Genomic DNA, 115,343 nt, shown 5'->3' on the forward strand with positions numbered 1-115,343 from the left:
TGATGCACCACTACTTAGCAACGTAGCTTAAGTGCCCACACTTATCGGTTGTTTCGTTGTTAAAGAGCAATTTCGCCAACCCTACCCAACTGCCCCACAACCAAGCTAAAAACATCTAACTTGCCGTGTGAAGCGCTGTTCAAGCAGCTAAGAAACGAGATTATGAAGCAGTTTTTACACCGTGTCAAATGAAGTGAAGGAAATTTAATAAATATTGTTGACCTAACCCTGACCGACTCACTCTTCTTTCTATTGTTGACCCTGCCTTTCATTTCCTCAGGCACCCCAGTTGATGACTAGACTAACTCAACCAGGATGGGGCTCGGTTGTACTGGATTCCGTATTTGCTGATTACTTCGCCCAATAGAGCTCTGGATACGACACCGTCTCGCGCCAAACCATCTATCGCGGCCAATACAACGTGGTAACGATTAACTTCGAAGAAGTCACGCAATGCCACACGCGTGTCGCTTCGACCAAACCCGTCTGTACCCAAAGAAATAAACCGAGCGTCAACATACTCGGCTATCAACTGTGGCCAGGCACGCACATAATCGGTGGCGGCAATAACGGGGGCACTTCCAGACAAGCACGCTGAGACGTAACTTTCCCGTACTGATGCCTGCGGATTCAACCGATTCCAGCGATCAACTTCTCGCGCCTCTTTGGCCAGCTCAGTAAAGCTTGTCACACTCCAAACCTCTGAGGAAATTCCCCAATCCGTTTTAAGTAATTCTGCAGCAGCCTCCACCTCACGAAAGATCGCACCCGACCCAAGCAAACGAACCGATGCAGCCGCGCCCCCTGCGTCGCACACCTCACGTCGATAACAATACATGCCTTGAACAATCTGCTTCTCAATACCCTCGGGCATGGACGGCTGCGCGTAACTCTCATTCGTCAGGGTGATGTAATAAAACTCATCAACCTGCTCCTCAATCATACGACGCATGCCATGGTCCAGAATGACCGCCAGTTCACCCGCAAAGGCCGGGTCATACGATCGACAATTGGGCACCATGGCGGCGATGACATGACTGCTGCCGTCTTGGTGCTGCAACCCTTCACCACTAAGCGTTGTACGACCCGAGGTCGCGCCAAGCAGGAAACCACGCGCCCGTTGGTCAGCGGCAGCCCAAATCAAATCGCCCACCCTTTGAAACCCGAAAATGGAGTAATAGATATAGAAAGGCAGCATGGCCTTGCCATGCACGCTATACGACGTTGCGGCCGCAACCCAAGAAGACAACGCCCCGGCTTCAGTAATCCCTTCCTCCAAGAGCTGTCCGTCTTTAGCCTCACGGTAGGTCAGCATGGACCCAGCATCCTCCGGCTCATACAGTTGACCATCAGGGCTGTAGATCCCGATTTGCCTGAATAAGTTCGCCATTCCAAATGTACGCGCCTCGTCCGCAACAATGGGCACAACCCGCTCACCAATGCCGGCGTCTTTCAACAGACCACTTAGCATGCGGGCAAACGCCATTGTTGTAGACATTTCCTTCCCATTGGCTTCGCGCGCAAATTTTGCATAGCTATCAATCACAGGTATGGTCAGCGCTTCATTTGACCGCGTGATGCGAGAAGGAACAGCCCCGCCCAAGGCTTCACGTCGCTCACGCATATAGCGCATTTCAGGGCTATTTTGCGACGGTTTAAGAAAGTGGAGGGCCTCTACCTCATGGTCAGACAAAGGCAATGAGAAACGATCACGAAATGCTTTCAAAGCATCGAAATCCAGCTTCTTCGCCTGATGAGCTGTCATGCGCGACTCTCCGGCACCGCCCATTCCATAACCTTTTTTGGTTTTCGCCAGAATCACGGTGGGCTGGCCAACATGCGATTTCGCAGCAAAAAATGCGGCATGCAACTTACGAAAGTCATGGCCACCTCGCCGCAAACCATCAATATCCTTATCGGACATGTGCGAAACCAATCGCTGAACCTCGGGGTCTTTTTGGAAAAACTCCAGTGAGTTGTAGGCTCCGTCTTTCGCGCCTAACGTTTGATACTGGCCGTCGACTGTCTGGGCGAACCGGCGCAACAGCGCATGACTGGCATCGCGCGCGAACAGGGGGTCCCAATCTGAGCTCCAGATCACCTTAATGACATTCCAGCCTGCGCCAGTAAACAATGCCTCTAGCTCCTGAATGATTTGCCCATTTCCACGCACAGGCCCATCCAGCCGTTGCAGATTGCAGTTAATAATAAACGTTAAGTTATCCAGCTGTTCTCGGGCAGCTAACGTTAGCCCTGCGATTGACTCCGGCTCATCCATTTCCCCATCACCAAACACACCCCAAACACGACGATCATGAGTTTGCGCAAGGCCCCGGTTCTCGAGGTAACGCATGAAACGTGCCTGATAAATTGCATTGATAGGGCCAATGCCCATTGAGCCCGTGGGAAACTGCCAGAAATCAGGCATTAACCACGGATGCGGATAAGAGGAAAGCCCTCCGCCTCCAGACTCTCGTCGATAGAAACTTAAGTCATGCTCACTTAAACGCCCTTCCAGAAACGCGCGCGCATAAACTCCCGGCGCAGAGTGCGGCTGATAAAAAACCAGATCCCCCCCATTTGCTTCAGTTCGCGCTTGAAAAAAATGGTTGAATCCCATTTCGAAAATTTCCGCGACGGATGCATAACTGGCTATATGGCCTCCAAGTTCGCCATAAGCTTTATTTGCCCTGACCACCATCACCAAGGCATTCCAGCGGTTTATGGAACTAATTCTCTCTTCTAGCTCAAGATTGCCGGGATAGACTCCTTCGTTATCCAAAGAAATGGTGTTTCGATAGGCAGAGTACGGTAACGAGTTCGGTTTAATGCCATGCGCTTTCACGAAATCGTCTAGCTGACTTAAAAGGAATAGCGCACGATCACTTCCGGCAGCCCCCAGAACGCCCTCCAGCGCCTCCAGCCATTCTTGCGTTTCCTCGGGATCAACGTCATCGGACTGCGCCATTTTCAAGCGCAAGTTCCCACTGCTATTAACCATTTTTACCTCCTGAACGATCAGATCAGTATAGTGAGGCACCCACAAAATGTGCTGCTGTTATCATTTAGAAAAAGATGGTTATACGGAATATTATTTTGAAATCAATCTGAAAAAAAATAATTTATGCGGAAAAAAAGACTAGATTCAATAGACTTGAAAATTCTTCAAGAAATCCAGGCCAATGCGCGTTTAACGAATTCTGAGCTGGCAACTCGTGTCAACCTTTCCGCGTCGCCCTGCCTGGCCAGAGTCAAGGCACTTGAGGAAGCCGGGGTAATCTCACAGTACGTCACCCTGCTAGACCCGCTGCAGATTGGGTTGAACGTTAGTGTGTTTATTGAGATTCGTCTGGAGCAGCAAATCGAGAAGTCGCTTGAGCGATTCCAAAATGCAATTCGCAACTACCCAGAGGTAATGGAGTGCTATCTGATGACCGGAGACTCTGATTATTTGCTCAGGGTGGTGGTTCCGGATATCCAGGCACTTGAACGATTTATTATTGATGAGTTGTCCAAGATACCTGGCGTGTCGAACATTAAATCAAGCTTTGCACTTAAGCAGGTGAAATACCAAACAGCGTTGCCATTGCCCACTCCTTCGACAAGAGCGTGAACCGAATCACTCTGCGCGGGGCGTTGCGCAACCCTTTACTTGGAGGTAATCAGCTCATCGTGCATTGAGCCGCATAGCTATCCACATGGTCTTTCAGCACATTTTCCTGAACCAGCTTCCAATCGGGCTTGCCGTTTTCACCTTCCACCATTTCGAAGATATGGTAGTCCTGAACCGGATAATTATTGTTGCCGAACTTGAAATCGCCTCGCACTGACTCGAAATCCGCCGTTTTAATTGCTTTCACAAACGCTTTTTTATCCGAGACATCACCCTTCAGCGCCTCTACAGCGGCATTCAGCTTCATCATGGCATCGTAACTGAATGCGGCATAAGCTGATGGCGTACGGTTGTATTTTTCGCGATATGCATTCACGAACTGCTTGGAATACTCGCTGGAAATGCCGGGGGTCCAGGTGTCTGCTGCATAAGCACCAATCACTGCCTCACCCATTGCGTCGACGTCTTCGCCCTCAATTGAGTTAGCCGTATAAAGAGGCAATTTGCCGGCAAGCCCTGCCTGCTTGTACTGACGCATAAAGGTGACACCAAGCCCGCCCGGGTAGAACATGAAAACGCCTTCAGGATCGCTCAATGCCACTTGGGTAAGTTCAGCCGAAAAGTCGAGCTGGCTCAAGGGCGTATAAATCTCGTCAATAATTTCGCCTTTATAGGTGTTGCGCAGGCCACTGATCTTGTCTTTTCCGCCGACGAAATTAGGGGTTAGCGTGCTGATGGTTTTCACGCCTTTATCCTGCATGTACTTACCCATTGCTTCAGCCGGCGCATCGCTTTGCCACGACATGATGAACAAATTAGGTTTGCATAGTGCCCCGGCAGTGGGGGAGGGACCCGAAATCGTGCCGATAAACGGCACATCAGTTTCAGCGATTTTAGGCTGCAACGCCATTAATACGTGCGTAAACGTCAAGCCAACCACCGCATCAACGTCCTCTCGCTCCAACAGTCGCGAAACGCCGGTTAACGCAACAGACGGTTTCATTTGATCATCTTCCGCCACGATTTCCGTTTTGACCCCACCCAACTTCCCGTCCAATTGGTCCAACGCAAGGCGAAAACCGTCTAATTGATCACGCCCGTTCGCGGCAGACGGCCCGGACAACGTACCCAGAAAGCCAATTTTGATATCCGCCATTGCCATGCCTGGCACGGCACAAACCAATGCCAACGACAGGACTGATTTCTTCAATATTTTCTCAAGCAACATGTTTGTCTCCTTCCTTATGTTTAAGTCAATGAACCGCCATCAAACCAACCGGGTTTCCAGCTCCCCCAAACTCTCAATCCAAACCCGCATCACATCCCCGCGTTTCAAGAACACCCCCGATTCCATCCCAACGCCGGCCGGGGTGCCGGTTAAAAGAATGTCGCCAGGCAACAAATCCAGCCTGGCACTTAAGTACGCAATTTGATCTGCCACGGTGTACAAATGATTTGAGGTGCTGGAGTTTTGCCGCAGTTCGTCGTTGAGCCAAAGCTTGATCCCCAAATTTTCGGGGTCACCGGCAAATTCAGCCGGCGTTAAATATGGCCCCAAAGGGCATGCACCTTTAAAGCATTTGTGACCAATCCAATCGAATCTAAACGGCGAACTGACATCAACCTGATCACGCTTCAGGTTGTCGCGTGCGGACATATCGTTGGCACAGCTATACCCGGCAACATAATCCAAGGCCGATTCCACCGATACATTCGACGCCTTTCGCCCGATCACCACTGCCAACTCCGCTTCCCAATCGAGCATATTGCTGTGAGCTGGAAACGCGACATGCTCTTTGTGGCCCGACAAAGCAGCCTGCCCTGCCTTGATGAAATGCCAGGGAGGAAGGCCGTCGGCCTTCGGATCCAGGTTCAATTTCATATTCATGGCCTTACCCATCGCTTCGACGTGATCCCGATAATTAGCGCCTGCGGCGTAAATCACACCACAACGCGTTAAGGGCGGCAAAAACTCAATATCATCCGCGACCAGCAAGGCATCTTCTGCAAGCTCCGGCTTCTTGCTAACATCATCTGCCAGTTCGCGTAGAAACGGATGCGCTTCCGACCAATCAGTGAGCAAATCATCCACACTGCGCCACTCGGGATGGGCCCCGCCCATTACGCCCCTAAGATCGTACAAACGCGCTTGAATCAAAACACCGGGGCGAGCACCACCCTGGCGTTCACGGTAGGTGAACACCTGATATTTCATGACGGAATTTCCTAACAGTTAACGCAGTAAATGTTTTTGGTCGGAGAAATGAAGCGTGACTGATACACCACCTTCCATCAGCATCCACTTCTTCACTTCGACGGTATAAACGCCTTCTTTAATGAAGGGATCGCCCGACAAAATAGCGTGCGCCTCTTCTTCAGACGCAGCCCGAAGTATTGACATACCACCCGCTGCACCCGGCACGCCCCCCTCTTGTACAAAAGGGCCCGAGGCGAATATTTCGCCGCGTTTTTCAGATTGCACGGCCCATTTCAAATGAGCCTCCAGTACAGAAGCAAACTTGGACAGGTCGGCCGGCTTTCTGAAAACGACGAACAAAGGCTTGTTCAACATGCCCTCAATCAGGCGTTGGGTCTCGGGTGTAAACATATCAATCGGGCTCTTCAAAATTCAAAACGAAGTCCTCAGGCGGGGGGGACGCCGCCCAAACAGCGGTAAGCTGGTCTGGCGGAACGTTTAAAGGTTGCCAGTCGGCGTCTTCGGGAATGACGTCGATATCCCAGAAATACTCGGCCAAGCTGCCCCAGGGGTCGCGAATGTAATGGAAATAGTTTGACCCCCCGATGTGCCGCCCAGGACCAAACCCGTCTTTATAGCCGGCGCGCAAAAGCGTTTGCGCGCCAATGGCGATTTCATCGAAATCGGACACTTCAAAACTTAAGTGATGCAAACCCGTGTGCGAGCTTTTTGCAAACGCAAGCATATGATGATCGCCGCCTGCCGACCCTCGCAAAAACGCAAGAATATCGAGCGCCTGATCCGACACCTTCATGCCCAGAAGTTGGGTGTAAAACGCCGTGGATTTTTCCACATCGGGACTAAACTTGATTAAGTGCCCCAAACGCAACGGCCGCGCCTTCTTCCCATGAGTGGTTAAATCACAGGCACGCTGACCGACACGGCGATAACGGCCATGTGCGTTGATTTCAGGCGGCAGCTCGGGCGAGGTTGACGCAGGCTCGACAACATGAATATGCACCCAGTCGTTATGTGGATCTTGAAACCATATCCCTTCATAACCAATGTCAAAAGGCGGGTCCTTCAAAGGTACACCCGCTTGGTGCAGGTTCTGCATGATGTTGGTCATGCCCTCCCCATTCGTGCCGAACGACGCATAGCCCAACTTCTTCTTGGGGCCATGAATCAAACGAACCTGATCCTGCGCCCGCCCCCGGCAACGAAAAACCAGATCATTTCCCACCGAGCGCGACTCCAGACCAAAGAGTTCATAGAACGCGCGCCCTATCTCGAGATCGGGAACAACAATACCAACGTGATGCAACGACCGAATCATGACGGCTCCTGTTAATTATTTAATGGGAGAAAAAGGTGCAGGCGTAAGTAACTCGCTATGCTGACGCTCTACCAGTGGTCCCGCCTTACCCAAAAAACTCCTCCACTCGGGACGGCCGGCCAATGCAGCTTTACGCGTTTGTCGATCTTCGAATGAAGCGTAGCCCCATAGTTGAATAACACGATTCAATTCCCCCACCTCGGTCATAAAGTAACCAAGCAGGTTTCCAAGCGTCGGCCCTTGCAGTGGCAAACCCTCGGATTCGTACAAGCGCAAAAATTCACCCATGCTGCCCGGCCGAATCCAATACGTTCTTTTCTCGACAATCATTTTCCCCCCACTTTCTGGTCCCGCGAATCCGCCTCAAGAAACTTAAGGACGGCAGCAATATCCTCATGCTGGACGCCCTCGTCAAACGCGCGCTTAAAATAAGGCACAGCGGCAGAAAACAACGGTGTGGCACACCCCAGGTCATCCGCCATTTTTTGCCCCAGATCCAGATACTTCTCGAGGGTCACAAAGGGTCCGGGCGCAGGGTCGAACCGTCGATCTGCCATTAAAGGGGCGCGTACGCCAAACATCGCGGAAGCCCCTGCCCCCGCTTGAATCACTTTAGCGACAAGATGTGGGTCGAACCCAGCCCGTTTCCCCATGTTCATCGCTTCCGCTGCGGACAATGTATGAATGGCCAGGAGATAGTTGGCAATCAATTTCATCGAAACCGCCGACCCCAGTGGGCCGAGATAAAAACACTGATCAGTAATAGCACGCAGCAACGGCTCACACTCGCGGAACAAAGACTCGTCACCCCCAACGTAAAACGACGCTTTACGGGCTGCGATCATGGGAGGAGAGCCGCTGATTTCCGCCTCTAGATAACGCGCACCTTTACCTTGTACTTTCTGGGCTTGGGACAGCTTGAAATCTTTGCTATAGGTTCCCGTTTCTATCAGGGTTTTAGAGGCCGACAGGCTATTTAATATGCCACCCTCACCCTCCAGAATTTGCGACGCAGCCGGTTCATTGGGCAGGCATAACAAAACAACATCTGTTTGCTCAACCACCTGCACAGGTGAAGAAGCAAGCACGCCACCCGCCTCGACAAACGCCTGGGTGTCGGAACGACGATAGCCCACGACGCGAACGCCGGACTTAATCAGGTTTGTTGCCATCGGCAAACCCACCTGACCAATACCGATTAACCCAACTGCTTCGGGTAAATTGGCCACTTTGTCTCCTTGGTATTTTGCTTTAATGCTTATTCTAGAGAGTAGGGTGAGCCAAAGCTATAGCGTCGGATTGATGATGATGTATAAACACCATTTATACATTGGGCGGTCGAGCCTTGCAGAAATTATTGCAGCGGACTCATTACACCTGGGGAAAGCACTGCGAGGCTTAGTTTCCCGCCAATGTCGCCCCATAAATTTGCGCGATTAACTCACGTAACCATTTATTGGCCGGATCACGATGAAACCGATCATGCCAATAAAGTGCAATCTCAAAAGTAGGCAACTCCAGCGGCACCGGCTTGATCACCAAGTCGTAATGCTGCGCCAGCGTTTCCGCCAAAAGTACCGGCGCACACCACACCATATCCGACGAAATAATAAAATGGGGCGCAGACAGGTATTGAGGCAGTCTTAATTTAATGTTGTTGCGCGCGCCCGCCTCAATCAAAGCCTTCTCAATCACCAGATGGCCGCTACCGGAATACTCCACCAATAAATGGTGCTGCCGTCGAAACAGGTCGTGAGTGAGCTTCTTTTTAGCCAGCGGATGACCCTTGCGCATGACGCAAACATAATATTGTTTAAACAATACTTTTCGGTGGATGGCTGTTTCAAGAGACGGCAAGAAACCCAAGGCCAGGTCAATACGCCCCGTAGCCAAACCGCTCAGCGTGTCGTCAATCGGTTGGAATGTAGTGCGGATTCGCACGCCAGGAGCAACTTTGGTCACTTCTTGCAGAATACGAGGGAAGTACACGACCTCACCGATATCCCGTGTACGAATCGTGAATTGACGACGTGCTGCGGTAGGATCGAATGGGGTATGGACATTCGACGCCTTGCGCACCATTGCCAACGCCCCCATTAGGGGCTGGGCAAGCTCTACGGCGTAAGGAGTCGGCTCCATACGTCGCCCTACCTGAGTAAAAAGCTTGTCGCCGTACTCAAGCCGCAAACGCTTCAGAGCACTACTAACCGCCGCCTGGGTAACACCCAGGTTGTCGGCGGCTTGAGTCACAGACCTGTCGCGCCACATCGCTTCAAAAACGTAGAGCAGATTCAGGTCTTTCATCGAGACTTTAAACCCCCATGTATTGATGCACGATGTCGGGGTTTTGCTTCAAATCGGCATTCGTGCCGCTCCACACAACCCGGCCTTTCTCCAGAATATAGTGTCGATCGGAGAATGTAGTTAGGGCACTGACGTTTTTATCCACCACAATTTGCGACACGCCCTCTTTCTTGAGCGCGGTCAACGCCTGCCAGATTTCGGCACGAACAATAGGCGCCAGCCCTTCGGTCGCCTCGTCCAGCACCAAAAGACGCGGGTTGGTCATCAGGGCGCGACCTATTGCCAGCATTTGCTGCTCTCCGCCCGACAACTGACTACCCAGGTTCGATTTACGTTCTTCGAGCCGAGGGAAAAAACCATATATACGTTTAAGCGTCCAAGGCTCGATCACAGCATCAACCGGCGCACGGGCTGTTGCGACCAAGTTCTCTTCAACCGACAAATTGGGAAACACTTGACGCCCTTCGGGCACCAAACCCAGGCCCAATCGGGCAATACTGTATGAGGGCAACGCGTGTACGGGCTGATCTCTGAAAGCAATTGACCCGGCCGATACCGGGAGCAAGCCGAACAAGCACTTGATGGCGGTTGAACGCCCCATACCGTTGCGCCCCAACAGCGTTACAACCTCACCTGCGTCGACATCGAACGAGACCCCGAATAGAGCCTGAGCGTGTCCATAAGAAGCCTGTATGTCTTGTACTGATAATAAACGACTCATGTTGCCGCCTGCTCTGTAATTTCATCGCCCAAATAAACTGACTTCACTTCGGGATCATTTCGAATCTCATCGGGTGTGCCGGTGCGCAGCACTTTGCCGTAAACCAGCACAGTAATGCGGTCCGCCAAGGCAAAAACCGCATCCATGTCATGCTCGATCAGCAAAATAGAATGCGTTTTCTTGAGCCTTTTCAGCATCTCAATGACATCGGCGGATTCTTGCGGACTCATCCCCGCCATAGGTTCGTCCAGCAACAAAACCTGGGGCTTTGCAGCCAACGCCATGGCCAACTCAAGCTGGCGCCGCTCACCATAGGCTAACTCGGCGGCACAAGCCTGCGCCCGGTCAACCAAATTGGTGATCTTCAACGCGTCATTTGCGGTTTGTACATGTCGGCCCCAGCTTAATAACGGCTTCCAAAAATAAAAGCCGTGCTCTTTGGCGCCCATTGCCGCCAGAACCACATTTTCAAGAACGGAAAACTCTTCAAAAATAGAAGTAATCTGATACGAGCGCAACAACCCCAGCCGCGCCCGCTCGGATATCGGCAACGAAGTAATCGGCCGGCCGCCAAACATAATTTCGCCCTGGTCGGAAAAGAGCTCACCGGTTAACTGATTAATTAATGTGGTTTTACCCGCTCCATTCGGACCGATCACGGCATGCAATTCACCTTGCCGCAAATCGAGCGAAACGGAATCCGTTACCAGCAAGCCGCCAAAACGCTTAACCAGACCTTGAGTCTGCATGGCTATCGTTGTCATGACGCCTCCTTTTCAGTTGCGCTAGCCGTACCGTCCTTTCTGGCCTCAGGCCGGCACCAGGAGGTCAGGTTATCCATGAATCCAACAATACCCTTTTTGCCCATTAAGCCAATAAACACAATGGCCAAACCGAACAACGCCAGCCAGTGCGTAGTGATCATTTTCAAGATCTCTTCCAGCCCCAGGAACGCAAACGCACCATATAACGGCCCTAAAACACTACCCATACCGCCCAAGACCAGCATGACCACGAGATCGCCGGAAATAATCCATGACATCAAAGAAGGTGAGGCAAAGGCGTTCAGATTGGCCAGCAAGAACCCGGCAATACCGCAGAGCACTGCGGACAAAACATACGCCCCGATAAGATAGCGGCGGGCGGGGAACCCGATTGCATTGACCCTACGCGCGTTTTGTCGAGCACCCCGAATGACCATGCCAAACGGAGAGGCACGTAACCGCGCCATCCACCAAACCGAGAAAATAAGCACCAAAAACGCAACCACATAAACCGTGTAAATGTCTCCCAGGTTCAAGCCCAGCATTTGGCTGGTATTGGCGATACTGGTTCCATCATCGCCGCCGTACACTTTCAAGCTCACAAATAGGAAATACCCCATTTGGGCAAAAGCCAGGGTAATCATGATGAAACCGATACCGGTCGTGCGCAAACTGATCGCGCCGGTTATGTAGCCAATAACGGCACAACTGCTGACACAAATAAGCAATTGCAACCAGCCGTTATCGATGCCGTAGAACGCAGGAATTGCAACGCTATAAGCGCCCAAACCCATGAACAGCGCATGCCCCAAACTAATCAACCCACCGTATCCCAACGCCAGGTTCAAGGCTACAGCGGCGATCGCATAAATCATGACGCGCGCAAAAAACGCCACATAAAAACTACTGTCGGTGGCATAGCCCCAAAAAGGCACCACCACCAAACCGGCAAAAATAATGAATGGCAACAGCCGGTTGAAATTAAGCTTGAATGTATTGGTCATGCCTCAGCCCCTGTTTGGTGCAAACAAACCGTGAGGACGCATGGCCAGCACCACCGCCATCAACACGTAAATCAGCATGGAAGCCACTGCCGGGCCTGCCGCATTAGCCAGATCTCGCTCCATGAAGCCTCTGAATATAAGCGGCAGGAAGGCCCTTCCCATGGTATCGACCACCCCGACAATTAAAGCGGCATAAAACGCGCCACTGACCGAGCCGATACCTCCAATGACAATCACAACCAAAGTGGTAATAAGCACGTGATCACCCATGCCCGACTGAATGGCCAGAATCGGACTAGCCATGACGCCGGCCAGCCCGGCCAAACCGGCACCCAACGCAAATAACAAGGCATTCAAAAACTTGATATTGACGCCCAGGGCTCCCACCATACGTGGATTGACCGAACCGGCCCGAATGAGCATGCCCAGACGGGTGCGATGAATTAAGGCATGGGCACCCACCGCAACAAGCAACCCCACCACAATAATGGCGAAACGATAAGCAGGGTAAGTCACCCCAAAAATACTGATGGTGCTGTCGAGCCAACTTGGCACCGGCAGGAAGTAGGGTTGCGTGCCCCAAAGGATCTGAACAACTTCATTAAAGAACAGCACAAGCCCAAACGTTACCAGCACATGGTCCAGGTGATCACGCGAATACAATTTGGACACCGCCAGACGCTCAAGCACAATGCCCAGCAGGATACTGCCAAACACCGCCGCCGCGAATGCCAACGTTAAAGATTCGGTATGCTTGAAAGTCAGGGCGGCGAAATAAGCGCCCATCATGTACAAAGCCCCATGAGCCAGATTCACAAAGCTCATGATGCCGAAAACCAGCGTCAAACCGGCCGCAAGCAAAAATAGCAAAACGCCATATTGCAGGCCGTTGAGCAACTGGGAAAACACCAGCATTGCACTCAACATTTTGTCTCGTCCTTTGGTGGGCCGCTGCGTTGTTTTAATAAGTTCAGATACAACGACCGTTTATTTGGTGATTAATTTATGCGGCCCCAGTGTAGAAGAATACCGAGGGCCAAGTCTATTAATCTTATTAATACTTATTGTTCAAGCTGAAGCCATACCCGGCCTTGTTCCACCTTAACGGGATAAGACCGGATATCCTCTGTAAGAGGCTCACAAAGGGCTTTTCCCGTGCGAATATCAAAGCGACCTTGATGCAAAGGACACTCGATTTCACCATCTTCCAGAAAGCCGTCACACAAGCGGGCATGCCCATGAGTACAGATGTTATCGGTTGCGAAATACTCGCCTTCGCATTCATAGATTGCAATATCGCGGCCTTGAACCTCCACGCCAATCACGTCGTCTTCAGGTAACGCCCCGGAATCAAGAACGTCGACCCAATTGTTATCTGCCATACAAACCTCAAACTGGATAAATTAAAGAGTTAGCAATCATTTCGGAATCGTAAATACAAAAGCGTGACTTGAATTTCAAGCCTTCATCGGTTTGTACGATTCGATCAATGTAGCGACCCACATTAAAGACAGTGGACTCGCCGTTCAATTTCGTACGAAATACGGCATAGTTCGCCTCTGACTGAATTTCACCGTTTTCCGCACTAAGAATGCGGGGAGCACCGACGACATGGCGCTGATAATAAGGATCGTGAAACAAGGTCTCCGAAATACCGAAAGCCCGATCTTTCAACATGCCTTTACTAATAAACCACATCGTTGCGAGCGGAAAGCCGCGCTCGAAGTTTTCGCGTGGCTGCACTTTATACTCACAGTCGTCAACGAAATACTCCGTCCAGCCATCCCAATCTTCGGCGTCAATGGTCGCGGCGTAATCGGCATAGAGTTTGTTCAAAGCAATAAACGTTTGCAGGTCCATGATTAAATCTCCATGACTTTGCGCCAGTATTCATACATACCCCGAATAAGGGTTTCCGTCACCATATGTTCGGTGTTTTCGGCCTCGTAACCACCAAGCTCTGCAAGCGCGCGATGGTAGGGTTTTTGCTCGAACCCCGATTGCGAGAACTCGATCACTTCGCCGTCATCGGCAGAGACAAAACCAGCCGGACCAAATAAATTGGCCTGAATCAAACGGCGTTGCGTCATTTCAGGCGTGTCATCCTCGAAGCCGAAATGCGTCCATACGAAATCGAAAGACCCATGCCCATCGGGCTGAATATGGCGAGTGGAAACACTGTTCACCTGCTGCTGGAAAATCACGCTGGGGAAGATCGTCATCATGACCGCCGTGGGCTCACCCCACCAGTCTTCATGCACGATATCGAGCAAGCGCTTGTCGTTGATTTCCATCGACTCTTTAAAACTGGTAATACCCGTGGTTACCTCATTTTTTGTTTGCGCATTTCCACGCGTGGAAATCATTGCCGCATGACGACGCTGATCATCCATGCGCAAGGCGGATTTGTTATCGGCCCGCCACAAGCCATAAGTAATAAACCAGGTATGTAGCAAACCTGGGTGGTAAGGATCTTTAATGTTTTCCTGCATCAGCTTCCAGTTGCCTGGAATACGCTGGCGGTTATAACCTAATATCTTCAGCTGCCGGCCATTAAAAAGACGGTCGAAATAATGAAGAATTTCGGGCCCGAGAAAATCTTCAAAGCTTTCGATGTCGTGGTCGAAAGACGCAAAGACAACACCACCGCGCGTGGCCACTTTAAGCTTGTTCAGGCTGTGTTCTTTGGTTTTAAACTCTTTGGGCATACCGCCTTGCACCTGCCCGTCGCGCTTTACCCCACGCAAAAACGGCACGCCTTGCAAATCACCTTTCAAACTGTAGTTCCACTGGTGATACGGGCATACCATTTCTTTTGCGTTGCCATGACGCTTTCTACAGAACTGCATACCGCGGTGTGCACAGACGTTTTCAATAACATTGATTTCACCATCGAGATCACGCGTCATGATGACGGAGCGCTCTCCAATGACGGTGCGCTTGAAATCGCCGGGATTCGGGACTTCGGCTTCCAGCCCTACGTAGCACCAATGGTTTTTGTAGAACAAACGCTCCAACTCGCGCTTGTAAATGTCCGAATCGGTGTAGGCCCAAAAAGGAATACGGCTTTTACCTTCTCCTTCCCATTTAGGATTTTTGGGAAACACTTCAGGAACCTGATTCATTGTTTTCTCCTTGGCTGCAAATACCATTGTTCTCGATTGGCAGCAGCATTAAATCAGCGTGAACCAAAAAGTATAAAGAAGGCATTACCATTTACCTATAGAATTTAATTAATTATGAATATTCATAGGGTGAATAGTGGAACTCAAAGACGTTGATTTGAATCTACTTTTGGTGTTCCGGGAACTTCTCGTGGAACGCAGTGTATCGGCTGCGGCGGAACGCTTGGGGCTGAGCCAGCCCGCAGTCAGCCATTCGCTGAAGCGTTTGCGCCAACTGACCCAAGACGACTTGTTTATTCGCACCCCGAAAGGCATGATGCCCACGCCGTACGCCAGTGCCATGGCAGAACCTGTAAACCACGCGCTTGAGCTTTTGTATGAAACACTGAATCAACAGTCCGAATTTCGCCCCTACGAAAGCCGGCGTAAATTCATTATCGGCATGAGCGATCTGGGTGAAATTGAGTTCCTTCCCCGCTTGATGGCCGCATTGGACGAAATTGCACCTGACGTTACCCTTAGCACTGTTCGTGACCATCGCGGCAGCCTGCGAGAAGCCATGGAGGCCGGGCAAGTGGACTTGGCCATCGGCCTTCTTCCTCAATTGATTACCGGATTTCATCAACAACGACTTTTCCTGCAACGTTATGTTTGTATGTTTCGCAAAGGACATGCGTTAGATAAAGGCGCGATTACCCGTCGCGAGTTTTTCGCTTCGGAACACGTGCGCGTTGTTTCGGAAGGAACAGGACACGACCGGGCCGACGAAATAATCGAGAGCGGAACGGGCAAACGTCGCATCCGTCTGCTTGTTCCACACTTTGTGGCTGTCGGCCACATTGTGCAAACCTCAGACATGATTGCCACCGTTCCAGAACTCTATGCTTTGCGGTATGCAAGCCCCTTAAGCTTAAGTTATGTTGCGCATCCGATTGATTTGCCAAAAGTGGAAATCAACCTGTTCTGGCATGCCCGGTATCATCGTGACCCGGGCAACCAATGGCTGCGACAACTCATTTTCAACCTGTTCGCCACTTCCGTTCAGGGGCCGCCGGAAGAACGCCTTTAATCCGCACGCCCCACGCGCGCGACCGCACTACTGCGCTTGTGCGCTCTGACTCCCCGCCTCATCCTGGCTTTCAAGCTTTGCCCGCAAATTTTCCAACGGCATGGCACCATTTACGCGCGTGTTATCAGGGAAGAATAAAGCCGGTGTACCCGTGATACGCAACTTGCGCGCAAGGGCGGTAATTTCCGCTACTGGTGTCTCACATTCACGCTGTACAGGCTTGACACCATTGAGCATCCACTGACGCCACGCAGCAGCAGGATCTTCCGCACACCAGATATCGCGCGCTTTTTCATGTGAGTCAGGCGAAAGAATCGGGAACAATAACGTGTAAACCGTCACGTTATCGATTTGGGTTAGCGTTTGATGCAAGCGACGACAATAACCGCAATTCGGATCTTCAAATGCCACCATGACCCGACTGCCGTCCCCAGTGACTTGTTTAATGGCTTTATCGAGCGGCAATTCGTCGAAATTGACCTGGTTCAAACTGTGCAGGCGTTTGGCCGTTAAATCGATACGGTCGACGGCATCGATTAGCGACCCTTGCATGACAAAACGCACTTCGGCATCGCTATAAACCAAATCATTGCCAACCTGCACTTCGTACAAGTCATTGAATGGCGTATGACGAACAGCCACGATTTCGACGCCGGGAAAACGATCCTCGAACCGCTTTTTGACCTGATCAGGCTGAACCATAGGCTCAAGCGGTTCCTGTTGAGAAGCAGCCAATGAATTTGAGGTGTTTTGCCCTGCCCCTTCAGCACGGGCGGTTTCTTGCACCTGCTGATCCGGAGGGTATTCTTGTTGCTCCAACGATTGCGCAACGCTTGCGCCTGCAAACAAAACACTGCATACAGCAGCGAGAAGCACTTTGCGCACCCAATTCAACAGCATGAAATCTCCTTGAAAAACTTGGCCTCGGCAACGGCGCACCTTAATGGCGCGAAGCGCCTTTAATAAGTTGACGCTTAAGCATCGGCACGGTATTTACTATTGATAGCCCGGCATTTCTTGCTATCACGACCGGTGGAAAACGGGACGAAAACAAACGATGCAAACCATCGGTGACAAAACGCATCATGAAAACAGGCTCCGCACGTGCGCGACGATAACGCGCCAATAACCGCACATCGCCGGCACGCTGATATGACGGTTTTTCGCGTAAAACGTTCAATAATGCAGCGACGTCGCCCAAGCCAAGGTTCAAACCCTGCCCCGCCAAAGGGTGGACCCGATGCGCGGCATCGCCCACTAATGCCACGCCGGGCGCAATCACATCGCTGGATTCAAGAAAAAGGGGAAAACCCAGTACCGGCGCCGCCACCCGAACCTGGCCCAACTCATGGTTGAGCCCGGCCAAATGGGTATTCAGCCAATTGCGCGCCTGGTCTTCTGCCATGGCCAACAAAGGCTCAGCCGCTTTTTTGGGCATAGACCAAACCAATGAAACTTGCGCGCCTGCCTGCGTGTTCGGCGTAGGCAAAAATGCAATCACGCCTTCTGCAGTAAACCACTGCAGAGCCGTATTCTGATGAGGTCGCTCGACATGCAAATGGGTAACCACCCCCATTTCATCATAAGCACGCGAAGAGGATTTTATGTGTGCCGCGTCACGAACGGCCGAGCGCGCCCCTTCAGCCCCCACTACTAAATCTACCTCGATAAGTGACCCGGATTCAGTACAAATTCTGCCTGGCGCATCAAAAGCAACAAAGCGATCATTTAGCCATTCAACCCCGAACACCCGCACCGCTTGTGTAAGCGCACGCTCTATTTCGTCTGACTCAACAATCCAGGCCATAACGTCCTGTGCATCCTGCCAGGCATTCAGCTCAAGACGCCCACTGGCGTCGCCGAAAACCTGCATGGCTTCCACCGGCGTAACCCGGGAAGCATCAAGCAGCGACCAAACACCCAGCGACTCCAGAAAACGCCGGCTGGCGGGCGAAATGGCATAAACCCGGGCACCAAAACAATGGGGCCGGGCCGGTGCAATAACACGCTGCGGGCCAACCAGAACAGTACGAAATCCGGCGCGCGTCAGCCCCAGGGCCGTAGCCAAACCCACAATACCGGTTCCGCAAACCGCGATATCCGTCTTTTTCATCGTGCCGAGGGTGCACCCGCTTGTCGTGGCCAAAGCACCCAAACCTCGCCTTTTTGTTTCATTCTGCCGGCTTGTGCACCGGCGTCATCGCCAAAACCCCAGTAATAGTCAACCCGCGCCGCACCCTTAATGGCCGCGCCGGTGTCTTGCGCAAACACCAGACGGCGCAATGGGGTTGGCGACGCAGGATAAGTAGTGGCCAGATACACTGGAGCCCCCAGGGGTACAAAAGAGGTATCGACCGCAATTGACCGCCCCCCGATCAGCGCAATGCCGTACGCCCCTTTGGGCCCCAACTCAGGGTCGAGAACGGCTTCCTCGCGGAAAAACACCATGGCCTCATTCGCATTCAACATTTCCTGAACACGTTGAGGGTTGCGTTTCGCCCATGCCTTGATATTTTGCATGGAAGCCTGCGCCAGGGGAAGCTCTCCCTGGTCGGCAAGCCATTTCCCGATAGAAGCATACGGGCGACCGTTGTGGTTGTCGTATGCTAAACGAATGGTTTCACCATTAGGTAATTGCGCCCGACCTGAACCCTGTATTTGCAGGAAAAACGCTTCGACCGGGTCGTTTGCCCAAACAATGACCGGCGGAGGATCATCGGACTGCGCGATTTGCGCCCGTGTGTCGTATGGGACCACCCGTTGGCCGTCGAGCTTGCCGCGAATTCTTTTTCCCGCAAGTTCCGGGTAAACCGCACCCAGGTCAATCGTAAGCAAATCGTCTGGCGACGCGTATAACGGCCACTGATATTCGCCGGTGCGTTCACGGGATGCATAAATAAGAGGTTCGTAGTAACCCGTGACTGTGTTGCGCGCAAGCTCACCGGTGCCTGTAAGCAAACGCCAGGGTTGCAAGTGCCGTTGCAGAAACGCGCGAATTGCCGCAGTGTCGGTAGAGCCCTCTTCGGGCAGGCCGGACATCAACACCTCGGCACAGACGGGTTGCCAGACGCGAGGGGTAGCACGCGCCGGCATAGTTAATGACCCCGAGACGGGGCGCATTAAGCCTTTGCAGTTATTAACGAACGCCTTCCACACCTGATTCAGATTGTCGTCCTGCCAGCCTGGCAACGCTCCCCATTCAACGGCCTGAAACTTTCCGGCAAGGGAACGGGCCGGCGTTTCCGGCAATGACGTCAGTTCGGGTACCTGCAATGGCCGCACCGAAATATCCTCAACCGGCTCGGCCGGCGCAACCGATGGTGGCGGCTCAGGCTCGGTAGTGGTACAGGCGGCCAAAAAAATCGACAACAAAAATACGGGCAGTAGCCGGTTCACGGAAGCTCCAGAGCAGGAAAATGCGGTCATCAGTACAATCTCAATGCAGTGTGCGCGGCATGGCCAACACGAATTCGGCAATTTCGGCCTCAAACGGAATACCGTTGTCACCCACGCAATGATACGAGCCCTTCATGGTTCCATGCGGTGTGGGCAAGGGGCAACCACTGGTGTATTCGAACGTTTCGCCCGGGGCCAAGAGCGGTTGTTGCCCAACCACGCCCAACCCCCGCACTTCCTGCACATTCTGCCGGCCATCGGTAATAATCCAATGTCGGCTGATTACCTGGGCGGCATGTTCACCATTATTGGTAATGCGTACGGTATAAGCGAAAACGTAATGCTGCTGATCAGGTTTAGACTGCTCCGGCAGATACTGAGGGGTTACCGTGATACTCAGATCATATGGTTTCATAAAGCCTTTCCGTGGAATTGAAATACTAATGTCATCCGCAATAATGTCATATTCTGGCCCGAAATTTCAGTGGGTCGCTTCAGGACGGTTATAAATGTCTACATCCAACACCACCCGTATTGCTCCCAGCCTGCTATCTGCCGATTTTGCGCGCCTGGGTGAAGAAGTTCGCAATGTCGTTGAGGCCGGCGCCGACTGGATTCACTTTGACGTTATGGACAACCATTATGTTCCCAACCTTACCATCGGGCCGATGGTTTGCCAGGCGATTCGACCACACACATCCGCCCCCATCGATGTTCACTTGATGGTTGAGCCGGTTGACGACATTATCCCGCAATTTGCCAAGGCAGGCGCCGACATCATCACCTTTCATCCCGAAGCCTCACGCCATCCCGACCGCAGCCTGGCACTGATTAAAGACCACGGCTGCAAGGCAGGTTTGGTTTTCAACCCCGCCACACCCCTGGACTGGATGGATTACGTTATGGAAAAACTCGACATCATTCTGTTGATGTCTGTAAACCCAGGCTTCGGAGGGCAAAGCTTTATTCCCACAACGCTGGCAAAACTAAAACAGGCACGGCACAAAATCGACCAATGGACACAACTGGGCGGACAACCTATTTTGCTTGAAGTGGACGGCGGCGTGAAAGTGGACAATATCGCCCAAATACGCGCTGCCGGCGCCGATACTTTTGTAGCGGGTTCAGCCATTTTCGGCCAAACCGATTACAAAAATGTCATTGACACCATGCGCCAAGAAATTGCCAAAGGTGAAAACAATGCGGAATTGACGCAACCATGACCTATCACGCCGCCCTGATCGACCTTGACGGCACATTGGTTAACACCATACCCGACCTGGCGGATGCCACCAACGCCATGCGCACTCAAATGGGTCTGCGCCCTTTGCCGCAAGATGTCATTGCGCGCTACGTGGGCAAAGGCACTGAGAACCTGGTTAAAAAAGCATTATCAACGCAACTGAATCAAAAGCCGGACCACGCCACAATCCAACAAGGCCTGCATTTGTTCAATCAGCACTACCATCGGGTTAACGGTGAGAAATCAACCGTTTACGACGGTGTAATTACAGGGCTCAACCTGTTTCGGCACCATCAAATAAAAATGGCAGTGGTCACCAACAAGCCCAGCGAATTCACCCTGCCCCTATTACAGGCCTGTGGGCTGCACAACTACTTCGAGCACGTTGTGTGCGGCGACACTTGCAGCCAAAAAAAACCGCACCCCATGCCACTGTTGCATGCATGCAACTTATTGGGTGTCACCCCCGAAAATACCCTGCTAATAGGAGATTCCGCCCATGACACTGAAGCAGCGAATGCGGCAGGAATCGACGTTTTGGCCGTTCCTTACGGATATAACAACGGACAAAATGTGCAAAATCTGAAAGTCAGTGATATAGTTTCGTCCATTGAGGCAGCGGCCTGTTGGGCCACGCGCCATTAACCCGGTGATCTTCAGTGCTTATGCCTGGGTCTCCTGTTTGAAAGTCGTACTCAAAGTTTTTATGAACCGTTCACAGTCCCTTTACACAATCGTCGGCGCCTATTGGCGCTGGTGGCGTTTGTGTTCCGGGTCGCGGTGAATCGTCTCCTGGCGCGAAATTAAAAAGCAGCTTTCGCGCTAAAAGTCAGTTTGAATCCAGCCCGGATCTACACACGTAGCCGGGCTTTTTGGTTTCTGTCCGCTACGTGTTTTCCAGTAACACCAACCGAGAACACCATGACAGAAATAGAATTCAACGCACTTGCAGCTCAAGGTTTCAACCGCATACCGCTCATTGCCGAAACCTATGCCGACCTGGACACGCCCTTAAGCATCTATCTGAAACTGGCCCACAACTCGCCGGAGGGTGGGCGCAACAGCTGCCTGCTGGAGTCGGTCGTGAGTGGTGAGCGCTTCGGTCGTTACTCGTTCATTGGCTTACCGGCGCACACGGTGATTCGGGCCACCGGCAACAAAACTGAAGTCCTGAAACATGGCAAGGTGGTTGAAACCCATGAGGGCGACCCGCTGGCATTTGTCGAAAGCTACCAAAATCGTTTCAAAGTGGCGCTGCGGCCAGGCATGCCGCGTTTTGCGGGCGGTTTGGCCGGCTACTTCGGCTACGACACCGTACGCCACGTGGAATCAAAACTGGGGCCGGCTGTTAAGCCCTTCCCTTCCGGGCAGGGCGAAGGTACGCCCGACCTGATGCTGCTGCATATCGACGAACTGGTTATTGTGGACAACCTGGCCGGGAAAACCTATTTGCTGGTGTATGCCGACACCGCGCAACCCGAAAGTTACATTCAGGCCAAACGGCGTCTTAAAGCACTCAGACAAAAACTGCGCACGCCAGTGGTCATTCCTTACGCATACGCCAGTCTGCAAACCGATACCTACCGGGATTTCGAAAAAGAAGACTACCTGGCTGCCGTACGTAAAGCGAAAGAATACATTGAGGCCGGTGACGTCATGCAAGTACAAATCGGCCAGGCCATCTCCAAACCGTTTCGCGACTCACCGCTTTCGCTGTATCGCGCCCTGCGCTCGCTCAATCCCTCGCCCTACATGTACTACTGGAATTTCGACGATTTTCACGTCGTGGGCGCTTCGCCTGAAATTCTGGTGCGTCAGGAAACGGTTCGCGAAGGTGCAAATGAGACTACTAAAGTGACAATCCGCCCGCTGGCCGGCACGCGGCCCCGCGGCGCTACACCCACTGAAGATACGCGACTGGCCGAAGAACTGCAGGCAGACCCGAAAGAGCGGGCTGAACACGTGATGCTGATTGATCTGGCTCGTAACGATGTCGGACGCGTCGCTAAAACCGGTACGGTTGAAGTAACCGAAACCATGGCTATTGAGCGTTACTCTCATGTGCAACACCTGGTGTCAAACGTATCGGGCCAACTTAAGCCAGGTCTAAGCAATATGGACGTTTTGCGGGCGACCTTCCCGGCCGGCACGCTAACCGGCGCCCCCAAAGTGCGCGCGATGGAGATTATTGATGAACTGGAACCCGTTCGCCGCGGTATTTATGGTGGTGCGGCAGGTTACCTGAGCTATAGCGGTGAAATGGACGTGGCCATTGCGATACGCACGGGCATTATTAAAAACGGCATGCTGTATGTTCAGGCAGCAGCCGGCATTGTGGCTGATTCGGACCCGGAAAAAGAATGGCAGGAAACCGAAGCGAAGGCACGCGCGCTGATTCGCGCCGCCGAAAAAGTCCAGTTCGGTTTGGACGAACCCATTTAAGCCCCGTCGCCGGAGACACAAAATGCTTCTTATGCTTGATAACTACGACTCATTCACCTACAACCTGGTGCATTACTTTGGCGAACTGGGGGAAGAGGTTCACGTTGTTCGTAATGACCAACTCACCCTACCTGAACTGCTGGCACTGCAGCCGGATCGCTTGTGCATCTCGCCCGGCCCTTGTGCGCCGGATCAAGCCGGCGTTTCAATTGAACTGATTCAGGCGCTGGCCGGGAAAGTACCGATTCTGGGTGTTTGTCTGGGACACCAGGCAATCGGGGCGGCTTTCGGCGGCGATATTGTGCGGGCCCAAACCCTTATGCACGGTAAAACTTCACCCATTCAACATAAGGGCGAAGACATTTTCACAGGGTTACCGTCTCCTTTTACCGTCACGCGTTACCACTCTCTGGCGATCAATCGCAGCACCCTGCCCGACTGCCTGGAAATAACCGCGCAAACCGACGATGGTGAAATCATGGGTATTCGTCACAAAACCGACCCGATCTTCGGCGTACAGTTCCATCCCGAATCCATCCTGAGCGAGCATGGCCACGCCCTGCTTGAACGATTTCTTAAAATATAGAAAAAGGAAAGCAAAATGACACACATTACCCCTACAGAAGCCTTGGCCCGTTGCGTAGAACACCGCGAAATTTTCCACGATGAAATGTTGCAGCTTATGCGTACCCTGATGCGTGGTGAAATGTCGCCACAAATGGCCACCGCCCTGATCATGGGCCTGCGCGTGAAGAAAGAGACCATTGGTGAAATTACCGCAGCCGCGCAAGTCATGCGCGAATTTGCCACAAAAGTGGAAACACCCAACCCGGATGAGCTTCTGGACATGGCCGGCACCGGCGGAGACGGCAGCAACACCTTCAACATCTCCACGGCTGCCATGTTCGTTGCCGCCGCCTCAGGCGCTAAAGTTGCCAAACATGGTGGTCGCAGTGCCTCGTCATCGTCGGGCAGTGTCGACGTAGTTGAGGCACTCGGTGTGAACATTGAACTCACGCCCGAACAAATTGCAGAGTGTATTGCCGAAACGGGCATGGGCTTCATGTTCGCGCCGGCTCACCATGGCGCCATGAAGTATGTGGCCCCCATCCGCAAAGAGCTCGGCATCAAAACCATATTTAATATACTCGGGCCGCTCACCAACCCCGCCGGAGCGGGCAACCAGTTGATGGGCGTATTTCACGGCGACCTGGTCGGCATTCAGGTACGGGTATTGGAACGCCTCGGATCCAAGCACGTTCTGATCGTACACGGCAAAGACGGCATGGACGAAGTCTCGCTGGGCGCGCCCACGCTCATTGGCGAGCTCAAAGACGGTGAAATCAATGAATATGAAATTCACCCGGAAGACTTTAATGTCACGATGTCGTCAAACCGTTCGCTTAAAGTCAATAACCGGGAAGAATCCGCAGCCCTGGTAAGGGAAGCTCTGGATAATGTCGAAGGCCCGGCTCGTGATATCGTTGCGCTCAATGCAGGTTTGGCCATTTATGCCGCCAACCGCACCCAAACAATGAAAGAAGGCGTCAAACTGGCATTTGAACTCATTGCCAGCGGCGCCGCGCGCGAACAACTGGAAACATTCGCCGCGTATACCCGGAAATTCAAGTCATGAGTGACATCCTTAAAAAAATACTGGAAACCAAAAAGACCGAAGTCGCTACGGCGCGCCAAATGCGCAGTGAAGCCGAGGTCTTGCGCGAAGCACAAAGCCGCAAAGATCTGCGTGGCTTCATCAATGCCTTGGAAAGCAAAATCGAACAAGGTAAGCCTGCGGTCATTGCCGAGGTAAAAAAAGCGTCACCCTCAAAAGGTGTGATTCGGGAAGACTTCAACCCTGCCAATATTGCGAGCTCATATGCGGCACACGGCGCCGCCTGCCTGTCCGTACTCACCGATGTGCAGTATTTCCAGGGTTCATACGATTACCTGCGCCAGGCGCGGGCGGCATGCTCGCTACCCATCCTGCGCAAAGACTTCATGATCGACCCCTACCAGATCGCCCATTCCCGCGCACTCGGCGCGGACTGCATTCTATTGATTGTGGCGGCTTTGAGTCGGACGCAATTATTTGAACTGGAAAGCCTGGCACTGGAACTGGGCATGGATGTGCTGGTTGAAGTGCATGATCGCGATGAGCTGGAAATTGCCCTGCAAATGCAATCGAAGCTGCTTGGCATCAACAACCGGAATCTGCGTACTTTCGAAGTGTCTCTGCAAAACACCATCGATATGCTGCCGCTCATTCCCGCAGATCGTTTGGTTGTGACGGAAAGTGCCATTCACACCCGCGAAGACGTTGAGCTTATGCGCAGCCATAACGTGAATGCCTTTTTGGTAGGCGAGCGATTCATGCGGGCTGAAGAGCCGGGCCAGGCCCTGGAGGAGCTCTTTTTCTGACACCCTGTGCGCAAAACAATTTAAAACCCACCTGATGCCTCATTCTTTACCCGCTCAATACGACAACCAATACATTGGGGGCTTGCTTGATCAATTTCAGGCGCTCCCGGTTGAGTGGCAACGTGTTCTGGAACCGGAAAGGCACCGCCTGGAAGCGTTAGACGCGTTTCTGACTCAACGGCTTCAGAACGGTGCCACGATTTTTCCAAAAAACATATTCAAAGCGTTGCAACTGGTCCACCCGGAAAACATCCGGGTTGTGATTTTGGGGCAAGACCCCTACCACGGGCCGAATCAGGCACAAGGTCTGGCATTCTCGGTTCCCGACACCACACCCTGCCCGCCCAGTTTGCGCAATATATTTGGCGAGCTGCATCGAAGTATGCCGGACGCTTTACGGTCGCCCTCGCACGACCTATCCCACTGGGCGCAACAAGGGGTTCTGTTGCTTAATACCGTATTAACCGTTGAACAAGGCAAACCCGCCTCCCATGCGCGCAAAGGCTGGGAAACGATTACCGATTCAATCATCCGCTTTGCCGGCGCGCTGCCCCAGCCCAAAGTGTTTATGCTTTGGGGAAATCACGCACAACAAAAAGCCGGCTGCGTGCCTGAAGCGCCCAACAACCTGATACTAAAAGCCAACCACCCTTCCCCACTCTCTGCACGGCGCCCGCCTGTGCCATTTTTGGGTTGCAACCATTTTGTATCAGCGAACCACTGGTTAACAGAACAAGGACAAACACTTATCCACTGGTAACGTAAACAGTGTGTCACCCTAACGACTGTTACAAATTAGTACTATCCCTAGGTCGTGTTCCGCGTCTATACTGCGGCCACTGCATTTTTAAGCGTTGGCATTTTTGTGCGGCCTTGCCGCATCCTAGCAGTTGGCTCAATCCAGAATCACCCATGCTCAACGCCATCGATTCCTGACCCCCCAAGCCTGGTCGTTTTCTCGTTAGCACATAACGATGTCCTTTAGGTTGATTGGTCGGCACGATGTTCAATCAACCGGGTCCGGATAACTCCCCCGTTCCCTGACAATGCCTTCATTGGCAAAGGATATCTCATGTCTTTCGAAACCCTGGGTCTCGAACCCGTACTGCTGTCTGCCTTGCAAAGCGCCGGATTCAGCGCCCCCACCCCCGTTCAGTCAGCGTCCATTCCAAAAGCCTTGGAAGGCCTCGACTTAATGGTATCGGCACAAACCGGCAGCGGTAAAACAGCGGCATTCATGCTGCCTGCTTTGAACCGTATTGCACGGGCGGCGGCAGAAAACAAAAAGGGGCAAAACGTTCAGGTGCTGGTGTTGACCCCCACACGTGAACTGGCCATGCAAGTAGCCGAAGCAACAAAAAGCTATGGTGCCGGCATTAAAGGCCTGCATACGGCGGTTGTGGTTGGCGGCATGCCTTACGGTGCCCAAATCAAAGCACTCTCGCGACGTGTCGACGTACTGGTGGCCACACCCGGCCGCCTGATCGACCATTTGCGCGCACGCCGTATCAACTTGTCGAACATTCATACACTGGTACTGGATGAAGCGGACCGCATGCTGGACATGGGCTTTATTGAAGACATTGAAGCCATTGTGGCTGCTGCGCCCAAGCAACGCCAGACATTGCTGTTCTCGGCAACGCTGGATGGCTCCATTGCAACGCTCGCCGCCAAAATGATGCGCGAACCCGTTCGCATTGAAGTGTCGGGCCAGAAAGAAAAGCACGCCAACATTACACAAAGCCTACTGTACGCCGACGATAACAAGCACAAAATGCAGTTGCTTGACCACTTGTTGCGCGACAGTCGCCTGAACCAGGCCATTGTATTTACGGCAACCAAACGTGGCGCAGACGACTTGGCTGAAAAACTGTCAGACCAGGGCTACACCGCTGCCGCCTTGCATGGCGACATGAATCAGCGCCAGCGCACCCGCACACTTGGCCTGCTGCAACGTCAGAAACTGCGTATTCTGGTTGCCACCGACGTTGCCGCCCGCGGCATCGACGTACAAGGCATCAGCCATGCCATTAACTACGACCTGCCCATGCAGCCGGAAGACTATACCCACCGCATTGGCCGTACCGGCCGCGCAGGCAATAGCGGTTTGGCGTATACGTTGGCTACGCATGCCGAGCGCTACAAAATTCGCCGCATTGAAAACTTTATCGGGCAGCCCATTCCAGCTGAAACCATTACCGGTTTGGAGCCCAAGAAAACGACTTCAAGCAGCCCGAAACGCGCAGGCAAATTTGCCGGTAAGCGTAAGCCTGGCGGCGCGCCTGGTAAAGCCAAAGAGGGTTTCACCAAAAAAGCCTATGGCAACAGCCCGTTCGAGAAAAGCGGTAGCGGACGTGGCCGACCCGGCAAGCCCGACGGTGCAAACCAAACTTCGTACGCCAAACCGGCGGGTCGCCCCAGCACACGCCCCGCACGCCCTGGTTTCGGCGCCAAAACACACGCCGCCAAGCCGCAGGGCCGTCGCCCTGCGCCACGCCACGCGCAGTTTGCTTAATTAAATCCTTCCCATCGAACCACGTGGTCGATTGAGTCGCGCGTGGTTCGATATTGATTGATTTTCTGGGTGGCATCCTCGTAACCAAAGGCAATGCCACACACCAGCAAGCGATCTTCCGGCAAGTTGAAATAATCACGCACAAAGTCGGGATGCGATGCTACGGCTGCTTGTGCAATACAAGCAAGGCGGTGGCTTTGCACCAGCGCCATAAAATTGGCGACGTAAATACCGCAATCAACCGCCCCGTATACACCCAATTTTTTCGGTGTTGTTATTAGTGCGAGGTGCGGCGCGCCAAAAAACCGGTAGTTCTCCAGCATTTGGCGCTGAGTGGCTTCACGGTCTTCTTTTTTGATTTCCAAAGTGTTGTATAAAGCGTAACCGCATTCGCGACGACGCTGCTGATACACGCCTTCGTAACGTTCGGGCCAGGGAAAATCAGGATTCGCCGGGTGCGATTGAACATGTTCGTAATAAGCATCGCCAAATCGGCGCGTTGCCTCCCCCCCCAACAGCAATATTTCCCATGGCTGCACGTTGCACCATGACGCGGAACGCTGCGCCTGATCAAGAATTTCCTGAATGGTTTCCTGTGGTACCTGTTGCGCCTGATAGGCCCGGCAACTGTAGCGTGCCTGAAGAATAGACTCAATCGTTTTCATAATGCTCTTCATCTCGTTTCAATGGCGCCATTCTAGCGCTCTTGCTGACCTAATTCCTGCAGTATTCCCGCCAGGCAACTCGCAGCGGGCCCGGTTTGCGCCCCCTTCCCAAAAACCAGGTACAACGGTGTGTGCCGTATCTGGCCTAATTCAACGGGGATTGGCACCAACACACCCTGAGTTAAATACGGCTCAACCAAGTGTTGAGGTAACCACGCAAACCCCAAGCCCCCAGCCACCAAAGACACCGACGCCTCAAGACTACTGACCGTCCAGCGTTGTGTCGAGCCCAACCAGCCCTCGTTACGGGGGTTCTGCGTGCCCGAATCCCTCACCACGATGTGCATATGTCGCTTCAGGTCGTCCTCACCGACAGGACGACCTAATTGAATAAGGGGGTGGTCGCGGTGTGCAACCGCGATAAACGGCACGTTAAGCAAGACTTGCCCCAAATGTCCGTGAGGAATATAAGCCCCAATCATCATATCGGCCTCCTGCTCAAGCAACGCTTCCTCCGCCCCCGACAACACAACCTCGCTGAGTTTCAGCCGGGTAAACGGCGCCTCTTGAGAGAAACGCTTCAGCGCCTGTACCAACACGGCTTTGGGGAAGGCGACATCAACCACAAGGCGCAACTCAGCCTCCCAACCCGCCCCCATTCGACGCGCCAATTCTTCCAGCTCATAGGCGTCGCTTAACAGCTCCTGGGCATGCGTGAGCAGCGTATGCCCCGCATCGGTAAGGTGTGCCTTACGCCCCTCCACCTCCAGTAAAGGCAAGTCGATTTGCGACTGCAACTTGCCCACCAGATAACTAATGGAAGACTGGCTTCGATGCAGCGCCTGAGCTGCTTGGGCAAAGCCGCCGTGCTCCACTACCGCCGCCAGTGCGCGCCATTGCTCCAGGGTTGTTTTTAAGTAGTCCATTCTTTTCAAGCAGGATATATCTATTTATTCGATTTTAATCATCAAATTTTAGCGCTTTTTTATCAAATTTATCGAATATAGAATGAATCTTAACTTAACTTAAACAAGAGCACATCATGATCGAAGTACGCCATGCCAACGAGCGCGGGCACGTTCAACTAGACTGGCTCAACAGTTATCACTCTTTCTCTTTCGGTCATTACCACGATCCGGCCCACATGGGCTGGAGCGCCCTGCGTGTGATTAACGACGATACCGTGCAACCGGGCCAAGGATTTGGTACCCACGGGCATCGCGACATGGAAATTCTTTCCTATGTGCTGGAAGGCGCGCTCCAACACCGCGACTCGATGGGGTCAGGTTCAACCCTGAAGCCGGGCGACGTGCAGTTAATGAGCGCAGGTACCGGCGTTCAACATAGCGAATTCAATCCTTCGCAAAACGACCCAGTACATTTTCTGCAAATCTGGATACTGCCCGATCAACAGAACGTGACGCCCTCCTACCAGGAACGCCACATACAAGATGCACAAAAGCGTGGCCAATTGAAACTGCTGGCATCTGGAGACCCTAACGACGATGCCCTCTTTCTGCATCAAGACGCACGTATTTACGCGACCCTGCTCAATGGCGATGAACACATTGAGTACGCACCTCCATTTGGGCGCCAAACATACGTGCATGTTGCCCAGGGAAGCATCAAAGTGAACAACCACGAACTGAAAACCGGTGACGGCTTAAAGGTAATGGATGAATCGATGCTGTTGCTGACAGAAGGGCACGACGCTGAAATTCTGCTATTTGATTTGCCTTAAACATTGTGCCCCGCCTAGGCCCTACCGAACCCAATTCTAAAACTTAACTGTTCTCTAAAGGAGTCAACACCATGTCAAAAGTACTTGTTTTATATTATTCAACCTATGGCCATATTGAAACCATGGCGCAAGCCGTCGCCGAAGGCGCCCGCGCCGTAAAAGATACCCAGGTCGATATCAAACGCGTGCCTGAGCTTGTCCCCGAAGACGTTGCCAAAGCGGGCCACTACAAACTTGAACAGGCTGCGCCCATTGCGCGGCCTGAGGAACTGGCCGACTACGACGCCATTATCTTCGGCACACCAACGCGCTTCGGTAACATGGCCGCACAAATGAAAAACTTTCTGGATCAAACCGGTGGCTTGTGGGCGCAGGGTAAGCTGGTTGGCAAAATAGGCAGTGTATTTACCTCAACCGCAACACAACATGGTGGCCAGGAAAGCACCTTGTTAACCTTTCACACCGTATTGCTGCACCATGGCATGAGCGTAGTCGGCCTCCCTTATTCGTTCCAGGGTCAAACCGACAACACTCAGATTACCGGCGGTACCCCTTACGGCGCATCAACCATTGCCAATGGTGATGGTTCGCGTCAGCCCAGTGATAATGAATTGGACGGCGCCCGATTCCAGGGGCGCCATGTGGCCCAAATGGCACGTGAACTGAGAATTGGCCGTGAGGCGCTGGCTGAGGAAGCAGCTTAAAAGCTTTAAGGTTCGTGAGCGGGATAAAATGGCGGGGCATGAAAGAACTCGCCAATAAACCCCTGCTCACTTCCTTGCTGCTGGCAGTACCCTTATGGCTTATTTTCGACAACTTTGTCGTTGGCGCCATACTGGGCCTGTTGGCGGGGTTTTTCATGACGATGTGTGTTTCCTTGCATCGACTGAAACATGGCAAAAACCCGTCAACCCGAACACCCAACCCCATGATGCCTGACTCCGAAGTCCCGACGATTCCCCCACCGGCCGGCCTGCCTGCGCTCGACGTCAATTCGGCAACCCACTACCAAAACGTCGTTGCAGCCATTCAGGAAAAACTGTGCCGGCAACCCGACCGCTTCATGCCTTTTGAAACGTATATGGACTTGGCGCTCTACGCCCCGGGTTTGGGCTATTACGTTGCAGGCAGCCAGAAATTTCCCAACCCCGATACGCCGGGCGATTTCACTACCGCACCTGAACTCACCCCTGTCTATGGACACGCACTGGCGCAACAAATTGCCCAGGTGCTCCAACTATCAGGCTCAAACCATATCCTTGAATTTGGTGCCGGTTCCGGCGCCCTGGCCTCCAGCATTATCGCCGCACTACGGGATATGGGCATAGAGCCGCAATACACCATTATTGAAGTGTCTGCCGAACTGCGTGAACGTCAGGGCGAGAGGCTTAATGGGCTTGAAGCCGACGTTCAATGGCGCGACAATCTTCCCCGGCATTTCGAAGGCTGCGTGGTGGCGAACGAGGTACTCGATGCCATGCCCGTCTCGGTATTCCGCTGGAATGAAAACGGACAACTCATGGAAAAAGGGGTGACCATGGGCACACCCTTTTCATGGGCTGAGCGCCCCGCATCAACAGAACTGACTGAAACTGTGCGCTCACGCATGACACCGTTACCGGGGTACACCTCTGAAATTAATTTACGCGCGGAAGCCTGGGTTGATTCGCTGGGCCAATGGCTGCAAAAAGGCGCCGCCATCATCGTCGACTATGGTTTTCCGCGCCACGAGTACTACCACCCACAACGGGCCCAGGGCACCCTGATGTGCCATTTTCGCCACCACACCCATGCCGAACCACTGGTCTATACAGGCTTGCAAGACATCACCGCCCATGTCGACTTCACAGCGATAGCGGATGCGGCAATTAAGGCCAGACTTGATGTGCTGGGCTATACCTCGCAAGCCCGATTCCTGATCAACTCGGGATTCGTTGAGCAACTGGCACAAGCCACAAAAACCGACGCAGTCGACCAGGCACGCCTGATGGCATCGGCACAAACGCTATTATCGGAAGCCGAAATGGGGGAATTATTCAAAGTAATGGTATTGGGCCGGGATATCGATCCGCCGCTAATAGGCTTTGAGCGCGGCGACAGACGCCATCGCCTGTGAGCTGTGCATGCGAGAGACGATGGCGCCACGCACCATGGCTTTAGGCACCTACATGCCGGCAAGCGCCGCCAACCTTGCCTGCCTCACAGCGTCTTTAATTGCCTGCGGTTTGCCTTGATGCCGTTTGGCAATCGAGCCCCCATCGACCGCCCTTACTGCGTCCAGGCGCACCGCCCAGGTTTGACTCAGGGATTCTTCAACGCCGGAAAACTGATTACCTAAGCAGCAAGCCGCTGCAACCAAGTCAAGAAAGCGCTCGGGCTTGCGCAAGCCATCGCATTGCTCAATAAGCGCCAGATAATCGTCGGCGGTTTGGGCCGCTCCCATCTGCGCCCCCACAACAGGCAGCAACCGCGCATAATCCACACAGTGCGATGGTGCCTTGACGGCCCGTAAAACCGTGTCTGGATTACTGGAAGAAAAACAAAATAACGCCGCGCAGCTGGCCAAAGGTAAATGGCGGCGCGCAGCGCATTGCAGACTTCGGCGTGCCGCCCCATCGAAATTCAAACCGGGCATAACACGTTGCAAAGCCCCTGTTTCAGCCAGAACGTCGAACATGCGATACGGCGCTTCACTGATCAGCCCGCGGCTAACCTCGCGCCAAACCCGTTCCGGAACCAATGCGTCAACCTCACCATCGGTCACAAGCCGACGCGCCAGGTTTAACGTTTCCGGCGCAATGGAAAAATGCGTGAAGCGAGCCGCAAAACGTGCCAAACGCAGCAAGCGCACAGGGTCCTCACAAAATGCCTCACCGATATGGCGCAAAACACGCGCTTCAATGTCTGCCAACCCATTCAAAGGATCAACTAATTGACCGTCGGGGGTTTGCGCAATTGCGTTGATCGTCAGGTCGCGACGATACAAATCTTCTTCCAGGGTCACGTCTTGGCCGGTATAGAAAGTGAAACCCTTATAACCCCGCCCCGACTTGCGCTCGGTTCGGGCTAATGCATACTCCTCTTTCGTTTTCGGATGCAGGAAAACGGGGAAGTCATCACCGACGGGAATAAAGCCTTTTTGCACCATTTGCTCGGGCGTGGCGCCCACCACGACCCAGTCACGATCCCCAGCGGGCAAACCCAGTAAGGCATCCCGCACCGCCCCTCCAACGATATACGCTTGTAAATCGCTGATTAAAGGGTCAGGTGCAACAACAGGCAACGTGGGCACGGGATGAACCATTAGGGCAAATTCGTACGTCGCGAGCGGTTCGGGCTAATGGTATCGAGCCGCGCTTTCAACGATTGAGGTTGGCCGGAAAACAACATGGCATAGTAAACAGCGTTCGACAAAACATGCTTTACGTACAACCGCGTTTCTGTGAACGGTATTGTTTCCGTGAACACAGCGCCCTCCACCGGACCCAACAGCTTTGCACGCCATTGTTTCGAGCGACCCGGCCCCGCGTTATAGCCCGCAGTGGCCAGAACCTGACTGCCATCCAGATCGTCAAGCACCATTTTCAAATACTGGGTACCCAAAATGGTGTTGACATCAAAATCATTCACCATAGACGGGTTGAAATCTGACATACCAATTTTGCGGGCGACCCACCGAGCTGTGGCAGGCATAAGCTGCATCAAGCCCGATGCGCCTACACGCGAACGGGCGTCAGTAATAAAGCGAGACTCCTGACGAATCAAGCCATACACCCAGGCTGGGTCAAGGTTGATTTCACGCGCCTTAGCACTGACACGACCTTCAAACGGTGCCACAAAACGCTGGGAGAAATCAGCAATACTGGATGTACGTAATGACGTATTCACCACGCGATCGAAAATTTGCTCTTCGCGCGCCAGTTCGGCTGCCGCCAATAACTGACGGTCTGTCATGCCCCGGAGTGTGAAGTTCCACTCGGGCACAGCCTCGGCACGCCAACCTAAATCGAACAACTTGATACCCCGTTGCAAGCCGGGATTCGCTCGCGCTTCAGCCAATTCCTGAGGCGTCACGGGAGCAGGAGCCGGCGGAATGGGAATAGGTTGGCCCAGCTCTTCATTTGCCAATTGCCCATAAAAGCTGTAATCGTTCTGGATAGACTGATAGTATTGCCGCGCGGCGGCTTCGTTGCCTTGTGCGGCCAACGAACGACCATACCAGTACACCCATACGGGTTCGGCTTGCTGACGCGGCGTCATTTTCTGAATCGCGCGACTTACCTGAACCCAGTCGATCGGGGCCTGACGCAATTCAGACCGTACCTCCCAGGCATGGTTGTAATCGGTTTTGGGGATATTGCCTGAACGCCGATACCATTGAACCGCATTGGGCTCAACATTCAAGGCAGCAATCAGCCCGAATTGCCCCCACACCCATTCAAGATCGGCCTTGGGAATACTGGAAGCCCAGTTATTCTGAATATAAGCGGTTTCAACCTCGCGGTCGTTACGCGCGAGGCGTGATAAAGCCAACGTGACCAACGCGATATCGGCCGTTGTTTTTGGCGCTTGTTGCCCGGCCAGCCATTGCCGTGGGTTCTTCATGAACGCGGCATACGACTTCATCTGACCCGCATCGAACATCAGTGCCGCCAAACGCCGTGCATTACCGGTTTTACTGGTTTCCAGCGTCGCCCTAAGCATGGTTTCAAGCTGCTTCCAACCGACAATGTTTTTATCGACCAGCTCATCGAGCATCATCCAGCAAAGACTCACGGGTTCAAAAAGATCAACCGCCACTTGGCCGTTAACCCGTTCACCCAGCATATGTCGCGACAACAAAACGGCACAATCCACCTGAGAATTACTGGCAACCACAGGGGCCAATTCGACTGCTTTTGCATAGTCGCCCGACCGGGCCGCCGCAACAATCCAATCGGAGCGAATACGGTCGGCAAGATAGGCGTCTTCGTTGGTGGTCATGAAGCGCTCAAGACGCTGGGTTGGTACCGGCGTTGCCGGATTGGTGAGGTCGCGGCGCAATAACCAATACTCCGCATAAGAACCCAGAAGCGGCGCCTGCGAAGCCTGCGGCACCAACGCCTCAAGCTCATCCCAACGCTTTCTCTGCATCGCTTCGCGAGCCTGGATCACAGCCTGAAGAGAAGGGTCCGGCCGGATCGTAATGTTGATGACCTCGACATCTTCCTGTGCCGCCGCCGGTTCCAAACCAGCAGAGCCAAGCACACCGGCCAGAAGCAAACCAAGACCGGCACGCCACCATAATTTCTGATACCGTTGACACTGCTTGAACACCATCTTTGTTTCAACCTTGCAGAATTTCCAACATGACTGACAGTATAGAGAATAATCCCGACGCTATTCGCGATCGTCTCAAAGCCGCTCGCGCAGCGCAAGACCCCATTGAAACTCGTCGCGGAGGATTGTTGATTCGGGGCAGGCTCTATACCTGGCTGGCCACCACTCGCGCCGAACAGGAAGAGCGGGGCGAACCGACCTACCAGAACGTCGCGGCTTTTTGGTCGATGCCTGAAGAACCTCAGCTTCAGCCGCTGTTATACCAGTGGGTGGAGGAAGAAGGAATCTCCGTATCGTTACCCGTGGTAACCGGGCCTGACCAGCCCTTGGAATTTCGTATCTGGACGCCCGATACACCGATGCAAACCGGCGCATTTGGAATCTCCGAACCCCAGGGGCCTGTCGCCCCCACACCCGACGTCGTATTGGTTCCAACTCTGGGCTATACCCGCAAAGGAGACCGCATAGGCTATGGTAAAGGTTACTACGACCGCACACTCGCCCATTTAAAGAAAGCGGGCCACAGCCCATACGCCATGGGCGTAGCATGGGCGTGCGGCGACCTGGAACGAATGGGCGTGCAACATACGCCCCTGAACCACGACTACCCGCTTAATGCAATCCTGACGGACAAAGGTTGGGCGCTTAAGTAAGCCGGCGCGCAATGGCCAGCGTAGCACCGGCATTATTCAACGTATAAAAATGCAACCCCGGAGCACCCTGATCAAGCAGATCCTGGCATAAACGGGTCACGACCTCTGCCCCGAACGCCCGAATCGAGGCGAGGTCATCGCCGTAATCGGAGAGACGCTGACGAATCCAGCGCGGCACTTCCGCGCCGCACATGTCAGAGAACCGAACCAACTGATTATGGTTGGTAATGGGCATGATTCCAGGCACGATCGGCACACCCACGCCCTTTTCACGCGCACGATCAACGAAATCGTAGTACGCATCCGCATTAAAAAAGTACTGGGTAATGGCGCTATCGGCACCGGCACGAACTTTCTCAACGAAATGATTCAAGTCTGCCTGCGCACCTTTGGCCTGGGGGTGGACTTCAGGATAAGCCGCTACTTCAATATGGAACCAGTCACCCGTTTGCTCACGAATAAACCGAACCAGATCAACGGCGTAATGCAGCTCGCCTTTGTTCATCCCCATACCGGAGGGCAGGTCGCCCCGCAACGCCACCAGGCGGCGTACTCCTTGGTCTTTGTAATACTGGAGTATGTCGCCCAATACAGCGCGGCTTGCACCGATACAAGATAAATGCGGTGCCGCTTCATAGCCCAATTTCTGCAGCAGGTCGACCGCATCGGCCGTACCTTCGCGAGTTGAGCCGCCGGCACCAAACGTAACACTAACGTAGGCGGGGTTTAATACTTCCAGCTCTTTGGCTGCTGCAGTTAGTTTGCCCCGCGCGTTTTCATCGCGCGGGGGGAAAAACTCTAGGCTTAAAGCCCGTGAAGAACTCATTTTGAAATCAGCCCCGACAAGAAACCCGAGATAATGCTGTAAATCAGTGCCCCCAACAAAGCCCACCAGAACCCGTTAACCTGGAACCCGCGCAAAATGGAGCCCGCGAACCAGAACACCAGCGCATTCAAGACCAACAGGAACAAACCTAGCGTAACCACTGTGATCGGCAACGTAAGCAAAACCAACAGCGGCTTGACCAAAGTATTGAGCAAACCCAGTACCAAAGCGGCAATGAGTGCCGACCAAAACGATGCAACCGTAATACCCGGCAAAATATAAGCCACGATTAACAATGCAACCGCATTTAAAACCCAGATGAGCAACAACTCCATGGTCTGCCTCCTGTTGGCAAGGTGAAAAAACCTTTAATGCTTGAACAACCGATTCAACGCTTAATAACGATAGTGATCGGGCTTGTAAGGACCGTCGACCGACACGTTAATGTAATCGGCCTGCTCCGGGGATAACTGCGTAAGATTGACACCCAGTTTTTTCAAGTGCAAACGGGCCACTTTTTCGTCGAGATGCTTGGGCAGAACATAAACCTGGCCGTTTTGGTAGGCCTCACCACGAGTGAACAGCTCGATCTGCGCAATAGTTTGGTTGGTGAACGAGGCCGACATGACAAACGAGGGGTGCCCCGTTGCACAACCCAAATTCACCAAACGCCCTTGGGCCAGCAAAATAATGCGTTTGCCGTCGGGGAAAATCACGTGATCAACCTGAGGTTTGATTTCCTCCCACTCGAGATCTTCAATACCGGCGACGTCGATTTCGTTGTCGAAGTGACCAATATTGCAAACGATCGCCTGGTCTTTCATACGCTCCATGTGCTGACGCGTGATGACATGGTAATTACCGGTGGCGGTAACAAACATATCGGCTTTATCGCATGCCTCTTCCATGGTGACCACTTTGTAGCCTTCCATAGACGCCTGCAGCGCGCAAATGGGGTCAACTTCCGTTACCCAGACCTGGGCACGCAAGGCCGCCAATGCCTGTGCACAACCTTTGCCCACGTCGCCGAAGCCCACAACAACGGCCACCTTGCCGGCAACCATCACGTCGGTGGCACGCTTGATACCGTCGACCAATGACTCACGGCAACCATACAGGTTGTCGAACTTGGACTTGGTTACGGAGTCGTTCACATTGATGGCGGGAAAAGCGAGGTCGCCCTTCTTGGCCATTTGATACAAACGGTTCACGCCGGTGGTGGTTTCTTCTGTAACGCCTTTAATTTGCGCCAAACGTGTGGAATACCAGTTGGCGTCCTTTTGCAATTGGGCCTTAATGGCGGCAAACAGAACCCGTTCTTCTTCGCTGCCGGGGTTATTCAGCACGGAGAGGTCTTTCTCGGCCTTTGCGCCAAGGTGCAAGAGCAATGTGGCATCGCCGCCGTCATCAAGAATCATGTTGGCTTGCTCACCGGGCCAGTCGAAAATTTTGTGGGTGTATTGCCAGTAGTCTTCCAGCGTTTCACCCTTGATGGCAAAAACGGGGTTGCCTGCAGCAGCAATAGCAGCCGCAGCGTGGTCTTGCGTGGAGTAAATATTGCACGATGCCCAACGCACTTCAGCACCCAACGCAACCAACGTTTCAATAAGAACGGCGGTTTGAATGGTCATGTGCAGGCTGCCGGCAATGCGCGCACCTTTCAGCGGTTGCGCGGCGGCATACTCTTCACGCGTGGCCATGAGGCCCGGCATTTCAGTTTCGGCAATGGCGATTTCACGGCGGCCCCATTCGGCCAGCCCGATATCGGCAACGATGTAGTCTTGTACGGAATTGTCAGCAACAGTGTTCATGGTGGTAAAACCCCTAAACCTGCTTAAGCCAACGAGATGAACAACGCTTTTGCCCATCGTCGCCTGCCGTGCAGGTGATGATGAGCGCCGTTGTACTAAAAAGAAGTGGATGACCCTGAGCCTAGCGGGAAAACCCGTCGCAGCGCCCCTCAGGGAAGCCAGTATTGTAACGTAGTTGCGGCAAATTTCCAGATCGGACCGACGTATCACCGCCTGAAGGTCAAGATTTTCGCCGCGGATATCCCTGGGCCTTAATGCGCACCCAAACAGCGCGCTTTTCTTCTTCGGATAAAAACACCCAATTGGCCACTTCCATGGCTGTTCTGCCGCACCCGCGACAAATATCGTCGTACAGCGTCGAGCACACCGCTACGCAAGGCGAGTCGGTAGGCGTCAGGCGACTGTTGTTGTCGGGGTTACGGACAGAATCAGACACAAAGTACCTTTTGATTAATGCGCTTTCTTGAGCACATCAACCTTGTCGGTGGCTTCCCACGTGAATTCCGGTTCAGGACGACCGAAATGACCATAGGCAGCCGTTTTGCTGTAAATGGGGCGCAGCAGGTTAAGCATGTTGATAATACCCTTGGGACGCAGGTCGAAATGCTCGCGCACCAACAACGCAATTTTGTCGTCGGGAATCACGCCGGTGCCGTTGGTATGGATGGTGATGTTAATCGGCTCGGCCACGCCGATGGCATAACTGATCTGTACCTGACACTCGCGCGCCAATCCGGCAGCCACCACATTCTTGGCCACATAACGTGCCGCATACGCCGCCGAACGATCGACCTTGGACGGGTCTTTGCCCGAGAATGCCCCACCACCATGCGGGCAGGCGCCACCATAAGTGTCAACAATAATTTTCCGACCGGTTAAGCCGCAATCACCCTGCGGGCCGCCAATCACGAAAATACCGGTGGGGTTAATCATGAACTTGGTTTTATCGGTAAGCAGACCTTCAGGAATGATGGGTTTAACGATTTCCTCAATCACGGCTTCACGAATATCGGCCTGGGAAATTTCAGGCGCATGCTGGGTCGACAGCACCACAGTGTCAACCTCAACAGGCTTCCCATCGACGTAGCGGAAGGTAACCTGTGACTTGGCGTCGGGACGCAGCCAGGGCAAACGGCCGTCTTTGCGCAGTTCGCTTTGACGCTGAACCAAACGGTGGGCATACCAAATGGGGGCAGGCATGAGGTCGGGGGTTTCGTCGCAGGCGTAACCAAACATTAAGCCCTGGTCGCCGGCGCCTTGATCCATGTTTTGCTCGGGGTTACGGTCGACCCCTTGGGCGATATCCGGTGACTGCTTGTCGTACGCCACCAAAACAGCACAACCTTTGTAGTCGATACCGTAATCGGTGTTGTCGTAGCCGATACGCTTGATGGTATCGCGGGCCACCTGGATGTAATCGACATTCGCAGTTGTAGTAATTTCCCCAGCCAATACCACCAGCCCGGTATTGCACAGCGTTTCCGCCGCAACACGCGCGAAAGGATCCTGCTCGAAAATAGCATCGAGAATGGAGTCGGAGATTTGGTCGGCAACCTTGTCGGGGTGGCCTTCGGAAACAGATTCAGAGGTAAAAAGAAAATCGTTACTGGACACAGCAGACATCCTTATAAATTAAGGCCGTGTACTTCGGCACTGAGGTTGAACATTGCGTTGCACCTCTGATACCTGCCTGTGCAGTTGCGATCTGGGCGCGACGCTTTAGCGGAATATTGCGCCTTCGGTTAAAAAATTAACCAGCGGCTGTCGCCCCGCAAGTTGTCGGTTAACTCGGCGACATTTTTTATTTTAAGCGAAAATAACAAGTTGTACTGTTTATGCTCATAATTTGCGCTTATAAGCCGCCATGCTGCTTTTTCTGTTTCGTTTATTGTCGTTTTTACCATTATCAGTTTTACACGCCCTGGGGCGCGTAGGCGGGCGAATGGTGTATCGCTTTCCCGACAAATATCGCGAGCGTCTACAAGACAACGCAAGGCAAGCCGGCTACACCAACCCCGCATTCGCCCTGGAATCGGCCGCACAAGCCGGTGCGATGATCATGGAGTTGCCGAAAGTTTGGCTGAAGAATGAAGAAAGCCTGGCTATGGTAGTAAGTGACGACAACCACGTTGTAGAGGCCGCGCTGGCAGAGGGGCGCGGCGTACTTTATCTCACACCCCATTTGGGATGCTTTGAAATTACCGCGCGTTATTTAACCCGGCATGGACCTATTACGGTCATGTTCCGCCCACCCCGCAAACCCATTCTGGCTCCCATTATGGAAAGCGCGCGTAATGCACCCGGCTTGCGTGCGGTGCCCGCCAACCGACAAGGGGTGAAAGAATTCGTTAAGGCGCTTAGAAAAGGCGAAGCGGTAGGAATGCTGCCCGACCAGGCGCCGGGGGAAGGCGAAGGTGTATGGGCTCCCTTTTTTGGGCGCCACGCCTACACGATGACTTTAGCCGGGAAACTCGCGGCACAAACCGGCGTAGCTGTCATCATGACGGCAGGCGAACGCCTGCCTCAAGGTAAAGGTTGGCGCATCCATTACGTTCGCCTGCCCGATCCCTTCCCTACCGATGCACTCGCGCAGGCAACGCTTATCAACCAGGCCATGGAGACACTGATCCGACGCTTCCCCGAACAGTATCTTTGGAGCTACAACCGTTACAAAACTCCGGCCGGCGCGCCTCCTCAGCCCAACAATGCAACACATGACTCTTAGTAAATCCACACTTCTTCGCGCCGTTTTTGAGTATTTTGGCCGCTGCCCAACCCGAACACGTTTGCGATGGGGACGTATTCTTGGGTGGCTCACCCCCCGGCTCATGCGATCACGCGCACATATTGTGCGTACCAATTTGCGGCTGTGTTTCCCAAATCTTTCAATTAAAGAACGCGAGGCGCTGCTGCATCGACATTTCTATTTATTGGCGCAATCCATTATTGACCGAGGCCTTATCTGGTTTGGTGCGCCCGACCGCGTTGCGCGAACAGTCAAAATAAGCGGGCTGGAACACTTCGATGCGCTGCTACAGGCCAACCGCAAGATATTGGTTCTGGCCCCGCACTTTGTCGGGCTTGATGCCGCCGGCTCAAGGCTGACAATGCACAGCAAGCGCACAGCCACGTTTTACACCCCTTCGAGCGATCATGATGTCGACGCACTCATGCGGGAAGGTCGCGCGCGCTTCAACGAATCATTCCTGATCAGCCGCAAAGACGGCATTCGCGGGTTGATACGACTGTTACGTCAGGGCATTCCCATTTATTACCTGCCCGACATGGATTTCGGCCCGAAGGGCGCCGTATTTGTGCCCTTTTTCGGCGTGCCTGCAGCGACACTGCCCAGTACCGCCCAAATCGCACAATCCTGGGATGCCGCAGTATTGCCCATTATCAGTAATCTTGACCTGGCAACCGGGGTCTACAATGTCCGTATTCTGCCTCCCGTGCCCGACTTCCCCGGCGACGACGACCTTAGCGCGGCCACCGCGCGCATCAATCGGCTCATTGAAGACTGGGTGCGGGAAGACCCCGCGCAGTACTATTGGGTACATCGACGCTTCAAAACACGCCCCAACGACGGCCCCAAACCTTACTAGTGAACACCATGACGATCTGGACATTCACCAAAATGCACGGCGCAGGCAATGACTTCATTGTCCTGGACGGCATACGCCAGCCAATCGAGATGACACCACAACGCGCCCGTGCGCTGGCAGATCGTCATTTCGGCATTGGCGCCGACCAGATCCTGTTGGTCGATACCCCATCACACCCCGACGCCGACTTTCGTTACCGGGTATTCAACTCCGACGGCAGTGAAGTGGAGCACTGCGGCAACGGCGCGCGATGCTTTGTCCGCTTCATCCACGAGCAAGGGCTTTCAAAACGAAACCCCTTAAAAGCCGAAATACAAACCGGCCTGATTGTATTAACTGAAACCGACAACGGCGAAGTTATCGTGAACATGGGCCAAACGCGCTTCACCCCTGCAGATGTCCACTTCGATACTTCGGCCTTAAGCAATGAAACACAAGGTGAAGACACGGTCTGGCAGTTACCGTTAACGGCCTGTGCCTCTCCCGTTCGTATTTCACTGGTTGCCATCTCGAACCCACACGCTGTTCAGGTTGTGGAAAACATCGCCACCGCGCCCGTAGCTGAACTGGGCCCGTTAATTGAGTCGCATCCTCGCTTTGCCCAGCGTGTTAACGCTGGTTTTATGGAAGTGGTCGACCGCCACACCATCAAGCTGCGCGTGTATGAACGGGGTGCAGGTGAAACCTTGTCATGTGGCACGGGTGCCTGCGCAGCAGCGGTGGCAGGCATACGCCGCGGCCTGCTCGACAACCCGGTAACAGTGCATACCCGGGGCGGCACGCTAACAATCGACTGGGCGAATCCCGACCTTTATATGACCGGCCCCGCAACAACTGTGTTTACCGGGCGGGTGGACATTGATAAGCTTACGCAACACGACTGAACAAGGATAATTGGCACATGAGCGCCTCCACCTTCACCCCCGAAGAAATCGCCCGTTTTCTGGCAAGCAACCCTGATTTTTTCCAGGAGCACGCAGAAGTATTCTCTGAGTTACGGGTTCCGCACCCACATGAAACACGGGCAATTTCTTTGGGTGAGCGCCAAATTCTTACGCTTCGCGCCAAAACCAAAGACCTTGAATGGCGCCTGTCGGGTTTAATCAACAACGCATCGGGCAACGAAAAAATCAGTCGCACCCTTACAAGCTGGTGCTGCCGGATGCTGGCCGAACCACAAGCTGAGCGCCTGCCTCAGTTAATTGTCGAACACCTGTCGTCGTTGTTCGAACTACCCAACACCACGCTGAAAGTGTGGGGGCTTTCACAGTGCAACGACACGCATTTCACCGACGGTATTACGGAAGAAATAAAACAATATGCAAACGCCCTGAACGCACCCTACTGCGGGCCGGTTATCGACCAGCCTGTTCTGGCCTGGCTGAGCGCACCCGCGCAATCACTGGCGGTGGTCCCCATGAAAGACGATTCAGGTGTGTTTGGCTTGCTGGTTTTGGGTGCAGAAGACAAAGACCGATTCCAGCCCGACATGGGCACGGCATTCCTGGAAATATTAAGCTCGCTGGCCTCGTCCGCGCTTTCGCGTTTGAAATAGGATGAACGCCATGAACGCACTGCCCGAACCTGTGCGTCAATGGCTGATTCACCTGGAAACGAATCGTCGGTATTCGCGCCATACATTGCAGGCCTACGAACACGATCTGGCACAGCTGATTACACTGAATCCAGACACCACGCTGGAAAACCTGCGTGAAGATCACATTCGGCGCACTATCGCCCGCCTACGCAGCCAGGGCCATCAACCTCGCAGCCTGGCCCGCGCACTTGCCGCGTGGCGCGGCTTTTATCAATGGTGGGCTCCACAGGCCGGCTTAAACGAAAACCCGGCAAAAGGCGTTCGTGCCCCTAAGGCAGCCCGCCCATTGCCCAAAGCGCTTTCCGTTGAACAAACACAAGCCTTGCTCGACCGGCCCGGGTTGCCCCCGCCGGAGTCCAACATCGAGCATCGTGATCAAGCCATGTTTGAAATTCTGTATTCCAGTGGTTTGCGCCTCGCGGAACTGGTTAGCCTCGACTGGCGTTACCATCGCACCGATCAATACACTTCCATCAGTTGGATTGACCTTCCCAGCGCCCAGGCAACGATTACCGGAAAAGGCGGGAAAACACGCCAGGTACCGTTGGGACGCCACGCGGTCCGCGCAGTACAACAATGGCTTGAAGTGCGCCACACATTGCAACCAAGCGAACCCGATACCGACACCCAGGCCGCTCTTTTCCTTGGGGAGCGAGGCAAACGCATTAGCCCGCGTGTCGTTCAGTTGCAATTGAACAAACTGGCGCATCGGCTGGGCCTGCCGGTAAACGTTCACCCGCACAGCCTACGCCATAGTTTTGCCAGCCATATGCTGCAGTCGGCACAAGACTTAAGGGCTGTACAGGAACTATTAGGACACGCCAATATTTCCACAACCCAAATTTACACGCGTCTCGACTTCCAACACCTGGCTAAAGCTTACGACCAGGCCCACCCGCGAGCCACGCGCAAAAACAAGTAGCAGCGTCGGCCCGCGCCTGACACTCAAGGTTTAATCGAAAACAGCACGCGGCCTGCATTCCACTTGAACATACCCAAGTACGTACCCGCCGGTTGATCGACCGACGCCAGTGTGTCGGAGTAAAGTACTCCTCCCACTTTCAGCCCGGTATCACGGGCAATCTGCTCCAGAATGCGTGAAGCGCCGGTCGCGTTTTCATCGAACAAAGCCACACCTTTGCTTTCCCTGATCAGCCGGATGATATCGGCCATTTCCCGGGCCGACGGCTCGGCATCGGAAGAGATACCCGCAATAGGAATAAAGGTCACGCCATAGGCCTGACCGAAATATCCAAAAGCATCATGCGCCGTAACAACGCGACGCCGCTGCTCGGGAACTGCCTCTAGTTGCCCTTTGATTTCGTCATGCAGCTTTTGCATTTCTTCCACATATACCCGGGCACGCTCCTGGTACTTGGCGCGATGCGCGGGATCAATTCGCGCCAGGCCGTTGGCGATATTCCGTGCATACTGCATACCATTGGCTAAGTCTTGCCAGGCATGAGGGTCGACATCACCTTCATCGCCATGATCATGACCGTCGTGGTTATGATCATCATCATGCGAAGCAAGCTGGCGCGGCTCCACCCCCTTGGACGCCACAATTTCCAGGCCATCGAAACCGGAGGCCTTTACCAGGCGCGGCAACCAACCCTCGAAGCCCAACCCGTTCGATACCAGGACTTGAGCCTGGGCAAGCATTCGGTTTTCGCGTGCGGTAGGCTCGAATCCATGTGAGTCCGTCTCGGGGCCAACCAGGGTGACCACTTCGACGTTTTCCCCCCCAATAACAGAGACCATGTCGCCCAACACAGAAAACGTCGCCACCACGCGCACCGGCGCCGCTGCAAGTGCGCCGGCGAAAAACATGAGCATCGTAGCGACGCATAAACGCTTGACTGCTGCCGAACGCAGGAAAATACCGCCTAACCTCATGCTCTACTCCGCTTTACCCACATTATTTCGCTATTTGTGAAAGATAACGCCGCGCGCGATATTGGCGTACAACCTGAATCAATCCACCTTGAGGCCCCGCCACAACTGAAGCAAAATACAAAATGCCCGCCGTAAGAATAATGGCTGCCGAGGCAGGCACATTAAGGTAATAAGAAAACAACAATCCCAAGTACGAAGCCGCAACACCAATGAATGCAGCCATGGCCATCTGCCGCACAACTGAGCGTACCCAAAACCGGGCGGAAGCAGCGGGCAGCATCATGATGCCTACCACCATGAGTGTGCCTAAAACCTGAAAACCCGCCACCAGCGTCATAACCAACAGAACCAAAAACACCATATGGCTGATGGACCCGTGCCCTTTCTCGGCCCGCATAAATGCAGGATCAAGACATTCCGCAACCAAAGGACGCAAAATCAGCGCCAACACAAATAGCGTCACCGAAGCCGTTGATGTCACCAACAAAAGAGACGCGTCGTTCAAACCCAATACCGTTCCAAACAAAACATGGATCAGATCCATATTGGAGCCCCGCAACGACACCAGCAACACACCCAAGCCAAGGGAAACCAAATAAAAGGCCGCAAAGCTGGCATCTTCACGCAATGGCGTAAGACGCGACACAAACCCGGCCAATACAGCCACCAGCAACCCGGTTACCAACCCGCCAAGCGCCATCGCCCATAACGACAACCCCGCCGTTAGGAAACCAACCGCCACGCCCGGCAAAATGGCATGTGCCATCGCGTCGCCCATCAGACTCATACGTCGCAGCACCAGAACAACACCAAGCGGGCCGGCCGCAAATGCCAATGAAACTGAGCCCGCCAGCGCGCGCCGCATAAAGGCGAACTCTGTGAACGGCGCGAACAGGAAATCGATTCCGCTCACAGGTAGTCTCCTGCACACAAGTGGCGCGCCAGGTGCAAATTCTCGGTGGTTAACACCTGCCCGGTTGGCCCCCAACCGACGACCTGTCCCGCCAACAAAAGGGTTTCTGGAAACAAGTTACGGACACAATCAAGATCATGCAATACGACAATCACCGTACGCCCCTCGTTGTGCCAGCTCAGTAACAGCTCCAGCAGATCTTCCGTTGTGTGGCGATCGACGGCGGCGAACGGTTCGTCGAGAATCAGCACGCTTGCGTTATGAAGCATTAACCGTGCAAACAATGCGCGCTGAAGCTGCCCACCGGAAAGCGTACCAATAATGCGCCGGCTGAAATCTGCCAAACCGACCGTATCAAGTGCCTGCAAAACACGTTCGTGCTCAGATATGCCAAAACCCTTCCACCACCCGGTACGACGCCACGCCCCCATGGCGACCAGGTCATACACACTAATCGGAAAACTTCGATCAAGCTCACCAAGCTGCGGCAAACAGGCCACGTTGTTTTGGGCGTCGGGCGCAAAACGGATCTCGCCGCTTAGCGGGCTTAATTGCCCCATCAGCGCCTTAACAAGGGTTGACTTACCCGCCCCATTCGGCCCGACAACAGCCGTTAAAGACCCTTGCACAAAACGGCCGGACACATCGCGAAGCGCAACACGATCGCGCCAACCCAACGAAACCTCATCAAGCTCAATCATCGCCTGGTTCATAAGCCGCGACCTACCACCACTGCATGGCCCAGCCCGTCACCGCCCATAAAAAAGCGACCACGATTGCAGTGCGCCATGCACGAGCCCAAGCTGAAAACAGAACGATGGAGCCGCGATATGGTTGACGTTGACGCACAGATCGGGCAAAAACAGACATAATTGAGGATAATGAGAAGTTGAATCTACAACGTTGCTAGGGTAATGTTATAACATACGGCACACGGATACACTATGCCTCGTCAAGCCAGCGAACTGTCCTCGGGCATCGCCAAACAACTAAAAACTGCGGAAAAGCTTTGCAGCCAGCGAGGACGCCGGCTAACGCCTATTCGACGCAAAGTGCTGGAAATTTTGTTGCGGCGACAGCGTAGTGTGAAAGCTTACGAACTTCTGGAAGAAATCCGGGAATTCCAGCCCGGCGCCGCCCCTCCCACCGTCTACCGCGCGCTCGACTTCTTAATTGAAGAGGGGCTTATTCACCGACTTGACGCCGTCAACGCATGGGCAGCCTGCATGGATGCAGCCGGCGATCCTCACGACATCCTGGTCATCTGCACCCAATGTGGCGCAGTTGCAGAATTCAGCGACCCTGAGCTTCACAAGAAACTGGCACGCAAAGTGGCCAGTGCGGGCTTTGTTCTGGAACACCACGAAACCGAGTTGCGGGCTTTATGCAATCGCTGCCATCAGCAACGACACAGTAGTGGGCAACATGAAACACCCTTGGCATGAGTCAGTACTAACCCGAACCAAAAAACGCTTGAAATACAACAACTAAGCAAACCGTTTGCTCTTGGCGCCCGCCTGTGCTGTAATCGCACGTTGATATTTTTTTATGCATCCCCAAATGATTCGGGAATCTATTTTTTCCCTCTTAGGGCTGTGCGTTGTGAGCTGTTATGACCACCGGTTTGAAAATTGACAATATGGTGCCCGTCACCATCCTTACTGGCTTTCTTGGCGCCGGTAAAACCACCCTGCTTAAGCGCTTGCTGTCGGAAAACCATGGGCAGCGCATTGCCGTTATTGAAAATGAGTTCGGACCGGAAAGCATTGATAACGAATTGCTGGTTCAGGAAAGTGACGAGCAAATCATCGAATTGAGCAATGGTTGCGTGTGTTGCACCATTCGCGGCGATTTGCAACGTGCCCTTGGTGAACTGCGCGCCAAGCGTAAAGCCGGCGACATCGCTTTCGACCGGATTGTGATTGAAACAACCGGCATGGCCAACCCGGGCCCGGTATGCCAGACGTTTTTCATGGATGACGACATCGCCGAATACTATCGGCTCGACTCCGTCATTACCATTGTCGACGCCAAACACGGCATGGAAACGCTGAACGAACAGGAAGAAGCCCAGAAGCAAGTGGGCTTTGCCGACCGCATCCTGGTTTCCAAGAAAGACCTGGTGAGCGACGACGAGTTTCAAGCACTGCGTTCACGTATTGTGCACATGAACCCTCGCGCTCCCATCACAACGGTGCATTTCGGCGAAGCCGACATTAAAGACTTGCTCGACATCAGCGGCTTTAACCTGAACACGATCCTGGATATCGACCCGGCGTTCCTGGCGGACACCCACCCCGATGCGGCACACGATCACGACCATGGGCACGACCATCATCACGGGCATCACCATGATCACCATCACGCGCATCACAGTGATGAAATCGGGGCGTTTGTATATCGTTCAAATGACGCGTTCGACCCGGAAAAGCTGGAAGAATTTTTGGGGGGCATCGTGCAGGTTTATGGGCCCGATCTTCTGCGCTACAAAGGAATTCTGTATATAAAAGGCATTAACCGTCGCATGCTGTTCCAAGGGGTTCACATGATGATGGGTGCCGAGCCGGGCAAAGCCTGGCAAGCCAATGAGAAACGTGGAACCAAAATGGTTTTTATTGGTCGAAAATTGCCCGAAGACATTTTCCGTCAGGGCCTGGATAATTGTCTTGCTTAACACTTATTATTAAGCACAAGACGTCTATTTTTAGGGGTACATCATGGCCACCAAATCAGGCAACACCAAAGAAGAAGCGCAAGCCAAGCCGCTCACCGAAAAAGAACTGTTAGCCATGCCCGAGTCCGACTATATGAACGAGGCACAACTGGCCTTTTTCCGTGATCGGCTCAAACAGCTTGAGCAAGACATCCTGACAAACGCCGGTGTTACAACCGAACACCTGCGTGAAACCCAGTTTGTTCCCGACCCCGCCGATCGCGCCACCATTGAAGAAGAGCATGCGCTGGAATTGCGTACACGCGACCGTGAACGCAAGCTATTGAAGAAAGTTCAGCAATCGCTCACGATGATTGACAGTGGCACATATGGGTGGTGCGAGGAAACGGGCGAGCCCATTGGCATTCCCCGTCTGCTTGCACGGCCAACCGCAACCCTCTCGCTGGAAGCACAAGAGCGGCGTGAAATGCGGCAAAAACTGTATGGCGACTAAGTAGCCAGCCAGGTGGGTTAGCCACACAAAACGGCATTGTGTCGAAAAACACAGTGCCGTTTTTTATTTCCCTAGCGCCCGACCCTTGAAAGAGGGCTTGAAAGTTTCCCTTTCAGCCCCAAATAAAGCCTTCAAAGGAAGGAATATGGAACAATTTCACGCTACTACCATTGTCTGCGTTCGGCGCGGCGACCAGGTGGCCATCGGCGGCGATGGTCAGGTAACCCTGGGCAATATCGTATTTAAAGGAACGGCCCGAAAAATCCGCCGTTTGTTTCACGACAAAGTACTGGCCGGTTTTGCCGGTGCCACAGCCGATGCTTTTACCCTACAGGAACGATTTGAAGGGAAACTGGAAAAGCATCAAGGTCATTTGTTACGCGCGGCTGTCGAACTAACTCGCGACTGGCGCACGGATCGGGTTTTACGTCGGCTTGAAGCCATGCTGATTGTGGCCGATAAAGAACACTCTCTGATTCTCAGCGGCAACGGCGATGTGCTTGAACCTGAGTACGGTTTAGCCGCCATCGGCTCCGGTGGCGCTTACGCGCAATCGGCTGCATTGGCTCTATTGCAGAATACCGACCTTTCCGCCGAGGAAATCGTAAAGAAATCATTGGGTATTGCCGGCGACCTGTGCATTTACACGAACCAGAATCACGTTATTGAAACCCTGTAACTGAAAAGCAAATTTATGTCCGCCCTGAACATGACCCCCGGGGAAATTGTCTCCGAACTCGACAAGCACATTGTTGGCCAGAAGAAAGCGAAACGATCCGTAGCCGTCGCCTTGCGTAACCGCTGGCGCCGCCAGCAGGTCCCTCAGCCGCTGCGTAACGAGATCGTGCCGAAGAATATTCTCATGATCGGCCCCACCGGGGTCGGCAAAACCGAAATTGCGCGACGCCTGGCCAAGCTGGCCAACGCCCCTTTTATCAAAATTGAAGCCACCAAGTTCACTGAAGTGGGCTATGTTGGGCGCGATGTCGACACCATTATTCGAGACCTGGTCGACATCTCCATCAAACAAACCCGTGAGCTTGAAATGAAACGGGTCAAAACCCAGGCTGAAGATGCGGCGGAAGACCGCATTCTTGATGTCCTGATACCCCCACCTCGTGATGCGCACGGACAACCCCAACGTGAAGAAAACGCGGCGCGGCAAACGTTCCGTAAACGTCTGCGGGAAGGTCAGCTCGACGAGACTGAAATCGAGATTGAAGTTGAACAACCCATGCCGCAAATGGAAATCATGGCGCCGCCGGGCATGGAAGAGATGACCGAGCAGCTTAAAGGCATGTTCGCGGGCATGGGACGGGAAAAGAAAAAGACCCGGAAAATGACGGTTAAGGAGGCCTTCCGCCTCATTACCGAGGAGGAAGCGGCCCGGCGCGTCAATGAAGAAGATCTGCGCAGCACCGCCATTACCAACGCGGAACAAAACGGCATTGTATTCCTGGATGAAATCGACAAAATCACCACCCGACAGGAGCAAACCAGCGGTGATGTTTCGCGCCAAGGGGTTCAACGTGACCTTCTGCCATTGGTGGAGGGCACCAGCGTGAATACCAAATACGGCGTGGTGAAAACCGATCACATTCTGTTCATTGCATCGGGAGCGTTTCACTTGGCCCGGCCATCCGACCTGATCCCAGAGTTGCAGGGCCGGTTTCCGATCCGTGTAGAGCTCGATTCGCTAACGGCTCAGGATTTCGTGCGAATCCTGTGTGACACTGACGCTTCACTGACCAAGCAATATCGAGCGCTCATGGCAACTGAAGAAGTGAATCTGGAATTCACCGACGACGGTATTCAGCGCCTTGCCCAACTGGCTTATGAAGTAAACGAACGCACTGAAAATATTGGCGCACGACGTTTGCATACGGTAATGGAAAAACTGCTGGAGGAATTGTCGTACGAGGCAACATCCAATGGCGGAAAAACGGTTGTTATTGATACGACGTATGTAAACAACCAACTGGAAGACGTTGCCGGCAAAGAAGACCTTGCCCGCTACGTACTGTAAAAAGCAATACAGTAATCAGCCCTTGCGAATTTCAATAATGACGTAATCGCCGTTCTGGCGGACCACCGTAAACGTGACTTGATCGCCGGGCTGAATTTCCTGGATGAGTTGCGGTTCCACGCGATAAACCAGCGTCATGGCGGGAAGCTTAAGCTCGACGATTTCACCATGCATGATGGTAATTTTACCGTCCGACGGATTCACCCGACGCACTTTCCCGGAGGCGGTTGCCTGCTGAGCCTGAACCGGCGCAAATGAAAATGCCGTTAACATGCCTGCCATTGCCACCAAACCGGAAATCGCTTTTCTGCGCGACCAAACCATTGTGCTACCCCTGCTTTTATTAGAGAAATTACAATTCACTCAATTACATCATACCAACACTGAGCATTCACCATGGCAAACAGACTGTCAGTTATCGCGACACGCACTGGCGACGATGGCACCACCGCATTGGGTGACGGCACCCGTATCAACAAACATGCGCCACGCGTTCAGGCCATGGGCGATGTCGACGAGCTGAACAGCATGATTGGTTTATGGCGGACCGAGCCGCTGCCTGAAGAAATCGACACGCTGCTTGGCCAAATTCAGAACGATTTGTTTAGTGTTGGCGCTGAGCTTTGTCTTCCCGGCTACGCTGCCATACAAACAGAGCAAATTGCCCGATTGGATCAAGCGTTGAAGAAATTCAATGCCATGCTGGCACCATTGAAAGAGTTTGTGTTGCCCGGAGGAACCCGTGCCACGGCCTTGGCTCATCTCGCTCGCACCGTGTGTCGTCGCGCCGAGCGTAATGTTATCGCCCTAAGCGAACATGAAGCAGTTTCGGAACCCGTAAAGCAATACTTGAACCGGCTTTCCGATTTATGCTTCGTGTTGGCCCGCACACTTAACGAAAAAGAAGAGATGTGGCGCAACCCAGGCAAAGAAGGCTAATTCGCCTGTCGCTTCACGCCTTCACCGTCCAAACCGCGCACATAACGATTAACAAGATTTTCCAGTGCCGCCAAGTCGGGCGCGGCCCCATACACATAATGATCGGGCCGTGAAATGACGTAGCGGCAATTCAAAGACTCAAGCCAGGGCGCCATTACCGCCCCCTCTTCCGTTACACAAATGCCTGAACGCGCCGACGCCCTATTGTCTTCGGCGTCGATGCATACCAGCGTTGCATTGATTCGTTGCGCAAGGTCGTGCAACCGATCCGACTCTGCTTCGGAAACCACGCCGACCGATAACAAACAAGCACTGCCCTGAACAAACTGATCCAGCCAACCTGAACGCGGCTCACCCGGCTCATGAACAGTGACATGCGGCTGGGGAAACAACGTTCCTGCGCCTGGCGCAGTTGTGTCGATCAAGCCGGACGTCAAACCTGGAATCATGTTCTGACGAATCGTTGTTTTAACGACGCCACCCTGCTTCGCGCGCAGGTCTGCGTCGCGACGGCGGGCTTTGTCGGCGTCTCTTTCACAAATAATTCGACCCAGCTCCATTGCCGCGCGCGTTGTGGCAACCACATGCGGATGACGCTCCTGTTCGTAAGAGTCAAGAAGGGCATCACTTCCGACTTTTTTTAATACCAACTCCAGCTTCCAGGCAAGATTAAGCGCATCGCGCATGCCCTGAACCATTCCTTGGGCCATAAACGGAGGGGTCATATGCGCCGCGTCACCGGCAAGCAAAATACGCCCTTTGCGCCATTGGCGGGCAACGAGCCCATGAAAACGATACGCGGCATGGCGCCACAAGCGACCCTCACCCGGCTTCAACCAGCGGGATAACATGGGCCACAACACCTCTTCGGGATAATCCCCCGAATTCTGCTCGCCGGCCAGCAACATCACTTCCCAACGCCGATGGTTCCCCGGCCCCACCACAAAGGTGCAGGGACGGTCGGGCTCACAATACTGAACCTGGGTATCGGGCAACTGCGCCAACTTCTCGTCGTTAACGATTGCGTCAATAACCAGCCATGCCTCATCAAAACCCAGATCTTCCAGCTCGATACCCAGACGCTTGCGGATGGGGCTGGCGCCACCATCGCAAGCAATCAGATAGGCGCAACTGAACCGAGTCACTTCAGTTTCATCTTTCAGCTTGACGTCTACCCAGACCGAATCGGCATCCTGACCGTTATCGGTCACCTCAGCCTCAAGGAAAATATGCGCGGCGTCTTGCTTGGACAAGCGATTACGCAGAGCACGTTCCAGCGCGGGCTGATTAAAAACATAATTAGGCGCCCAGCCCAGGCGGTGCGGGGCAGGCGCGGCATCAAGACGCAGGATGGGTTGGCCATCAACGCCACGATACTCGCTGGGACGATAAGGCGCTATAACATCCTGCAGCTCGTCGGCAACCCCAACTTCCTGCATGATGCGCAAACCCTCGTGGTCTATTCCAATCGCCCGAGGCAAAGGATATAAGTCGGGCAACTTATCGAAGACAGCAACTTGAAGCCCCCGGGCAACCAGCAAATTCGCCAGCGTGGCACCGGTTGGCCCATAGCCCGCAATAATGACATCGTAGTGCTTCATCTTACTTACCTTTCAGCTCCAGGGGTCGTGACCAATTGAACCTGTGTGAACAAAAACTACCTTTGCCCGTCATGAACGCTCACGGCCTCTTTGGTCAGGCCACCCAGACGCGCGTGAATGCGACCGCCCGTACCCGCAAGCAGCGCAAACAGAATTTCGTTAGGGCGCGGCGCATCTTGAATGCCCGCCTCACCAATGGTGTAGTGACTGCGCACATACGAGGCGTGAATATAGTGCAACGGTACGATCAAACGATAGCCGGCAGCCGCCACGGCCTTGGCTGAAGGCACCATCGCCTTAGGTTCACCCAACGCCGCACGCAAAGCCCAACCGCCGGCCTCATGCCATACTGCGCCGTGCTCAAGCTCACCATTCACGCCCACAATCGCGCCTTTGCCATACACTTCGATGTTGTCGGCTCCGAGCGTGTTTACCAGCTCGGCAGACAGCGTTTTACCTAACTCGCGCAAGGCCGCCATAAAAGGCATCAAATCTTCCTGATAGGTACCTGCATAAGGGTTACGAATAACGGCACAAGCCGTTGCCACCCGGATTGGATGCGCCGACCGTGGACCGCCCTCGTGATAGATGGTTTCAATATTCAAGCTTTGCTTGCGGATATCGATAAGAGACATGGCTATAGGTTCCGAATTAGATGGAGCGGAAAACGCCGATTGAACACCACCGGCATGACTTATTTTAATGCATAAATGAATATTTTATGCATAAGTATTAACCATAAAGACAGTTTCTGATCATCGCGGAGAAAGCATTATCTGGGGTTATTCCTATTGCTCTTCCGTAGAATAATATACATAATTATTAAAATTACGCACAAAATTCAGAAGGAGACACATATGACTCAAGCCACCTCACCCCAACCGATCCGTCGCGTGGTCATTGCCAATAAAAACGGCAAACCAAGCGTAGTTAGCGACACGAAAACAGTTCGTACTTTCGACAACCATCCGGCCTTTGCGAACACGCTTTTATGGGCAACGCCCTCGCAGCCGAAAGTGGGCAACGCCGAACTGGCGGCCGATCCGGTACAACCCACCACGAACTTCCTGCCCCCGGTCGGCGGCACCCGCTTAATGATCGTCACCTTTCCACCCGACGCTTTAATGGGCGATCCTTCGTTCGACGGTGCGGCATTCGGTGCCGAAGTCGCTCAAAAAACACCCGGGCTGGCTCAAACATTCGAAATGGACGATCCCGCCATGCACACGACCGATACCGTCGACTACGCCGTCGTTCTGGACGGTGAAGTATGGCTTGACCTGGGTACGGGTGAGGAGCTGCATCTGCAAAAACACGATGTCGTCATTCAAAATGGCGCACGTCACGGCTGGCGCAATAAAGGCACTAACGCCGCCACCATGCTGTTTGTACTGATCGGCGCCGAACGCCGGAAATAAGTTCGAACAGCAAGAATCGCAGGCCCCTGTCGGTTGTTTGCCGCTGGACGGCAAGTCACTGCAGGGGCCTTGTGCTTCCAGGCGATAAGCCAACCGGCGTGCTACCCCCCCAAATAAGCCTTCTTCACCGACTCGTCATTCAAAAGATCCTGCGCCGCTCCTGTCCCGACAATCCGCCCCTGTTCAATCAAGTATCCTCGATCAGACAATTTCAAGCTTCGCTTTGCATTCTGCTCGACCATCAGAATGGTGACCCCTGTTTCACAAACACGCGCCAGTGTTTTGAACAGCTCGGAAACCATAAGCGGAGACAAGCCCAACGAAGGCTCATCCAACAATAGAACCTCGGGGCTCGACATCAGCGCACGGCCAATCGCTACCATTTGCTGCTCACCGCCACTCATTGTTCTTGCCGTTTGCGAGAGGCGCTCGCTCAAACGAGGAAACAACGACAAAATGCGTTCCAGGTTTTCGGTTTCACCAACGCGTGCCCGCTTTGGGTAAGCCCCCATAAACAGGTTTTCACGTACCGTTAACTCACCAAAAATCCCCCGCCCCTCAGGCACGAGCGCGACGCCCGCCTCAACGCGCTCGAAGTCGCGCAGCGAACACACAGATCGTCCGTTCAGATTGATTTGCGCTTCTGCCGATACAGGGATCAGCCCAGCCAGCGCCTTCAGCAATGTAGATTTCCCCGCGCCATTTGCACCCAACACGGTCACAACCTCACCGCGCTGTACATTCAGGGAAACATCATCCAACGCTTTATGCATGCCATACCAGGCACTTAATGCCTTAACTTCAAGCATCCTCGTCTTCTCCAAGATAGGCTCGGATCACTTCCGGATCGGCCAGCACTTCGGCCGGTGTACCCGAAGCAATCGGCATGCCTGCGCTCATTACGACACAGCGGTCACATAAAGAACGAACCGCTTCAATTACGTGCTCTACCATGACAATAGAAATATTCTCTTCCCTGATTGAAGCAACCAGTTTCATGGCATCAATAAGCTCAGTTGGGTTTAATCCTGCCAGCCACTCATCGAGCAACAGCAACTTGGGCCGGCTGGCCAAGGCCCGGGCGAGCTCGACCTTCTTCTGATTCATATAGGTAAGGTCACCAGCCAGGGTATCGCCCTGGCCTGCAAGCCCTACTTTGGCCAATAAGGCGTCGGCCTTTTCGTCGGCCCGCGAACCAAATTCATGATCGTGAACAAACGCCATGCCCGCCACCACGTTTTGTCGCACGGTCATGCCGCTAAACAACCGCACCAGTTGATAGGTACGACTGATCCCGTATGACGAAATGCGATACGACGGCATGCCCGCCACTTCGTGCCCATTCACTTTAATGGAGCCTGCGTTAGGTTCAAGTACGCCACTGATCAAATTGATTGCGGTTGTTTTGCCGGAACCGTTTGGCCCCAGCAACCCTAAGATTTCACCGGCCTGAACCTCGAGCGACAAGCCGTCAACGGCTCTTAATCCGCCGAACCGACGCTCAAGGCCTTTTACCTGGAGTAATGCATCAGCCACGAATCGCCCCCCATCGCCGCAACAAGCCCAGAATGCCGCCTGGCAACCAGTACACAATAAGTAGAAAGATCGCCCCCAGCACCATGCTGAAATGATCCGGAAAATATTTGGTCAATACTTCAAAAGCCAGAATGAGCGGAACGACGCCGATTACCGGTCCGAAATACAGCGCAATCCCACCCAACAAGGCCATGACCAATACCTGGAATGACACCAGCGCATTAAAGGCGATCGAGGGTTCAATATAGGCCCAACGCGGCGCAATAATCGCACCCACCACCGACATAATCATTGAGGTGCCCACAAATACCAGCAACCGAACCTTGACCGTATTAATGCCACAATTGCCGGCGGCAACCTGGTCTTCGCCGATTAAGCGCAGGGCGAAACCGAGCCGCGAACGCGAAAGCCAGGCACCGAGAATCAACACCAGGGCAAACAGAATCAGAAGCTGCCAATAGATTTCAGCCGACGTCACGTCGAGAAAGATATAACGCCCCACAGACCCGCTAATGTTGGATTCATACCAATTCACCAGTTGGCGAATCATTTCCGCCACACCGAAAGTAAAAATGACGAAATACATACCCGACAAACGCAAGGTACATAAACCAATCAACAAAGCCAGGATCCCGCCGAACACAGCCGACAACAAAAGCACCAGCGGCCAGGGCAGTGTTTCTGAAAACAAGGCGACGGTATAGCACCCCACCCCGACAAAAGCTGCCGTCGCGAGTGATACACGCCGGGTTGTGCCACAAAACACCCCCCAGGCAGTGGCCAGGTTGGCATACATTAGCAAGCCAATCAGCAGGGAAACAATGTAGTCGTTGGTAAATTGGGGAACGACGGCCAGCGCACCAAAGACAACGACAAACAAGACTATGGATAATGGATTCAACTGTTTCACGATACCGCCCTCCCGAACAAACCGGCAGGACGGAAAATCAGTACCAGCAGGAAAATAGCGTAGTTGGCAGCCAGGGTTAAGCCTGAATCAACATAAGCCGACACAAAGCTTTCAATGAGTCCCAGCATTAATGCGGCAATAACACAGCCCACAAAATTACCCACACCACCCATAATGACGACAATCAGCGCTTTCATGGTGTACACCACACCCATCGTCGCACTGAACGTCGAAAACATGCTTAGCAAAACACCCGCTGCCGCCACCATCCCGGTACCCAGGGCAAAGCCCAACATGGCGATCCGGATGACATTCACACCTACCAACGGCGCAGCGCCGGGGTTCACCGCAACAGCGCGCAAAGCAGTACCTACACGCGTTCGCAACAGAGTCCAATAAAGCCCCAAGGCAAACAGAATGGCGGCTAAAAGCGCAATAAGGCGGTTCGCCGAAACTGTTGTACCCAGCACATCGACGGCTACCGACAAGAATGAGTAGCTTAGATAGTTGCCGCCAAACAGCGCGAGCATGACTCCCTGAAGGAAGAACAGCAAACCAAAAGTTGCAAGAATACTGTCGCCTTCAAGCTCTTCCTGGCTGCGGCTTCGCTTTACCAGCGGCACCAGCGCATAACGGTAGAGAAACGCGCCAAGTATCGCGGCCAGCGTTCCCAATAAAATAGTGGAAATAAGCGGTGAGATTCCCAACTGGGTAAACATAACCATCGCAACCAGCGCAGCAAGAATCAGCATCTCACCATAGGCAAGATTCAGAATTCGCGCCACGCCGTATTGCAGGTTGAAGCCTAGCGCCAGCAAGGCGTAGGCTCCTCCCAAGGTTAGCCCAAATAATAAAGCATCAATTAAGGGCATACTAACTCCGGATTAGCTCCAGTTCGGCTTGTCGATAATAGGCTTGGCACCTTCCCGGTCTTTGGGCGCAACGCCCCAGAACGTATCGCCTTGCCACTGACCAACCAGCCATGCATCGCGTGCAATATTGTTTTCAAAGCGCAAGGGACCTGAAATCGTGTCGAAGGTTTCCTGCTGAAGCACTTTGATAATTGCAGGGCGATCAACCGTTCCCACGGTCTCGATAGCCTGGCCCAAAGCCTGCAGACCCGAATAACACAGATAGCTGACCCATTGGTCGGGCAGCCCTCCATTCAGGGCCTGAAAGCGCTCAAGATAGGCTTGCAACTCCGGAGTTTCAGGGTTCCAGCCGCCTGGGCCCATGATACCTTCCGTTGCAGCAGCGAAGCGCTTGCGATAAATGGGCAGCGCCGAACCCACACCGATGTAGAACACCTTCGGATTAAAGCCACGCACCCTAGCTGCTTCAGTGAGCCCCATTGAGTCGGGCGGATAGCTGAATGCAAGGAATACGTCGGGATTGCTTTGCTGGGCGGCAGTGATAATTGGCGTGAGATCCTGAGTGCCAATGGGATAACCGGCTTCGTGTACGATTTCAAAATCGGTATTCGCGAAAGCGTCACGTGCCGCCTTAACCAGTTCAATTCCACCTTGGTCGGTTACGTTCACAATCGCTACGCGATTATTGATTTTGCCTGCCTTGCGCATTTCCTGAAGCACGTCGACAATTGCCGTCCCATAGGGGGCATTGGGCTGCAACAAAGCAAAAACATTATCCCAGCGCTTAACGAGTTCGGGCATGCGCTCAGTAATGAAGGTGGGCGCAATCATGGGAAACTTATTACGGAAAAACACAGGTGCAACAGCCATGTTCATGCCGGTTCCCCAAGGAGGCAGCAAAAAGTCGACTTTATCCTGGTTAACCAAACGATCGATAGCGCGAACCGCTTCTTCGGGCTGACTGCGGTCATCGTATTCGAAAACCTCGATCAGCTTCTTTTTACCGTCTACCATCAGGCCGCCGGCCTTGTTTACGTCATCTACCCACAAACGATAATTGGGGATTTGAGTGGAACTGGCCCCAGCAGTAAACGGGCCGGTTTTTGAAATTGCCCAACCAAATCGCAAAGTGTCACGATCTGCCTGCGCAAACGAAATGGTTGGCGTGGCCATTGCAGCGGCAGACACCCCTGCCACTTTCACAAAGTCACGCCGGCTGAATCGATTTCCCATACTTGTCTCCTTCCTGTTGTTTGAATACTGCGTAATCTGCTCCCCGCTGCCATGAATATCCGGCAGCAAGGGTTGCAGGGGAAATAAAAGCGGTCGCTTCCGGACAACCGTTAAGGGTGAATCACAAAATTACTAAAGCCGCCGCTGCGATTTTCAATACCGGAAATCGCCTCGTTAATTTGCTCGAGAGGACTGGCCACATGCTCGAATACAGACATATTCAATGTTCCCGCACCCGCCATATCAGCCATATCCTGACCTTCGGCCGCAGTGAACCAGCACGAACCAATAACCGTTTGCTGCAAGTCCATGACGGTATGCAAGTCGACCGGCACATCGCCTGCAATGGCGCCGATATCAACGGCTTTGCCGCCGCGCTTGAGCACGCGCATTGCCGACAACAAAATGTCGTGACCACCGCCCGGCCCGATGCAATCGACGTACAAATCCAGCCCTTCATTTGCCGTCATGCGCTGGACCCAGTCTTCAACCGACTCGTTATCATTTATCGACTTGACCTCGATGCGCTCGGGCGCCAGCGCTTTAACGCGGGCCAATAACTCTTTATTGCGCGCCACACCCAGGATACGCGTCGCCCCCATACCCAAGGCCAGCAAAATAGCGCCCAGCCCCAGCGTCCCGCTTGCACCGCTCACCATGACGGTTTGGCCGGGCCGAATTTGCGCTTTACGCAAACCGGCGTAAGCCGTACCCAAATAGCCCAAACGCGCAGCCTGATCGTACGACACGCTATCGGGAAGGGAGACCAGCGAATATTGAGGCGCGGTCATGTACTGACACAAGCCGCCATAAGGGTAGTCATCGAAAATCTTCAAAGACTTTTCGCTGAACCCAAAGTAGCCGTTGAAGGTGTAGTACTCACAATGCTCATGACGACCGTCGCGACATGCGCGGCACCCGCCGCAGTGACGACCGGGATTCACGTAAACGCGATCACCGGGTTGCCAATAGTGCACCTGCGAGCCAACCGCCACAATTTCGCCCGCCGGATCGAGGCCGAAAATAGCCGGCAGTGGAGGCAATGGGCGCTCTGGAAACCAGGTTGTCCAATTCTTCAACACATTACCCAGGTTAGGCACAATGCCGCATGAATGAACTTTCACCAGCACGTCGTTGGAGCGCACCTCAGGCACCGGCACTTCCTCGATTTTCATGGGGGAGCCCACGTCGTGCATGCGGGCTGCTTTCATTGTCTTTGGAATGGACATCTCGTCTCCTTGTTACTGCGCCCTTCTTTTCCAGGCGATATGTTTGCTAAGCGATTTACAAGACTTAGATTAAAGTTATCTTTTCATGACAAAAACTATTTAAACATAATTTCTATGCATAAAACATACTTTTGAGCACAAGGGTTTTTACTAACAAGGGTATACCCGCCGCCTCATCACCAAATGAAGACGCTTGATCTACAATTCAGATTCGTCAACAACGCCAAAACGATATGCCGAGATCAGCCATGGCTTCAGACAACATTGCAAATTACCCTCTCACCGAGCAGGCGTACCGCACATTACGCAAGGCCATTGTGCAGTGCGAATTCCCGCCGGAAGAGCGCCTGCGCGTCGATGAGCTCAGTTCCCGCTACGGATTCAGTAGCAGTCCGGTGCGCGAAGCACTGGCACGACTGGCCGAACAAGGCCTGGTTCGCTCTATAGAAAATCGTGGTTTTCGCGTTGCTCCGCTGTCAATTGACGGCCTGAAAGACCTTACCCGCGTGCGCCTTCTAATCGAAACAGAAGCATTGAAAGACGCCATGGAGAGCGGAGATGATGAATGGGAAGAACGCATCGTGGCCGCATCGCACAGCCTTCGGTTGGCGGAACAAAGACTCAGCGACGGGCCTATTGCGCTGGATGAGTCATGGTCGGAACGCCACCGCGCATTCCACCTGGCCATTTATTCCGGCTGCTCATCGCCTTTGCTACTGAATCTTATCGAACAGCTTTTCGACAATGCGGAAAGATATCGGCGCTATTCCGCACGTTTTCGCAAAGCACACCGCAAAAAGAATCAGGAACATCAACTCATCATGAAAGCGGTTCTGAAGCGCGATAAACGCGCTGCCGTCTCACTACTGAAAAAACACATTCGGGGCACTGAGCAAAGCGTAATGGAAAGCGTCCTTGCCATGCATGAGACCGACCAGGAAATGGCCATCGCCAGATAAAAGCATAGCAAAAACCCTGATACATAAAAATTAATTTTATGCATAGAATTTGCGCATGACCGTTGTCATGCGTTTTTTTTGCGCTTATTAATTGAATAAACCGTATGGCATGTACCATACCCGGAGGAGTCTTATGCGTTACCTGAAAAATGCCTGGTACGTCGCTGCCTTGTCCAGCGAAGTTGGCCCGGAAGACCTGTTTCATCGCAAGTTATTAGGCACGAATGTATTGCTTTACCGCAAACAGAATGGTGACCCGGTCGCCATGCGCGACCGCTGCCCGCACCGCTTCGCTCCTCTGCACCTGGGCAAACGCGACGGCGACCAAATCGTATGCCATTACCACGCCTTGAAGTTCGACTGTACCGGCCAATGCACGCACAACCCGCACGGCTCGGGCAATATACCGAAAGCGGCCAAGGTTCCCACGTACCCTTTGCAGGAGAAATACGGTTTTATCTGGATCTGGATGGGCGACGAACCAGCCGACCCGACGCAACTGCCCGACTACAGCCCCCTGGATAACGGCCCGCCCACCGGCATCGGCTATACCCACATGCACATGAATGCCAACTACCAACTGATGATCGATAACGTGATGGACCTCAGCCATATCGATCATGTCCACGGCGACGCCATCTCCACTCGCGGACAGTTATCACCGATCATTCCCGAGGTAAAAGAAACAGAACGCTCAGTATTTGCACGCTGGGAGTGGAAACAAACCCCCCCGATCTTTGTCCTGTCTCACTTCCTGCCCGACCCCCAGGCTGAAGCGCGACACTTTTTCACCGTTGAGTGGATGCCGCCTGCCAACATCCAACTTTCCGTCGGTGGAGCGCAAGGTGACACACCTTTTGAACAAGGGATTGGCGCATACGACCTGCATACCTGTACGCCTGAAACCGAAGACAGCACCCACTACTTCTTCGCAACACGACGCAACCACCTGGAAGACGACGCCGACTTCAATGCAATGAAGCTCAAAGCCATGCGCGACGCCTTCGAACTGGAAGACGGCCCTATCATTCAGGGCGTTCAGGAGGAAATGAATGGCGAGGAGTTCTTCGACCTTGACCCTGTACTGATGTCTAACGACATCGCATCAGTGAAGGTTCGCCGAAATTTGTTGAAATTGCTGGAGATAGAAGACTCAAAAACACCCCAAGCTGAAACGGCAAAGGCCTAAATAAAAAGCCATCCCGATTGTGAACTGACCGTCCAACTTTATGGGGTCAGTTCATTGTTGTCCGGGATGGCTTTTTAAATTTGCCACGACGCTTAAATTACCTAACTGCCGACAATATTGAATTAAACGCCTGCAGCATGCGCCTGCTCATCAGCGTGATAAGAAGATCGCACCATTGGGCCGACCGCAGCATGGGTAAAGCCCATGGCATATGCTTCTTTTTCAAGCATGGCATAAATATCGGGATGCGGATACCGAACCACCGGCAAGTGGTGCTCAGAGGGCTGCAAATACTGGCCAATCGTCAGCATATCGACATTGTGCTCACGCATGTCACGCATGACTTCCAGAATTTCTTCATCTGTTTCGCCCAAACCCAGCATCAAGCCCGATTTTGTGGGCACGTCGGGATGCAGCGCCTTGAACTCTGCAAGCAATTTAAGGGAGTGGTGGTAATCGGAGCCCGGACGAGCCTGTTTATATAGTCTGGGCACCGTTTCCAGATTGTGATTCATCACATCGGGAGGACAAGCGTTCAAGATACCCAAGGCGCGCTCCAGCCGCGCACGAAAATCAGGCACCAAAATTTCGATTTGTGTCTTTGGAGACAGCGCCCGTACTTGACGAATGCACTCCACAAAGTGCGCCGCCCCACCATCGCGTAAATCGTCACGGTCTACCGAAGTAATCACCACATACGACAACTTAAGATCGGCAATGGTGCGCGCCAGATTTTCCGGTTCTTTTTCATCCAGCGGATCGGGGCGTCCATGCCCCACATCACAGAAAGGGCAACGACGCGTGCACTTGTCGCCCATAATCATGAAAGTAGCCGTGCCTTTACCAAAACACTCACCTATGTTGGGACACGACGCCTCTTCGCAAACCGTATGCAAATTATGCTCACGCAAAATGCGCTTGATATCGTAAAAGCGAGAACCAGGTGCGGCAGCCTTAACCCGAATCCAGTCGGGCTTCTTCAACCGTTCAGCGGGCACGATCTTGATTGGAATCCGCGACGTTTTGGCTTGAGATTTCTGCTTCTGTGTTGGGTCGTAGCCTGAGGCGGCCTGACCCACAGCTGAATCAGTCATGGACTTCATCCTTTCTGTCTCGCAACACGTTGCCGTGTGCCGGTTGTATTGGTAAAAACCCTATTCTACTGCCCCATCAGCCGGAAAGGCCAATTCCCCTTGACAACAAAAGGGGCTCAACTTGTTTCACGCGCAGGAAAAGCCTGCAGCAAATACCGGGCCAGCAAATTACCTGCCTCTGAAACAGTGGTATGCACGCCACAGCCGGCCAAATCAACCGTTACCAAGCCTTCATAGCCGCACGGATTAATACCCAGAAAGGGGGTCAAATCCATTTCTACATTCAGAGCAACGCCATGATAGGTGCAACCGTTACGTACTTTAATGCCCAGAGCCGCGATTTTCGCCAGTTGTTTCGTTGTGCGACCATCGTTTAACCCCGGTGACACGGCCTCAGGCGTTTCATCGATTGGTACGTACACACCCGGCGCACCTACCTTGCGACACGCCCCGTCCAGGCCGTAACCATCCTGCAACAGGTTAATAACAACTTCTTCCAGCCGATTTACGTATTCTTTAACATACAGGCCATAGCGACGGAGATCGAACAAACAATAGGCCACCACCTGGCCGGGACCGTGATAAGTAACCTGCCCGCCACGGTCGGTTCTAACAATGGGAATCGCCCCTGGGTTCAACACATGTTCCGTTTTACCCGCCAGCCCTAAAGTGTATACAGGCTCATGTTCAACCAGCCAGATTTCATCACGTGTTGTGGATGTGCGTGCTTCGGTAAACGCCCGCATGTCTTGCCAGACTGTTGTATAAGATGCGGGACGCGGCAACCACCTGACATTGATCACAGCACAATCGACACCATAGGATGACCATGAAGCGCACGATAGAGGTCGTCGAGCTGTTCGCGCGAGGTTGCCGTTACTGTAAACGTCAGACCCAAATAGTTCCCACTGCGACTTGGCCGCATTTCAACCGTTGCGGGATCAAATGTCGTATCGAACTGCAGCACCACTTCTGTAAGCACCTGCGCGAACTCCGGATGAGCCTTACCCATTACCTTAATCGGGAAGTCGCAAGGGTACTCAATTAAAGATTGCTCGGGAGGAATTGGGGGCATGGCCATGTTAAAGACTCTCTATCACACGATCGTAACTTGCCCGCAGTAACGCATAGACCGGGCCGGGCTTACCCGTGCCAACCGGATTACCGTTGTAACGCACGATTGGCAACACTTCTTTGGTTGCCGACGTTAACATGAGTTCATCGGCGTCGTTTACCTCTTCAGCTGAAACAGGACGCGCCTCAAATGGAATGCCTGCGTTACGCGCCAACTCCGCCAAAAATCGGTAACGAATACCTTCAAGAATAAGATGGTTCGCTTCAGGCGCCATGAGCACACCATTTTTAACCACCCAAATATTGCACGACGAACCTTCCGTTAGATAACCCTCGCGGAATTGCAGCACTTCATCGACCCCGGCATCAACTGCCGCTTGCTTGGCAAGCACATTGCCCAGAAGTGAAATAGATTTGATATGACACAACAGCCAACGCGTATCGGGAACAGATATGGCGGCAAGCCCTTCCTCGCGCTGCGCCTTGCCCGGGCGCGCAAAAGGCGATGCCATACAGAACACCGTGGGCTCAACAGCCGCAGGGAAAGCATGATCTCTTTTTGCCACCCCACGGGTCACTTGCAAGTACACCATTAAATTCGACGCCGAATCGTCCACCCGTGCGAGCACCCCTTCGACCAGAGCCTGCCATTGCGCCTCAGTGTATTCAAGATGAATACGTACCGACTGCAAACTACGCTGCAACCGGGCAATGTGTTGGTGCATGCGAAAAGGCACGCCTTTGTAAACCGGCACCACTTCGTAGATGCCGTCGCCGAAGACAAAGCCCCGATCAAGCACCGAAACTTTGGCGTCGGCCAGGCGAAGAAATTCGCCATTCAAATAAACAATACTGTCGTTATCAACGCCTGAAATCATGAACGCCACAGCCAGAAGAAAAAGTAATATGCGCTATTGCAACATCAGCTTGACCTTGTCGATCATGCGGGACATAAACCCAGCCTGCTCGACATCGGCCAATACCCGCAACGGCTCTTGGCGCAGCGCCAGGTCGTCTAGCATTAGAGTTACAGTGCCCACCTGCTGGCCCGCTTCCAACGGTGCAATAAGTGGCTGAGTATATTCAGCGACAGATTCGATATCGGCTGCCTTCCCACGAGGCACAGTAAGCCATACCGGCTGTGACTGGCCAAGACCCACTGTTTCAGCCAAACCTTGCCAAACGCGCGCATCCACAACGGGTTTGTCCTGATCGAGCAGTTTGACTGTTTCAAAATTCTGGAAACTCCAGTTCAGCAATTTCAAGCTGTTTTCCGTGCGCGCCGCATCACTATTAGCGCCGACCAGCACCGTCACGACACGGCGCCCGTCACGCAAGGCTGTCGTAATCAGGCAATAACCAGCCGACGAAGTATGCCCGGTTTTCAGGCCGTCAACGGTTTCATCAATCCATAGCAAACGATTACGATTGCGCTGACGAATGTCATTGTAGGTATATTCCTTCTGGCTGTAATAGTGCAAATGTTGCGGAAAATCATTAATAAGGTTCTGAGCCAGAAGAGCCAAATCCTTTACCGTTGTTTTGTGGTCGGGATGCGGCAGGCCTGGCGAATTCGTATAGTAGGTGTCGTTAAGGCCCTGGCGCTGGGCTTCCTCATTCATGAGCGCAACAAAAGCACTTTCACTTCCGGCCACTGCCTCGGCAAGCGCCACTGTGGCATCGTTACCCGATTGCACGATAAAACCCTGAAGCAGGTCACTGACTTTCACGCTCGTGTTCACATTGATGAACATGCGCGAACCTTCAGTTTTCCAGGCTTTTTCCGACACAGGCACTTCCTGGTCCATAGACAAGCGACCATCTTCAATAGCCTTGAAAATAACGTACGCCGCCATAAGTTTCGTAAGCGACGCAGGCTCTACCTCGGTGTTGATGTCTTTTGCCGCGATGACCTGACCGCTGTTCATATCCAGCGACAGCCAGGCTTTGGCAGCCAGATCGGGCAACGGCACCGTAGATAATTCCGCCACTGTAATATCAGTGATGCTTTGCGCATGGGCATAGCCACTGCCTAAGGCCAATGCGAACCCCAAACAACCCTGTGCCAGAAAACGCGAACTTGTTCGGTAAAGAGAAGACAACTTCAACATAATTTAATTAACCCGCCTAACGTGATAACAACCGTTTGGAACTGTAAGCCGAAAAAAGTTCATTATAGGCTTCGAACCTGCCCTGTCAGCCACCCTAAAGTGTGGCAAGACGTTGCTGAACCAATGACTTCAAAGAAACCAGCTTGCCGTGAAAAAAATGTGACGCATCCGGAATGACCGTTACCGGCTGCTCATGCCGCCGGGCAAAATCCATGGCCTCAGAAAAGGGCACAACCTCATCAACCTCGCCATGGACCATCAAAGTATTTTCAGGCAGGGAAATATCACGAAACTGAAAACGCCCTACGGCAGCCCCCACCAGAATCAACGCATTGGGCGTGGCACAAACCACCGACCCGCTCTCTACAGCATCCTCCAGGTTTGCCTGCAACTGGGCGGCAACCGCGGTTCCAAACGAGAACCCCGCCAGGATCCATGGCTTTGCCGCCAGGTCGGGATAAGCCTGGACGAATTGCTCAACCAGCATTTGCATGTCTTTGGTTTCGCCCTTGCCGTTGTCGAACTCTCCGGCAGAGTCACCCACTCCACGAAAATTCGGCCGCAGGGTGACAAGATTACGCTGCAAACAAGCGCGCCCAATAGTGGTAACGACTTTGTTGTCGCGGGTGCCGCCATGCAGCGGGTGCGGATGCAATACCAGCGCCCAGCCCTCAACCGAGGCTTCCGGCCACTCGATAACACACTCAATCGGCCCCGCCTGACCATCAAATGCTTTTATTTCCTTGTGTTCAGCCATTTTCATACCAATCTATTTTGCGCTTTAAACTATCCTTATCTCCAGCACCCTAAAGCTTAACCTGAATCCTGACGCTTTTTTAATCACGACCCATGTCAAACCTTGCACTTCCTTCGCCTGACCAACTGCAACAGGCCTTGACACAGGCCCTGCCCGCTTTCCGCAAGGTTACGTGGTGCGAACACACCGACTCAACCAATGCCGACCTGCTTAACCAGGCCAGAACAACTCAACAAACTCTGGCCCGCCCCTGGTTGCACGGCGCACATTTCCAGCGCGCGGGGCGGGGCCGGTCCGGGCGAACCTGGCAGAATCGCGCGGGTGCGAACCTCATGTTTTCCTGCGCCTACGACATATTTACGCCAACCCGACAGTTGCCCACGCTATCGCCGCTTGCCGGTATTGCTGTGGCTGAAGCTCTTCGAAGCCGGATCGACCCCGCAAACCAGCACCGCTTAACCTTGAAATGGCCCAACGATATCTGGTGGGACCAGGCAAAACTCGCCGGCATTCTTACCGAAGTAACGCGTGCAGGCACCGCAAAAAATTCAGACGACCATCATGTGGTGATTGTTGGAATCGGCCTGAATATTGAAGATGCCCGTGCATTGAGCCAGTCGTTGAATCGCGCCGTGGCCGACTGGTCGAGCGTCTGCGCGCAAGACCTCCAGGCCCAAAAAGCCAGCCTCTCAGATCTTGTTATCGATATCGCACAAAACTGGCGCAACATATATAGCGAAATTACACGTAATGGCTTTCACACGCTTCCCGAGCGCTATGCAAAAGTTGACGGTTTGTTGGGCCAACACATTAATGTTATTCACAATGACAGGTTGTTACATGCGGGCATCGCCAAAGGGATTAACATCATGGGACAATTGCTCGTACACGGCCCCAATGGTGAAACCGCGTTGTCATTAGGCGAAATATCCATCCGGCCCCGTGGTGCGTCGAATCAGGCATAACAGCAACAATTCCGGGAGACTGCCATGATTATTCTGATTGATGCGGGAAACACGCGAATCAAAGCGGGTTGGGTCAACCCCGACACATGCGAACGTGAACTCACCGTCGTTGCATTTCAACATGCCGATCTCGACCAACTGGCCCACTGGGTGGGCACACTTCCTTTGCCGCCGACGTCGGCCCTGGGCGTCAATGTGGCAGGCCCCACCGTTGCTGCTGCTATAGAAAAAATACTTTCAAAACACAACTGCTCAACTGAGTGGGTTACCGGCGAACCCCAAACGCTTAATGTCACCAACGCCTATGCCAATCCGGAACTATTGGGCTCCGACCGCTGGCTTGCACTACTCGGGCTTGCGCAGCGCCCCCACCCCAAATTGGAACATGCTGATACGACACCCTGCCCCCTGATACTTGCCGGCTTCGGCACGGCCACCACAATTGACACGTTGGTTGTTAAAAAAGCCGGCGACGAAACCCAGGCCGACAACCTGCACTACCAGTTTCCCGGCGGCCTGATCCTTCCCGGACCGGCATTGATGCGTACTGCGCTGGCTGAAAATACCGCTCATTTACCGGACGCCAACAGCAACACTACCATTTACCCCACCCACACCCATCAATCCATTGCCAGCGGCATCGCGGCGGCGCAAGCCGGTGCTGTGCTGCGCCAATGGCTGGCCGCATTGGAATATTACGGGCTTGCGCCACAAGTATTTGCTACCGGCGGCGGATGGCCGCTTGTAAAAGAAGAAGTCATTCGTCTCTTGCATTTCACACAAGGCCGGCTCGACCTGCCCACCACACCAATAGAATGGTTGCCCACCCCCGCGCTGGATGGGCTGGCCGCGCTGGCGCTACAATTACAACAATCCAAAAATTTAAATTAGTCTTTTCCAGCATATGAAACCTATACGCAAGGCCGTGTTTCCCGTGGCGGGCATGGGCACTCGATTCTTACCCGCTACCAAGGCCATGCCTAAAGAAATGCTGCCCATTGTCGACAAACCCTTGATTCAATATGCCGTTGAGGAGGCTGTCGCTTCCGGCATTACCGATCTTATTTTCATTACAGGGCGCAACAAACGGGCGATTGAAGACCATTTCGACAGTGCACCAGAGCTCGAAGCGGACTTGGCTGCCAAAAACAAGCAAACCCTGCTCGATGCTGTACGTAACATCATTCCATCGTACGTAAACTGCATCTACACACGGCAACCGGCGCCTTTGGGTCTGGGTCATGCCGTACTGTGTGCCGCGCCTATTGTCGGCAACGAACCTTTTGTTGTTCTGCTGGCCGACGACCTCATTGACTCGGACACCTACGCCACTCATCAGCTTGTTGAAGCAGCACACCAGCACAACGGCAGCATCCTGGCAATTCAATCCATTGAACCGTCAGACACACAAAAGTACGGAATTATTGCCGGCCCCCGCGTAGATGACCGCACCACCCGTGTGGAAAATATCGTGGAAAAACCCAAGCCGGAAGCGGCTCCGTCGAACCTGGCAGTTGTGGGGCGTTATGTGCTCGAGCCGGAAATTTTTGAACACTTACGTCGCACGCAGGCGGGCGTAGGCGGTGAGATTCAGTTAACCGACGGTATTGCCAGCTTAATGTCGGAGCGGCCGGTGTTCGGTGTGGAATATACCGGCACGCGCTACGATTGCGGCAGCAAGGACGGTTTTTTCAAGGCAACCATGGAAATCGGCCGCAAATACCACGGCCTTAGCTAGGTCTCTTACGTTCCGCTTTTAACTCATTCAAACCGGTTAACACACGCGCCACGGCCCCCGTATGTTTGCTCACCCACTGTGTGCCGGCCTGCGTCATGCGGGCCAGCCGTTGAGGCTCATCGAGTAGCGTTAAAGCCTGCTGAATTGCGGCATCAGCGGTCGGTACACGCAGTGCCGCCCCTTCCTGAATCGCATCAAATACCGCCTGACTGAAGTTTTCCGTATGTGGCCCCACCAACACCGGCACCCCGGTTGCACAAGCCTCAATAAGGTTTTGCCCCCCAAAGGGCAGAAAACTGCCGGCAATGATAGCGACATGGCTGGCTGCATAATAGCGAGGCATTTCACCAAGGCTGTCACCCAAAAGGACCAACTGGCGCCCTTGAGTAATGATGCGCGCATTCACAGCCCCCGTTTCCCCCGTTTGAACAAACTCGGAACGACGCATGTACGACAACCCGGCACTTTCCAGTTTTTTTGCCACGTCGTCAAAGCGTTGCGGGTGTCGTGGAACCAGGCAAAACAGCACCCGCTCTTCCAGCGAAACCCCTTGTGACTGCGCGCGCCGGATCTGTTTTTGAATCGCGTCAATGAATAACTCATCTTCGCCCTCGCGGGTACTGGCAATGGTGACCATCTTGCGCGAAAGGGCTTGGGCAAAAGCCCGGCCACGCTCTATATACTCGCGCGGCAAAGAAACATCGAACTTAAAATTACCCGAAACGCGAACACCCACCACTCCGGCCTGCTCAAGACGCTGCGCATCCTGCAAGGTTTGCGCATAAACGACTTGCAAACTTTGATACGCTTCACGCATAACGCTTCCCAGCCTGATCGTTTGACGCAACGAATTATCGGAAAAACGCGCACTGGCCAGCAAAAGCGGTATTCGCATGCGTCGAGCCTGAGCGATGATATTCGGCCATACCTCGCGTTCGATGAGAACACCGACACAGGGTTGGTAATGTGCCAGGAAACGACGGACACTGCCGGGGAAATCATAGGGCAACCAGGCCTGCTGCATACGCCCGTCCTCAAGCGCATGAGCAAACATTCTTGCCCCTTCCGCACGCCCCGTAACCGTCATGTGAGTTAATAAAACCTGATCGCCCTGTGCCAGCAGGGCGTCAATAAACGGTTGTGCCGCGCGCACTTCACCCAAGCTTACTGCATGTACCCAAACAGGATGATGCAGGCTTGCCGGTTCATCGTAACGGCCAAAACGCGGCCCCGACATTACTCCCCAATGCCCCCCCACGCGATGAGCCCGCCACCCCATCCACCCCAACAACAAGGGCGAAAGCAAATAAATACCAACGTTGTATAAAAAACGATTCAAACCAACTCCGATGCCAATGCCTGCCGGAGCGCGCTCAGCACTGTTTGTGCCGAAGGCGCGTGTCCGCGCTCGCCCAAACTGGCCGTATAACCACTCCCTTGAAGCGGGGTGCGCACAGGCGTTGAGGCTTTATAAATACCAATTGTCGGGCGGCCCAGACCAGCCGACAAATGGGTAAGCCCACTATCGAGCCCCACCATCACCCTGGCCTGCGCGAGCCGCTGTGCAATTTCCGTAAGCGACATCCTTGGCAGCACCTGCGCATTGGGCATGCCGTCCACCAAGGCCTGCGCACGCGCGGTTTCAGCCGGGTTTCCCGCCAGAAGCTGCAATGTCAGCCCTTGCTCCGTTAAAAACTCAAAAACCGTGTGCCAATCGTCTGTCGGCCACAGTTTGTCGTCACGGCTGGCCGAAGGCATGATTACCGCATAGGGTTCGATATTTTTATCTTCAGTAAATTGCTTAAGCCCGAAATCGGGTTCGCCCGACAAGGTGTAACCAAACACCGAAGCGGCCAACTTACGCTGACGAATGACCGCCGGCTGCCAGAACTCGACGGAATGCTTAACATCGTAGAAAAATGAGGCAAGCGGCTCGCGCGCTGATTTTCGATTCAAGCCGTGACGCGTACCGTGAGTTTGGCGTACCAGCCAAACCGACTTCATCAAGGCCTGCATATCGAGCACAATGTCGTACTGACGTGCCCCCAGATTCTTGCGCAACGCTGCACGCTCGGTGCGTGTTTGCGCCGACCACCAGCTCTTTCGCCAGCGCCGGTGCGCAACAGGAATAACCTCATGAACAGCGGGGTGCCAAGCCGGAATTTCCGCAAAGCTCTCCTCGACCAACCAGTCAATTTGAGCGCCGGGCACGTGCGCCGCGATATCGGAAATCGCCGGCAACATATGCACTAGGTCACCCAATGACGACGTACGCACAATGAGAATTCGTTTGGTCATGACGCAACCATGGATTGCTGCAATGCGGCGGTTACCGCTCGTTTGAACTCGGCATCTTTCGACAGCCTGGCCCCGAATAAGGCTTCGAACGAAAGAATGTTTTCAACAACCGCATACGGATCGGCATGCGCGCCCCCCGCCGCATTTACCCGCTCAAGCAACAGCCCCGCGCGCAAATCATCAAGCGGTTCGGCCCCGGCTTCTGATGCGCGCATCAACCAGCGTATCCACAAAGCCAGTACTTTGGCATGCCGGTCGATGCTCAAGCCATGGCGTAAACGCTCCGCCACAGCCGGAACAATGGCATAGAGAAGAATATGCGACGTCTCGATTCTTAATTGCGCGGTACCAACCCTTAATTCAGGATTATCGAAACGGCGTATCCACTCTTCTTTAAAAACACGCCAATCGTACTCAGGGCGTTTGCCCAAAGTCGCTGCCGCATCATCCATCAGTTCTGCCACAAACTGCCGGATTACCGGGTTCTGATGCGCCTGATACAAAGTGGCAAACCCTTCGAAGTAACCCAAATACCCAATGGCCAAATAACTGGCATCCAACAAGCGATAACGCAGTTTTTCATAAGACGACACATGCGCGGTTGCCACTGCGCCTACTGTTTCCCAGGCCGGCCTGTCGTTGCTGAACCAGTCTTGCATCACAAACAAGGAATAAGGCTCGGTCACAACCGGAGCGGCATCGTGCACTCCCAACGTTTGCTCAACCCGATCGATGTCCTTTTCCTGCACAGGCGGCGTTAAGCGGTCGACAAGCGTACAAGGGCAGGCGTATTGATCGAGAAAATATCGTAGCAATTCTTTATCACCCAGTGAGCCCTGCACTTCCTGAATATATTGTTCAAGCACACGTTGCAACACCTTGCCGTTCGCCGGAATGTTGTCGCAACTCATTAAAGTAAACGGTTTGTAACCCAGGCGTTTTCGCTGGGCCACCGCCCAAGCCAGCACCCCGATTGCCGAACGGGGCTGCCTTGGATTTTGAAGGTCGCGGGCAATGTCAGGATCATTGGTTTTCAAACAATCTTCGCACGCATCGTAACCATAGCCTTTGTCTGTCAGCGTCATGGAAACAATGGCAATTTGCGGCTGAATCAAGGTTCGCAAGACGCGATCAGGCTCGTCGGGCAAGCTCACCACTTCAACCACGCTGCCCACCACCCGCAAGCGGCTTTGTTCGGCTGCAAGCTCCAGCACGGAATAAAGGCCATTTTGCGGCGTGAGCGCACGATCGATTCCGGGGCTGCGCAGGCTCACCCCCATAATGCCCCACTGGGTATCACCTTGCTTCATAACCTCATCGGTGTAAACCGCAAGGTGGCTACGAAAAAATGCGCCCACCCCCAAGTGCACGATGCGAATCGGCACACAGTTGCGCTCATAGGCCGGCTTATCAACTGACTCAGGCAACTGCAGCAGCGTTTCAGGGCTTAATCTGTTCATTCTTGTCTTTCCGTTTTTACAAGCTTCATTATGCGAGCCACCTTATTGTGACGCAACGCAGGTGGCTATCATCGGCTCACGGGGCGCTGTGCCACTTGCAACTCGATACGCCGGGCCTTTCCGCCCCTGAGTATCCGTAACATCGCCTGCGTCCCCGGCTCGACCCGGGCAATTTGGCTTAGAAACCCGGCTGTATTTGACACTGTCTCATCATTAATCTCACGAATGATATCCCCCACCCGCAAACCCGCTTCAGCCGCCGGACTTTGCGGCACAATGCGCGCCACGATCACTCCCTCTTGCGCCGCCAAACCAAAGGCCTGAGCCAGGTCCGGAGTAATATCTTGCGGCTCAACGCCGATCCAACCCCGCGTGACAAAGCCCTGCTTCACAATATCTTCAAACACTTTTTGGACAATACCGGCCGGAATCGCAAACCCGATACCCAAAGACCCTCCAGTTTCCGAGTATATGGCGGTATTGATACCAATCAGACGGCCCTGCGTATCGATCAGCGCACCGCCCGAATTTCCCGGATTAATGGCGGCATCAGTTTGAATAAAATTCTCATACATATTAATGCCCAGCCGATTACGGCCAAGCGCCGACACGATGCCGATTGTAATGGTTTGCCCAACACCAAACGGATTACCAATTGCCAACACAACATCACCCACCCGGGCCGCACCGGTATCAGCCCAGACAATAGGCGGCAACGCCTCTTCTTCAATTTTGAGCACAGCCAGATCAGTTTCAGGGTCGGCACCAATAAGCCGGGCGTTGCTAACGCGCCCATCAGCCAATGCCACCTCGATCGCATCCGCCGACTCTATTACATGATAATTAGTAAGAATATAGCCATCCCGGCTGACAATCACACCTGACCCCAGCGTTGTCGCACGGCGACTGCGGGAAAAACCGGGCAAATCACCAAACAAACGGGCAAGCTCAGGATCGTCGAGCAGGGGCAGAACCGGTTCGAGTACACGTTTGCTGGTATAAATATTCACAACCGACGGCGACGCCCGCTGCACGGCGTCAGCATAGCTTGCAATCGGCACAGCACTGGATACTGACCCTTGACGCTGAGCTGTGTCGCCGACGCGCAGCCAGTCGGGTCGTAATGTATTGATAATGAAGAGAATCCCCAGGCACACTGTAACGGTCTGGGCAAACAGCAACCAAAATCGACGCATAAATTCAAAATCAGATGAAAACAATCAACACTCAAGACCTGGCCCAATGGCTCGACGCCACGTTACAGGTCCAACGATTCAAAGATTATTGCCCTAACGGCCTCCAAGTGGAAGGCAAAAAGCAAATCAGCCATATTATTACCGGTGTCACTGCCTCCGAGGCCCTGCTTCAGGAAGCCATCCGACGAAAGGCGGATGCCGTCATTGTTCATCACGGTTGGTTCTGGAAAAATGAGAACCCCGTGGTGAAAGGCGCCAAAAAACGGCGTCTGGCACTCGCGTTGGCACACGATCTGAACATTTTCGGGTTTCACCTGCCGCTGGACGCCCACCCTGAGTACGGCAACAATGCGCAGCTGGGTCTTCAACTTGGGCTGGAGCCCTTGCGCGACACAGAAGGCGCCCCCCTTACCTGCGGCCCGGAAAACCTGGTTTGGCTGGGTCAATGCCCCAAAGGCCGAACCCTGAAGGTGCTGGCCGACGACACAGAAAAAGCCTTGAGCCGAAAGCCTCTGGTGATCGGCGACCCCAGCCATAAGCCCAACCGCATAGCCTGGTGCACGGGTGGTGCACAAAACTTCGTTGACGCGGCAATTGAGCACGGTGCCGATCTATTCATTACGGGTGAGGCATCTGAACCCAACTTCCATATTGCCAACGAAACCGGTGTTTCATTTATGGCCGCCGGCCACCATGCAACCGAAAGATACGGTGTTCGCGCCTTGGGCGAGGCCATTCAGAAAAAATGGGGCGTCCGGGTAGAGTTCGTTGACCTGGACAACCCCATTTAATTTCCGGAACCCATTTATTTCTTCAGCAAGTCACGGATTTCACGCAATAACGCCACGTCTTCCGGAGGAGGAGCCGGTGCAGCCGGCGCCTTTTCCTCCGGCTTGTTCATTGCAGCGCGTGCCTTGTTGGTCATTTTGACCAACATGAACACAACCAGCGCCAACAAAACGAAGTTGATCAGAATGGTAATGAAGTTACCCCAGGCCAGTAAGTTCGCCCCCGCTTCCGCCAGCGCGTCGTAAGTTCTTGGCCCGGCGTACCCTTGCGGCTCGCTCAACACCCAGAACATGTTCGCGAAATCGACTTTGCCACCCAGGATAAGACTAATGACCGGCATGATGACGTCTTTGACCAGCGAATCGATAATCTTCCCGAATGCGGCGCCAATGATGACCCCAACGGCCAAGTCAATCATGTTTCCCCGCACCGCAAATGCCTTGAACTCGGCAATAAACCCTTTCCCATTACTCATTATTCTCTCCCAGGAATTCACCCGACATCGGGCTAACGCTATAATACGCGGTTGGTAGAATATTCAATACGGTAAAAACGTTGAATTTATTGCCTTATGAAAGGCATGAATTAAGGATACAAGAATGAGTCAGGATAAGTCACAGCACGACGGGGCTGAAACGGTTGATTTAAGCAACCTTCCGCCTGATCCGTCGCGCCGTCTTTGGGTGACCACCGCCTGTGCCGCAGGGGGTATTGCCGGTGTCGCCACTGCTGTACCTTTTGTAGGCAGCTTTGCACCCTCAGAAAAAGCCCGTGCGGCGGGCGCACCCGTTGAAGTCAACGTCTCGTCTATCAAGCCGGGCGAAATGCGAACTGTTGAATGGCGCGGCAAACCAGTCTGGATTCTTCATCGCACTGAACAGCAGATCCAAGAGCTTAAAGATAACGACAGCCAACTGGCCGACCCCAACTCGGAACGCCCCGGCTTCACCCCGCCGTACGCGCAAAACGAGTACCGCTCGCGCAAGCCTGAGCTTTTCGTTGCCGTTGGTATCTGCACGCATTTGGGCTGTTCACCTACGCCTGAGTTGGCTGCGGAACCGGGTCCAGGGTTGCCTGCCGACTGGGAAGGCGGTTTCTTCTGCCCCTGCCATGGTTCCACATTCGACCTGGCCGGCCGTGTTTACAAGAACAAACCGGCGCCCGATAACCTGGAAGTGCCGCCGTACCAATTTTCGGCCGACGGCAGCAGTGTCATCATCGGTGTCGATGACGACAACAAGGCTTAAAGCTTTATTCCACACACAATACAGACGCCACAGTTAGATTAAAGGAACCGTTTCCATGGCTGGTGACAAAACCGTCGAAACGACAGGGCTTTTAGGATGGATCGATAAGCGTTTCCCGCTTACGAAACTCTTCAAAGAGCACATGTCGGAATACTATGCGCCCAAGAACTTCAATTTCTGGTATTTCTTTGGGTCCCTCGCGCTACTCGTGCTGGTTATACAAATTGTGACCGGCATTTTCCTGGTCATGAATTACAAACCCGATGCCGCGCTGGCTTTCAACTCGGTTGAGTTCATCATGCGTGAAGTGCCCTACGGCTGGCTCATCCGCTACATGCACTCCACCGGTGCCTCCATGTTTTTTGTGGTGGTTTATCTGCACATGCTGCGCGGCCTTTTCTACGGCTCCTATCGCAAGCCCCGGGAACTCGTCTGGATCTTCGGCGTTGCCATTTTCCTGTGCCTCATGGCTGAAGCCTTCATGGGCTACCTGTTGCCCTGGGGGCAAATGTCTTACTGGGGCGCCCAGGTTATCGTGAATCTGTTCTCGGCCATTCCGTTTATCGGCCCTGAACTGGCTATCTGGATCCGCGGCGACTACGTGGTTTCCGACGCCACCCTGAACCGCTTCTTCGCTTTCCACGTAATTGCGGTACCTCTGGTACTGATCGGCCTGGTCGTTGCACACATCATCGCGTTGCATGAAGTGGGCTCGAACAACCCGGACGGCGTCGAAATCAAGGAAGGGCCTAAAGACAGCAAAGGTCGCCCGCTCGACGGCATCCCGTTCCACCCGTACTACTCCGTCCATGACATTATGGGCGTTGCCGGGTTCCTCATTGTGTTCGCCTTTATCGTATTTTTCGCACCGGAAATGGGCGGGTATTTCCTGGAATACAACAATTTCATTCCAGCCGACCCCCTGAAAACGCCGGCGCACATTGCACCAGTTTGGTATTTCACGCCTTTCTATTCCATGCTGCGTGCCATTACCGATGACTTCACCTGGGTTTTGGCCGGCGCATCGGTATTGGGTGCCATCGCCTTGTTCCTGAAAGGCAACCTGCGCGGCATCTGGCGTATTGCCGTCCCCGTCATTCTGCTTTTGGTTGCGGTTCTACTTCGCACCATCGACGCGAAATTCTGGGGTGTGGTCGCCATGGGTGGCGCAGTGGTAATCCTGTTCTTCCTGCCCTGGCTGGATCACTCGCCGGTGCGCTCAATCCGCTATCGTCCCACATGGCATAAATACTTGTACGGTATTTTCATCGTCAACTTTCTGGTGTTGGGTTATCTGGGCACGCAAGCCCCCAGTCCGGTTTTCAATATCATGAGCCAGATCGGCACACTGATTTACCTGGGCTTTTTCCTGCTGATGCCTGTGTGGAGCCGTCTTGGCACGTTCAAGCCCGTGCCGGATCGCATTACGTTCAACGCTCACTAAGCCTACACTCACGGAAAGATTATGATTAAAAAGCTGCTTGGTGCCTTGGCTCTTACTCTTACCTGTTCCGTCGCCGTTGCTGCCGGAAGCTCGTATGAGCTCGACCATGCGCCCGATCGAATCAACAACATGGCCTCGTTGCAGAATGGGGCCAAACTCTTCGTCAATTATTGCTTGAATTGCCATAGTGCAAGCTCCATGCGGTACAACAAATTGAACGACATTGGGCTCACCGACGACGAAATCAAGAAAAACCTGCTCTTTACCAGCGACAAGGTGGGCGACCTTATGAACGTCGCCATGCGAAAATCCGACGGCACTGCCTGGTTTGGCGCCTACCCGCCCGACCTGTCGGTTATCGCCCGCGCAAAATCCACCAACCTGGGGCCGTCAGGTGTTGACTACGTTTACACCTTCCTGCGCACGTTCTACCGTGACACATCAAAACTATCCGGTTGGAATAATGCTGTATTTCCAAGTGTGGCAATGCCTAATGTATTATGGGAACGTCAAGGCCCCATCGAATACATCAAAACCGAGATCCACCAGGTGACGGAAGACGGCAAGACAAGTTGGGAACACAAAACAACCCGCTACGACGCCCAAGGCTTCTCTGAAACCGAATCGAAACCGGTTGAGAACTATCTGGGCGGAGAAGTGGTTGATCACATCTTCGAAGCACCCAGTGCCGTACAACAGGCTCAATACGACAACGACGTCGCCGACCTGGCTAACTTCCTGGGCTGGATGGCCGAACCCGACCAGCTTTTACGCAAGAAAATCGGGGTCTGGGTCCTCCTGTTCCTCGGTCTGTTCCTGGTCGTGGCCTGGCGTTTGAACGCAGCCTACTGGAAGCATGTGAAGTAAACACGGCAAACGCGGTTTGCCACCCGGCGCTTTAGCCGGCTTAATGGGAAAATAGGCGTAACTGAATTGGGTACGCCTATTTCCCTTTTCTGAGCAGTCTTTTTAAGCTCGTATTTTTTTAGAGGGGAATCCTCGCCATGATGGTGCTTTACTCCGGAACGACTTGTCCTTTTTCACAACGCTGCCGCTTCGTGCTGTTCGAAAAAGGCATGGACTTCGAAATCCGTGACATCGATCTCTACAACAAACCCGAAGATATTTCGGTCATGAATCCTTACGGCCAGGTGCCTATTCTGGTTGAACGCGATCTGGTTCTATACGAATCCAACATCATCAACGAATACATTGATGAACGCTTTCCGCACCCCCAGCTCATGCCGGCCGACCCGGTCATGCGCGCACGCACTCGTTTGTTCTTGTTCAATTTCGAAAAAGAATTGTTCATCCATGTTTCAACGCTGGAAAACCGTGCTCCCGCCGACGAAAAAGTCCTGGAGAATGCGCGTCAGAATATTCGCGAGCGGCTTTCGCAACTGGCACCCTTGCTCATCAAGAACAAGTTCATGCTGGGCGAAGAGTTTTCGATGCTCGACGTCGCCATCGCCCCATTATTATGGCGCCTCGATCATTACGGTATAGAATTACCCAAGAACGCCGCCCCGATCCAGAAATATGCTGAACGCATCTTTTCGCGACCTGCGTACATAGAAGCACTGACCCCGTCGGAAAAGGTTATGCGTCGTTAAAAAGTTATGCCTGAAACGTCGACCAAACCCTATTTAATCCGCGCACTACACGAATGGTGCACCGACAACGGCTATACGCCACAAATTGTCGTCTCAGTCGACGCCAATACAGTTGTGCCCAAAGCGCATATTCACGACGGTCAAATTACCTTGAACATCGGCACATTGGCCACCAATGCGCTGGTATTGGGTAACGAATATATTGAATTTCAGGCACGCTTCAGCGGGGTAACGGAACATATTTTTGTTCCGGTTTCTGCAGTTGCCGCCATTTATTCACGGGAAACCGGGGCCGGCATGGGGTTCGAAGTAGAACCTTCGGCCCCTTACCCCGGCAGCGTCGAGGAAACTGTTGACTCTACAGGTGAAACAAAAGCAACACCTGTCACTGATCACAAAGACGACGGTCCGGATGACGATCCTAAGCGGCCACGTTTAACCATCGTCAAGTAACACAACCAAAAACACAGAAACTGGAGACACAATGAGCAACAGCTTGCAGGAAGAGCTTCTTATTCGTCAAACCGTTGAACGTTGGGCCGTATGGCGCGATGCCGGCGACTGGGAACGCTTCGCCTCCGTCTGGCACCCAGACGGCGTCATGATGGCCACCTGGTTCCAGGGTCACTATAAAGACTTCATTCGCGTAACCCAGGAAGGCTGGAAAAAAGGCGTAAGTATTTTGCACTTTTTGGGTGGCTCGGCTGTCGACATCAACGGCGACCGCGCAATTTCGCAAACGAAAATGACGATTTCCCAGCGCGGCGATGTAGAAGGTGTATTGTGCGATGTGGTGTGTACAGGCCGCTTCTACGACTTCATGGTAAAGCATGAAGGGGAATGGAAGGTATTGCATCGCCAACCCATCTATGAAAAAGATCGCATCGACCCGCTGGATCCTGCTGCAGTTTTAAAGCTCGACCAAGACGCCCTGGCCAAGATGCCTGCCGGTTATCGCCATTTGGCTTATATCCAAACGCGCATTGGCTACAACGTGAAAATGGACATGCCCATGCTAACGGGGCCGGAGGTTGACGACCTGTATCGCCGAGGCCGTAATTGGCTGGCCGGCGGCGACGGCGAATTTCCTAAGTTCTAGCCAAGCAAGCGCTCAAAAAAAATAGTAGAATATCTGTCTTTAGCCGGCTTAGCTCAGTTGGTAGAGCAGCGCACTTGTAATGCGAAGGTCAACAGTTCGAATCCGTTAGCCGGCACCAAGTATTTATGCGGATTTCCGCAGCAAAATGGTCCTCAGAAATGAGGGCCATTTTTTTTATTGAAAAAAACACATCTTTGTAAGATTGCTTAATTAAGTGCCGAATTAACGACTATCCCAAATGCTCTTAATTACATCGCCATACTTTTTTACCTACATCCGCTAGAATGATTCGCATACAAGCCTCGCTTCTTTTAACAAGAGGTGAAAAACACCTGTTAAATTAGCCCACGCCAAATTGGACATCAAAAAGCATCATGAAAGATTTGAGCCTGCTGTTCGAACGGCACCCCGACCCGATGTGGGTCTATGATTTGGAAACGCTCCACTTCCTGGAAGTGAACCAAGCAGCTGTCCGGCGTTACGGCTACACGCGCGGCGAATTCCTGGCCATGACGATCAAAGACATTCGTCCAACAAAAGACGTCGAGGCATTAGAGCAGAATATTGCCCTCATCTCCGAAGGTATTGACTCTGCAGGCGTATGGACGCATCTGAATAAAGCCGGCGAACAACTGCTAGTGGACATTACTTCCGAAGTTCTTGAGTTCAGGGGCCGAAAGGCTGAACTGGTTTGTGCCCGAGACGTCACCGACCGTGTGCGGCTGCAATCGGAAGCCCGAACTACTGAAGAACGGTTCAAGCTTATCGCCCGGGCCACCCACGACGTCATTTGGGACTGGAACCTGGATACTGATCAGGTATGGTGGAACGAGAACATAGAAACCGTGTTTGGTCACAAGCTGGCTGAGCTGGAACCGGACTCTACATCGTGGTCAAACCGCATTCATCCCGACGACCTTAAGCGCGTGGTAAACAGTATTCATGTCGTACAAGAAGGAAAAGGCAGCACCTGGGTTTCGGAATACCGCTTCCTGAATGCCAACGGCAAAGTGCACCACGTGGTCGATCGCGGTTTCGTACTGCGAAACCAAAACGGTAAAGCCACTCGCATGCTGGGCAGCATGATGGATATTACTGAACAGCGCGAACTGACCCAACTACTCGCACAAGCCCAAAAAATGGATGCCATTGGTCAACTAACCGGCGGCGTTGCTCATGATTTCAACAATCTGCTTACGGTCATACTGGGTAATACCGAGTTGATACACGAGTTAGTAGAAGACAACGAGGAGTTAAGTGGCTTGGCGGCCATGACAGTCAGTGCCGCCAAACGGGGCGCGGAATTGACGCAACGTTTGCTGGCCTTTGCTCGACGCCAGGCGCTTGAGCCCAAACTGCTGAATTTAAACCAGTTAGTCAGCGAAATGGAAAACCTATTTCGCCGCACCCTGAGCGAAACCATAGACCTTAGGTTCATCCTGACAGACGAACTATGGGCTTGCGAAGCAGACCCGCATCAACTGGAATCTGCATTATTGAATCTAATTATTAACGCCCGTGACGCCATGCCGCAAGGTGGCAGGCTCACGGTTGAAACCGACAACGTGTCACTGGAAGAGAAGAGCCGCGCTGCCGCATTCGACTTACCGACAGGCAAGTACGTTGTTTTGTCCGTATCAGACACCGGCCATGGCATCAGTGCCGATGTTCTAAACCAAGTTTTTGAGCCTTTTTTCACCACAAAACCACCCGGTAAAGGCACTGGACTTGGGTTGTCTATGGTGTATGGCTTCCTGAAGCAATCCGGCGGCCAAGCTAAGATTTATTCTGAGCCTGGCGAAGGAACGACGGTAAAGCTGTATTTTCCACGCTCGCAAACCCGCGAAACACCCCGCGTCTTTGAGCAACACCACACTGTCGCACCCAGAGGCACTGAAACCATCCTAGTGGTGGAGGATGATGAGCTGGTTCGCACGCATGTAGTGAGCTTACTGACCGGCTTGGGTTACCGGGTGATTGAAACCACGAACGGTCCCGATGCGCTGATCAAACTCCAGCAACATCCGGAAATAGCGTTGTTGTTCACCGACATCATTATGCCCGGCGGTCTCAATGGACGGCAGTTGGCCGATACCGCCCTTGCCCGCTACCCAAGGTTGCGCGTCCTATATACCTCGGGATACACGGAAAACGCGATTGTGCATCATGGACGGCTTGATCCAGGCATTGCATTGCTAGGCAAGCCTTATACGCGCCAAGCACTTGCCCACAAGCTCAGAGCCGTCCTTGAACATGCGCAATGAGATTAATCCGCCCCGCTACGATTATCTTGATCCAGATAAAATACCATCTAGACCCAGCTTGCCCGCGCCGGAAAACGATAACGACACGGCCATTGCTAACAAAGCTAGCGCAAATTCATAACCATTGTTCGACATAAACAAACCGTTTCCAAGGTGAACGCTCAAAATAGCAACCACCATCGTTACTGCCAAAATCACCGATGCCGGCCTTACCAGCAGTCCAATTATCAGCGCCAACCCACCAAAGAACTCAGCACTTCCCGCAAGCAACGCCATTGCGTAACCCGGCGACAAACCTAAAGAGTCCATAAATTGCCCGGTGCCTGTTAGGCCGTACCCACCGAACCAGCCAAATAGCTTTTGTGCACCATGTGCGAAAAAAATAACACCGGCTACCACGCGCAACACAAGTGGCGCCCAACGCTGTTCGGTTTGCAAAAGCCGCCGGCTAAACGTGTTTTGAATATCTGAAGTGACTGACATACTGGCCTCGTAAATGTAGAAAATGACTTAAATGTCACGTTGAGGCTCACTATACTGATTCATTAATAATATATAAACTGTGGTTTTTGAAATAGATTGTTTAATAAAAAGAGACAATGGATAAATTCCAGGAAATGCGTGTTTTTGTTCACGTAACCGAAGCGGGAAGTTTTGTGGCTGCGGCAAACCAACTTGGTTTCTCAAAAGCCGCCGTATCGCGCTATGTCTCCGCAATGGAACATCGTTTGGGCGTCAGACTTATTCATCGCACAACCCGACGACTTTCATTAACTCAAGAAGGTGAAATTTTCCTGGCACGCTGTCGTGAAATTTTGTCTCGGATTGAAGAGTCGGAAGCGGAAATTGTCACGCAAAGCGATGTCGCTATTGGACTATTAAAAGTCAGTATCCCGGTGAGTTTTGGAATAAAACACTTGACTCCTTTATGGGGTGAGTTCATAGCCACCCATCCTAACGTCACACTGGACATCCAACTCACTGATCGCGTTACCGACATTGTGGAAGAGGGATTCGATTTGGCTGTGCGAATTGCGCGTTTACCTGACTCCTCACTAGTTTCGCGCAAACTGGCCAGCACAACATTAATTTTGTGTGCATCGCCCGCCTATCTTGCAAAACATGGTGAACCACAGCAGCCTGCCGATCTCTCCCAGCATCAGACCTTAAGCTACAGTCTGTTTACAACCGGAGACCAATGGTCATTTACCGGCCCGGATGGCCCCGCCGTAGTGAGGGTACAGCCTCGTCTCTGGTCGAACAACGGGGACACCTGCGCTGCTGCCGCAATTGCGGGAAACGGCATCGTTCTGCAACCTTCTTTTTTAGTGGCAGAAGCTCTAGGCAAAGGGGAGCTGGTTCCCCTATTACCTGAATATCAGTGCCCAACACTTGATATATATGCGGTTTACCCGACACGTCGTTTCTTGCTTCCAAAAGTGCGTGCACTCATAGATTTTTTATCGAACAAACTTAAAAACCAACCATGGATAAACCCTGCCTGGGGTACGAAACCAATTATGTAGATTAGTCACGCGAAAACGGGCGCCCCTGGAAGTCAACCGTGACCAAATTACCGTTTAGCTCTCCCATACCCGGCGCATTCGTTGGCATACCGGGGGCCGCCACTCCCTTCATCGCCGGGTTGGCCAGCAGTTTACGTACCACATTAGCCGGCACGTGCCCTTCAACCACCTGGCCCGTTTCGTCCATAACCGCCGTGTGGCATGAACCCAGTTTTACCGGTACGCCCAGCTTTTCCTTCACGGAAAGCATATCGCGCGTTTTTATTTGCTTCACCTCGAAACCGGACTCCCTCATGTGTTTTGCCCAACCCGTGCAGCAACCACAGTTGGGATCTTGATAAACGGTAAGAGACGCATCATTCGCATGCGCCATTGAAGCAACAAGAAGAGTGGCAAGAAAAGCCAGTCGGTTTTTCATAAGAATCCTTTTTAACAATAAAAAGCCAAAATGAATAACTGCACAATCACGGTGCGAACACGCACCTTAATGCAATAGATGCCCGAAAATGGTGCAATTCGCTCACAAAATCAGACCCATAACTAAACAGCTTGCACCAAACAAACCCAACGACAACAGATCGTGCACAGCATTCGACCATGCCCATTATTGTGAGTTCACTTCTCGCCAAACTTTGGCACAGAACTTGCTAGGAAAACAATATAAGAAATTCAAACGCACCTGCGCCGCACTGCGCAATCACAATGAAAAAACGCGATAGTCGTATCCATTATGCAAAACTGGCTTGCTCGCCTGGAACTTGAATTTAAATCGGGTTATGCCGATAAGACGGTACTGAGCCATAAGAGGCACGAAGGCCCTTTAATGGTGCAAAAAGCGCTGTATCCCGAAAACAGGCATACCTGTCATGCGTCGATCCTGCATCCTCCTTCCGGCATTGCAGGCGGGGATCATTTAACCATCGACATTCAGGTTCATGCACACGCACATGCCGTTATCAACACCCCCGGCGCAACGCGTTGGTACAAGGCAAACGGCAAAACTTCAGCACAACACGTCACACTCAAAGTTCAAGAGAATGCCAAACTTGACTGGCTTCCTCAGGAGAACATCATCTTCGAAGACGCTGACGCGACAACACAGACAACCATCGCACTGCAAAGCGGTGCTCGTATGATCGGATGGGAGATTGTTCAGCTAGGCAGTGTGTGTGCCAATGAACATTGGCAGCGCGGCCAACTAACCATGGACTTGCGCCTGACGCTTGACGACCGCTTACTGTGGATTGATACGGGCCATTTATACGCGCGGCACCCTTTACGCTTCTGCCAAAGCGGTATGGACGACTTTCCGGTTACCGCAACGTTATGGGCTTTCGGCCCAAAGTTAGCTGACCTCACCTGCGAAGAAATCAGTCTGTCGTTGCCATGGCACGACTCACTTCGCGCCGGCTTTACCCAAATTCCAAGACCCAATAACCAGGCACTTTCCCTTGTTCGTGTGCTGGGCAAACACGCGCAAGAAGTTCGCGCATTACTCGTCGAATTATGGTCGCAATTGCGCCCCCTGATCCTGAACGTGCCGGCAACGCCTGTTCGTTTATGGGCCACTTAATAAATCCAACCGGAGCAGACAATGGAACTGACCCCCCGTGAAAAAGACAAGCTACTTATCTTTACTGCCGCATTACTGGCGGAACGACGAAAGGCACGCAAACTTAAGCTGAACTACCCGGAAGCCATGGCTTTAATTTCAGCAAGCCTGATGGAAGGCGCTCGAGACGGCCGTACCGTAAGCGACCTGATGCACTACGGCACCACACTTCTAACACGCGACGATGTGATGGAAGGCATTCCTGAAATGCTGACTGAAGTGCAGGTTGAAGCCACGTTTCCTGACGGCACCAAACTGATTACGGTGCACAACCCCATTGTGTAAGCACGCCAAGGAGTTCGCATGCAACAAGCAAACCAGACTTCAATCAACAAGCCCCGCACGACGAAGCGGCATTTCATCTTCGCAACAGTTTCAATCTTTGCGCCCGTCTGGGTGCTCGCACACCCAGGCCATGCGAACGATCTGACGCACAATGCGTTTTACATGGGGTTGATTCACCCTTTCACGGGTACCGACCATTTACTGGCCATGGTAACGGTTGGCTTATGGGTAGCGCTTACCATGGGAAGCCGCCTGCAACAGGCAAGCACCTTAATGGCCTTCGTGGCAGCCATGTTTATCGGTAGTGTGCTTAGCATGCAAGGAACGCACCTGCCAGCCGTGGAACCTTTAATTCTGCTTTCATTGCTGGTCTTCGGTTTGCTGGCTGCAACAGCCGTTCGCTTGCCCAATTGGATCGCGTTTGGCATAACCGCTTTCTTTGCCCTGTTTCATGGCTTTGCACACGGCCACGAAATGCCCGCCCAAGCGCAAGCGATGGGATACATCGGTGGCTTTCTAATTGGCACATTAGCCCTTCTGCTTACCGGCACCTATGCGGGCCAAACATTGCGCCCGCACGCCAGTTGGGCCATCCGTACCGGAGGCGCATTGGTCGCCGCATACGGCGTGACGCTATTAGGTTTAGCCTAACGAGGAGATACAACATGATCCCCGGAGAAACTCTTGCGGCCGAAGACGATATTCCGATCAACATTGACCGTGAAACTTGCCAGGTCGATGTCATCAACACCGGCGACAGACCGATACAGGTCGGATCGCACTTTCATTTCGCCGAAACGAACGCCGCTTTGCAGTTCGACCGCAAAGCAGCCTATGGTTTTCGTTTGAATATCGCAGCCGGTACCGCCGTGCGCTTCGAACCCGGTCAACGACGCACTGTGAAGCTGGTAGCCTTGGCCGGATCCCGGCACGTCTATGGCTTCAACAACCAGGTAATGGGAGCGCTGTAATGCCCACGATAAATAGACAGGCCTACACAGAAATGTTCGGCCCGACAACGCGCAATGGAAAGGGTGACCGCGTTCGTTTGGCCGATACCACACTGCTTGCGGAAGTCGAGCACGACTTCACCGTATTCGGCGAAGAGGTAAAATTCGGCGGTGGCAAAGTCATTCGCGACGGCATGGGACAAAGTCAGCGTATCAGCGCCGATTGTGCTGACACGGTTATTACCAACGCACTAATCATTGATGCCGTCACCGGTATTGTTAAAGCCGACATCGGCCTTAAAAACGGCCATATTCATGCCATTGGCAAAGCCGGCAACCCGGACATTCAACCGGGTGTGACAATCGTGATTGGCCCAGGCACCGAGATCATTGCCGGGGAAGGCATGATTGCCACCGCCGGTGGTATCGATGCGCACATTCATTTCATTTGCCCACAGCAAATTGAAGAAGCGCTGGCCAGTGGTGTTACCACAATGATTGGCGGCGGCACCGGCCCGGCCACCGGCACATTGGCTACCACCTGTACGCCCGGCCCCTGGCATATCCGTGCCATGCTGGCAGCTGCCGATGCCTTCCCGATGAACCTGGGTTTCCTGGGCAAAGGAAACAGCAGCCAGCCTGAACCACTCATCGAGCAAATAAAGGGTGGAGCGATGGGGCTGAAACTGCATGAAGACTGGGGCACGACGCCGGCAGCCATTTCAAACTGCCTGGATGTCGCCGAAGCAATGGATGTTCAGGTTGCCATTCATAGCGACACCCTGAATGAGGCCGGGTTCGTTGAAGACACCTTCCGCGCTTTCAAAGGCCGTACCATTCACGCTTACCATACCGAAGGCGCAGGTGGTGGCCATGCACCCGACATTATTCGCGCGGCAGGCATGCCCAATATTTTGCCGTCATCAACCAACCCCACCATGCCATTCACGGTAAACACCATAGACGAGCATCTCGACATGCTTATGGTGTGCCATCATCTTGATCCATCGATTGCGGAAGACATTGCGTTTGCAGAAAGCCGCATCCGGCGCGAAACCATCGCGGCGGAAGATGTCTTGCACGACCTGGGCGCGTTCTCGATTATGAGTTCGGACTCGCAGGCCATGGGGCGCGTAGGCGAAGTCATCTGCCGCACTTGGCAAACGGCCGACAAGATGAAAATCCAGCGCGGTGCACTACAAGGCGATACGTCGTATGCCGATAACAACCGAATTAAACGCTATGTCGCCAAATACACAATTAACCCGGCAATTGCGCAAGGCATCTCGCACAAAGTGGGTTCGCTTGAGCCGGGAAAGCTCGCCGATATTGTGTTGTGGCGCCCAGCCTTCTTTGGCGTGAAGCCCAGTTTGATACTGAAAGGCGGCATGATTGCCGGCGCTTATATGGGAGACCCTGGCGCATCCATCTCAACCCCGCAACCCGTTCATTTTCGCCCCATGTTCGGCAGCTTCGGACACGCGTTGAAAACCTCGCTGACCTTTGTTTCGCAAAGCGCTTTGGTTAGTCCTGAGCTAAAGGACCTGGGCCTGAACAAACCACTGGAGGCGGTATCCGGCTGCCGCACCATTGGCAAGCAAGACATGATTCTGAATAACTGGATGCCCGACATTACAGTGGATCCCCAAACGTATCAGGTGATGGCCGATGGTGAATGGCTAACCTGCGAGCCGGCCAAAACCTTGCCGATGGCGCAACGTTATTTCTTGTTCTGACCGCATGCTAAACGAATCGTTGCTCAATACACCACGACCACATGCCTTAGGGCCACACAGGAAACACACACCATGTATATTTTCGATCGAATACTACTTCGCGACACCCTACCGGAAAAACCGCCCGCCAACGCGTTAACGTTAACTTTGCCACTGCAATTGCGACGACGTAGCCGCCAGAAAGCCACACTTGAAAACGGCACCGATATTGGCATTGTCCTTCCACAAGGCACCCTACTCAACGACGGTGACTTGCTCAGCAACAAGCAAGGCCAATACATTCTGATCAAAGCCGCACAGGAACACGTACTGCGCGTTTGCGCGAACACAAGCTTGAACCTCATGCGCGCCGCCTACCATCTAGGCAACCGGCATGTAGCGTTGGAAATACAGGCAGACCACCTGAAACTGGAATACGACCCGGTCCTGGAAACCATGCTCAGTCGAATCCCTGGGGTTTCCACCAAACAAGTGCAGGCACCCTTTTCCCCTGAAACCGGTGCCTATGGTGGAGGCCATAAGCACGGGCATGATGAAACGTTCGACGAAGATTATGCGCTGGCACAAGCAGCCTATCATGCGCACGGAGATGATCACGCGCACGAAAACCCTGCCAACCATCACCACCATCATGACACCTCCACCTGAACAGTTGGCCGCACTATTGCAACTTACTTCACCTTCACTGCCTATTGGTGGATACAGCTATTCGCAAGGTCTTGAGTCGGCAATAGAACTGGGTTTGGTTCACGATGAAAGCACAGCCGGCCAGTGGATTGCCGATCAACTTGAGCAAGTACTGGGCTATGGTGAAGCGCCGCTGTGGATGGGCTTATACAACGCATTCCAAAACGACGACGAAAGCACTATTCAGCAACTAAACGACTGGTTTATGGCGTCACGCGAAACCCAGGAGATGCGACAGGAAACACAGCAAATGGGGTGGTCTTTGTTGCAAGTGGCCGAATCGCTGCAATGGTGTTCGCCACAGCGCATAAATTTAATGAGGTCACTCGACCCCGCCTGTCTTCCCTGCGTGCACGCCGGGCTTATCGAAGCGAAAGGAATCAGCGCGCAAGCGGGCCTGACCGCTTACCTTTTTTCCTGGCTTGAAAACCAGATCATGGCGGCCATGAAAAGCGTGCCGCTGGGGCAGATGAGTGGGCAACGACTTATTCAACAGTTACGGGAAACGTTGGCCCAGGTCTGCGAACAGGCTCACAACCAAGCCGCACAAACGCCGCTGCGCCTGTATAACTTTGCCCCGCAATTCGCCATTGTGGCCGCTCGTCACGAAACCCAATATTCGCGCTTATTTCGCTCATAGCAACAACACGCGCGGCGCACATTTCTTAGATCACCCTGCTAGCGAGGAACACCAGAATGAATGCACCCGAACACGCAAACCCAACAGGAAAACGCAGCAAACCTCTGCCCCCCTTACGCATCGGTGTAGGCGGGCCGGTTGGCTCGGGCAAAACCACTTTACTTGAAATGCTGTGTAAAAAAATGTCCGCCCGTTACGACATCGTGGCGATTACAAACGATATCTACACCAAGGAAGACCAGCGCCTGCTTACGCTTTCCGGCGCCTTGCCGGCCGAGCGCATCATGGGGGTTGAAACCGGCGGTTGCCCCCACACCGCGATTCGTGAAGATGCTTCCATTAACCTGGAAGCCATCGACCGCATGCTGCATCAGTTTCCCGATTCCGATATTGTATTCATCGAGTCGGGCGGCGATAACCTGGCGGCCACTTTCAGCCCGGAACTGTCCGACCTCACCTTATACGTTATTGATGTTTCGGCCGGTGAAAAAATCCCCCGTAAAGGCGGCCCGGGCATTACCAAATCGGATCTGTTGATTATTAACAAAACAGACTTGGCCCCATTGGTGGGCGCCTCGTTGGAAGTAATGGAACAAGACACCCAACGCATGCGTGGCAACCGACCCTTTGTAATGGGCAGTGTGGGAAAAGGGAAGGGAATCGAAGAAATTATTCAATTCATTGAATCCGAAGGTTTGCTAAGCGCGACAACCTGATCGTCGACAATTTAACCAACCGTTACTTTTTACTTTGACGCGGGTCAACAATTTGACCCGCGTTTTCAGACAAAATTAAGAATCCATAATTAAAGTCACGTAAACTGGCCCAAGTAGGGGTGGCCTATACAGCGCACCCCCATTCCTGTCGACAACCAGTCAACTCACTATTCAAAGGAGTCAGCGATGGAAAACATTTCAGCAGGTAAATGCCCGGTTATGCACGGCAGCCTGACCTCAGCCGAGAAATCCAATATGGACTGGTGGCCCAAAGCACTGAACCTGGATATTCTGCACCAGCATGATGCCAAAACCAATCCGCTGGGTCCGAACTTCAACTACCGTGAAGAACTGAAAAAACTCGATTTCGACGCCCTGAAAAAAGACGTAACCGCCCTGATGACCGACAGCCAGGATTGGTGGCCGGCCGACTGGGGCCATTATGGCGGCCTGATGATTCGCCTTTCCTGGCACGCGGCGGGCACTTATCGCGTGGCAGACGGCCGTGGGGGCGGCGGCACGGGCAATCAACGCTTCGCTCCCCTAAGCTCCTGGCCTGATAACGCCAGCCTCGACAAAGCGCGCCGCTTGCTCTGGCCTATCAAGAAGAAGTACGGCAATAAAATCAGCTGGGCCGACCTCATCATTTTGGCCGGCAATATTGCATATGAATCGATGGGCCTGAAAACATTCGGCTTCGCATTTGGGCGCGAAGACATTTGGCACCCCGAAAAAGACATTTACTGGGGCTCGGAAAAAGAATGGCTGGCGCCCAGCGGCAGCGAAGGCAGCCGCTACTCCGGCGAGCGCGACCTGGAAAATCCGTTGGCTGCCGTCATGATGGGGCTTATTTATGTCAACCCCGAAGGCGTTGACGGCAACCCCGACCCCCTGAAAACGGCACACGATGTGCGTGTTACGTTCGAGCGTATGGCCATGAACGACGAGGAAACGGTCGCCCTGACAGCAGGGGGCCATACAGTGGGCAAATGCCACGGCAATGGCGACGCGGCCAAGTTAGGTCCCGCTCCTGAAGCTGCCGATCTCGAAGACCAAGGCATGGGTTGGACTAACCATAACCCTCGAGGAATTGGACGCGACGCCATTACCAGCGGCCTGGAAGGCGCCTGGACGACCCATCCAACGAAATGGGACAACGGTTACTTTCATATGCTGTTGAACCACGAGTGGGAGTCAAAGAAAAGTCCTGCGGGCGCGTGGCAATGGGAGCCGGTGAATATCAAGGAAGAGGATATGCCGGTGGATGTGGAAGACCCTTCCATTCGTAAAATGCCCATTATGACCGACGCCGACATGGCGTTGAAAATGGACCCGGAGTTCCGCAAAATCTCGGAGCGGTTCTATAAAGACCCTGAATACTTTAACGATGTATTTGCTCGCGCCTGGTTCAAACTGATTCACCGCGATATGGGGCCAAAGTCGCGCTATATCGGCCCGGACGTTCCTCAGGAAGACTTGATCTGGCAAGACCCCATTCCAGAAGGTCGCACCGATTACAACATTGATGCGGTCAAAGAAGCCATTAAGAACTGCGGCCTGAGCCAAAGTGAAATGATCGCCACAGCTTGGGATAGCGCCCGCACTTTCCGCGGCTCCGACTTCCGGGGCGGTGCCAACGGTGCCCGTATTCGTTTGGCCCCCCAAAAAGACTGGGAAGGGAACGAACCGGCACGCCTGGCCAAAGCCTTGACGGCTTACGAAAAGATTGCAGCGGATACGGGCGCCAGCGTCGCCGACGTCATCGTACTGGCCGGCAATATGGGGGTTGAGCAAGCGGCTAAAGCGGCGGGGTTCAACATAACCGTTCCGTTTACACCGGGTCGCGGCGATGCAACTCAGGAAATGACCGACGTGGAATCTTTTGAGCCCCTGGAACCCGTCGCCGATGGTTTCCGTAACTGGCTCAAGAAAGACTACGCTGTCAAACCCGAGGAAATGTTGCTTGATCGTGCACAGCTTATGGGCCTGACCGCCTGCGAAATGACGGCACTTGTGGGCGGCATGCGTGCGCTGGGGACCAACCACGGTGGCACCAAGCACGGCGTATTCACTGATCGTGAAGGCGCGTTAACCAACGACTTCTTCGTTAACTTGACGGACATGGCCTACAGCTGGAAACCCAAAGGCGCCAACCTGTATGAGGTATGTGACCGAAAAACAGGTGAAGCAAAGTGGACCGCCACCCGCATTGATTTGGTGTTCGGATCAAACTCAATATTGCGCGCCTATGCAGAAGTCTATGCCCAGGACGACAGCAAAGAGAAGTTCGTGAAAGACTTTATCGCCACATGGACCAAAGTCATGAACGCCGATCGCTTCGATGCATAACGCCGGGGCCATTCATCCGCCTGGATGGATAGGGGCCCTTATGCTGTCGCTGTCAGCGGCATAAGCCGGCCTCGTTAAACAATCAGCCCTTTCCGCCTTTGGCCGAAAGGGCTGATTAACTTCACCGTGCACAATATTCAACGATCAACCTTGGGTTCCACAAAAACCTGACCCGACGAATTAACGCGGATAATCATGGCGAACGGTTGCAAAACATCGTCACCCTCTTGTGCCGAGGCGACCTGCCCGCTAAGCTCAAAGCGTAATGTAATGACTTCCCGCTTTTCTTCTTCAACCGTAATCTTCGGATTCAACAGCCTTTTTTCATAACGGACAACTTGACGAATAATCGACTCCGACAACGACTCGGTTGTGCCCAACGCAAATGAGCCGGCAATATTGCTCATGTCGGGCATGCCGTAATTTGGATCGATGGGAACAGAGCCGGCACGCGTATTCAGCAACTTGCGCAAATGGCCCACAATAGAGTCACGCAATTGGCGATCAACCGAACGCCCGGCCACAAGCAGCGGCTCCTCAAGTGCCGAAAGTCGTTCCAAAAGGCTTATCTTATACATGAAGCTATCCTTGCACCTTGCTTATCCTTGACACCCGCAAGCGGGATCATGCAATATTAGTGACTCTTCGGCGCACCGTCCACTATATTCATGGCTACAAGCTTCAACCGGTTCTACGCAACTGAGCTCGCACGCTTGCGAGCCAATTCTTTGGAGTTCGCACAAACGAACCCGGCTGTCGCCCCCATGTTGGGCGCAGTCACAACCGACCCCGACGTCGAGCGCCTACTGGAGGGGGTCGCCTTCCTGAATGGCCTTACGCTGCAAAAGCTCGACGATGAATTCCCTGAAATCGTCCAGGAGCTGGCCAGCGTTCTGGTACCGCAGTTTCTGCGCCCCCTGCCGGCAGCGTCACTCATTTCATTCACACCGAAAACACAACTCTCGGAGCCGGCGGTTATCCCAATCGGAACCGAAATCGGCGCGGCACCAATCGACGGCATTTCATGCAAGTTTCGTACCACCGCCGATATTCATGCCCATCCCATCACGCTCGAAACCGTTCTATCAGACCAGCTTTCCGATGGCAATCAGGTACTTTGGCTGCAGTTCAAAACATCTGAGGAATCAGACGGCATGCTCTTGCCGCCCCGGCTGCGTCTGTTCCTGGCACAAGAACACTCGTCTGCAACAAACCTGTTCATGTTGCTCGGCACGCAACTTAAATCAATTCGCCTGCTTGATGCACACGGCCAAAGTGTGGTGCTTTCACCAAAAGTACATTTCCCGGCGTTCGATGAGCCTCTGTTGCCCTATCCAGATAACGCTTTCCCCGCATTCGGTTGGCTACAGGAATTATTGTTTTTCCCCCAAAAGTTTTTGTTCTTTGAAATCGCCGACATTTCAAAAGGTCGCGGCACCTTGCAAGGAGACAAATTCCGAATCGAATTTGTCTTTCATAAATCACCTGTTCCCTTGCCCAACCTGGCGGCACGCGACTTTGCCTTGAACGTTGCCCCGGTTGTAAACCTGTTCGAGCATGAAGCCGAACCGATCAACCTGAATCATGAAACATCAGAGTATCTTGTCTTGCCCAGTGGCGCGCATAAACGGCAATTCCAGATCTACTCTATTGATACCGTCACCGGATATGTGCAGGGCAATGCGCGCAACAAAGATTACGTGCCCTTTTCTCTCTTAACGCACGATAAAGACCGCAGCCAGGCCAGCTATCGCACATCCATGCGGCCCTCGCTGGTGGGTGAAACCATCGACACCTATTTGTCCGTCGTTTACGACCAGAACGACAACCCTGAAAATGAAACGCTGTCGGTCAGCCTAACCTGCACAAACCGGTATCTGCCGGAATCACTCAAACTGGGCGATATTTCAAAACCAACCAGCACCTCGCCCGAACGCTTTACCTTTCGCAACATCACACCGGTGACCGCCTCCATCGACCCGCCCAGCGGAGAAAAGCTGCTGTGGGATGTCATCAGTCACACCACGCTAAATTTACTTTCTTTGTCCGGCGTCGAGAACTTAAAAGGTATTTTGCGACTCTATAACTCTACCTGCACCCATGATCGGGCGACACGCAGTGCCAACGACCGCCAAATTGATGGTTTGGCCGAGCTGCAAGTCACACGTGAAACCCGTCTGGTACGAGGCGCCATGATGCAAGGCCAGCACGTTGTACTGACTTGCGAGGAGAAAAACTGGGCAAGCACAGGGGCGTTGTACTTATGGGGCAGTGTGCTCGACCGATTCCTGTCATGCTATGCAGGCATCAACTCTTACACACGATTCGAAATTCGAGATAAAAATACGGGAACGGAGTTTAAATGGCCGATCAGGATGGGACAAAAGCCCTTGCTATAAAGGGTCGTTTACTGCAGCAAAGTGAACGATTCTCGTTTTTTCAGGCCTACCGCTTATTACGCCTTACCGCCTTGCAGGAAGGCCGGCCGGAAGCCGATGTCAAAATACGCCCCAGCCTTTCATTACACTTTCCAGGCACAGACCTTAACGACATCAGGGAAACCGCACCCGGAACTTACCGCTTAACGGCAAATTTTCTGGGTTTGTACGGCGTGACGTCGCCTTTACCCAATTTTTACTCCGAGCAACTTCTCGACGAGCACCACGAAGGTCGACACAGCAATCGTGACTTCCTCGACATTATCAGCCAAACCATTTACCCGCTGTTTTTCCGGGCCTGGCTCAAATCGCGCGCCCACGTTCGCATCAAAGAATTCAACGATCACCGGCTGCTTGAAATATTCCATACCTTCGTAGGTATTAACGAGCCCTTGCGCTTCCTTAACAAGCCGGGTTTCAGTCATTTACTGCGGTTTGCAGGGCTATTCAGCCAGTATCCGCGCTCGGCGATGGGTTTGCGCACCATTATCGCGGCACTCTATCCAAAATCAAACGTAGAGGTCGTTCAGCAAGACGAGATGTGGCAGGCCATTCCAGCCGACCAACGCTTACAACTGGGCTCACAGGCATGTACCCTGGGCCACGACAGCCATGTGGGCGCGATTGTACGCAGCCGCAGCAACAACCTAACCATACGTATCCATGACATCGACCAAACCACTTTTCTGGGGTTACTCCCGGGCCAGGAAGAATTCAACAAGCTGGCCTTCATTATCCGTTATTATTTACTCGATCCGCTGAATGTACGTCTTGACCTTCAATTACGCCGCGGTGCAGTTCAACCCATTCAGTTGGGTGCACCGAACAAGAATTGGGCGGCATTGGGCCACGACACCTGGCTGGTCGATACACAATCGCCCCATGAAGCACACGCACAAGTCGTGTTGTAACTCCCTGCGCCCCGCACTAAAGGATCTTCCCCATGGCTAGCAACGCAGAAAAAGAGCTACTGTTCACATTCGAACTCAGCCGTAAAGACCTTCCCACATTCGACGTTGTTCGTTTCACCGGCAATGAGTCGGTATCCGCCCTCTTTGAGTTCGATATTGTTTTGGTGTCGACTGAAGGTAACGTGGACCTGGACAACGTACTGAACGCCACGGCCACGCTGCATATCTGGGCTCGCGACCACGCCAGTTCAACGCCGTACCATGGCATGATTGCGCGGTTTGAACAGGAGGGTCAGGTCGACGACTACTATTTTTATCGCGCCACGCTGGTACCCCGCTTATGGAATCTGGGTCTCACGTTTCTGAATGACGTTTATTTGAACGAAAACCGGATACCGGACATTATCCGTTCAATCCTGGATCGCAACGGCCTGAAAGGGCCGGATATCAAACTGACGCTTAAAAATGAGAGCGATTACAGGCAGCGCAGCTTCATCTGCCAATATCAGGAAACAGACTTCAATTTCATTTCACGCTGGATGGAGCACGAAGGGATCTATTATTTTTTCGACCACGACGACAATGCCTCTGTAGGTGAGGTACTAAACATGGTCGACTACAAAGAGGCCCAACCTGAGAAAACCATTTCTTTGCGTTATACACCGCCAGAGAACGTACAAACCGACCGGCAAGACACCTGCGTTACCGCATTCACCTGTCGCAAAACCCACATCCCCGGCAAAGTGCTGGTTCAGGATTTCAACTTTCGCAAAGCCAGCCTGGGCGACAACCTGAAATCGGAACAAGCCGTGTCCGGCGGAAAGAACGGCCACTACATGTATTACGGCGACAACCTCCGAACCGAGCCCGACGCTGAACGACTGGCTAAAATCCGGTCTGAAGAGCTGGCTTGCAAAGGCACCACATACCACGGTAGCGCCCCCGCGGCTGGGGTGCGCAGCGGTTACTTCCTTGAGGTCACACACCATTACCGCGACAGTTACAACGGCAAATACTGGGTCACCTCGGTTCAACATCAAGGGTCTCAAACGGGCGTTATTCTGGCCGGCCAAAACACCGCTTACAACGACAATGAGCAAGGCGCCTTATACGAATGTCAATTCACGGCACTTGAAGCGTCACAACAGTTTCGACCGGAGCGCACCACGCCGAAGCCGGTTATTGCAGGCATTCTTAACGCCGTGATTGATGCCGAGGGTGAAGGCGATCACGCCGAACTGAATGAATACGGTCAATACAAGGTGCAATTGCTTTACGACTACTCATCCAAATCGGCCAACAAAGGGTCTTCGTGGCTGCGCATGGCCACGCCGTATGCCGGCAAGAATAACGGCATGCACTTCCCATTACTGAAAGGCACCGAGGTACTTATCAGCTTTGTGGGCGGCGACCCCGACCAGCCCATTATTGTGGGGGCCGTCCCGAACTCAGAAAACCCCAATGTGGTACGCGACGCCAATGCGGCGTGCAACGGTGTACGCACATCCCGGGGAAATGTACTGAACATGGTCGACAAGCCGGGTAGCGAGGTGGTTTCTCTTTTCTCACCTGCGAAAGGTTCATGCGTCTATATCGGTACATTCCCACTCATCGGGGCCGATGTCTCCCTGGGCACCCCCAACCCGGCTGACGTCTTGAAAAACATAAGCTGAAGCAAACCCATTAATTTCAGAACCTCACAACCAACAGGACTCAAACATGACAGGAATTGCGAACGTTAGTGAAGGTCAGTCGTTAAGCTGGTTTGGCGCCGGCAAAACCGAACTGATCACCGCGTCCGACCTGGAAGTGATTTACGGCGTGAGAACCGAGGTTACGGTTGGCGTAAAGAATGATTTTGCATTGGCGCTGCAATCAGAAACGTTCATCGGCTCCAAATTCGAGGCTAAACTGGCGGCGGAATTCGAGCTCACCAAAACCGCCACGGTTGAAAGCGCCAAAGAAGGTGAGTTCTATTACATGGACTCATACATTGGCACAGTGGGCGCCAGTGTGGAACAAGTAGCGTATGCGAAAACACTTCGCACTGCGACGTTCACCCTGCTGACAATTCAAACACTGGCCATGCTTGCCGCCGTCACGTATGCCACGGCTCATAAAATCATTACCCCGCACGAAGAAGAAGTTAAAGTACCCGAGCTCGATATCGCATTGGGTCAACTCACATCAATTGCGTCCATTGCCGCCACCATTGCACCGCTTCTTCTGTTGAAGTATGCCAAATGGCGCAAATTGGGGGAAAACGACTCACCCGCCGGGGTGCTTACCATGGACGCCATTGGCGGGGTCTTTTTGGGTACGCGCAAGATGGCGCCCATCAGCCCGACATCCGGCGTATTTATCAGCGAAAACAGCGTTCAGCTTAGCTCATCCGACACCGACCTGGGCTACAGCAAACCGAACGGCGGCACGTCGATTCTTGGCTTTACGCGAAACGCGGGCGATGCCGGCGTAGGTGGATCGCGGCTGGAAGTGTCTGCTGATGGCGTGACCCGCATCTATGGTTCAGGCATTCAAGCCGACCTGCTCACAAATGCAGGCTTCTCGTCTCATACGGTTAATGCACAGCAACATTTCCTGAACGTCACCACAGCCAACTCCACCACGGCCGCAGGCCCCGCGTTGAACCTGATCGACACCGGCGTCCAGGCCAAGTTCAATGACGAAAACAGTCTGTCTGTTGGAGATGGCACCATCAGTGCCCTGGCTGGGGGGCCGACCGGCTCAGTAATGCGCTTGACAGCAGACGAAAGCAGCATTGGCACGGGCGGCAACAATATCACCATCAACGCTACGGGCGTCGTTTTAAGCTTCGGTGACTCGAAAGTGCGTATCGATGCAACCGGTTTCGCCCTTGGCGATGCCGTTACCGTTTTGAACCCCGGCCCACCTGGCTTAACTTTTAGCGGCATTCAAAAGGCAGTAACTGACGTCGGCGCACTAAAAACCCAAATGGAAGCCAGAAAACTCACGGACACCGCCCTAGACGACAAATTCAAAGTGGTTAAAAACACCACCAGCCGTTTGAACCGCATCCTCATGACAACACGCAACCGAGTCGACGCCATTACCGAGCAATTGAATGCCGAATAAAATGCCCATGCATGAAACCCTGCCCGGACTCAAAATAATCAAGCCGGGCCGCACCGAGCTGGTTCATCGTGTTTATAGTCCGGTGCCCGATCAATACGCCATGTCGTTCGGCGTACTGGTACCCTTCATTCTTAACGCGCCGGGCGCAGAACAAGAGATCGAATTCTCATCTCTTTGGGAACATGCCGCAAAGGTATTGCAGAAAGACGAAACGCTTGATGAAGGCTGGCCCAAACCAAAAGCCGAGTTTCTTGCCGCCGGCTGCTGTTACCCCCCGGCCGACACCACGCAACAGCCGGTCTCGGCCCGCATTTCAATTGGAGCCCTGAATAAAAGACTGGCCGTATTTGGCCCCCGCCAACTCAGCGCCACCGGCGGCATATCAGCCCCCGCCCCCTTCGATCACATGCCCATTACCCTGGCCAATGCATTTGGCGGTGAAGGTTACGACGCCAACCCAAGCGGCAAAGGTTATAGCAGCAAGGGGGGCATCACCGAGTTGCCCAATATTGAATTACCCGACCACCTCATGCTGTCGGCTAACGACAAACCGCCGCCCGCGGGATTCGGCCCGCTACCCAGTGCTTACCCCCAACGTGCGCGCCACCTAGGCAAACAAGACGAGCACTGGCGTAACACACGCTGGCCTCATCTTCCTATCGACACCGATGCGCGCTACTTTATGGCCGCATCACAAGACCAGCATCTCGACGGTTTTTGGGCGGGGGGTGAAACAATCGAAATACAAAACATGCACCCGGAGCATGGCGTATTGCAGGGTCGATTGCCCCGCAGTCGGCCACGTTTCTTCGTACACCAGTCCGACCCGGATGGCAGTGCACAGTTCCGCGAACTGAAAGTGCATGTCGACACGGTTTGGCTATTGCCTGAAGAGCGACTGGGGGTTTTAACGTTTCGTGCCAGTATCGCGGTGTCCGACCCAGATGGGCGCGATATCAACGCGTTTTATGCAGAGTTTGAAGACCCCGGCGAACTCCCTTTGCCGGTCGACCTGTATTTGAACAACTGCCTGAAAGGGATGGCACCCGAAGTATTCAAAGACGTCCCCGACGTCACTTCCCCGGAATTCAAGGCTTCGCTTGAGTCAACCTCCAGCGAGGATTTGCTGCAAAAAGTCCGCGAACAACGCGATTACTTTCAAAGCTCTTTAAAGAAGGCAGGTATTCGCGAAGATCAATTACTGGAGATGCTGGAAGCGAATCCGCAAACCCGCCAGTTCGCTCAGGCCATGACACAGCGCAGTAAATCTCTTACAGGCTTTTTTAACGAAATAGAAGGGTTGATAAAGGTCATCCAGGAAGAGGAAGGCACGGAGCCCGAGACCGCGACCGAGAAAGCCGACCCCCAACCTGCCTTGAAAGAAGCCTTAACACCCTATCCCAAGCCTGCAGCCCACGCCCCTACAACTCCGCCGCAAGGCAATGAAACGGCTCCACTGCACGACGCCGCGGCTGCCGCTCGCAACCGGCAACTCGTCGTCAGCGCACAGGCCAATGGATACCCTTGTCTCAATCTCGACCTGACACACGCCAACCTGGCCGGCCTGGATTTAAGCGGCATGGATTTCTCCGGCTCGGTGCTGGCGGGCGCAAATCTGGCGGGCGCAAAGTTACAAGGCGCGTGTTTAAACGGCGTGTTTGCAACCGGCACCCGCTTCGATGCAGCCGATTTGTCCGGCTGCCAACTGGTGAAAGCCAGCCTCGGGAAAAGCAGTTTCGTCGGCAGCACGTTGCGCGGCGCAAATCTTGACGGCAGCGACTGCACTGAAGCGAATTTTTCGGGCGCCGATCTTTCCAGCACCAGCCTGCAGGCCGCCACGCTATCCCATGCGTGGTTGCAAGGGATTCGGGCCGAACGGCTGATTGCGACGGGAGCCCAACTGGACCAAGCCAACCTCGACAATGCCCAGTTGCCTGCTGCACTGCTTGAGGGTGCAAATCTTTCCGGCGCATCGGTTCAACGCGTTAATCTGCAGGGTGCGATTGCGCGCAAAGCCAATTTTTCCCAAGCTAACCTGGCCGGCGCCAATCTGGCGCAGACTGACCTAAGTGGCAGTCAGGCAAGCCCGGGAACCTCATTTCAAAAAGCGATACTCGACCAGGCCACTCTTGAAGCGGCTGCATGGGCAGGCGCCAACCTGAATGAAGCATCTATGCTGAATATCAAAGCGAGCAAAATGGATTTGTCCGATTGCATCGTCACCCATGCCAGGCTTGCAAGATCAGACCTGCGTTCCGCGTGCTTCGATCGCTCCGACCTGGAGCAGGCCGACCTTAGCGCATCGAACCTGATGCAGGCCTCGTTTATTCACGCAAACCTGCAAGCAGTGAATCTAGACAATAGCAATCTGTACAACGCCACCTTTGTCGACACAAAAATCGCCGGCGCCCGCTTCAATAACGCCAATCTCGACAACACCGTGTTAGCGACCCCATAACCGCTTGAAGGTATCTTATATGGCTTCATCTCCTCAGTCTCTTATTGTTAACGGTGTTTTGGAAGACGCCGATTTGTCTGGTGCATCGTTGGCCGGAACCGGCTTTCAAACCATTAAATTTCATAAAGTAAATTTTCGGGGAGCCGACCTTTCCGGTGCCGACTTTTCCCAGGCACAATTCGACGATTGCGATTTAAGCGGTGCTATCCTGAATGAAGCGCAATTTATCGGCGCCACAATTAACAACACGAACGCAGCCGGCGCAAGCCTCAGCAAAGCAAACCTAACCACTACATCGGTGATTAAATCCGATTTGAGCCAGGCCAACCTGGCCGAGTCCGATTGTTCGGCCAGCCTGTTCGACAACTGCATTCTGGACAACGCCGTCTTTGAAAAGGCCGATTTAAGTACGGCCCGAATGAATGCGTGCTCCCTGAGCGGAACGAGCTTCAAAGAAAGCGACTTAAGCCGCTGGATGGTGATGGAATCCGACTTGAGTGCCGTTGTGTTCGGAAAGAACAACTTGAGCCAGGCCATGCTCATGAACGCGAATTTGTCGGGCCAGCAGTTTCCCGAGTGCGACCTGACGCTGACACTCTTTATTGAGGCTAACCTGCAAGGCGCCAACTTCTCGGGCGCCTCAATGTCGCAAACACAGTTTTCCATGTCGATAATGAAAGGGGCGAATCTCAGCAACATCAAAGCGGAAAACACCAGCTTTGCCGCCGCCGACCTCACGGCCGCCGACCTTACCGGCAGCGCTTTTGAAATTTGTGATTTCTCGCATGCCAAACTGGTGCAGGCCCGTGCAGGCAACAGTTCCTGGCATGTCACGCCCATGGTGGGTGTGCAAGCCCAACAATCGATCTGGGATGGTGCGCAACTTGAACTGTGTGATTTTTCACATGCCTCGATAGACGAAGCCAGCTTTAGAAATGCCACCATCAAATTATGCAACCTGCATAAACTTTCGGAAGAGAAAACAATTTGGGACGGCGCCAACTTCAATGACACCTTCCGTACCGACCCAATCCGAGAGAAAGCAGAAAATTGGCAACCTCCTGCGTAACCCCTGGCCAACCGGAAAACAATCATGTCTGCAACCGTTCATCGCCTCACGCCCACGCCGGAAACTTCGGCACACAGCCTGGGCACCGCAACCGTTACCGGAATATCGGGCGAACACTTTTTACTGAGTCATCCCGAAATCTTAAAGGCAAGGCTTGCAGCCAGTTGTCTTTTAACGCCGGAAGCGGGTGACACCGTACTGGTGTCGCATGCGGCCGGCCATGACACCGGCTTTATCCTGGCCATTCTGCAGCGCAACGATCCGGACAGCGGCAGTTTGAACTTGCCGGGTGGCGCACAACTTCACACAAATCAGGCCGGAGTCGAGCTGCAAACCCAAAGCCTGTACCTGAACAGTGCGTCCCACCTCCAATTAAACAGCGGCACGCTCGATATCAATTCGGTAAGCTCAACCGTTAAGGTTAAGCACTGGCAAGGTTGGTTCGACACCTTTGAATCATGTGCGGTCAATGCCTCATTTACCGCAAAAACCTTTTCGTCGCAGGTCGGGCGGCTGATCCAGCGCCTTAAAGAAAGTTTCCGCAAAATCGACGGGCTGGACGAAACCCGTGCCGGTCGTGTTCGTGTTTCGGTCGACGATCACCACCACATTGAAGCGGGCCATGTTACCCACACGGCAAAAGGCTTTGTAAAGATAGACGGCCAGAAAATAGATTTGGGCTAGGAGAACATATGTTTGTTGCAACCATTCAAGCCGGGCAAGCCATGTGCATGCCCGATGTATGTAAAACCCCTGCCCCGCCCGGGCCCCCTATTCCTATTCCTTATGTGAACACGGCAATGACGACACTAGCCAACCCCACCAGCCTGAAAGTACTGGTCAGTGGCTGCCCCGCACTTACCAAGGCTTCAAAAATATCAATGAGCATGGGAGACAACACCGGTGTTGAAGGCGGTATTGTGTCGGGCTCAATGATGGGGGAATGTGAGTTCGTTACCGCCAGCTTCAAAGTCAAGTTCCAGGGGAACCCGGTTGTACGGCAAATGGACTCGGCCAAATCAAACAAAGGCAACACATTCGGGGCACTGCTGGAGCCCAGCCAGGTTAAGGTGAACGCAAACTAGGTTATTTCCTTTCTGACACGCGTACAGCCGGAGGCCCCGCCTTCGGCTTTTCATTTGCCGGGCGTCCGTCGCTATTCAACCTAATACGCTCGCCCGGGTAGTAATCAAACAACGCACTACGCTTTTCCCCTTTGAACTGATACGTGACCCGATAAGGTTTCTCGGTGTACGTGACACGCGTTGTCGGCACACAGGTGGTCTCCAGATAAAACTGCTGGTTCGCCAAGTACTGCCCTGGCTGCGGCTTTTGCAGCAACTCTTTCGGCGGGCTGTCGGGAAACAATAATTTCATTAAACCATCGCCCAGAATACCGCCAATCATCGACAACATAATGGTTAACGGCAGCTTGGTCGGCCAGAAATGCTGCGCCAGAATTCCACCCCCATAGGCGCCCGCAACCATGCCCGGGCCGGCGACAGCCCCCACCGCCACGCCGGCCAAAATGGTTGGGTAAAACCAAAGCTTCTCACTTTTGGGCCCGTAGTTTCGCGTGAACTTATACCCTACCGCACCACCCAACAAACCACCCAATATCGGCTGCCAATACTTGACAAGCCAGGATTGGCTTTCGTATTGTCTCTGGGCGCGTTCGCGGTCGCTGACAATAGTTTGCCAGCACACGTCCGTCTTTTCTGCTTTCTCTATCACTTCCTGGGTTACCGTCAGTACCGCTACGGTGTCTTCAGGTGGTGTCGACATATTGCGAAACAAACTTGCATTTGACGCATGGGCCTGCGGTTGAAAAAACGCCATGCCGATACCTAGAAATAGCGTTGGGAAAATGCGCCAGTGCAATGATTTTTTTGGAAAACCTGGCAAGGAAAAAGACGGCTGCGATGGGTCCATGGGCTATAATCCTGCCGGTTAGGGTAAGGTGTTGGTTCAATTTACATAGTGTATTTTTTTATTTCTTCAATTTGCAACTCTTAGGTCCTCATGCCAAGACGTCAATTACTGACACTCATGCTTGCCAGCCTTCTGATCATGACTCAGGGGTGTTCCAGCGTGAATTCGGCCATGGGGGGAAACACACAAAAAGAAGCCAAAGCTGAAGTAAGCTGGGACTACAAACGCGACGGCATCCAAATTGAACTTATGGCAAGCGCCGATATCAATGCTTATTTCAATCAGTCTCACACACTGGTGCTGGGCATTATGCAGTTGGAAGACTCCAAACCGTTTCTGAAATTACTGAGCGATAAAAAAACACTTGTCGACATGCTGGCCAGCGGAGACCCAGGAAAAGAGATTTTGCATATGGATCGCTACGTCGTCAGCCCGGACAAACGCACTATCTTGAATATAGACCGCGTTCAAAACGCAAAATTTATCGGCGTCGTGGCCGGCTATTACGACTTCGATCCCACCCGGGCCGCCCGCCTGTTTCGCATACCGCTGAACATTCAAACCGAAGGGCTTGTTTCCACGACCTACAAAGCGGAACCGGCTAATTTGGCATTACGACTTTATCTGGGGCGTCAGCAAATAACAAACGCGCAAAGCCTTACGTTCGACCCCGACAAAAAACCCGATGTTGAAACCATTCCTCTGGAACAGGGCGATCCAGAGATCAAGCTTGACGAAAAAACACTCCAACAAGCAGACGATGCAGCCGGCGCTGCGCGCAAACTAAGGCAATAAAGGAACGCTTCATGGACTTCAGGACCGGCACCTACTGGCATCAGGGATTGTTTCTTCAACCTCAGCATTTTCAACGGCAAGAACTGAATCAACACTTCCTGAAAAAACCACTTTATGAAATGGTCACGCCGCACTTCTGGGGTGCCGGGAAAATAGAATTTGCCCCTGAGTCACTTTCCGCCCGCTCTGTTGAAATTCGCAGCGCTCGCCTGGTTTTCCGTGACAACACCTATGTAGAGTATCCGGGCAACGCCATTATCGGGCCACGTTCTTTCGATAAAGTCTGGACCGACAGTGACCAGCCGCTGGATGTTTTTCTGGGATTGCGAAAGCTCTCTCAGAGTGCGCCTAACGTCACGCAGGTCGACTCATTCGATCAGGCCGCGTCGGCGCCAACGCGCTATGCTTCGCAAACAGACGGCGAGGCCATGCGCGATCTGTATACCGATGGCCCGGTCGCCACCGTGCCTGTCATGATGCATGTTGTGCGTATTTTCTTCGGCCCGGAAGTAGCATCACTCGACGATTACGATCTGATCCCGATCGGCAGCCTTGCAAGAGATAACGATGTGGTGAAACTCACCGCCGACAGCGTCCCCCCCTGCTATGCTCTAACGGGCTCTCATGTATTGCAGGATTTGCTGCGTGATATTCGCGACGACATGTCGGGCAGAATGCGCCAGCTTGCAGAATATAAAGCGCCACGCGACATTCAGCGAGAAGAGCTTGATCCGGAATATTTTATGCTGATGCAATCGTTGCAGTCATTGAATCGGGCGGTGCCGCAAATTGCACACTACACCGAAACCGCCCAGGTACACCCGTGGGAAGTGTATGGCTTCCTGCGCACATGCGTTGGCGAAATGAGCACCTTCACCGATTCGTTCGACGCCGCCGGCCGGCGGCGCGACAGCCAGGACGAAGGGCTACCCCCATACGACCATCTTAAGTTGTTTAGTTGCTTCAGCACGGCGCGCCGCGTAATTAACCAGTTGCTCGCCGAGATCTCGGTAGGGCCGGAATTCCGTGTCACCCTGGAACCCCATGAGGATTATTTGATCGCCAGCGTTCCGCGCGACTATTTCGCCGCCCGTAACCGTTTCTACCTGGTGACCCAAACCGCCTCAAAAAACGATTACTCCAGCGAAGACTTCCTGCGGCTTGCGCGTCTTGCCGCCCCGCAATCCTTACCCACCATGATTGATCACGCGCTACCAGGCATTGATCTCATAGAGGTGGCCACGCCTCCGCAAGGCCTGCCCAAACGCGCCAATGCGCGTTACTACCGTATCGAACAAATGAGTGCGGAATGGGAAACGGTTGAACAAACTGCGGAGCTTGGACTTTTCTGGCCCGATGCGCCGGCCGATCTGCATGTCCAGCTTATCGTGCTCCGAGGCTAAGATGAAACTGTGCGACTACTTCATTCCACTCACCGCGCTGGTAAAAAGTTTCGACACGGCCGCCACCGATACGCCCGAAGCGTTGGCCGGGCAAATTGACAGCCTGATTCAACAGGCACAAAGCCAGGCCCTGCAAGAGGGTGTCGAACTGAACGCCTTTCAGGAGGCCCTGTTCCCTGTGCTGGCCTGGGCCGACGAACATATTTCGCGTCGCCACCAATGGGGCTCGGAACACGCATGGCAACGCCATCTTTTACAAAGACGCTATTTCAAAACCGGGTTGGCGGGCCGGGAGTTTTTTGAACGGCTCGAAAAGCTTCCCCCTGGAGAAGCCGCTGTACGCGAGGTATACCTGCTTTGCCTTTGCCTGGGCTTCATGGGGCGTTACAGCATTTCACCCAATTCCGCTGAGCTTGCCAATATTCGGGTGGAGCAATACAAACTGCTGCAAAAGGCCGACGACCGTTATAAAGCCGCCGAGAAAACAGCTTTGTTTCCCAAAGCCTACACAATGGCCGGCAACGCGAGGCCGGCAAAACAAAGAAAACCTGCATTTACCAGGAAAATCTCATTGCGTCGCGCCCTCATATTTATCCTGCCCCCCGTTATCGTGTTGGTCGTTGCCTTTATTCTGCATACTGAACTGACCTATGCCGTTCAGAACTTCCGTGAGGCGGCCAACTTATGAGAACGCTGCTTTCCATCATTCTGTGGCTTATCGTTCTTATTGTGCTGGCCATCGTCAGTTGGGCCGTCATGCTTTATTTATCGTGGCCGTACTGGGGTGGTCTGGCCATTTTCTTTGGTGTGCTGGGCATTTATTTCGGTATCCGGCTTTTGCGGCGGCTGTGGTATTTGTCGCGATCGCGCGTCAAGCTGGCCGCCTCGGAAAACGCGGGCCGCAAAGCTTCCGACAAACCCAGCGCACTCAGCGAACTTACCAATAAATGGAAACAGGGTATCGCCACGCTGAAAAGCTCGTCGCTACGACGCTTTGGCAATCCTATCTATGCTCTGCCCTGGTTTATGGTTGTGGGGGAATCGGGTGTTGGGAAAACATCGGCCATCACACGCTCGCGCCTTAGCTCGCTGAACAAAAGCATTAATCAATTCGAACCCATTACCCAAACACTGAACTGCGATTGGTGGTTCTTCAACCGTGCCGTCGTCATCGACACCGCCGGACGCTATGTATCTCCCGACGGTACGCCAGAAGATCAGGCCGAATGGGAACGCATGCTGGAGCTGCTGGCCAAGTACCGCATGAAAGAAGGCCTGAACGGCTTGGTGCTGGCCGTTGATGCAGAACAACTGATGGCCAGTGAAGATGCGCTTGAGCGACGAGGTCACGCCATTCGCGAACGTATCGATCAACTGATTCGCTTATTCGACAAACGTTTCCCCATTTTTGTTCTGGTCACCAAATGCGATCAGATCTGTGGTTTTGAAGACTGGGCGCAGGTACTGCCGGCAGACGCACTGAACCAGGCCATGGGCTATACCGGCCCAATGGAAGAGGGTGACCTGGCCGAACAGAAGTTCTTGAATCAGGCGTTCGAGCACATTTCGGAACGCCTGAAACTGCTTAGACTCGACATGGCGGTGAAAGGGGTCGACCTTAGCCCCAACCTGCTTTTGTTTCCCAGTGAAATTGAACGTCTGCGCTCCGGACTTCAGCACTTCATGCAGGCGTGCGCCGGCAACAATCCCTACCTGGAGCAGCCGCTCATTCGCGGGCTATTCTTCAGCAGTGCGCGCCAAACCGGCACGCATATACCCAGTTCCCTTGCGCACATCGTAAACACATCGAACACAGAAAAAACACCCAGCGACAAAGGATTGTTCCTGCATGATTTCTTTGAGCGCGTCTTGCCGGCTGATCGTTGGTCGTTCCTGCCTACCGTTATCGTAGATCGCTGGCGCCTGGTCACCCGCAACCTGGCCATTGTGTTCTGGATTTCCATCTGCACGGCTATCCTTGCCTTCATTTTGCTTTCTTACTACCAAACACGCGCCAGCCTGATCGACATCAAAAACGTTTATCCAAAAAACGTTCTGTCTCAAACAGGCAGCGACGCCAGTCGACTGGAGGACCTGCACCGCATCTTGTCAGTAATCGATTTAATTCAAGACCGTGAAGAGGAGTGGCAAACACGTTGGCTGGAATTCAGCCCCGACATCACGCAACTTGAAGAAGACATCAAGAATACTTACGTTAAAGGCTACCAAAATTTTCTGGGTACATACGACCCTAACAGCTTCCTGTCGAATGAGGCATTGGCCGATCAGAACAACCCGCAGTATGCCGATGCCGTTCTGGCGCTGGTTCGCACCATGAATTTGTCGCAAGCCCGTATTCAAGGTGCCGACTATCAGCAATTGCTGGCCATGCCCCAGGTGCCCACCAATGTTATTCAGGAATTCCTTCCCGACCTCCCACCCAAAGTCATCGATGCAACCAACCAGATGCAGGTGGCATACACCGCCTGGACGCCAATCGACGATCCATTTCTGCGTCAGCGTCTGGCAAATAACCGACAGGTTCTCAACAAAATTCTGGTGCAATCTCCGCAACTGGAGTGGTTACTGCCTTGGGCGAATGCACTTCCCAACCTGCAGCCTGTTACGTTGCGAGAGTTCTGGCTGCCAGGCACACAAGGCCCGAACCGGGGCATGATTGAGCCCGCCCTAACCAAACAAGGTGAGCAACGCTTGCAAACATTCCTGGACGAACTGGGCCAGGCGGTAGACGACCCATCCGGGTTCAAAGTTCGGCGCGGTGCATTTGAAACCTGGTATTTGGCCGAGCGCTTCAACACGTGGCAAAGCTTCGCATGGGCCTTTAACAACGGCGAGCAATTGCTTGGCAATGAGCCGGCATGGCGCGAAATGCTGGGGCGCGTTGATACCAACGCCAGCCCCTATTACATGCTGTTCGACCGATTAAAAAGTGAATTTGCCGATGTACCTGCCGACAACTTGCCTGGCTGGTTACTGTTCGCACGTGAATTCAACGACATGCGACGCGCCGCTACCGCACCCGGCACTTTGGGCAAAGCGCAAGGCATGCTCAACACATTGAATAGTGTCGGCGAACGTGTCATTAAAGAATCAGTCTCCAATCAAACTTTTGCCCCCATGTCGGCATTTCCGCAATCGATTCAAGGCGTGCAGAACTTCTCTGCATATGCGCACGCCTTCGATCAAGTGGTATCGGATGCGCTGGGCGGTGAAGGCGCGGCGTATCAACTGGCGGCCAACTATTTCGCCTTCGGCGTTCAACCCGACGTGAAAGCATCAGCATTGCAGAATGTGCGCGACAATCTTGAGGCTTTCCGAAAAACATCGGGCTTTGACAAACCCGACGATCAGGTAATCTGGCATCTTGTAGGCGGCCCGCTGCAATTACTGACCCGCTACATTCTGGAGCAAGGTTCCTGCAGCGTACAAAACGACTGGGAAAAAGAAGTGCTGTGGAAAACCCAAATGGCAGTCAGCACGCAAGAGACGACTGAACAACTTTTTGGTGACAAAGGATCAGTCTGGACTTTCGCCGACAAATCGGCCAAACCTTTCTTGCAGCAACAAGCCAACGGCTTCACCACGGCAACTAAAAATGGCTACACCTTTCCGTTCGACCCTGGTTTCATTCCATTCCTGAATCAGTCGGTCAGCACGCAGGTAGAGTCTGTCGTCAAAAAGCAGTTGGCAGAAGCCTCTATCGGCAAAACCGCAAACTTGCTTATTACCTCTCTGCCCGTGGGCGTGAATCCCAGCGCCAAAGCCAAGCCCTACGCAGTGAATCTATCGATTCAATGCTCGCAGGAACAAATTACGCTGGATAACTTCAACATGGCGGTGACCAACAGCTTCGACTGGTCACCCGATCATTGTGGAGACGTCACGCTTCAAATACGTATCGACAATCTGTCTTTGAATCGCCGCTACCCCGGCCCCATGGGCATGGCCCGCTTTGTGGAAGAGTTCGTTGACGGCGAACGCATCTTTACGCCGGAAGACTTCCCCCAGGCAAAAGAACAACTGGATGCGCTGGACGTCAAAACCATTAACGTTCGATACGACCTGGTGGGCCAGGAGGCCTTATTGGAAATGGCCGCGCACCTGGACTACCTGGCCGAAACAGGCACACCGTCGCTTAGCGCGACGCCGTCCAAACTCAGCGTGAAAGTGCCGCAACGGGTTGGCCAATGCTGGATGGGCGATGTCATTGAAAAGCCCACCACCCCACTGCCGTTATTCATCAAAGAGCGCGCCCAACAAATTATCAACCAGCCACCACCACCGCCCGAACCCGCTCATATTCAAGCGCTGGCTGAAGCAGAAGAAGCGGCTAAAGCCAAAAGCCGGCCTGAAACGAAGCCCACCGCGCCGCAAGTAACACGTGAGCACCGCGTAAAAGAAGGTGAAACCCTATATTCATTGGCAAAAGAATTCGGTACAACCGTTGAGGCGTTGAAAGACCTGAACAACATCTCCGACACCAATCTGATTATTACCGGGACATTGCTCAAGCTTCCCGCGAACAGCAATACGCAACCGGCTTCGTCATCGCAAAACGCCGGTTATAAACAAACGGCACAATAAACACCAACGTCGCGCAAGCCTTACATAACTGCGGCGAAAATACATCTTATGGCTGCACCATGCCGGTGCAGCCATAAGGTTCATGTTGGAGTGCCTTTATTTATCAGGCTTTTATGGGAAACACTGATTGACAAGGTCTGTCACAGTCGGACAAAATCTTTTAGCTTTTCTCGGAACTTCTTACAACTTTATCCCGTCTTAAACAAAAACGGAATCAGTCAGGAGACTAAATTATGGCAGGCGAGGGATCCGTCGCTCCTAAAGAGCGTGTAAACATTACTTATAAACCGGCTACCGGAGACGCTCAAGTCGAAGTCGAGCTGCCCCTCAAACTCTTGATTCTAGGCGACTTCACGCAACGCGAAGACGATCGTAGCGTTGAAGACCGGGCACCGATCAATGTTGATAAAGACAACTACAACGACGTACTGAAAGCACAAAATCTGTCGTTGGATCTTTCGGTACCGAACCGGCTTGAACCAGGCTCGGAAGACAACCTGCCGGTTAACCTGAAATTCGAATCACTGGCCGACTTCCAGCCCGACAGCATCGTGGAAAAAGTCCCCGAACTACGCAATATCGTCGAGCTGCGAGGCGCGCTCAAGGCACTGAAAGGGCCATTGGGCAACATTCCCGACTTTCGCAAGAAGTTGCAAGCGCTGGTTCAAGATGACGAAACCCGCGCCCGCTTGCTGAAAGAACTCGGCATTGAA

General features: G+C 53.3%; 117 protein-coding genes, 1 tRNA gene and 1 riboswitch (1 of these 119 running past the window's edge). Of the genes, 63 read left to right on the forward strand and 55 right to left on the reverse strand.

Features of this window, described 5'->3' with window-relative positions:
- Positions 1-301 precede the first annotated feature (301 nt).
- Positions 302-3,001 carry an alpha-ketoglutarate dehydrogenase gene (gene mdeB, locus CJO09_RS10360; RefSeq protein WP_119442281.1) on the reverse strand — a complete coding sequence of 900 codons (2,700 nt, stop codon included), beginning with the start codon at positions 2,999-3,001 and terminating at the stop codon, positions 302-304.
- A gap of 123 nt (positions 3,002-3,124) precedes the next feature.
- Here mdeB and CJO09_RS10365 point away from each other — a divergent pair, with 123 nt between their 5' ends.
- Positions 3,125-3,613, forward strand: coding sequence for an Lrp/AsnC family transcriptional regulator (locus tag CJO09_RS10365; RefSeq protein ID WP_119442282.1), 489 nt, complete (start codon positions 3,125-3,127; stop codon positions 3,611-3,613).
- 49 nt (positions 3,614-3,662) lie between these two features.
- Here the strand turns inward: CJO09_RS10365 and CJO09_RS10370 are convergent, their stop codons facing one another.
- From CJO09_RS10370 to CJO09_RS10435, 14 genes are all read right to left on the reverse strand, one after another.
- Positions 3,663-4,841 (reverse strand): ABC transporter substrate-binding protein, encoded by a 1,179-nt coding sequence (locus tag CJO09_RS10370; RefSeq protein ID WP_119442283.1) that lies wholly within the window; start codon positions 4,839-4,841, stop codon positions 3,663-3,665.
- A 39-nt stretch (positions 4,842-4,880) separates the two neighbouring features.
- Entirely contained in the window at positions 4,881-5,828 is a 948-nt protein-coding gene (locus tag CJO09_RS10375; protein WP_119442284.1) for a fumarylacetoacetate hydrolase family protein, read from the reverse strand.
- Positions 5,829-5,846: 18 nt separating this feature from the next.
- A complete protein-coding gene (locus CJO09_RS10380) occupies positions 5,847-6,221 on the reverse strand; it encodes a YciI family protein (protein ID WP_119442285.1) in 375 nt (124 codons plus the stop codon).
- Between the two features lies 1 nt (position 6,222).
- Entirely contained in the window at positions 6,223-7,146 is a 924-nt protein-coding gene (locus CJO09_RS10385) for a VOC family protein (RefSeq protein WP_119442286.1), read from the reverse strand.
- A 15-nt stretch (positions 7,147-7,161) separates the two neighbouring features.
- Positions 7,162-7,476: an NIPSNAP family protein gene (locus CJO09_RS10390; protein ID WP_119442287.1), complete on the reverse strand. Its 315-nt coding sequence runs from the start codon at positions 7,474-7,476 to the stop codon at positions 7,162-7,164.
- On the reverse strand, positions 7,473-8,375 hold the full coding sequence (locus tag CJO09_RS10395) for an NAD(P)-dependent oxidoreductase (protein ID WP_245961301.1): 903 nt from the start codon (positions 8,373-8,375) through the stop codon (positions 7,473-7,475). The genes CJO09_RS10390 and CJO09_RS10395 overlap by 4 nt, the downstream gene beginning before the upstream one ends.
- A 169-nt stretch (positions 8,376-8,544) precedes the next feature.
- Positions 8,545-9,450, reverse strand: coding sequence for a LysR family transcriptional regulator (locus tag CJO09_RS10400; protein ID WP_119442288.1), 906 nt, complete (start codon positions 9,448-9,450; stop codon positions 8,545-8,547).
- A gap of 7 nt (positions 9,451-9,457) precedes the next feature.
- Positions 9,458-10,171, reverse strand: a complete 714-nt coding sequence (locus CJO09_RS10405) for an ABC transporter ATP-binding protein (RefSeq protein ID WP_119442289.1) — start codon at positions 10,169-10,171, stop codon at positions 9,458-9,460.
- Positions 10,168-10,935, reverse strand: coding sequence for an ABC transporter ATP-binding protein (locus CJO09_RS10410; RefSeq protein WP_119442290.1), 768 nt, complete (start codon positions 10,933-10,935; stop codon positions 10,168-10,170). Before CJO09_RS10410 ends, CJO09_RS10405 begins: the two co-directional genes overlap by 4 nt.
- Positions 10,932-11,939 carry a branched-chain amino acid ABC transporter permease gene (locus CJO09_RS10415; protein WP_119442291.1) on the reverse strand — a complete coding sequence of 336 codons (1,008 nt, stop codon included), beginning with the start codon at positions 11,937-11,939 and terminating at the stop codon, positions 10,932-10,934. The genes CJO09_RS10410 and CJO09_RS10415 overlap by 4 nt, the downstream gene beginning before the upstream one ends.
- Before the next feature lie 3 nt (positions 11,940-11,942).
- Entirely contained in the window at positions 11,943-12,866 is a 924-nt protein-coding gene (locus CJO09_RS10420) for a branched-chain amino acid ABC transporter permease (protein WP_391523619.1), read from the reverse strand.
- Positions 12,867-13,000: 134 nt separating this feature from the next.
- Entirely contained in the window at positions 13,001-13,321 is a 321-nt protein-coding gene (locus CJO09_RS10425; protein WP_119442292.1) for a non-heme iron oxygenase ferredoxin subunit, read from the reverse strand.
- Positions 13,322-13,328: 7 nt separating this feature from the next.
- Positions 13,329-13,799, reverse strand: a complete 471-nt coding sequence (locus tag CJO09_RS10430; RefSeq protein WP_114420484.1) for an aromatic-ring-hydroxylating dioxygenase subunit beta — start codon at positions 13,797-13,799, stop codon at positions 13,329-13,331.
- A 2-nt stretch (positions 13,800-13,801) separates the two neighbouring features.
- Positions 13,802-15,064: an aromatic ring-hydroxylating dioxygenase subunit alpha gene (locus CJO09_RS10435; protein WP_119442293.1), complete on the reverse strand. Its 1,263-nt coding sequence runs from the start codon at positions 15,062-15,064 to the stop codon at positions 13,802-13,804.
- 136 nt (positions 15,065-15,200) lie between these two features.
- Here CJO09_RS10435 and CJO09_RS10440 point away from each other — a divergent pair, with 136 nt between their 5' ends.
- A complete protein-coding gene (locus tag CJO09_RS10440; protein WP_119442294.1) occupies positions 15,201-16,133 on the forward strand; it encodes a LysR family transcriptional regulator in 933 nt (310 codons plus the stop codon).
- Positions 16,134-16,160: 27 nt separating this feature from the next.
- On the opposite strand, the gene CJO09_RS10445 is transcribed toward CJO09_RS10440, so the two are convergent.
- Genes CJO09_RS10445 through apaG form a run of 4 tightly spaced genes read right to left on the reverse strand, consistent with a single transcriptional unit; the run spans position 16,161 to position 19,944 of the window.
- Positions 16,161-17,033: a DsbC family protein gene (locus CJO09_RS10445; RefSeq protein WP_119442295.1), complete on the reverse strand. Its 873-nt coding sequence runs from the start codon at positions 17,031-17,033 to the stop codon at positions 16,161-16,163.
- 40 nt (positions 17,034-17,073) lie between these two features.
- Positions 17,074-18,246 carry an FAD-dependent monooxygenase gene (locus CJO09_RS10450; RefSeq protein WP_119442296.1) on the reverse strand — a complete coding sequence of 391 codons (1,173 nt, stop codon included), beginning with the start codon at positions 18,244-18,246 and terminating at the stop codon, positions 17,074-17,076.
- Positions 18,243-19,529 carry a murein transglycosylase A gene (gene mltA, locus CJO09_RS10455; RefSeq protein ID WP_119442297.1) on the reverse strand — a complete coding sequence of 429 codons (1,287 nt, stop codon included), beginning with the start codon at positions 19,527-19,529 and terminating at the stop codon, positions 18,243-18,245. Before mltA ends, CJO09_RS10450 begins: the two co-directional genes overlap by 4 nt.
- Positions 19,530-19,569: 40 nt before the next feature.
- Positions 19,570-19,944: a Co2+/Mg2+ efflux protein ApaG gene (apaG, locus tag CJO09_RS10460; protein ID WP_114420478.1), complete on the reverse strand. Its 375-nt coding sequence runs from the start codon at positions 19,942-19,944 to the stop codon at positions 19,570-19,572.
- A 94-nt stretch (positions 19,945-20,038) separates the two neighbouring features.
- Between apaG and rpe the strand changes: the two genes are divergently transcribed.
- The 8 genes from rpe (at position 20,039) to CJO09_RS10500 (ending at position 28,150) form a co-directional block, all read left to right on the forward strand.
- On the forward strand, positions 20,039-20,752 hold the full coding sequence (gene rpe, locus CJO09_RS10465) for a ribulose-phosphate 3-epimerase (RefSeq protein ID WP_114420477.1): 714 nt from the start codon (positions 20,039-20,041) through the stop codon (positions 20,750-20,752).
- Entirely contained in the window at positions 20,749-21,417 is a 669-nt protein-coding gene (locus CJO09_RS10470; protein WP_119442298.1) for a phosphoglycolate phosphatase, read from the forward strand. The genes rpe and CJO09_RS10470 overlap by 4 nt, the downstream gene beginning before the upstream one ends.
- A gap of 276 nt (positions 21,418-21,693) precedes the next feature.
- Positions 21,694-23,214, forward strand: coding sequence for an anthranilate synthase component I (gene trpE, locus CJO09_RS10475; protein ID WP_119442299.1), 1,521 nt, complete (start codon positions 21,694-21,696; stop codon positions 23,212-23,214).
- Between the two features lie 22 nt (positions 23,215-23,236).
- Entirely contained in the window at positions 23,237-23,800 is a 564-nt protein-coding gene (locus CJO09_RS10480) for an anthranilate synthase component II (protein WP_119442300.1), read from the forward strand.
- Between the two features lie 15 nt (positions 23,801-23,815).
- Complete coding sequence (trpD, locus tag CJO09_RS10485; RefSeq protein WP_119442301.1) at positions 23,816-24,850, forward strand: anthranilate phosphoribosyltransferase; 1,035 nt, start codon at positions 23,816-23,818, stop codon at positions 24,848-24,850.
- Positions 24,847-25,635, forward strand: a complete 789-nt coding sequence (trpC, locus tag CJO09_RS10490) for an indole-3-glycerol phosphate synthase TrpC (protein WP_119442302.1) — start codon at positions 24,847-24,849, stop codon at positions 25,633-25,635. Before trpD ends, trpC begins: the two co-directional genes overlap by 4 nt.
- A 34-nt stretch (positions 25,636-25,669) precedes the next feature.
- Positions 25,670-26,395 carry a uracil-DNA glycosylase gene (locus tag CJO09_RS10495; protein WP_119442303.1) on the forward strand — a complete coding sequence of 242 codons (726 nt, stop codon included), beginning with the start codon at positions 25,670-25,672 and terminating at the stop codon, positions 26,393-26,395.
- Positions 26,396-26,707: 312 nt separating this feature from the next.
- On the forward strand, positions 26,708-28,150 hold the full coding sequence (locus CJO09_RS10500; protein WP_245961302.1) for a DEAD/DEAH box helicase: 1,443 nt from the start codon (positions 26,708-26,710) through the stop codon (positions 28,148-28,150).
- On the opposite strand, the gene CJO09_RS10505 is transcribed toward CJO09_RS10500, so the two are convergent.
- Positions 28,147-28,815 (reverse strand): nitroreductase, encoded by a 669-nt coding sequence (locus CJO09_RS10505; protein ID WP_245961303.1) that lies wholly within the window; start codon positions 28,813-28,815, stop codon positions 28,147-28,149. The genes CJO09_RS10500 and CJO09_RS10505 overlap by 4 nt on opposite strands.
- Positions 28,816-28,847: 32 nt before the next feature.
- Positions 28,848-29,741 (reverse strand): LysR family transcriptional regulator, encoded by an 894-nt coding sequence (locus CJO09_RS10510; RefSeq protein WP_119442305.1) that lies wholly within the window; start codon positions 29,739-29,741, stop codon positions 28,848-28,850.
- Between the two features lie 116 nt (positions 29,742-29,857).
- Here CJO09_RS10510 and CJO09_RS10515 point away from each other — a divergent pair, with 116 nt between their 5' ends.
- The 3 genes from CJO09_RS10515 to CJO09_RS10525 all read left to right on the forward strand — a co-directional run bounded on the left by CJO09_RS10515 (position 29,858) and on the right by CJO09_RS10525 (position 32,672).
- Positions 29,858-30,556, forward strand: coding sequence for a pirin family protein (locus CJO09_RS10515; protein WP_119442306.1), 699 nt, complete (start codon positions 29,858-29,860; stop codon positions 30,554-30,556).
- A 71-nt stretch (positions 30,557-30,627) separates the two neighbouring features.
- Positions 30,628-31,260 carry an NAD(P)H:quinone oxidoreductase gene (gene wrbA / locus CJO09_RS10520; RefSeq protein ID WP_119442307.1) on the forward strand — a complete coding sequence of 211 codons (633 nt, stop codon included), beginning with the start codon at positions 30,628-30,630 and terminating at the stop codon, positions 31,258-31,260.
- A gap of 38 nt (positions 31,261-31,298) precedes the next feature.
- Positions 31,299-32,672: a class I SAM-dependent methyltransferase gene (locus CJO09_RS10525; protein WP_245961304.1), complete on the forward strand. Its 1,374-nt coding sequence runs from the start codon at positions 31,299-31,301 to the stop codon at positions 32,670-32,672.
- 48 nt (positions 32,673-32,720) lie between these two features.
- Here CJO09_RS10525 and CJO09_RS10530 read toward each other — a convergent pair whose 3' ends face one another.
- Together CJO09_RS10530 and CJO09_RS10535 are read right to left on the reverse strand one after the other, a co-directional pair.
- The gene (locus CJO09_RS10530) at positions 32,721-33,860 is read right to left on the reverse strand and encodes a tRNA nucleotidyltransferase/poly(A) polymerase-related protein (protein WP_119442308.1); all 1,140 of its coding nucleotides are present in this window, start codon (positions 33,858-33,860) and stop codon (positions 32,721-32,723) included.
- Complete coding sequence (locus tag CJO09_RS10535) at positions 33,860-35,875, reverse strand: lytic transglycosylase domain-containing protein (protein ID WP_119442309.1); 2,016 nt, start codon at positions 35,873-35,875, stop codon at positions 33,860-33,862. The genes CJO09_RS10530 and CJO09_RS10535 overlap by 1 nt, the downstream gene beginning before the upstream one ends.
- 29 nt (positions 35,876-35,904) lie before the next feature.
- Here CJO09_RS10535 and CJO09_RS10540 point away from each other — a divergent pair, with 29 nt between their 5' ends.
- The gene (locus CJO09_RS10540) at positions 35,905-36,528 is read left to right on the forward strand and encodes a 5-formyltetrahydrofolate cyclo-ligase (protein ID WP_119442310.1); all 624 of its coding nucleotides are present in this window, start codon (positions 35,905-35,907) and stop codon (positions 36,526-36,528) included.
- Here the strand turns inward: CJO09_RS10540 and metF are convergent.
- The 5 genes from metF to metK all read right to left on the reverse strand — a co-directional run bounded on the left by metF (position 36,521) and on the right by metK (position 40,779).
- Positions 36,521-37,354: a methylenetetrahydrofolate reductase [NAD(P)H] gene (gene metF / locus CJO09_RS10545; RefSeq protein WP_119442311.1), complete on the reverse strand. Its 834-nt coding sequence runs from the start codon at positions 37,352-37,354 to the stop codon at positions 36,521-36,523. The two genes, CJO09_RS10540 and metF, sit on opposite strands and share 8 nt — an antisense overlap.
- Complete coding sequence (locus tag CJO09_RS10550; RefSeq protein ID WP_119442312.1) at positions 37,351-37,689, reverse strand: phage holin family protein; 339 nt, start codon at positions 37,687-37,689, stop codon at positions 37,351-37,353. Before CJO09_RS10550 ends, metF begins: the two co-directional genes overlap by 4 nt.
- Positions 37,690-37,749: 60 nt before the next feature.
- The gene (gene ahcY / locus CJO09_RS10555; protein ID WP_114420520.1) at positions 37,750-39,165 is read right to left on the reverse strand and encodes an adenosylhomocysteinase; all 1,416 of its coding nucleotides are present in this window, start codon (positions 39,163-39,165) and stop codon (positions 37,750-37,752) included.
- Positions 39,166-39,240: 75 nt separating this feature from the next.
- Positions 39,241-39,322: riboswitch (S-adenosyl-L-homocysteine riboswitch) on the reverse strand.
- Between the two features lie 63 nt (positions 39,323-39,385).
- Positions 39,386-39,601, reverse strand: coding sequence for a DUF1289 domain-containing protein (locus CJO09_RS10560; protein ID WP_245961305.1), 216 nt, complete (start codon positions 39,599-39,601; stop codon positions 39,386-39,388).
- Positions 39,602-39,615: 14 nt separating this feature from the next.
- Positions 39,616-40,779: a methionine adenosyltransferase gene (gene metK, locus CJO09_RS10565; RefSeq protein WP_119442313.1), complete on the reverse strand. Its 1,164-nt coding sequence runs from the start codon at positions 40,777-40,779 to the stop codon at positions 39,616-39,618.
- A 250-nt stretch (positions 40,780-41,029) separates the two neighbouring features.
- Between metK and CJO09_RS10570 the strand changes: the two genes are divergently transcribed.
- The 5 genes from CJO09_RS10570 to xerC are packed head-to-tail and all read left to right on the forward strand — an operon-like array spanning position 41,030 to position 45,289.
- The gene (locus tag CJO09_RS10570) at positions 41,030-41,890 is read left to right on the forward strand and encodes a lysophospholipid acyltransferase family protein (protein WP_119442314.1); all 861 of its coding nucleotides are present in this window, start codon (positions 41,030-41,032) and stop codon (positions 41,888-41,890) included.
- A complete protein-coding gene (locus CJO09_RS10575) occupies positions 41,880-42,770 on the forward strand; it encodes a lysophospholipid acyltransferase family protein (RefSeq protein WP_119442315.1) in 891 nt (296 codons plus the stop codon). Before CJO09_RS10570 ends, CJO09_RS10575 begins: the two co-directional genes overlap by 11 nt.
- 8 nt (positions 42,771-42,778) lie before the next feature.
- Positions 42,779-43,654 (forward strand): diaminopimelate epimerase, encoded by an 876-nt coding sequence (dapF, locus tag CJO09_RS10580; protein WP_245961306.1) that lies wholly within the window; start codon positions 42,779-42,781, stop codon positions 43,652-43,654.
- A 17-nt stretch (positions 43,655-43,671) separates the two neighbouring features.
- Positions 43,672-44,325, forward strand: a complete 654-nt coding sequence (locus CJO09_RS10585; RefSeq protein WP_119442316.1) for a DUF484 family protein — start codon at positions 43,672-43,674, stop codon at positions 44,323-44,325.
- A gap of 1 nt (position 44,326) precedes the next feature.
- Positions 44,327-45,289: a tyrosine recombinase XerC gene (gene xerC / locus CJO09_RS10590; protein WP_119442317.1), complete on the forward strand. Its 963-nt coding sequence runs from the start codon at positions 44,327-44,329 to the stop codon at positions 45,287-45,289.
- A 23-nt stretch (positions 45,290-45,312) separates the two neighbouring features.
- On the opposite strand, the gene CJO09_RS10595 is transcribed toward xerC, so the two are convergent.
- The 3 genes from CJO09_RS10595 to CJO09_RS10605 are packed head-to-tail and all read right to left on the reverse strand — an operon-like array spanning position 45,313 to position 47,889.
- Positions 45,313-46,263: a metal ABC transporter solute-binding protein, Zn/Mn family gene (locus tag CJO09_RS10595; RefSeq protein WP_119442318.1), complete on the reverse strand. Its 951-nt coding sequence runs from the start codon at positions 46,261-46,263 to the stop codon at positions 45,313-45,315.
- Between the two features lie 22 nt (positions 46,264-46,285).
- The gene (locus tag CJO09_RS10600) at positions 46,286-47,128 is read right to left on the reverse strand and encodes a metal ABC transporter permease (protein ID WP_391523668.1); all 843 of its coding nucleotides are present in this window, start codon (positions 47,126-47,128) and stop codon (positions 46,286-46,288) included.
- 44 nt (positions 47,129-47,172) lie between these two features.
- On the reverse strand, positions 47,173-47,889 hold the full coding sequence (locus tag CJO09_RS10605; RefSeq protein WP_119442320.1) for a metal ABC transporter ATP-binding protein: 717 nt from the start codon (positions 47,887-47,889) through the stop codon (positions 47,173-47,175).
- A 231-nt stretch (positions 47,890-48,120) separates the two neighbouring features.
- Here CJO09_RS10605 and CJO09_RS10610 point away from each other — a divergent pair, with 231 nt between their 5' ends.
- From CJO09_RS10610 to hslU, 5 genes are all read left to right on the forward strand, one after another.
- A complete protein-coding gene (locus CJO09_RS10610; RefSeq protein WP_114420451.1) occupies positions 48,121-48,621 on the forward strand; it encodes a Fur family transcriptional regulator in 501 nt (166 codons plus the stop codon).
- A gap of 167 nt (positions 48,622-48,788) precedes the next feature.
- Positions 48,789-49,850, forward strand: coding sequence for a CobW family GTP-binding protein (locus CJO09_RS10615; RefSeq protein WP_114420450.1), 1,062 nt, complete (start codon positions 48,789-48,791; stop codon positions 49,848-49,850).
- Between the two features lie 43 nt (positions 49,851-49,893).
- Positions 49,894-50,343: an RNA polymerase-binding protein DksA gene (gene dksA / locus CJO09_RS10620; protein WP_114420449.1), complete on the forward strand. Its 450-nt coding sequence runs from the start codon at positions 49,894-49,896 to the stop codon at positions 50,341-50,343.
- A gap of 145 nt (positions 50,344-50,488) precedes the next feature.
- On the forward strand, positions 50,489-51,022 hold the full coding sequence (gene hslV / locus CJO09_RS10625) for an ATP-dependent protease subunit HslV (protein WP_114420448.1): 534 nt from the start codon (positions 50,489-50,491) through the stop codon (positions 51,020-51,022).
- Positions 51,023-51,037: 15 nt separating this feature from the next.
- Complete coding sequence (gene hslU, locus CJO09_RS10630) at positions 51,038-52,369, forward strand: ATP-dependent protease ATPase subunit HslU (RefSeq protein ID WP_119442321.1); 1,332 nt, start codon at positions 51,038-51,040, stop codon at positions 52,367-52,369.
- A gap of 15 nt (positions 52,370-52,384) precedes the next feature.
- Here hslU and CJO09_RS10635 read toward each other — a convergent pair whose 3' ends face one another.
- Positions 52,385-52,693: a copper-binding protein gene (locus CJO09_RS10635; protein ID WP_119442322.1), complete on the reverse strand. Its 309-nt coding sequence runs from the start codon at positions 52,691-52,693 to the stop codon at positions 52,385-52,387.
- A 72-nt stretch (positions 52,694-52,765) separates the two neighbouring features.
- Between CJO09_RS10635 and CJO09_RS10640 the strand changes: the two genes are divergently transcribed.
- Positions 52,766-53,308 carry a cob(I)yrinic acid a,c-diamide adenosyltransferase gene (locus CJO09_RS10640; protein ID WP_119442323.1) on the forward strand — a complete coding sequence of 181 codons (543 nt, stop codon included), beginning with the start codon at positions 52,766-52,768 and terminating at the stop codon, positions 53,306-53,308.
- Here CJO09_RS10640 and CJO09_RS10645 read toward each other — a convergent pair.
- Both CJO09_RS10645 and CJO09_RS10650 read right to left on the reverse strand, forming a co-directional pair.
- Positions 53,305-54,909 (reverse strand): bifunctional 3-(3-hydroxy-phenyl)propionate/3-hydroxycinnamic acid hydroxylase, encoded by a 1,605-nt coding sequence (locus CJO09_RS10645; RefSeq protein WP_119442324.1) that lies wholly within the window; start codon positions 54,907-54,909, stop codon positions 53,305-53,307. The two genes, CJO09_RS10640 and CJO09_RS10645, sit on opposite strands and share 4 nt — an antisense overlap.
- Before the next feature lie 56 nt (positions 54,910-54,965).
- Positions 54,966-55,544, reverse strand: a complete 579-nt coding sequence (locus CJO09_RS10650) for an amino acid synthesis family protein (protein WP_119442325.1) — start codon at positions 55,542-55,544, stop codon at positions 54,966-54,968.
- A 222-nt stretch (positions 55,545-55,766) separates the two neighbouring features.
- On the opposite strand from CJO09_RS10650, the gene CJO09_RS10655 reads away from it, so the two are divergent.
- The gene (locus tag CJO09_RS10655; RefSeq protein WP_119442326.1) at positions 55,767-56,327 is read left to right on the forward strand and encodes a cupin domain-containing protein; all 561 of its coding nucleotides are present in this window, start codon (positions 55,767-55,769) and stop codon (positions 56,325-56,327) included.
- A 101-nt stretch (positions 56,328-56,428) separates the two neighbouring features.
- Here the strand turns inward: CJO09_RS10655 and CJO09_RS10660 are convergent, their stop codons facing one another.
- The 6 genes from CJO09_RS10660 to CJO09_RS10685 form a co-directional block, all read right to left on the reverse strand.
- Complete coding sequence (locus CJO09_RS10660) at positions 56,429-57,136, reverse strand: ABC transporter ATP-binding protein (RefSeq protein ID WP_119442327.1); 708 nt, start codon at positions 57,134-57,136, stop codon at positions 56,429-56,431.
- Positions 57,129-57,863, reverse strand: coding sequence for an ABC transporter ATP-binding protein (locus CJO09_RS10665; protein WP_114420441.1), 735 nt, complete (start codon positions 57,861-57,863; stop codon positions 57,129-57,131). Before CJO09_RS10665 ends, CJO09_RS10660 begins: the two co-directional genes overlap by 8 nt.
- Positions 57,856-58,773, reverse strand: coding sequence for a branched-chain amino acid ABC transporter permease (locus tag CJO09_RS10670; RefSeq protein ID WP_245961307.1), 918 nt, complete (start codon positions 58,771-58,773; stop codon positions 57,856-57,858). Before CJO09_RS10670 ends, CJO09_RS10665 begins: the two co-directional genes overlap by 8 nt.
- Complete coding sequence (locus tag CJO09_RS10675) at positions 58,770-59,645, reverse strand: branched-chain amino acid ABC transporter permease (protein WP_119442328.1); 876 nt, start codon at positions 59,643-59,645, stop codon at positions 58,770-58,772. The genes CJO09_RS10670 and CJO09_RS10675 overlap by 4 nt, the downstream gene beginning before the upstream one ends.
- Positions 59,646-59,657: 12 nt before the next feature.
- Positions 59,658-60,878, reverse strand: a complete 1,221-nt coding sequence (locus CJO09_RS10680; RefSeq protein ID WP_119442329.1) for an amino acid ABC transporter substrate-binding protein — start codon at positions 60,876-60,878, stop codon at positions 59,658-59,660.
- A 110-nt stretch (positions 60,879-60,988) separates the two neighbouring features.
- A complete protein-coding gene (locus CJO09_RS10685) occupies positions 60,989-62,107 on the reverse strand; it encodes an alcohol dehydrogenase catalytic domain-containing protein (protein ID WP_119442330.1) in 1,119 nt (372 codons plus the stop codon).
- Between the two features lie 248 nt (positions 62,108-62,355).
- Between CJO09_RS10685 and CJO09_RS10690 the strand changes: the two genes are divergently transcribed.
- Both CJO09_RS10690 and CJO09_RS10695 read left to right on the forward strand, forming a co-directional pair.
- The gene (locus CJO09_RS10690) at positions 62,356-63,066 is read left to right on the forward strand and encodes a GntR family transcriptional regulator (RefSeq protein WP_119442331.1); all 711 of its coding nucleotides are present in this window, start codon (positions 62,356-62,358) and stop codon (positions 63,064-63,066) included.
- Between the two features lie 133 nt (positions 63,067-63,199).
- The gene (locus CJO09_RS10695; RefSeq protein WP_245961308.1) at positions 63,200-64,255 is read left to right on the forward strand and encodes an aromatic ring-hydroxylating oxygenase subunit alpha; all 1,056 of its coding nucleotides are present in this window, start codon (positions 63,200-63,202) and stop codon (positions 64,253-64,255) included.
- 122 nt (positions 64,256-64,377) lie between these two features.
- On the opposite strand, the gene lipA is transcribed toward CJO09_RS10695, so the two are convergent.
- From lipA to CJO09_RS10725, 6 genes are all read right to left on the reverse strand, one after another.
- Entirely contained in the window at positions 64,378-65,349 is a 972-nt protein-coding gene (gene lipA, locus CJO09_RS10700; protein WP_391523618.1) for a lipoyl synthase, read from the reverse strand.
- Positions 65,350-65,465: 116 nt separating this feature from the next.
- Positions 65,466-66,152 (reverse strand): lipoyl(octanoyl) transferase LipB, encoded by a 687-nt coding sequence (gene lipB / locus CJO09_RS10705; RefSeq protein WP_119442333.1) that lies wholly within the window; start codon positions 66,150-66,152, stop codon positions 65,466-65,468.
- Positions 66,149-66,424: a DUF493 family protein gene (locus CJO09_RS10710; protein WP_119442564.1), complete on the reverse strand. Its 276-nt coding sequence runs from the start codon at positions 66,422-66,424 to the stop codon at positions 66,149-66,151. Before CJO09_RS10710 ends, lipB begins: the two co-directional genes overlap by 4 nt.
- A 7-nt stretch (positions 66,425-66,431) precedes the next feature.
- On the reverse strand, positions 66,432-67,301 hold the full coding sequence (locus CJO09_RS10715; protein WP_119442334.1) for a D-amino acid aminotransferase: 870 nt from the start codon (positions 67,299-67,301) through the stop codon (positions 66,432-66,434).
- 33 nt (positions 67,302-67,334) lie between these two features.
- Positions 67,335-68,534: a D-alanyl-D-alanine carboxypeptidase family protein gene (locus CJO09_RS10720; RefSeq protein WP_119442335.1), complete on the reverse strand. Its 1,200-nt coding sequence runs from the start codon at positions 68,532-68,534 to the stop codon at positions 67,335-67,337.
- 94 nt (positions 68,535-68,628) lie between these two features.
- Positions 68,629-69,291, reverse strand: a complete 663-nt coding sequence (locus CJO09_RS10725; protein ID WP_119442565.1) for an alpha/beta hydrolase — start codon at positions 69,289-69,291, stop codon at positions 68,629-68,631.
- 92 nt (positions 69,292-69,383) lie between these two features.
- Between CJO09_RS10725 and CJO09_RS10730 the strand changes: the two genes are divergently transcribed.
- From CJO09_RS10730 to galU, 3 genes are read left to right on the forward strand one after another with little or no spacing between them, the layout of a single operon-like run.
- On the forward strand, positions 69,384-70,256 hold the full coding sequence (locus tag CJO09_RS10730) for a biotin--[acetyl-CoA-carboxylase] ligase (RefSeq protein ID WP_119442336.1): 873 nt from the start codon (positions 69,384-69,386) through the stop codon (positions 70,254-70,256).
- A 24-nt stretch (positions 70,257-70,280) separates the two neighbouring features.
- The gene (locus CJO09_RS10735) at positions 70,281-71,147 is read left to right on the forward strand and encodes a type III pantothenate kinase (RefSeq protein ID WP_119442337.1); all 867 of its coding nucleotides are present in this window, start codon (positions 70,281-70,283) and stop codon (positions 71,145-71,147) included.
- A 13-nt stretch (positions 71,148-71,160) separates the two neighbouring features.
- Positions 71,161-71,994 (forward strand): UTP--glucose-1-phosphate uridylyltransferase GalU, encoded by an 834-nt coding sequence (gene galU, locus CJO09_RS10740; protein WP_119442338.1) that lies wholly within the window; start codon positions 71,161-71,163, stop codon positions 71,992-71,994.
- On the opposite strand, the gene CJO09_RS10745 is transcribed toward galU, so the two are convergent.
- The 4 genes from CJO09_RS10745 to CJO09_RS10760 all read right to left on the reverse strand — a co-directional run bounded on the left by CJO09_RS10745 (position 71,987) and on the right by CJO09_RS10760 (position 76,948).
- Complete coding sequence (locus CJO09_RS10745) at positions 71,987-73,333, reverse strand: 3-deoxy-D-manno-octulosonic acid transferase (RefSeq protein ID WP_119442339.1); 1,347 nt, start codon at positions 73,331-73,333, stop codon at positions 71,987-71,989. The two genes, galU and CJO09_RS10745, sit on opposite strands and share 8 nt — an antisense overlap.
- Positions 73,330-74,292, reverse strand: a complete 963-nt coding sequence (gene waaC, locus CJO09_RS10750) for a lipopolysaccharide heptosyltransferase I (RefSeq protein WP_119442340.1) — start codon at positions 74,290-74,292, stop codon at positions 73,330-73,332. The genes CJO09_RS10745 and waaC overlap by 4 nt, the downstream gene beginning before the upstream one ends.
- Positions 74,289-75,752 (reverse strand): mannitol dehydrogenase family protein, encoded by a 1,464-nt coding sequence (locus CJO09_RS10755; protein WP_119442341.1) that lies wholly within the window; start codon positions 75,750-75,752, stop codon positions 74,289-74,291. Before CJO09_RS10755 ends, waaC begins: the two co-directional genes overlap by 4 nt.
- Before the next feature lie 68 nt (positions 75,753-75,820).
- Complete coding sequence (locus tag CJO09_RS10760; protein WP_119442342.1) at positions 75,821-76,948, reverse strand: trypsin-like peptidase domain-containing protein; 1,128 nt, start codon at positions 76,946-76,948, stop codon at positions 75,821-75,823.
- 14 nt (positions 76,949-76,962) lie between these two features.
- On the opposite strand from CJO09_RS10760, the gene CJO09_RS10765 reads away from it, so the two are divergent.
- Complete coding sequence (locus CJO09_RS10765) at positions 76,963-77,739, forward strand: Nif3-like dinuclear metal center hexameric protein (protein ID WP_119442343.1); 777 nt, start codon at positions 76,963-76,965, stop codon at positions 77,737-77,739.
- Positions 77,740-77,753: 14 nt separating this feature from the next.
- On the opposite strand, the gene mscL is transcribed toward CJO09_RS10765, so the two are convergent.
- Complete coding sequence (gene mscL / locus CJO09_RS10770) at positions 77,754-78,212, reverse strand: large conductance mechanosensitive channel protein MscL (protein WP_119442344.1); 459 nt, start codon at positions 78,210-78,212, stop codon at positions 77,754-77,756.
- Positions 78,213-78,336: 124 nt separating this feature from the next.
- On the opposite strand from mscL, the gene petA reads away from it, so the two are divergent.
- The 8 genes from petA to CJO09_RS10810 all read left to right on the forward strand — a co-directional run bounded on the left by petA (position 78,337) and on the right by CJO09_RS10810 (position 85,404).
- Entirely contained in the window at positions 78,337-78,984 is a 648-nt protein-coding gene (petA, locus tag CJO09_RS10775) for a ubiquinol-cytochrome c reductase iron-sulfur subunit (protein WP_119442345.1), read from the forward strand.
- 55 nt (positions 78,985-79,039) lie between these two features.
- A complete protein-coding gene (locus tag CJO09_RS10780) occupies positions 79,040-80,428 on the forward strand; it encodes a cytochrome b (RefSeq protein ID WP_119442346.1) in 1,389 nt (462 codons plus the stop codon).
- Between the two features lie 21 nt (positions 80,429-80,449).
- The gene (locus CJO09_RS10785; RefSeq protein WP_114420420.1) at positions 80,450-81,295 is read left to right on the forward strand and encodes a cytochrome c1; all 846 of its coding nucleotides are present in this window, start codon (positions 80,450-80,452) and stop codon (positions 81,293-81,295) included.
- A 137-nt stretch (positions 81,296-81,432) separates the two neighbouring features.
- Positions 81,433-82,041 carry a glutathione S-transferase N-terminal domain-containing protein gene (locus CJO09_RS10790; protein ID WP_114420419.1) on the forward strand — a complete coding sequence of 203 codons (609 nt, stop codon included), beginning with the start codon at positions 81,433-81,435 and terminating at the stop codon, positions 82,039-82,041.
- Between the two features lie 6 nt (positions 82,042-82,047).
- On the forward strand, positions 82,048-82,494 hold the full coding sequence (locus tag CJO09_RS10795) for a ClpXP protease specificity-enhancing factor (protein ID WP_119442347.1): 447 nt from the start codon (positions 82,048-82,050) through the stop codon (positions 82,492-82,494).
- Positions 82,495-82,525: 31 nt separating this feature from the next.
- Positions 82,526-83,140, forward strand: a complete 615-nt coding sequence (locus CJO09_RS10800) for a nuclear transport factor 2 family protein (protein ID WP_119442348.1) — start codon at positions 82,526-82,528, stop codon at positions 83,138-83,140.
- A 42-nt stretch (positions 83,141-83,182) separates the two neighbouring features.
- A tRNA-Thr gene (locus tag CJO09_RS10805) sits at positions 83,183-83,258 on the forward strand.
- A gap of 256 nt (positions 83,259-83,514) precedes the next feature.
- Complete coding sequence (locus CJO09_RS10810; protein ID WP_119442349.1) at positions 83,515-85,404, forward strand: hybrid sensor histidine kinase/response regulator; 1,890 nt, start codon at positions 83,515-83,517, stop codon at positions 85,402-85,404.
- Between the two features lie 21 nt (positions 85,405-85,425).
- Here CJO09_RS10810 and CJO09_RS10815 read toward each other — a convergent pair whose 3' ends face one another.
- A complete protein-coding gene (locus CJO09_RS10815) occupies positions 85,426-85,842 on the reverse strand; it encodes a DoxX family protein (protein WP_218961061.1) in 417 nt (138 codons plus the stop codon).
- A gap of 161 nt (positions 85,843-86,003) precedes the next feature.
- On the opposite strand from CJO09_RS10815, the gene CJO09_RS10820 reads away from it, so the two are divergent.
- A complete protein-coding gene (locus CJO09_RS10820; RefSeq protein ID WP_119442351.1) occupies positions 86,004-86,930 on the forward strand; it encodes a LysR family transcriptional regulator in 927 nt (308 codons plus the stop codon).
- Between the two features lies 1 nt (position 86,931).
- Here CJO09_RS10820 and CJO09_RS10825 read toward each other — a convergent pair whose 3' ends face one another.
- Entirely contained in the window at positions 86,932-87,348 is a 417-nt protein-coding gene (locus tag CJO09_RS10825; protein WP_119442352.1) for a DUF411 domain-containing protein, read from the reverse strand.
- Between the two features lie 312 nt (positions 87,349-87,660).
- Between CJO09_RS10825 and CJO09_RS10830 the strand changes: the two genes are divergently transcribed.
- From CJO09_RS10830 to katG, 9 genes are all read left to right on the forward strand, one after another.
- The gene (locus CJO09_RS10830; RefSeq protein WP_119442353.1) at positions 87,661-88,503 is read left to right on the forward strand and encodes an urease accessory protein UreD; all 843 of its coding nucleotides are present in this window, start codon (positions 87,661-87,663) and stop codon (positions 88,501-88,503) included.
- Positions 88,504-88,524: 21 nt separating this feature from the next.
- Positions 88,525-88,827, forward strand: a complete 303-nt coding sequence (locus CJO09_RS10835) for an urease subunit gamma (protein ID WP_119442354.1) — start codon at positions 88,525-88,527, stop codon at positions 88,825-88,827.
- Between the two features lie 18 nt (positions 88,828-88,845).
- Positions 88,846-89,478, forward strand: a complete 633-nt coding sequence (locus CJO09_RS10840; protein ID WP_119442355.1) for a HupE/UreJ family protein — start codon at positions 88,846-88,848, stop codon at positions 89,476-89,478.
- A 14-nt stretch (positions 89,479-89,492) separates the two neighbouring features.
- Positions 89,493-89,798, forward strand: coding sequence for an urease subunit beta (locus CJO09_RS10845; RefSeq protein ID WP_119442356.1), 306 nt, complete (start codon positions 89,493-89,495; stop codon positions 89,796-89,798).
- Positions 89,798-91,513, forward strand: coding sequence for an urease subunit alpha (gene ureC, locus CJO09_RS10850; RefSeq protein WP_119442357.1), 1,716 nt, complete (start codon positions 89,798-89,800; stop codon positions 91,511-91,513). The genes CJO09_RS10845 and ureC overlap by 1 nt, the downstream gene beginning before the upstream one ends.
- A 72-nt stretch (positions 91,514-91,585) precedes the next feature.
- Entirely contained in the window at positions 91,586-92,161 is a 576-nt protein-coding gene (gene ureE / locus CJO09_RS10855; RefSeq protein WP_119442358.1) for an urease accessory protein UreE, read from the forward strand.
- Positions 92,091-92,840 (forward strand): urease accessory protein UreF, encoded by a 750-nt coding sequence (locus CJO09_RS10860; protein WP_245961309.1) that lies wholly within the window; start codon positions 92,091-92,093, stop codon positions 92,838-92,840. Before ureE ends, CJO09_RS10860 begins: the two co-directional genes overlap by 71 nt.
- 56 nt (positions 92,841-92,896) lie before the next feature.
- Positions 92,897-93,556, forward strand: a complete 660-nt coding sequence (gene ureG, locus CJO09_RS10865; protein WP_119442359.1) for an urease accessory protein UreG — start codon at positions 92,897-92,899, stop codon at positions 93,554-93,556.
- Between the two features lie 186 nt (positions 93,557-93,742).
- Entirely contained in the window at positions 93,743-95,905 is a 2,163-nt protein-coding gene (gene katG, locus CJO09_RS10870) for a catalase/peroxidase HPI (protein WP_119442360.1), read from the forward strand.
- A gap of 137 nt (positions 95,906-96,042) precedes the next feature.
- Here the strand turns inward: katG and tssE are convergent, their stop codons facing one another.
- A complete protein-coding gene (tssE, locus tag CJO09_RS10875) occupies positions 96,043-96,483 on the reverse strand; it encodes a type VI secretion system baseplate subunit TssE (protein WP_119442361.1) in 441 nt (146 codons plus the stop codon).
- 90 nt (positions 96,484-96,573) lie between these two features.
- On the opposite strand from tssE, the gene tssF reads away from it, so the two are divergent.
- The 8 genes from tssF to CJO09_RS10915 are packed head-to-tail and all read left to right on the forward strand — an operon-like array spanning position 96,574 to position 106,980.
- Positions 96,574-98,304, forward strand: a complete 1,731-nt coding sequence (gene tssF / locus CJO09_RS10880; protein ID WP_119442362.1) for a type VI secretion system baseplate subunit TssF — start codon at positions 96,574-96,576, stop codon at positions 98,302-98,304.
- Positions 98,268-99,254 (forward strand): type VI secretion system baseplate subunit TssG, encoded by a 987-nt coding sequence (gene tssG / locus CJO09_RS10885; protein WP_119442363.1) that lies wholly within the window; start codon positions 98,268-98,270, stop codon positions 99,252-99,254. The genes tssF and tssG overlap by 37 nt, the downstream gene beginning before the upstream one ends.
- Before the next feature lie 32 nt (positions 99,255-99,286).
- The gene (locus CJO09_RS10890) at positions 99,287-100,927 is read left to right on the forward strand and encodes a type VI secretion system Vgr family protein (protein ID WP_119442364.1); all 1,641 of its coding nucleotides are present in this window, start codon (positions 99,287-99,289) and stop codon (positions 100,925-100,927) included.
- 46 nt (positions 100,928-100,973) lie between these two features.
- Complete coding sequence (locus CJO09_RS10895) at positions 100,974-102,368, forward strand: hypothetical protein (protein WP_119442365.1); 1,395 nt, start codon at positions 100,974-100,976, stop codon at positions 102,366-102,368.
- Positions 102,358-104,826 (forward strand): DUF2169 family type VI secretion system accessory protein, encoded by a 2,469-nt coding sequence (locus CJO09_RS10900; RefSeq protein WP_119442366.1) that lies wholly within the window; start codon positions 102,358-102,360, stop codon positions 104,824-104,826. The genes CJO09_RS10895 and CJO09_RS10900 overlap by 11 nt, the downstream gene beginning before the upstream one ends.
- 19 nt (positions 104,827-104,845) lie before the next feature.
- Complete coding sequence (locus CJO09_RS10905) at positions 104,846-105,895, forward strand: pentapeptide repeat-containing protein (RefSeq protein WP_119442367.1); 1,050 nt, start codon at positions 104,846-104,848, stop codon at positions 105,893-105,895.
- Positions 105,896-105,919: 24 nt separating this feature from the next.
- Positions 105,920-106,579, forward strand: a complete 660-nt coding sequence (locus CJO09_RS10910) for a DUF3540 domain-containing protein (RefSeq protein ID WP_119442368.1) — start codon at positions 105,920-105,922, stop codon at positions 106,577-106,579.
- Between the two features lie 8 nt (positions 106,580-106,587).
- The gene (locus tag CJO09_RS10915) at positions 106,588-106,980 is read left to right on the forward strand and encodes a DUF4150 domain-containing protein (protein ID WP_119442369.1); all 393 of its coding nucleotides are present in this window, start codon (positions 106,588-106,590) and stop codon (positions 106,978-106,980) included.
- 1 nt (position 106,981) lies between these two features.
- On the opposite strand, the gene CJO09_RS10920 is transcribed toward CJO09_RS10915, so the two are convergent.
- Positions 106,982-107,827, reverse strand: coding sequence for a hypothetical protein (locus CJO09_RS10920; RefSeq protein ID WP_119442370.1), 846 nt, complete (start codon positions 107,825-107,827; stop codon positions 106,982-106,984).
- Between the two features lie 90 nt (positions 107,828-107,917).
- On the opposite strand from CJO09_RS10920, the gene tssJ reads away from it, so the two are divergent.
- The 5 genes from tssJ to tssB all read left to right on the forward strand — a co-directional run.
- Positions 107,918-108,622 carry a type VI secretion system lipoprotein TssJ gene (tssJ, locus tag CJO09_RS10925; protein WP_119442371.1) on the forward strand — a complete coding sequence of 235 codons (705 nt, stop codon included), beginning with the start codon at positions 107,918-107,920 and terminating at the stop codon, positions 108,620-108,622.
- Positions 108,623-108,633: 11 nt separating this feature from the next.
- Positions 108,634-110,025, forward strand: a complete 1,392-nt coding sequence (tssK, locus tag CJO09_RS10930) for a type VI secretion system baseplate subunit TssK (protein ID WP_119442372.1) — start codon at positions 108,634-108,636, stop codon at positions 110,023-110,025.
- 1 nt (position 110,026) lies between these two features.
- The gene (locus CJO09_RS10935) at positions 110,027-110,713 is read left to right on the forward strand and encodes a DotU family type IV/VI secretion system protein (RefSeq protein ID WP_158582747.1); all 687 of its coding nucleotides are present in this window, start codon (positions 110,027-110,029) and stop codon (positions 110,711-110,713) included.
- Complete coding sequence (locus tag CJO09_RS10940; RefSeq protein WP_119442374.1) at positions 110,710-114,630, forward strand: type VI secretion protein IcmF/TssM N-terminal domain-containing protein; 3,921 nt, start codon at positions 110,710-110,712, stop codon at positions 114,628-114,630. Before CJO09_RS10935 ends, CJO09_RS10940 begins: the two co-directional genes overlap by 4 nt.
- Before the next feature lie 233 nt (positions 114,631-114,863).
- A protein-coding gene (tssB, locus tag CJO09_RS10945; protein ID WP_114420391.1) for a type VI secretion system contractile sheath small subunit crosses the window boundary here: on the forward strand, positions 114,864-115,343 show its 5' portion. It continues 9 nt past the right edge of the window; 480 of the gene's 489 nt are visible here — the first part of the coding sequence; it begins with the start codon at positions 114,864-114,866; its stop codon lies beyond the right edge, outside the window.

It is taken from the genome of Neopusillimonas maritima (assembly GCF_003576595.1).
Lineage (GTDB): Bacteria > Pseudomonadota > Gammaproteobacteria > Burkholderiales > Burkholderiaceae_B > Neopusillimonas > Neopusillimonas maritima.

Bases quoted from the DNA above. Each gene is read 5' to 3' on its own strand.
- CJO09_RS10760 (WP_119442342.1), bottom strand. From the start codon at position 76,948: ATGCGTCGATTTTGGTTGCTGTTTGCCCAGACCGTTACAGTGTGCCTG.
- mdeB (WP_119442281.1), bottom strand. From the start codon at position 3,001: ATGGTTAATAGCAGTGGGAACTTGCGCTTGAAAATGGCGCAGTCCGAT.
- CJO09_RS10810 (WP_119442349.1), top strand. From the start codon at position 83,515: ATGAAAGATTTGAGCCTGCTGTTCGAACGGCACCCCGACCCGATGTGG.
- CJO09_RS10405 (WP_119442289.1), bottom strand. From the start codon at position 10,171: ATGAGTCGTTTATTATCAGTACAAGACATACAGGCTTCTTATGGACAC.
- CJO09_RS10570 (WP_119442314.1), top strand. From the start codon at position 41,030: ATGCTGCTTTTTCTGTTTCGTTTATTGTCGTTTTTACCATTATCAGTT.
- CJO09_RS10690 (WP_119442331.1), top strand. From the start codon at position 62,356: ATGGCTTCAGACAACATTGCAAATTACCCTCTCACCGAGCAGGCGTAC.
- CJO09_RS10830 (WP_119442353.1), top strand. From the start codon at position 87,661: ATGCAAAACTGGCTTGCTCGCCTGGAACTTGAATTTAAATCGGGTTAT.
- CJO09_RS10825 (WP_119442352.1), bottom strand. From the start codon at position 87,348: ATGAAAAACCGACTGGCTTTTCTTGCCACTCTTCTTGTTGCTTCAATG.
- CJO09_RS10470 (WP_119442298.1), top strand. From the start codon at position 20,749: ATGACCTATCACGCCGCCCTGATCGACCTTGACGGCACATTGGTTAAC.
- CJO09_RS10390 (WP_119442287.1), bottom strand. From the start codon at position 7,476: ATGATTGTCGAGAAAAGAACGTATTGGATTCGGCCGGGCAGCATGGGT.
- CJO09_RS10480 (WP_119442300.1), top strand. From the start codon at position 23,237: ATGCTTCTTATGCTTGATAACTACGACTCATTCACCTACAACCTGGTG.
- CJO09_RS10575 (WP_119442315.1), top strand. From the start codon at position 41,880: ATGACTCTTAGTAAATCCACACTTCTTCGCGCCGTTTTTGAGTATTTT.
- ureE (WP_119442358.1), top strand. From the start codon at position 91,586: ATGTATATTTTCGATCGAATACTACTTCGCGACACCCTACCGGAAAAA.
- CJO09_RS10505 (WP_245961303.1), bottom strand. From the start codon at position 28,815: ATGAAAACGATTGAGTCTATTCTTCAGGCACGCTACAGTTGCCGGGCC.
- tssF (WP_119442362.1), top strand. From the start codon at position 96,574: ATGGCTACAAGCTTCAACCGGTTCTACGCAACTGAGCTCGCACGCTTG.
- CJO09_RS10605 (WP_119442320.1), bottom strand. From the start codon at position 47,889: ATGAACCAGGCGATGATTGAGCTTGATGAGGTTTCGTTGGGTTGGCGC.
- ureG (WP_119442359.1), top strand. From the start codon at position 92,897: ATGAATGCACCCGAACACGCAAACCCAACAGGAAAACGCAGCAAACCT.
- CJO09_RS10910 (WP_119442368.1), top strand. From the start codon at position 105,920: ATGTCTGCAACCGTTCATCGCCTCACGCCCACGCCGGAAACTTCGGCA.
- CJO09_RS10530 (WP_119442308.1), bottom strand. From the start codon at position 33,860: ATGGTTCATCCCGTGCCCACGTTGCCTGTTGTTGCACCTGACCCTTTA.
- CJO09_RS10450 (WP_119442296.1), bottom strand. From the start codon at position 18,246: ATGAAAAAGACGGATATCGCGGTTTGCGGAACCGGTATTGTGGGTTTG.
- CJO09_RS10835 (WP_119442354.1), top strand. From the start codon at position 88,525: ATGGAACTGACCCCCCGTGAAAAAGACAAGCTACTTATCTTTACTGCC.
- CJO09_RS10435 (WP_119442293.1), bottom strand. From the start codon at position 15,064: ATGAATCAGGTTCCTGAAGTGTTTCCCAAAAATCCTAAATGGGAAGGA.
- CJO09_RS10735 (WP_119442337.1), top strand. From the start codon at position 70,281: ATGATTATTCTGATTGATGCGGGAAACACGCGAATCAAAGCGGGTTGG.
- CJO09_RS10920 (WP_119442370.1), bottom strand. From the start codon at position 107,827: ATGGACCCATCGCAGCCGTCTTTTTCCTTGCCAGGTTTTCCAAAAAAA.
- CJO09_RS10845 (WP_119442356.1), top strand. From the start codon at position 89,493: ATGATCCCCGGAGAAACTCTTGCGGCCGAAGACGATATTCCGATCAAC.
- metF (WP_119442311.1), bottom strand. From the start codon at position 37,354: ATGAGTTCTTCACGGGCTTTAAGCCTAGAGTTTTTCCCCCCGCGCGAT.
- CJO09_RS10730 (WP_119442336.1), top strand. From the start codon at position 69,384: ATGTCAAACCTTGCACTTCCTTCGCCTGACCAACTGCAACAGGCCTTG.
- tssJ (WP_119442371.1), top strand. From the start codon at position 107,918: ATGCCAAGACGTCAATTACTGACACTCATGCTTGCCAGCCTTCTGATC.
- CJO09_RS10890 (WP_119442364.1), top strand. From the start codon at position 99,287: ATGGCTAGCAACGCAGAAAAAGAGCTACTGTTCACATTCGAACTCAGC.
- CJO09_RS10645 (WP_119442324.1), bottom strand. From the start codon at position 54,909: ATGAAGCACTACGATGTCATTATTGCGGGCTATGGGCCAACCGGTGCC.
- CJO09_RS10500 (WP_245961302.1), top strand. From the start codon at position 26,708: ATGTCTTTCGAAACCCTGGGTCTCGAACCCGTACTGCTGTCTGCCTTG.
- CJO09_RS10540 (WP_119442310.1), top strand. From the start codon at position 35,905: ATGACTGACAGTATAGAGAATAATCCCGACGCTATTCGCGATCGTCTC.
- dapF (WP_245961306.1), top strand. From the start codon at position 42,779: ATGACGATCTGGACATTCACCAAAATGCACGGCGCAGGCAATGACTTC.
- CJO09_RS10725 (WP_119442565.1), bottom strand. From the start codon at position 69,291: ATGGCTGAACACAAGGAAATAAAAGCATTTGATGGTCAGGCGGGGCCG.
- CJO09_RS10610 (WP_114420451.1), top strand. From the start codon at position 48,121: ATGCCTCGTCAAGCCAGCGAACTGTCCTCGGGCATCGCCAAACAACTA.
- CJO09_RS10915 (WP_119442369.1), top strand. From the start codon at position 106,588: ATGTTTGTTGCAACCATTCAAGCCGGGCAAGCCATGTGCATGCCCGAT.
- CJO09_RS10755 (WP_119442341.1), bottom strand. From the start codon at position 75,752: ATGAACAGATTAAGCCCTGAAACGCTGCTGCAGTTGCCTGAGTCAGTT.
- CJO09_RS10935 (WP_158582747.1), top strand. From the start codon at position 110,027: ATGAAACTGTGCGACTACTTCATTCCACTCACCGCGCTGGTAAAAAGT.
- lipA (WP_391523618.1), bottom strand. From the start codon at position 65,349: ATGACTGATTCAGCTGTGGGTCAGGCCGCCTCAGGCTACGACCCAACA.
- CJO09_RS10695 (WP_245961308.1), top strand. From the start codon at position 63,200: ATGCGTTACCTGAAAAATGCCTGGTACGTCGCTGCCTTGTCCAGCGAA.
- galU (WP_119442338.1), top strand. From the start codon at position 71,161: ATGAAACCTATACGCAAGGCCGTGTTTCCCGTGGCGGGCATGGGCACT.
- CJO09_RS10410 (WP_119442290.1), bottom strand. From the start codon at position 10,935: ATGACAACGATAGCCATGCAGACTCAAGGTCTGGTTAAGCGTTTTGGC.
- katG (WP_119442360.1), top strand. From the start codon at position 93,743: ATGGAAAACATTTCAGCAGGTAAATGCCCGGTTATGCACGGCAGCCTG.
- CJO09_RS10385 (WP_119442286.1), bottom strand. From the start codon at position 7,146: ATGATTCGGTCGTTGCATCACGTTGGTATTGTTGTTCCCGATCTCGAG.
- CJO09_RS10595 (WP_119442318.1), bottom strand. From the start codon at position 46,263: ATGAGGTTAGGCGGTATTTTCCTGCGTTCGGCAGCAGTCAAGCGTTTA.
- CJO09_RS10430 (WP_114420484.1), bottom strand. From the start codon at position 13,799: ATGGACCTGCAAACGTTTATTGCTTTGAACAAACTCTATGCCGATTAC.
- CJO09_RS10585 (WP_119442316.1), top strand. From the start codon at position 43,672: ATGAGCGCCTCCACCTTCACCCCCGAAGAAATCGCCCGTTTTCTGGCA.
- trpE (WP_119442299.1), top strand. From the start codon at position 21,694: ATGACAGAAATAGAATTCAACGCACTTGCAGCTCAAGGTTTCAACCGC.
- CJO09_RS10680 (WP_119442329.1), bottom strand. From the start codon at position 60,878: ATGGGAAATCGATTCAGCCGGCGTGACTTTGTGAAAGTGGCAGGGGTG.
- CJO09_RS10365 (WP_119442282.1), top strand. From the start codon at position 3,125: ATGCGGAAAAAAAGACTAGATTCAATAGACTTGAAAATTCTTCAAGAA.
- rpe (WP_114420477.1), top strand. From the start codon at position 20,039: ATGTCTACATCCAACACCACCCGTATTGCTCCCAGCCTGCTATCTGCC.
- CJO09_RS10635 (WP_119442322.1), bottom strand. From the start codon at position 52,693: ATGGTTTGGTCGCGCAGAAAAGCGATTTCCGGTTTGGTGGCAATGGCA.
- dksA (WP_114420449.1), top strand. From the start codon at position 49,894: ATGGCCACCAAATCAGGCAACACCAAAGAAGAAGCGCAAGCCAAGCCG.
- CJO09_RS10795 (WP_119442347.1), top strand. From the start codon at position 82,048: ATGCCTGAAACGTCGACCAAACCCTATTTAATCCGCGCACTACACGAA.
- CJO09_RS10905 (WP_119442367.1), top strand. From the start codon at position 104,846: ATGGCTTCATCTCCTCAGTCTCTTATTGTTAACGGTGTTTTGGAAGAC.
- CJO09_RS10785 (WP_114420420.1), top strand. From the start codon at position 80,450: ATGATTAAAAAGCTGCTTGGTGCCTTGGCTCTTACTCTTACCTGTTCC.
- ahcY (WP_114420520.1), bottom strand. From the start codon at position 39,165: ATGAACACTGTTGCTGACAATTCCGTACAAGACTACATCGTTGCCGAT.
- CJO09_RS10900 (WP_119442366.1), top strand. From the start codon at position 102,358: ATGCCGAATAAAATGCCCATGCATGAAACCCTGCCCGGACTCAAAATA.
- CJO09_RS10650 (WP_119442325.1), bottom strand. From the start codon at position 55,544: ATGTCTCTTATCGATATCCGCAAGCAAAGCTTGAATATTGAAACCATC.
- tssK (WP_119442372.1), top strand. From the start codon at position 108,634: ATGGACTTCAGGACCGGCACCTACTGGCATCAGGGATTGTTTCTTCAA.
- CJO09_RS10655 (WP_119442326.1), top strand. From the start codon at position 55,767: ATGACTCAAGCCACCTCACCCCAACCGATCCGTCGCGTGGTCATTGCC.
- CJO09_RS10715 (WP_119442334.1), bottom strand. From the start codon at position 67,301: ATGATTTCAGGCGTTGATAACGACAGTATTGTTTATTTGAATGGCGAA.
- CJO09_RS10415 (WP_119442291.1), bottom strand. From the start codon at position 11,939: ATGACCAATACATTCAAGCTTAATTTCAACCGGCTGTTGCCATTCATT.
- CJO09_RS10765 (WP_119442343.1), top strand. From the start codon at position 76,963: ATGAAAACAATCAACACTCAAGACCTGGCCCAATGGCTCGACGCCACG.
- CJO09_RS10425 (WP_119442292.1), bottom strand. From the start codon at position 13,321: ATGGCAGATAACAATTGGGTCGACGTTCTTGATTCCGGGGCGTTACCT.
- CJO09_RS10420 (WP_391523619.1), bottom strand. From the start codon at position 12,866: ATGTTGAGTGCAATGCTGGTGTTTTCCCAGTTGCTCAACGGCCTGCAA.
- tssG (WP_119442363.1), top strand. From the start codon at position 98,268: ATGGCCGATCAGGATGGGACAAAAGCCCTTGCTATAAAGGGTCGTTTA.
- CJO09_RS10510 (WP_119442305.1), bottom strand. From the start codon at position 29,741: ATGGACTACTTAAAAACAACCCTGGAGCAATGGCGCGCACTGGCGGCG.
- CJO09_RS10380 (WP_119442285.1), bottom strand. From the start codon at position 6,221: ATGTTTACACCCGAGACCCAACGCCTGATTGAGGGCATGTTGAACAAG.
- CJO09_RS10685 (WP_119442330.1), bottom strand. From the start codon at position 62,107: ATGTCCATTCCAAAGACAATGAAAGCAGCCCGCATGCACGACGTGGGC.
- CJO09_RS10940 (WP_119442374.1), top strand. From the start codon at position 110,710: ATGAGAACGCTGCTTTCCATCATTCTGTGGCTTATCGTTCTTATTGTG.
- CJO09_RS10370 (WP_119442283.1), bottom strand. From the start codon at position 4,841: ATGTTGCTTGAGAAAATATTGAAGAAATCAGTCCTGTCGTTGGCATTG.
- trpC (WP_119442302.1), top strand. From the start codon at position 24,847: ATGAGTGACATCCTTAAAAAAATACTGGAAACCAAAAAGACCGAAGTC.
- hslU (WP_119442321.1), top strand. From the start codon at position 51,038: ATGTCCGCCCTGAACATGACCCCCGGGGAAATTGTCTCCGAACTCGAC.
- mscL (WP_119442344.1), bottom strand. From the start codon at position 78,212: ATGAGTAATGGGAAAGGGTTTATTGCCGAGTTCAAGGCATTTGCGGTG.
- CJO09_RS10445 (WP_119442295.1), bottom strand. From the start codon at position 17,033: ATGCTGTTGAATTGGGTGCGCAAAGTGCTTCTCGCTGCTGTATGCAGT.
- CJO09_RS10660 (WP_119442327.1), bottom strand. From the start codon at position 57,136: ATGCTTGAAGTTAAGGCATTAAGTGCCTGGTATGGCATGCATAAAGCG.
- CJO09_RS10640 (WP_119442323.1), top strand. From the start codon at position 52,766: ATGGCAAACAGACTGTCAGTTATCGCGACACGCACTGGCGACGATGGC.
- CJO09_RS10800 (WP_119442348.1), top strand. From the start codon at position 82,526: ATGAGCAACAGCTTGCAGGAAGAGCTTCTTATTCGTCAAACCGTTGAA.
- CJO09_RS10840 (WP_119442355.1), top strand. From the start codon at position 88,846: ATGCAACAAGCAAACCAGACTTCAATCAACAAGCCCCGCACGACGAAG.
- CJO09_RS10720 (WP_119442335.1), bottom strand. From the start codon at position 68,534: ATGTTGAAGTTGTCTTCTCTTTACCGAACAAGTTCGCGTTTTCTGGCA.
- hslV (WP_114420448.1), top strand. From the start codon at position 50,489: ATGGAACAATTTCACGCTACTACCATTGTCTGCGTTCGGCGCGGCGAC.
- CJO09_RS10895 (WP_119442365.1), top strand. From the start codon at position 100,974: ATGACAGGAATTGCGAACGTTAGTGAAGGTCAGTCGTTAAGCTGGTTT.
- CJO09_RS10525 (WP_245961304.1), top strand. From the start codon at position 31,299: ATGAAAGAACTCGCCAATAAACCCCTGCTCACTTCCTTGCTGCTGGCA.
- ureC (WP_119442357.1), top strand. From the start codon at position 89,798: ATGCCCACGATAAATAGACAGGCCTACACAGAAATGTTCGGCCCGACA.
- xerC (WP_119442317.1), top strand. From the start codon at position 44,327: ATGAACGCCATGAACGCACTGCCCGAACCTGTGCGTCAATGGCTGATT.
- CJO09_RS10860 (WP_245961309.1), top strand. From the start codon at position 92,091: ATGCGCACGGAGATGATCACGCGCACGAAAACCCTGCCAACCATCACC.
- CJO09_RS10515 (WP_119442306.1), top strand. From the start codon at position 29,858: ATGATCGAAGTACGCCATGCCAACGAGCGCGGGCACGTTCAACTAGAC.
- CJO09_RS10675 (WP_119442328.1), bottom strand. From the start codon at position 59,645: ATGCCCTTAATTGATGCTTTATTATTTGGGCTAACCTTGGGAGGAGCC.
- apaG (WP_114420478.1), bottom strand. From the start codon at position 19,944: ATGAAACCATATGATCTGAGTATCACGGTAACCCCTCAGTATCTGCCG.
- CJO09_RS10400 (WP_119442288.1), bottom strand. From the start codon at position 9,450: ATGAAAGACCTGAATCTGCTCTACGTTTTTGAAGCGATGTGGCGCGAC.
- CJO09_RS10615 (WP_114420450.1), top strand. From the start codon at position 48,789: ATGACCACCGGTTTGAAAATTGACAATATGGTGCCCGTCACCATCCTT.
- CJO09_RS10600 (WP_391523668.1), bottom strand. From the start codon at position 47,128: ATGCGGCGCGCGCTGGCGGGCTCAGTTTCATTGGCATTTGCGGCCGGC.
- CJO09_RS10550 (WP_119442312.1), bottom strand. From the start codon at position 37,689: ATGGAGTTGTTGCTCATCTGGGTTTTAAATGCGGTTGCATTGTTAATC.
- CJO09_RS10375 (WP_119442284.1), bottom strand. From the start codon at position 5,828: ATGAAATATCAGGTGTTCACCTACCGTGAACGCCAGGGTGGTGCTCGC.
- wrbA (WP_119442307.1), top strand. From the start codon at position 30,628: ATGTCAAAAGTACTTGTTTTATATTATTCAACCTATGGCCATATTGAA.
- CJO09_RS10820 (WP_119442351.1), top strand. From the start codon at position 86,004: ATGGATAAATTCCAGGAAATGCGTGTTTTTGTTCACGTAACCGAAGCG.
- CJO09_RS10495 (WP_119442303.1), top strand. From the start codon at position 25,670: ATGCCTCATTCTTTACCCGCTCAATACGACAACCAATACATTGGGGGC.
- waaC (WP_119442340.1), bottom strand. From the start codon at position 74,292: ATGACCAAACGAATTCTCATTGTGCGTACGTCGTCATTGGGTGACCTA.
- trpD (WP_119442301.1), top strand. From the start codon at position 23,816: ATGACACACATTACCCCTACAGAAGCCTTGGCCCGTTGCGTAGAACAC.
- petA (WP_119442345.1), top strand. From the start codon at position 78,337: ATGAGTCAGGATAAGTCACAGCACGACGGGGCTGAAACGGTTGATTTA.
- CJO09_RS10780 (WP_119442346.1), top strand. From the start codon at position 79,040: ATGGCTGGTGACAAAACCGTCGAAACGACAGGGCTTTTAGGATGGATC.
- CJO09_RS10790 (WP_114420419.1), top strand. From the start codon at position 81,433: ATGATGGTGCTTTACTCCGGAACGACTTGTCCTTTTTCACAACGCTGC.
- CJO09_RS10535 (WP_119442309.1), bottom strand. From the start codon at position 35,875: ATGGTGTTCAAGCAGTGTCAACGGTATCAGAAATTATGGTGGCGTGCC.
- CJO09_RS10710 (WP_119442564.1), bottom strand. From the start codon at position 66,424: ATGCCCCCAATTCCTCCCGAGCAATCTTTAATTGAGTACCCTTGCGAC.
- tssE (WP_119442361.1), bottom strand. From the start codon at position 96,483: ATGTATAAGATAAGCCTTTTGGAACGACTTTCGGCACTTGAGGAGCCG.